96 protein-coding genes (2 of these 96 running past the window's edge) are annotated in these 115,343 nt (G+C 57.5%); 43 read left to right on the top strand and 53 right to left on the bottom strand.

Annotated features, from left to right (window positions below; all coding sequences use genetic code 11):
- Together FIU92_RS20055 and FIU92_RS20060 are read right to left on the bottom strand one after the other, a co-directional pair.
- Positions 1-421 carry the 5' end (the start) of a glycoside hydrolase family 99-like domain-containing protein gene (locus FIU92_RS20055; protein ID WP_152460481.1) on the bottom strand. 845 nt of this gene lie to the left of the window's left edge, so 421 of the gene's 1,266 nt are visible here — the first part of the coding sequence; its start codon is at positions 419-421; its stop codon lies beyond the left edge, outside the window.
- Positions 421-1,404, bottom strand: a complete 984-nt coding sequence (locus FIU92_RS20060; RefSeq protein ID WP_216646600.1) for a bifunctional 2-polyprenyl-6-hydroxyphenol methylase/3-demethylubiquinol 3-O-methyltransferase UbiG — start codon at positions 1,402-1,404, stop codon at positions 421-423. Before FIU92_RS20060 ends, FIU92_RS20055 begins: the two co-directional genes overlap by 1 nt.
- Positions 1,405-2,212: 808 nt before the next feature.
- On the opposite strand from FIU92_RS20060, the gene FIU92_RS20065 reads away from it, so the two are divergent.
- A complete protein-coding gene (locus FIU92_RS20065; RefSeq protein ID WP_152460483.1) occupies positions 2,213-3,067 on the top strand; it encodes a glycosyltransferase family 2 protein in 855 nt (284 codons plus the stop codon).
- 73 nt (positions 3,068-3,140) lie between these two features.
- On the opposite strand, the gene rfbA is transcribed toward FIU92_RS20065, so the two are convergent.
- The 5 genes from rfbA to FIU92_RS20090 all read right to left on the bottom strand — a co-directional run bounded on the left by rfbA (position 3,141) and on the right by FIU92_RS20090 (position 8,918).
- Positions 3,141-4,007: a glucose-1-phosphate thymidylyltransferase RfbA gene (gene rfbA, locus FIU92_RS20070; RefSeq protein ID WP_152460484.1), complete on the bottom strand. Its 867-nt coding sequence runs from the start codon at positions 4,005-4,007 to the stop codon at positions 3,141-3,143.
- A gap of 18 nt (positions 4,008-4,025) precedes the next feature.
- Positions 4,026-4,889 (bottom strand): dTDP-4-dehydrorhamnose reductase, encoded by an 864-nt coding sequence (rfbD, locus tag FIU92_RS20075; protein ID WP_152460485.1) that lies wholly within the window; start codon positions 4,887-4,889, stop codon positions 4,026-4,028.
- Entirely contained in the window at positions 4,886-5,926 is a 1,041-nt protein-coding gene (gene rfbB / locus FIU92_RS20080; RefSeq protein WP_152460486.1) for a dTDP-glucose 4,6-dehydratase, read from the bottom strand. Before rfbB ends, rfbD begins: the two co-directional genes overlap by 4 nt.
- On the bottom strand, positions 5,923-6,492 hold the full coding sequence (rfbC, locus tag FIU92_RS20085; RefSeq protein WP_152460487.1) for a dTDP-4-dehydrorhamnose 3,5-epimerase: 570 nt from the start codon (positions 6,490-6,492) through the stop codon (positions 5,923-5,925). The genes rfbB and rfbC overlap by 4 nt, the downstream gene beginning before the upstream one ends.
- Positions 6,493-6,869: 377 nt before the next feature.
- The gene (locus FIU92_RS20090; protein WP_254705391.1) at positions 6,870-8,918 is read right to left on the bottom strand and encodes a dockerin type I domain-containing protein; all 2,049 of its coding nucleotides are present in this window, start codon (positions 8,916-8,918) and stop codon (positions 6,870-6,872) included.
- A gap of 160 nt (positions 8,919-9,078) precedes the next feature.
- Here FIU92_RS20090 and FIU92_RS20095 point away from each other — a divergent pair, with 160 nt between their 5' ends.
- The 5 genes from FIU92_RS20095 to FIU92_RS20115 are packed head-to-tail and all read left to right on the top strand — an operon-like array spanning position 9,079 to position 18,639.
- Complete coding sequence (locus tag FIU92_RS20095) at positions 9,079-12,990, top strand: Ig-like domain-containing protein (protein ID WP_254705392.1); 3,912 nt, start codon at positions 9,079-9,081, stop codon at positions 12,988-12,990.
- Positions 12,991-13,037: 47 nt separating this feature from the next.
- Positions 13,038-13,871: a SapC family protein gene (locus FIU92_RS20100; RefSeq protein ID WP_152460488.1), complete on the top strand. Its 834-nt coding sequence runs from the start codon at positions 13,038-13,040 to the stop codon at positions 13,869-13,871.
- Positions 13,858-15,201 (top strand): TolC family protein, encoded by a 1,344-nt coding sequence (locus FIU92_RS20105; protein ID WP_152460489.1) that lies wholly within the window; start codon positions 13,858-13,860, stop codon positions 15,199-15,201. The genes FIU92_RS20100 and FIU92_RS20105 overlap by 14 nt, the downstream gene beginning before the upstream one ends.
- Positions 15,198-17,345: a type I secretion system permease/ATPase gene (locus FIU92_RS20110; protein ID WP_254705394.1), complete on the top strand. Its 2,148-nt coding sequence runs from the start codon at positions 15,198-15,200 to the stop codon at positions 17,343-17,345. Before FIU92_RS20105 ends, FIU92_RS20110 begins: the two co-directional genes overlap by 4 nt.
- Positions 17,329-18,639 carry an HlyD family type I secretion periplasmic adaptor subunit gene (locus FIU92_RS20115; protein WP_152460490.1) on the top strand — a complete coding sequence of 437 codons (1,311 nt, stop codon included), beginning with the start codon at positions 17,329-17,331 and terminating at the stop codon, positions 18,637-18,639. The genes FIU92_RS20110 and FIU92_RS20115 overlap by 17 nt, the downstream gene beginning before the upstream one ends.
- Before the next feature lie 142 nt (positions 18,640-18,781).
- Here FIU92_RS20115 and FIU92_RS20120 read toward each other — a convergent pair whose 3' ends face one another.
- The 3 genes from FIU92_RS20120 to FIU92_RS20130 form a co-directional block, all read right to left on the bottom strand.
- Positions 18,782-19,483 carry a response regulator transcription factor gene (locus FIU92_RS20120; protein WP_152460491.1) on the bottom strand — a complete coding sequence of 234 codons (702 nt, stop codon included), beginning with the start codon at positions 19,481-19,483 and terminating at the stop codon, positions 18,782-18,784.
- Complete coding sequence (locus tag FIU92_RS20125; protein WP_371419767.1) at positions 19,483-21,348, bottom strand: PAS-domain containing protein; 1,866 nt, start codon at positions 21,346-21,348, stop codon at positions 19,483-19,485. Before FIU92_RS20125 ends, FIU92_RS20120 begins: the two co-directional genes overlap by 1 nt.
- A gap of 158 nt (positions 21,349-21,506) precedes the next feature.
- Complete coding sequence (locus tag FIU92_RS20130) at positions 21,507-23,039, bottom strand: alkaline phosphatase family protein (RefSeq protein WP_152460492.1); 1,533 nt, start codon at positions 23,037-23,039, stop codon at positions 21,507-21,509.
- A 261-nt stretch (positions 23,040-23,300) separates the two neighbouring features.
- Between FIU92_RS20130 and FIU92_RS20135 the strand changes: the two genes are divergently transcribed.
- Genes FIU92_RS20135 through FIU92_RS20150 form a run of 4 tightly spaced genes read left to right on the top strand, consistent with a single transcriptional unit; the run spans position 23,301 to position 27,217 of the window.
- Positions 23,301-24,425: an MlaE family lipid ABC transporter permease subunit gene (locus FIU92_RS20135; RefSeq protein WP_152460648.1), complete on the top strand. Its 1,125-nt coding sequence runs from the start codon at positions 23,301-23,303 to the stop codon at positions 24,423-24,425.
- Between the two features lies 1 nt (position 24,426).
- Positions 24,427-25,242 carry an ABC transporter ATP-binding protein gene (locus tag FIU92_RS20140; RefSeq protein WP_152460493.1) on the top strand — a complete coding sequence of 272 codons (816 nt, stop codon included), beginning with the start codon at positions 24,427-24,429 and terminating at the stop codon, positions 25,240-25,242.
- A gap of 5 nt (positions 25,243-25,247) precedes the next feature.
- Entirely contained in the window at positions 25,248-26,564 is a 1,317-nt protein-coding gene (locus FIU92_RS20145) for an MlaD family protein (RefSeq protein WP_152460494.1), read from the top strand.
- On the top strand, positions 26,561-27,217 hold the full coding sequence (locus FIU92_RS20150; RefSeq protein ID WP_152460495.1) for an ABC-type transport auxiliary lipoprotein family protein: 657 nt from the start codon (positions 26,561-26,563) through the stop codon (positions 27,215-27,217). The genes FIU92_RS20145 and FIU92_RS20150 overlap by 4 nt, the downstream gene beginning before the upstream one ends.
- Positions 27,218-27,300: 83 nt before the next feature.
- On the opposite strand, the gene FIU92_RS20155 is transcribed toward FIU92_RS20150, so the two are convergent.
- Entirely contained in the window at positions 27,301-28,881 is a 1,581-nt protein-coding gene (locus FIU92_RS20155; RefSeq protein ID WP_152460496.1) for an FMN-binding glutamate synthase family protein, read from the bottom strand.
- 249 nt (positions 28,882-29,130) lie between these two features.
- Between FIU92_RS20155 and FIU92_RS20160 the strand changes: the two genes are divergently transcribed.
- A complete protein-coding gene (locus tag FIU92_RS20160; protein ID WP_152460497.1) occupies positions 29,131-29,499 on the top strand; it encodes a CrcB family protein in 369 nt (122 codons plus the stop codon).
- Positions 29,496-29,858: a fluoride efflux transporter CrcB gene (gene crcB, locus FIU92_RS20165; RefSeq protein WP_152460498.1), complete on the top strand. Its 363-nt coding sequence runs from the start codon at positions 29,496-29,498 to the stop codon at positions 29,856-29,858. The genes FIU92_RS20160 and crcB overlap by 4 nt, the downstream gene beginning before the upstream one ends.
- Here crcB and FIU92_RS20170 read toward each other — a convergent pair.
- Genes FIU92_RS20170 through FIU92_RS20195 form a run of 6 tightly spaced genes read right to left on the bottom strand, consistent with a single transcriptional unit; the run spans position 29,855 to position 36,387 of the window.
- Positions 29,855-31,378 (bottom strand): DHA2 family efflux MFS transporter permease subunit, encoded by a 1,524-nt coding sequence (locus tag FIU92_RS20170; RefSeq protein WP_152460499.1) that lies wholly within the window; start codon positions 31,376-31,378, stop codon positions 29,855-29,857. The genes crcB and FIU92_RS20170 overlap by 4 nt on opposite strands.
- On the bottom strand, positions 31,375-32,358 hold the full coding sequence (locus FIU92_RS20175) for an HlyD family secretion protein (protein WP_152460500.1): 984 nt from the start codon (positions 32,356-32,358) through the stop codon (positions 31,375-31,377). Before FIU92_RS20175 ends, FIU92_RS20170 begins: the two co-directional genes overlap by 4 nt.
- Before the next feature lie 34 nt (positions 32,359-32,392).
- Positions 32,393-32,719 carry a cytochrome o ubiquinol/quinol oxidase subunit IV gene (locus FIU92_RS20180; RefSeq protein WP_253286170.1) on the bottom strand — a complete coding sequence of 109 codons (327 nt, stop codon included), beginning with the start codon at positions 32,717-32,719 and terminating at the stop codon, positions 32,393-32,395.
- Entirely contained in the window at positions 32,712-33,344 is a 633-nt protein-coding gene (locus tag FIU92_RS20185) for a cytochrome c oxidase subunit 3 (protein WP_152460501.1), read from the bottom strand. Before FIU92_RS20185 ends, FIU92_RS20180 begins: the two co-directional genes overlap by 8 nt.
- Complete coding sequence (locus FIU92_RS20190; protein ID WP_152460502.1) at positions 33,341-35,431, bottom strand: cbb3-type cytochrome c oxidase subunit I; 2,091 nt, start codon at positions 35,429-35,431, stop codon at positions 33,341-33,343. Before FIU92_RS20190 ends, FIU92_RS20185 begins: the two co-directional genes overlap by 4 nt.
- Entirely contained in the window at positions 35,428-36,387 is a 960-nt protein-coding gene (locus FIU92_RS20195; RefSeq protein WP_254705395.1) for a cytochrome ubiquinol oxidase subunit II, read from the bottom strand. Before FIU92_RS20195 ends, FIU92_RS20190 begins: the two co-directional genes overlap by 4 nt.
- Positions 36,388-36,571: 184 nt before the next feature.
- On the opposite strand from FIU92_RS20195, the gene FIU92_RS20200 reads away from it, so the two are divergent.
- The 4 genes from FIU92_RS20200 (at position 36,572) to FIU92_RS20215 (ending at position 42,112) form a co-directional block, all read left to right on the top strand.
- On the top strand, positions 36,572-37,807 hold the full coding sequence (locus FIU92_RS20200; RefSeq protein WP_371419768.1) for a lytic murein transglycosylase: 1,236 nt from the start codon (positions 36,572-36,574) through the stop codon (positions 37,805-37,807).
- Positions 37,808-38,469: 662 nt separating this feature from the next.
- Positions 38,470-39,363, top strand: coding sequence for a UTP--glucose-1-phosphate uridylyltransferase GalU (gene galU / locus FIU92_RS20205; RefSeq protein WP_152460504.1), 894 nt, complete (start codon positions 38,470-38,472; stop codon positions 39,361-39,363).
- Between the two features lie 69 nt (positions 39,364-39,432).
- Entirely contained in the window at positions 39,433-40,872 is a 1,440-nt protein-coding gene (locus tag FIU92_RS20210; RefSeq protein ID WP_152460505.1) for a mannose-1-phosphate guanylyltransferase/mannose-6-phosphate isomerase, read from the top strand.
- Positions 40,873-41,041: 169 nt separating this feature from the next.
- Positions 41,042-42,112: a DUF2793 domain-containing protein gene (locus FIU92_RS20215; protein ID WP_152460506.1), complete on the top strand. Its 1,071-nt coding sequence runs from the start codon at positions 41,042-41,044 to the stop codon at positions 42,110-42,112.
- A gap of 258 nt (positions 42,113-42,370) precedes the next feature.
- Here the strand turns inward: FIU92_RS20215 and FIU92_RS20220 are convergent, their stop codons facing one another.
- From FIU92_RS20220 to FIU92_RS20235, 4 genes are all read right to left on the bottom strand, one after another.
- Positions 42,371-43,117, bottom strand: a complete 747-nt coding sequence (locus tag FIU92_RS20220) for an outer membrane protein (RefSeq protein WP_253285339.1) — start codon at positions 43,115-43,117, stop codon at positions 42,371-42,373.
- Positions 43,118-43,134: 17 nt separating this feature from the next.
- Positions 43,135-44,244: an HlyD family secretion protein gene (locus FIU92_RS20225; protein ID WP_152460507.1), complete on the bottom strand. Its 1,110-nt coding sequence runs from the start codon at positions 44,242-44,244 to the stop codon at positions 43,135-43,137.
- A gap of 143 nt (positions 44,245-44,387) precedes the next feature.
- Complete coding sequence (locus FIU92_RS20230; RefSeq protein WP_152460508.1) at positions 44,388-46,052, bottom strand: sulfatase-like hydrolase/transferase; 1,665 nt, start codon at positions 46,050-46,052, stop codon at positions 44,388-44,390.
- Positions 46,053-46,056: 4 nt separating this feature from the next.
- Complete coding sequence (locus FIU92_RS20235) at positions 46,057-46,278, bottom strand: hypothetical protein (RefSeq protein WP_152460509.1); 222 nt, start codon at positions 46,276-46,278, stop codon at positions 46,057-46,059.
- Positions 46,279-46,368: 90 nt separating this feature from the next.
- Here FIU92_RS20235 and FIU92_RS20240 point away from each other — a divergent pair, with 90 nt between their 5' ends.
- Positions 46,369-47,283: an AraC family transcriptional regulator gene (locus FIU92_RS20240; protein ID WP_172978549.1), complete on the top strand. Its 915-nt coding sequence runs from the start codon at positions 46,369-46,371 to the stop codon at positions 47,281-47,283.
- A 162-nt stretch (positions 47,284-47,445) separates the two neighbouring features.
- On the opposite strand, the gene FIU92_RS20245 is transcribed toward FIU92_RS20240, so the two are convergent.
- The 8 genes from FIU92_RS20245 to FIU92_RS20280 form a co-directional block, all read right to left on the bottom strand.
- On the bottom strand, positions 47,446-48,435 hold the full coding sequence (locus FIU92_RS20245; protein ID WP_152460511.1) for a HupE/UreJ family protein: 990 nt from the start codon (positions 48,433-48,435) through the stop codon (positions 47,446-47,448).
- Positions 48,432-49,262 (bottom strand): peptidyl-prolyl cis-trans isomerase, encoded by an 831-nt coding sequence (locus FIU92_RS20250; RefSeq protein ID WP_152460512.1) that lies wholly within the window; start codon positions 49,260-49,262, stop codon positions 48,432-48,434. The genes FIU92_RS20245 and FIU92_RS20250 overlap by 4 nt, the downstream gene beginning before the upstream one ends.
- A gap of 157 nt (positions 49,263-49,419) precedes the next feature.
- Positions 49,420-51,306 (bottom strand): DUF3604 domain-containing protein, encoded by a 1,887-nt coding sequence (locus FIU92_RS20255; protein ID WP_254705396.1) that lies wholly within the window; start codon positions 51,304-51,306, stop codon positions 49,420-49,422.
- Between the two features lie 235 nt (positions 51,307-51,541).
- Positions 51,542-52,690 (bottom strand): energy transducer TonB, encoded by a 1,149-nt coding sequence (locus FIU92_RS20260; RefSeq protein WP_152460514.1) that lies wholly within the window; start codon positions 52,688-52,690, stop codon positions 51,542-51,544.
- A complete protein-coding gene (locus FIU92_RS20265; protein WP_152460515.1) occupies positions 52,687-53,064 on the bottom strand; it encodes a biopolymer transporter ExbD in 378 nt (125 codons plus the stop codon). Before FIU92_RS20265 ends, FIU92_RS20260 begins: the two co-directional genes overlap by 4 nt.
- A 4-nt stretch (positions 53,065-53,068) precedes the next feature.
- Entirely contained in the window at positions 53,069-53,395 is a 327-nt protein-coding gene (locus tag FIU92_RS20270; RefSeq protein ID WP_152460516.1) for a biopolymer transporter ExbD, read from the bottom strand.
- Between the two features lie 31 nt (positions 53,396-53,426).
- A complete protein-coding gene (locus FIU92_RS20275; RefSeq protein ID WP_152460517.1) occupies positions 53,427-54,092 on the bottom strand; it encodes a MotA/TolQ/ExbB proton channel family protein in 666 nt (221 codons plus the stop codon).
- Positions 54,089-54,517 carry a hypothetical protein gene (locus tag FIU92_RS20280; protein WP_152460518.1) on the bottom strand — a complete coding sequence of 143 codons (429 nt, stop codon included), beginning with the start codon at positions 54,515-54,517 and terminating at the stop codon, positions 54,089-54,091. Before FIU92_RS20280 ends, FIU92_RS20275 begins: the two co-directional genes overlap by 4 nt.
- Positions 54,518-55,170: 653 nt before the next feature.
- Here FIU92_RS20280 and FIU92_RS20285 point away from each other — a divergent pair.
- Together FIU92_RS20285 and FIU92_RS20295 are read left to right on the top strand one after the other, a co-directional pair.
- On the top strand, positions 55,171-55,998 hold the full coding sequence (locus tag FIU92_RS20285) for a FecR domain-containing protein (RefSeq protein WP_253282476.1): 828 nt from the start codon (positions 55,171-55,173) through the stop codon (positions 55,996-55,998).
- Positions 55,999-56,055: 57 nt separating this feature from the next.
- Positions 56,056-58,287 (top strand): CHASE2 domain-containing protein, encoded by a 2,232-nt coding sequence (locus tag FIU92_RS20295; RefSeq protein ID WP_254705397.1) that lies wholly within the window; start codon positions 56,056-56,058, stop codon positions 58,285-58,287.
- 59 nt (positions 58,288-58,346) lie between these two features.
- On the opposite strand, the gene FIU92_RS20300 is transcribed toward FIU92_RS20295, so the two are convergent.
- The 6 genes from FIU92_RS20300 to FIU92_RS20325 form a co-directional block, all read right to left on the bottom strand.
- A complete protein-coding gene (locus tag FIU92_RS20300) occupies positions 58,347-59,342 on the bottom strand; it encodes an ABC transporter ATP-binding protein (RefSeq protein WP_152460519.1) in 996 nt (331 codons plus the stop codon).
- On the bottom strand, positions 59,339-60,373 hold the full coding sequence (locus tag FIU92_RS20305; RefSeq protein WP_152460520.1) for a Gfo/Idh/MocA family protein: 1,035 nt from the start codon (positions 60,371-60,373) through the stop codon (positions 59,339-59,341). The genes FIU92_RS20300 and FIU92_RS20305 overlap by 4 nt, the downstream gene beginning before the upstream one ends.
- Positions 60,370-61,209, bottom strand: a complete 840-nt coding sequence (locus FIU92_RS20310; protein ID WP_152460521.1) for a carbohydrate ABC transporter permease — start codon at positions 61,207-61,209, stop codon at positions 60,370-60,372. The genes FIU92_RS20305 and FIU92_RS20310 overlap by 4 nt, the downstream gene beginning before the upstream one ends.
- A 10-nt stretch (positions 61,210-61,219) precedes the next feature.
- Entirely contained in the window at positions 61,220-62,134 is a 915-nt protein-coding gene (locus tag FIU92_RS20315; protein ID WP_152460522.1) for a carbohydrate ABC transporter permease, read from the bottom strand.
- Between the two features lie 63 nt (positions 62,135-62,197).
- Entirely contained in the window at positions 62,198-63,448 is a 1,251-nt protein-coding gene (locus FIU92_RS20320) for an ABC transporter substrate-binding protein (protein WP_152460523.1), read from the bottom strand.
- A complete protein-coding gene (locus tag FIU92_RS20325; RefSeq protein ID WP_152460524.1) occupies positions 63,445-64,368 on the bottom strand; it encodes an N-acetylmuramic acid 6-phosphate etherase in 924 nt (307 codons plus the stop codon). The genes FIU92_RS20320 and FIU92_RS20325 overlap by 4 nt, the downstream gene beginning before the upstream one ends.
- Positions 64,369-64,526: 158 nt before the next feature.
- Here FIU92_RS20325 and FIU92_RS20330 point away from each other — a divergent pair, with 158 nt between their 5' ends.
- The 5 genes from FIU92_RS20330 (at position 64,527) to FIU92_RS20350 (ending at position 69,383) form a co-directional block, all read left to right on the top strand.
- Complete coding sequence (locus FIU92_RS20330) at positions 64,527-65,414, top strand: BadF/BadG/BcrA/BcrD ATPase family protein (RefSeq protein ID WP_152460525.1); 888 nt, start codon at positions 64,527-64,529, stop codon at positions 65,412-65,414.
- Positions 65,401-66,156 (top strand): GntR family transcriptional regulator, encoded by a 756-nt coding sequence (locus FIU92_RS20335; RefSeq protein WP_152460526.1) that lies wholly within the window; start codon positions 65,401-65,403, stop codon positions 66,154-66,156. Before FIU92_RS20330 ends, FIU92_RS20335 begins: the two co-directional genes overlap by 14 nt.
- A 12-nt stretch (positions 66,157-66,168) precedes the next feature.
- The gene (locus tag FIU92_RS20340) at positions 66,169-67,197 is read left to right on the top strand and encodes an SIS domain-containing protein (protein ID WP_152460527.1); all 1,029 of its coding nucleotides are present in this window, start codon (positions 66,169-66,171) and stop codon (positions 67,195-67,197) included.
- Positions 67,194-68,327, top strand: coding sequence for an N-acetylglucosamine-6-phosphate deacetylase (gene nagA, locus FIU92_RS20345; protein ID WP_152460528.1), 1,134 nt, complete (start codon positions 67,194-67,196; stop codon positions 68,325-68,327). The genes FIU92_RS20340 and nagA overlap by 4 nt, the downstream gene beginning before the upstream one ends.
- Before the next feature lie 183 nt (positions 68,328-68,510).
- Entirely contained in the window at positions 68,511-69,383 is an 873-nt protein-coding gene (locus FIU92_RS20350; protein ID WP_152460529.1) for a bifunctional allantoicase/(S)-ureidoglycine aminohydrolase, read from the top strand.
- On the opposite strand, the gene bhcR is transcribed toward FIU92_RS20350, so the two are convergent.
- Entirely contained in the window at positions 69,361-70,209 is an 849-nt protein-coding gene (gene bhcR / locus FIU92_RS20355) for an HTH-type transcriptional regulator BhcR (protein WP_152460530.1), read from the bottom strand. The genes FIU92_RS20350 and bhcR overlap by 23 nt on opposite strands.
- Before the next feature lie 169 nt (positions 70,210-70,378).
- Here bhcR and bhcA point away from each other — a divergent pair, with 169 nt between their 5' ends.
- From bhcA to bhcD, 4 genes are all read left to right on the top strand, one after another.
- On the top strand, positions 70,379-71,569 hold the full coding sequence (gene bhcA / locus FIU92_RS20360) for an L-aspartate--glyoxylate aminotransferase BhcA (RefSeq protein WP_152460531.1): 1,191 nt from the start codon (positions 70,379-70,381) through the stop codon (positions 71,567-71,569).
- Positions 71,569-72,537, top strand: coding sequence for a beta-hydroxyaspartate dehydratase BhcB (gene bhcB, locus FIU92_RS20365; RefSeq protein ID WP_152460653.1), 969 nt, complete (start codon positions 71,569-71,571; stop codon positions 72,535-72,537). Before bhcA ends, bhcB begins: the two co-directional genes overlap by 1 nt.
- A 27-nt stretch (positions 72,538-72,564) precedes the next feature.
- A complete protein-coding gene (bhcC, locus tag FIU92_RS20370) occupies positions 72,565-73,728 on the top strand; it encodes a 3-hydroxy-D-aspartate aldolase BhcC (RefSeq protein ID WP_152460532.1) in 1,164 nt (387 codons plus the stop codon).
- A gap of 116 nt (positions 73,729-73,844) precedes the next feature.
- Complete coding sequence (bhcD, locus tag FIU92_RS20375; protein WP_152460533.1) at positions 73,845-74,810, top strand: iminosuccinate reductase BhcD; 966 nt, start codon at positions 73,845-73,847, stop codon at positions 74,808-74,810.
- Between the two features lie 165 nt (positions 74,811-74,975).
- Here the strand turns inward: bhcD and FIU92_RS20380 are convergent, their stop codons facing one another.
- From FIU92_RS20380 to puuE, 3 genes are read right to left on the bottom strand one after another with little or no spacing between them, the layout of a single operon-like run.
- A complete protein-coding gene (locus FIU92_RS20380; protein ID WP_152460534.1) occupies positions 74,976-76,400 on the bottom strand; it encodes a uracil-xanthine permease family protein in 1,425 nt (474 codons plus the stop codon).
- A 53-nt stretch (positions 76,401-76,453) separates the two neighbouring features.
- Positions 76,454-76,939, bottom strand: a complete 486-nt coding sequence (locus FIU92_RS20385; protein ID WP_152460535.1) for an ureidoglycolate lyase — start codon at positions 76,937-76,939, stop codon at positions 76,454-76,456.
- Positions 76,936-78,348, bottom strand: coding sequence for an allantoinase PuuE (puuE, locus tag FIU92_RS20390; RefSeq protein ID WP_152460536.1), 1,413 nt, complete (start codon positions 78,346-78,348; stop codon positions 76,936-76,938). The genes FIU92_RS20385 and puuE overlap by 4 nt, the downstream gene beginning before the upstream one ends.
- Positions 78,349-78,494: 146 nt before the next feature.
- Here puuE and uraH point away from each other — a divergent pair, with 146 nt between their 5' ends.
- Positions 78,495-78,848, top strand: a complete 354-nt coding sequence (gene uraH / locus FIU92_RS20395) for a hydroxyisourate hydrolase (RefSeq protein WP_152460537.1) — start codon at positions 78,495-78,497, stop codon at positions 78,846-78,848.
- A 5-nt stretch (positions 78,849-78,853) separates the two neighbouring features.
- Here the strand turns inward: uraH and FIU92_RS20400 are convergent, their stop codons facing one another.
- Positions 78,854-79,774 (bottom strand): LysR family transcriptional regulator, encoded by a 921-nt coding sequence (locus FIU92_RS20400; RefSeq protein ID WP_152460538.1) that lies wholly within the window; start codon positions 79,772-79,774, stop codon positions 78,854-78,856.
- Positions 79,775-79,875: 101 nt separating this feature from the next.
- Between FIU92_RS20400 and FIU92_RS20405 the strand changes: the two genes are divergently transcribed.
- Complete coding sequence (locus tag FIU92_RS20405) at positions 79,876-81,108, top strand: urate hydroxylase PuuD (RefSeq protein WP_152460539.1); 1,233 nt, start codon at positions 79,876-79,878, stop codon at positions 81,106-81,108.
- 53 nt (positions 81,109-81,161) lie between these two features.
- On the opposite strand, the gene FIU92_RS20410 is transcribed toward FIU92_RS20405, so the two are convergent.
- Positions 81,162-82,064 carry a LysR family transcriptional regulator gene (locus tag FIU92_RS20410; protein WP_152460540.1) on the bottom strand — a complete coding sequence of 301 codons (903 nt, stop codon included), beginning with the start codon at positions 82,062-82,064 and terminating at the stop codon, positions 81,162-81,164.
- A 155-nt stretch (positions 82,065-82,219) separates the two neighbouring features.
- On the opposite strand from FIU92_RS20410, the gene xdhA reads away from it, so the two are divergent.
- The 8 genes from xdhA to FIU92_RS20450 all read left to right on the top strand — a co-directional run bounded on the left by xdhA (position 82,220) and on the right by FIU92_RS20450 (position 94,618).
- Positions 82,220-83,683: a xanthine dehydrogenase small subunit gene (xdhA, locus tag FIU92_RS20415; protein ID WP_152460541.1), complete on the top strand. Its 1,464-nt coding sequence runs from the start codon at positions 82,220-82,222 to the stop codon at positions 83,681-83,683.
- A gap of 15 nt (positions 83,684-83,698) precedes the next feature.
- On the top strand, positions 83,699-86,017 hold the full coding sequence (gene xdhB, locus FIU92_RS20420; protein WP_152460542.1) for a xanthine dehydrogenase molybdopterin binding subunit: 2,319 nt from the start codon (positions 83,699-83,701) through the stop codon (positions 86,015-86,017).
- A gap of 3 nt (positions 86,018-86,020) precedes the next feature.
- Positions 86,021-86,899, top strand: a complete 879-nt coding sequence (gene xdhC / locus FIU92_RS20425; RefSeq protein ID WP_152460543.1) for a xanthine dehydrogenase accessory protein XdhC — start codon at positions 86,021-86,023, stop codon at positions 86,897-86,899.
- Positions 86,900-86,942: 43 nt separating this feature from the next.
- Positions 86,943-88,544 (top strand): xanthine/uracil/vitamin C permease, encoded by a 1,602-nt coding sequence (locus tag FIU92_RS20430; RefSeq protein WP_152460544.1) that lies wholly within the window; start codon positions 86,943-86,945, stop codon positions 88,542-88,544.
- 515 nt (positions 88,545-89,059) lie between these two features.
- Positions 89,060-91,156: a hydantoinase/oxoprolinase family protein gene (locus tag FIU92_RS20435; RefSeq protein ID WP_152460545.1), complete on the top strand. Its 2,097-nt coding sequence runs from the start codon at positions 89,060-89,062 to the stop codon at positions 91,154-91,156.
- The gene (locus FIU92_RS20440) at positions 91,156-92,820 is read left to right on the top strand and encodes a hydantoinase B/oxoprolinase family protein (RefSeq protein WP_152460546.1); all 1,665 of its coding nucleotides are present in this window, start codon (positions 91,156-91,158) and stop codon (positions 92,818-92,820) included. Before FIU92_RS20435 ends, FIU92_RS20440 begins: the two co-directional genes overlap by 1 nt.
- Complete coding sequence (locus FIU92_RS20445) at positions 92,817-93,884, top strand: histidinol-phosphate transaminase (protein ID WP_152460547.1); 1,068 nt, start codon at positions 92,817-92,819, stop codon at positions 93,882-93,884. Before FIU92_RS20440 ends, FIU92_RS20445 begins: the two co-directional genes overlap by 4 nt.
- The gene (locus FIU92_RS20450; protein ID WP_152460548.1) at positions 93,881-94,618 is read left to right on the top strand and encodes an Asp/Glu racemase; all 738 of its coding nucleotides are present in this window, start codon (positions 93,881-93,883) and stop codon (positions 94,616-94,618) included. Before FIU92_RS20445 ends, FIU92_RS20450 begins: the two co-directional genes overlap by 4 nt.
- Positions 94,619-94,809: 191 nt before the next feature.
- Here the strand turns inward: FIU92_RS20450 and FIU92_RS20455 are convergent, their stop codons facing one another.
- Positions 94,810-96,165: an MmgE/PrpD family protein gene (locus FIU92_RS20455; protein ID WP_152460549.1), complete on the bottom strand. Its 1,356-nt coding sequence runs from the start codon at positions 96,163-96,165 to the stop codon at positions 94,810-94,812.
- A gap of 229 nt (positions 96,166-96,394) precedes the next feature.
- On the opposite strand from FIU92_RS20455, the gene FIU92_RS20460 reads away from it, so the two are divergent.
- Both FIU92_RS20460 and FIU92_RS20465 read left to right on the top strand, forming a co-directional pair.
- Positions 96,395-97,282 (top strand): LysR substrate-binding domain-containing protein, encoded by an 888-nt coding sequence (locus FIU92_RS20460; RefSeq protein ID WP_152460550.1) that lies wholly within the window; start codon positions 96,395-96,397, stop codon positions 97,280-97,282.
- A gap of 373 nt (positions 97,283-97,655) precedes the next feature.
- Positions 97,656-98,960 carry a UDP-glucose/GDP-mannose dehydrogenase family protein gene (locus tag FIU92_RS20465; protein WP_152460551.1) on the top strand — a complete coding sequence of 435 codons (1,305 nt, stop codon included), beginning with the start codon at positions 97,656-97,658 and terminating at the stop codon, positions 98,958-98,960.
- A gap of 72 nt (positions 98,961-99,032) precedes the next feature.
- On the opposite strand, the gene FIU92_RS20470 is transcribed toward FIU92_RS20465, so the two are convergent.
- Positions 99,033-100,034, bottom strand: coding sequence for a sterol desaturase family protein (locus FIU92_RS20470; protein WP_152460552.1), 1,002 nt, complete (start codon positions 100,032-100,034; stop codon positions 99,033-99,035).
- A 107-nt stretch (positions 100,035-100,141) separates the two neighbouring features.
- Here FIU92_RS20470 and FIU92_RS20475 point away from each other — a divergent pair, with 107 nt between their 5' ends.
- Positions 100,142-101,032, top strand: coding sequence for a LysR family transcriptional regulator (locus tag FIU92_RS20475; RefSeq protein WP_152460553.1), 891 nt, complete (start codon positions 100,142-100,144; stop codon positions 101,030-101,032).
- On the opposite strand, the gene FIU92_RS20480 is transcribed toward FIU92_RS20475, so the two are convergent.
- The 3 genes from FIU92_RS20480 to FIU92_RS20490 are packed head-to-tail and all read right to left on the bottom strand — an operon-like array spanning position 101,005 to position 103,402.
- Positions 101,005-102,093, bottom strand: a complete 1,089-nt coding sequence (locus tag FIU92_RS20480; RefSeq protein WP_371419758.1) for a helix-turn-helix domain-containing protein — start codon at positions 102,091-102,093, stop codon at positions 101,005-101,007. The genes FIU92_RS20475 and FIU92_RS20480 overlap by 28 nt on opposite strands.
- 38 nt (positions 102,094-102,131) lie before the next feature.
- Complete coding sequence (locus FIU92_RS20485) at positions 102,132-102,869, bottom strand: hypothetical protein (RefSeq protein WP_152460555.1); 738 nt, start codon at positions 102,867-102,869, stop codon at positions 102,132-102,134.
- On the bottom strand, positions 102,866-103,402 hold the full coding sequence (locus tag FIU92_RS20490) for an RNA polymerase sigma factor (protein ID WP_152460556.1): 537 nt from the start codon (positions 103,400-103,402) through the stop codon (positions 102,866-102,868). The genes FIU92_RS20485 and FIU92_RS20490 overlap by 4 nt, the downstream gene beginning before the upstream one ends.
- 84 nt (positions 103,403-103,486) lie before the next feature.
- On the opposite strand from FIU92_RS20490, the gene FIU92_RS23060 reads away from it, so the two are divergent.
- Positions 103,487-104,425 carry a cytochrome c family protein gene (locus FIU92_RS23060; RefSeq protein WP_254705399.1) on the top strand — a complete coding sequence of 313 codons (939 nt, stop codon included), beginning with the start codon at positions 103,487-103,489 and terminating at the stop codon, positions 104,423-104,425.
- A gap of 438 nt (positions 104,426-104,863) precedes the next feature.
- The gene (locus FIU92_RS20500) at positions 104,864-106,648 is read left to right on the top strand and encodes an ABC transporter ATP-binding protein (RefSeq protein WP_152460557.1); all 1,785 of its coding nucleotides are present in this window, start codon (positions 104,864-104,866) and stop codon (positions 106,646-106,648) included.
- A gap of 337 nt (positions 106,649-106,985) precedes the next feature.
- Here the strand turns inward: FIU92_RS20500 and FIU92_RS20505 are convergent, their stop codons facing one another.
- The 7 genes from FIU92_RS20505 to FIU92_RS20535 all read right to left on the bottom strand — a co-directional run.
- A complete protein-coding gene (locus tag FIU92_RS20505; RefSeq protein WP_152460558.1) occupies positions 106,986-107,939 on the bottom strand; it encodes an ABC transporter ATP-binding protein in 954 nt (317 codons plus the stop codon).
- On the bottom strand, positions 107,936-108,913 hold the full coding sequence (locus tag FIU92_RS20510) for an ABC transporter ATP-binding protein (protein WP_152460559.1): 978 nt from the start codon (positions 108,911-108,913) through the stop codon (positions 107,936-107,938). The genes FIU92_RS20505 and FIU92_RS20510 overlap by 4 nt, the downstream gene beginning before the upstream one ends.
- A 4-nt stretch (positions 108,914-108,917) precedes the next feature.
- Positions 108,918-109,820 carry an ABC transporter permease subunit gene (locus FIU92_RS20515; RefSeq protein WP_152460560.1) on the bottom strand — a complete coding sequence of 301 codons (903 nt, stop codon included), beginning with the start codon at positions 109,818-109,820 and terminating at the stop codon, positions 108,918-108,920.
- Positions 109,820-110,827, bottom strand: coding sequence for an ABC transporter permease subunit (locus FIU92_RS20520; RefSeq protein ID WP_152460561.1), 1,008 nt, complete (start codon positions 110,825-110,827; stop codon positions 109,820-109,822). The genes FIU92_RS20515 and FIU92_RS20520 overlap by 1 nt, the downstream gene beginning before the upstream one ends.
- A complete protein-coding gene (locus tag FIU92_RS20525; protein WP_152460562.1) occupies positions 110,827-111,921 on the bottom strand; it encodes a Xaa-Pro peptidase family protein in 1,095 nt (364 codons plus the stop codon). The genes FIU92_RS20520 and FIU92_RS20525 overlap by 1 nt, the downstream gene beginning before the upstream one ends.
- A 68-nt stretch (positions 111,922-111,989) precedes the next feature.
- The gene (locus FIU92_RS20530) at positions 111,990-113,573 is read right to left on the bottom strand and encodes an ABC transporter substrate-binding protein (protein ID WP_152460563.1); all 1,584 of its coding nucleotides are present in this window, start codon (positions 113,571-113,573) and stop codon (positions 111,990-111,992) included.
- A 298-nt stretch (positions 113,574-113,871) separates the two neighbouring features.
- Positions 113,872-115,343, bottom strand: partial view of an adenylate/guanylate cyclase domain-containing protein gene (locus FIU92_RS20535; protein ID WP_254705400.1) — the 3' portion only. Its footprint extends 586 nt past the window's final position; the window shows 1,472 of its 2,058 coding nt (coding positions 587-2,058); the start codon falls outside the window, past its right edge; its stop codon occupies positions 113,872-113,874.

A 115,343-nucleotide genomic window follows, 5' to 3' on the forward strand; every position in this document is an offset into this window, starting at 1 on the left:
CAATGAGAATCTCGTGCTCGGCCGCATCCCAGCGGCGTGTCCAGTTCTCATTCGCCCAGCAAAGGCAGAACGGCATATCGCTTTCGGGATCCGCAAGCATTTCGTCGACGGGCCGCTCAAGAAGTCTTTTCCCGGAAAACCAGTAATAGTGATAGCAGAATCCATCAATTCCGCTGGCTTTGGCCATCTCAATCTGCTCAAGCCGCGTTTCGCGGACCCGCAGGTCATAAAACCCCAAATCCGTAGGAAGATGAGGTTGATAATGCCCGGTGAAAAGCGGCTTTGCTTTTGCAACATTTGTCCACTCGGTGAACCCTTTGCCCCACCATTCATCGTTCTCCGGGATCGGGTGGAACTGAGGAAGGTAGAAGGCAATTGTCCTGATTTTGCCGAATTCGCGATCCGCGGTGTTTGAGGACATTACTTCTTCAACCCCAACAGCCGCGCCAGCGATTTTTTTTTCTTCTTGGCCAGTGGTCCGGGCTCGACTCGGGAAGCGGTGCTCGTGTCCACCGGCCCGATAGTCGATTGCAGATCAATCTCTTCGGACAGGGGCAGACCTGCCATCATGTTGGTCCAATGCTGCCGGGTCTCTTCATCGGGTTGTTCGACGGGCAAGCCCATCAGGTAGATGTCATTCTCAGCGCGTTCCTTGGGGACCGATCTGCTTACGACCTGGAAAACATGGGAATAGCGATTGCGCTGCAATGCGGCCTGAACATCCTGTGGCAAACGGCTCCAGCGTTGACAAAACTCCGTCATCTCTGGCGTACGAACCACGAACTCAGCTTGTTCAATGCTCATACCCTGCGAATTAAGCAGATGCTGTACGTTTTTGATGCCGAAAAACCGGACATGGGTCCGATCCAGCAGGCCCCAGTCACGGTATTCGAAATCTTCATCGACAAGACAACCGGCAATGGCTGCATGGCCAACATGCGGCAACGAAAGAATCACCGATCCCGTGTCGTTCAACAGCGATTTCATGCCTGAAAGAACGCTCCACGGGTCGTAAACGTGTTCCAGAACGTCCGCTGCGATCACGTAGTCGAATACCCCGTCTTTCTCGCGAACGATGTCACTCCATGAAGCATCGTTGAGATCCATCGGGTACACAGAACGTGCAAACGGCTTTAGCTTTTCGATCGCCGAAGGGTCGATCTCAAGCGCCACAACATCACATTCCAATGTGCCGGAAAGATGGCGTGTGATCGAACCTGGCCCGGCCCCAATCTCAAGCACCTTGGACCCGGGCTTTACCATGCGCAGCACGCGTGCGGGTGCTACATCACTGTTCATATCAATGTCGTATTCGTAAGTGTGTCTATCGCTCACTGCAATTCTTCCGTGATGCTTATTTCGTGCTTCAATTCGGCTGCTATATAGTTTGGTCTGGTTCTGCAATCCCCAATACCAAACCGATACGTAAGGCTTTGGATGTTGTACCCTAATTATGCTCAGTTCAGCAGTCACTGTTGCACAAAACTCCTTTAGCAGCAATGACCCCTCGCCCGGGGGTTATTCACACCAATTACGCTGTGCAACCAACGTCTAAGAAACCTATTTTGACTGAGTTCTGTTTTGTAGCCTTTTCAGCAATAGTACCGGTGCACGCATGAGCGTCGAATGGAGCCTCGTGGTTTCCTGCCGAATTTCAGTGGAGGTATGCTTAATACATTTTTTCAATAACTTACCGATATCTCGAGAAACCACGGTTTGAGCACTTTATGGCTTGCAATTGCGCGCTGGATGCTGAGCGGAAAGGCTTGCGTCTGCAACAATTTGCTGAGCCTACAGATCACCGCCAACGCATTCACCCTGGCAAATAGATTACGCCAGAATTCCGATATCGCCTTAAGGGCATGTAACGACTTACTGGTTTCAACCCGGCGACAAGCAACAATCTGCTCATTCACCACGGCCGCCGGAAATCGAAAAAATCCAAGGAGGAAATCCTGCCGCTCCGATCAAAAAAGGCTTTGCATCCCCTAACGCGGCTTTGCCATTCTGCCATGCTTGATGATCGGTTTTCTGCCTTCGTCTCACCGGGGAAAAACCATTTCAATCATTTCTCAGATTGCCGCCGCTGAACGCACAGGATCACAGACCGTATTCAGCAGCCCGGATCCGTCGTACTGGAACCGGGGTTGACCCTAACTGTGTTTGCGAGGAAGTAACGATCAGGCCCATTCCACAGATACGGCAGGCAGGATTGTCACAGATTACGATCATAAGCGTTTGTTACAACAGCAGTGGTGTACTGCCGGAGATGCTGAATTCCATCCCAGAGGGCGTGCCAACAATTTTGGTCGACAATGGCTCGGATGATATAGAAGCGGTTCGGCAAATGGCCGAGGCACATGGCGCAACTCTGATCGAAAGCCCCGACAACATCGGGTTTGGCCGCGCATGCAACCTTGGTGCCGCCAAGGCGACAACGGACCTGCTTTTATTTCTGAACCCGGATTCCCACTTGCTGCCCGGAGCATTGGACGCGTTGCAAGAGGGGGCCGACAATCATCCCGATGCGTCAGCCTTCAACCCTGCAATTCTGGACCGGAAGGGGGCACCTCGTTTCAGGCGATACAGTGTGATCATTCCCCGAAATGAAACCCTGCCCAGGAAAACAGCCGATTCCGACTTTGAATTGCCGGTCCTCGTCGGCGCCGCCTTCCTGGTCCGCCGCGAAGCGTTCGAAGCGGTCGGCGGGTTTGATCCCGAAATCTTTCTGTATCATGAAGACGATGATCTGAGCCTGCGGCTCAAAGCCGTTTGCGGGCCACTTTACTACGTTCACAACGCTCAGATGCGCCACGCCAGAGGCAAATCCTCGCCGGGAAGCCCAGCCATCGCTGGCCTGAAGGGCTGGTATATGGGGCAATCGCGCGTTTACGTCGCCCGCAAGCATGAAGTCCCGATGGCCTTCGGTCGGGCCCTGGCATCGGCGCTACTGCAAGTGCTGTCTCCGGCTGTTTTGTTTTCAGCGAGAAAACGCGCCAAACAATGGGCCTTCTTGCGCGGCGTTTGGCATGGACGGAATGCCCGACCAGCCCCGTTCAGACCTTGATCACAAAGCGTGAAGCAGTTTGCAGCCCACGCAAATTCCAGCCTGAACACGTAACCATGAGACAGGTCGCGGCCTAGCTCAGAAGCCCTTTCAGATAGGTGCCGTAAGTGGACTTGGCGAACAGGCGCGCGCGAGCCTCAAGAGCCTCGTCGTCGATCCAGCCATTTGCCCATGCGATTTCATCCAGGCTACCGGTCTGCATACCCTGACGTTCCGTGATCGTGCGCACGAAATTTCCCGCATCCAGCAAAGACCCGTGCGTGCCGGTATCCAGCCAGGCAAAACCGCGCCCCATGGTCTGCACATCCAGCAAACCTTCGTCCAGATACATTTCCAGCAGCGACGTGATTTCCAGCTCGCCGCGATCTGACGGTTTGACCTCATGTGCGCGGGCCGGAGCGTCGCCATCCAGAAAATAAAGACCCGTCACCGCGTAATTCGACGGAGGCACCTTGGGTTTTTCGACGATCGCGCGGGCTTTGTTCCCTTCGAAATCCACAACGCCGTAGCGTTCTGGATCAGCGACCCGATACGCAAAAACCGTACCGCCGCGCTTCAGTTGATCCGCCTCGAGCAGCAGGTCCGGAAGGCCATGTCCGAAGAAGATGTTGTCACCCAGAATCAACGCAGACGGGGCACCGTCCAGAAAATCCTCGGCCAGAGTATAAGCCTGCGCCAGACCGTCAGGAGACGGTTGTACGATCCATGTCAAGGACAAACCGTATTGACTGCCATCTCCCAACAGGCGCTGAAACTGATCCTGATCCTGGGGGGTGGTGATGATCGCGATTTCGCGGATCTGCGACAGCATCAAAACACTCAGCGGGTAAAAGATCATCGGCTTGTCGTAGATCGGCAGCAATTGCTTCGATATCGCCATGGTGATCGGGTAAAGCCGGGTTCCGGACCCACCGGCAAGAATAATGCCTTTGCGCTGCATAATCTGTCCTTTCAAGGTTCAGCTGGTCGCTGACTTCAACTCGCTCAATATCTCGGCCAGTCCGGCTTTCCAGTCGGGTCTCTGGATTCCGAACACATTTTCCAGCCGCGAACAGTCCATACGTGAGTTCAGCGGCCTGGGTGCCGGCGTTGGGTAAGCCTCAGTTGGAATATCCTCGATTTCGACCGACAAGCCGGATTGAGAAACAACTTCACGGGCGAAATCCGCCCAGCTGGCATCAGGTGCACCGGAATAGTGAAACACCCCCCCTTTGGCTTCGAGGCCAGCCTTGGCCATTTTCAGCAAGGTTTCGGCGATGTCTGCAGCAGGTGTTGGCCCGCCGATCTGATCTGCGACGATGGTCAGCTTGTCACGGGTTTCTGCCAGTCGGCGAATGGTCTTTGCAAAGTTCTTTCCGTGGGCCGAAAACACCCAGCTTGTGCGCAAAATGGCATAGTGACCGCCAGCCTCTGCGATCTGGTGTTCGCCGTCCAGCTTTGTTCGACCATAGGCCCCCAAGGGCCCGGTGGGGTCATCGGTGTTCCAGAGGGTCGTACCAGAGCCGTCAAAAACGTAATCCGTGGAAATATGCAGAAAAGGCAGGTCGCGGGCCGCGGCGGCGCGCGCCATTGCACCGGGTGAATCTCCGTTGATCCGTTGCGCCAGGTCGCTTTCCTCTTCGGCCTGGTCCACCGCCGTATAGGCGGCCGCATTGATGATCACGTCCGCATCCGTATGCCGGATGGCGTCTGCACATTGCGACGGGTCAGACAGGTCCGCCGCGGCGCGATCCAGAGCTTCAACCAGGACACCATGCGCCTGTCCGCGACGTCGCAACTCGGTCGCCACCTGCCCCCCGTGGCCGAACACCAGCGCCTTCATTTGGCAACACCCAGCCGCTCACCCACGCCACTGCGGGCCCGCAAGGCGTTCAACCATGCGCTGTTGTCCAGATACCACTGAACCGTCTGTTCCAGCCCGGTTTCAGGCGTGTAGGAAGGACGCCAGTTCAGTTCGGTGCGAATCCGGGTCGGATCGATGGCATAACGCTGATCGTGACCGGGGCGGTCAGCGACGAACGTGATCAAATCCGCATAGGGCGTTTCACCCGGCTTGAGGCGATCCAGGATCGAACACAGCATTCTGACAAGATCAAGATTGGTCATCTCATTCTCGCCACCGATATTGTAGCTGCGGCCCAGTTCACCCTTTTCGAGCACCAGCAACAGGGCTTCGGCATGGTCATCGACATGCAGCCAGTCGCGAATGTTGTCGCCTTTCCCGTAAATCGGGATCGGTTTGCCCGCCAGCGCGCTGAGGATGACAACGGGGATCAGCTTTTCCGGAAACTGGTAAGGGCCGTAGTTGTTGGAGCAATTGGTAAGAACCACTGGCAGGCCGTATGTTTCACGCCACGCCCGCACGAGATGATCCGATCCCGCTTTCGAGGCCGAATAGGGTGAGTTCGGCTGGTATGGGCTGTCTTCGGTGAAAAACCCGGTTTCTCCCAAGGACCCAAAGACCTCGTCGGTTGATATGTGATGAAACCGGAAATGCTCGGGCCGGCCGGCACCCAGCCAATAGGCGCGTGCTGCTTCCAGCAATACATAGGTCCCGGTCAGGTTCGTGTCGATGAACGCGGCCGGGCCATCGATCGAGCGGTCAACATGGCTTTCAGCGGCCAGATGCATGATCGCGTCTGGCTGGTGCCTGTCCAGTATCGCCGACATGGCGGCGGCATCCCGGATATCCGCATGTTCAAAAACGTATCCCGGCGCATCCGCGACAGAGGCAACATTGTCCAGACAGGCCGCGTAGGTCAGGGCATCGACATTGACGACCGAATGCCCATCGGCAATCGCGCGACGGATAACGGCAGAGCCGATAAAGCCCGCCCCGCCCGTAACCAGAATTTTCATTGTGTGTCCTCGAATACGAAAGGAGATTCAATTTCGCGCAGAAGTGGTGCGATCCGATCTTTCTCGGACAGCTGGGGTTCTGAATTGCTCTGTGGCCATTCAATGCCGATATCGGGATCGTCCCAACGAACCGCGCCTTCGGTTTCCGGCGCGTAGGTATCAGAACACTTGTAGACGATCTCGGTCTCCGGCTCCAACGTCACGAACCCATGCGCGAACCCCGCAGGAACCAACAGCATCCGCCCGTTTTCGAAACTCAGTTCTTCACCGACCCAGTGACCATAGGTGGGCGAGCCTTTGCGGATATCGACCGCGACATCAAACAGCCGCCCACGACCGCAGCGTACTAGCTTGGCCTGCGCCCTTGGCGGAGCCTGAAAATGCAATCCGCGTACCGTGTTCACCGTGCTCGAAAGGGAATGATTGTCCTGAACGAATTGCGTATGAATCCCTTGTGCCGCAAAACTGTCGGCATTGTAGGTTTCCTCAAAGAACCCGCGATGATCGCCGAAACGCTTCGGCGTGATCAGTTTCACTTCCGGAATGGAAAGCGCCAATATTTCCATTGTTACTAATTTTCATCTCTGTGTTGATGTCTCGGCCTGCTATGTCACATTTGCTCCACCGACGCCAAGACCTATGTTGTCCGATCAGCAATTTGAGCGGCTTATCGGTTCTGAAGGTCAGGCGATTATCGCAGGCAAGTTGCGATTCTGGTAGAATTCATTGAAATTATTGGACCATCTCCGCATGAAAACTCAGGGATGGAACAGATAGTGAAGCCGCAGACGCGCCAACGCTTGGGTCGAAACCAAAAGCACCGCGACATGGGGCGGTATTCGAGCGCTGAGGCTGGGACGTGTCAATTTGGCCGCAAAAGCCGATCCACACCTTACTGCTTAAAAAGGTACAAGCCTGCTTTGGCCGAGATATCTTTCGGCGCTCAGGCCGCTTCGAGATTTCCCAACAGGATGGAGGTCATGTCCACGTTGATGACCCCATCCACCGCCACGACGTCGACACCTGTCTGATAGGTTACATTGTCTCTGGTAATCCCTGAAAGGTCCGCGTTCTCATCCAGAAATACCCATTCAGGGTCATGGGCCGTGGACTGCCCAACGGCGACTTGCAAAATTGCAAGCGCATCCAGGGCGTTCACAGTGCCATCCCTGTTGACGTCTGCGGCTATCAGGTTTTCCGCGGTCGCGGGACCCCATGTCGGATCAAGACCAACCGAGATGCGCAACACTTGCAAAGCGTCCAGCGCGTCAATCTTTCCGCTTGCCGTGGAATAGTGTTTGGTGATGTCCAGCACTCCGGGAAAGGTGCCATCGGGCAATTCCAGATCAAACCGCCCCTGATCATCTGCGGTGGCGGATACCGTGCCCCCGCCGTCCGGCGTGAACCGGATTTCCGCATCCGTCAGCCCCGGATTCGCAGCCTCGCTGTCCACCGTAATCTGCCCGACCAATCCATCGGAGCTGCCCGGTGTCTGCCCGCCCAGGTCCCCGAAATCTACCGGGATGTGATCCGGTCCGGTGAAGCCTGCGCCAAAGATATCCGTGCTTGTCAAAGCGCCGCCCGAGGCGGATTGGACCTGCACGACCTCGCCACGATATTCGATCCGAGCCCCGTTTGCCGTGCTGGTAAAGGTCAGTTGCTGAGGCGACCGCAACAGCAGGTAGTCGAACATATCCAGACGATCCACGCCCGCCTGAAAATCGGTTATTGTGGTCAGACCACTACCGGACTGCATCACGAAAATGTCGGCCCCTGCACCACCCGACATCGTCGTCGCACCCTTCCCCGCGATGAGAATGTCGTCTCCGGCGCCTCCCAGAAGGGTCGTGTCCAGAATACCGCCGCTGAGGATATCGTCCGACGCGCTTCCGTTCACGGTACCGAATCCCTTGCGCACAACACCCAGATCATCGACCGGGACCGTCAGGACGTTCACCCCGGCATCCTGTTGTGATGTCACGAGAATTTGCAGCTCGTCGCCTACATGTGCAACCGCCAGCGATTCGACATTCTGCAATCCACTGGCCAGCGTATCCGCGAAACTGTCCATATGAACAAGTTGACCTTCCGGTGTCAGAGTGAACAGAGACAGGCCATCATCGCCGCCGCCTGCAACCACAAAGACCCGGCCGTTCACATCTATGACCGCCAGATCCTGAACCGATTCAAACCGCGTGTGAAGCGTATCAAGCACATGGTCCGTCGCCTTCAAACTTCCATCGCTGTTCAATTGAAGAACACTGAGAGAGTTGCTGCCGGACCCCGCCACCACGACCCAGGATTTACCGTATGCCTCTACGGTCTGGACATCCGTTGGAGTAGAAACACCTAGGGTTCCGAGCGCCGAATCATTGTTGATCTCGGTTAACGTGCCGGTGCCGGAATCGATGCGATATGTCGAAACAGCGTTCGTTGCCGCGTCACTTGAGATCAGAAAAGTTTCCGAACCCGACCGCAACGTCTGCATGGCATCCGCCGTGCCGGCAATCAAACCCGCAAGACTGAGCGTCCCGTTCGCGTTCACATGGTAGGTTCCGATATTGCCGGTATCCTCATGCGCCATCGCAAGGACATCCGAAGAGCCAAGTGAAAACTGTACGATGGCCGAGATATCTCCGCCTCCGTTGAGCACACCCGTTTCCTTCAGGTTACCGATCGTTCCGTCCGCGTTCACGTCATACCCGACCAGGCCCGTGGCAGTATTGATGTCGAGCGCGATCTGCTCGGTTCCCCCCAGCGTTATCGGCGTGGCACTGCGCCCCACCTGAAAGGTGATCGAACCGCTGTAATACTCGGTATCAACCAGCTGCGGCAGGGCACCGTCGACCAGCCGCCAGACCGCGACGCCGCCACCCGGGCCGGTCACCGTGTAGAGATACGTATTCCCGTTAAGCGTTTTTAAAGCCGTATCGCCGATACCTGAATCGAGCGCCGTGCTCCCCGTTGCCACTACACTTTCGAACTGAAGCATCACAGCCATCACCTCCCGCGCCACCCCTGGCAGTTACGGCAAGATGACCAGATGAGCAGACCGAAACCGAAGCAGAATTGTGGTGAAAACGAGAAGTTCGGTTTCAGTTTAACTCAATTTTTTCAGGTCCGATCGCTACGGCAACAAATGGGAAAGACAGATGAGCAAAACGCCAAACAGCACATCCTTTCCTGTTGCGATGATCGCGGACACCACATGCGAGGGCAAGATGACCAAAGCACCTGAGGCCAACAATCGTCCGGCGGCTGACTCGACGGACGGAGATCGCAAATCTCAAGTTCAACAATGGATCAATGGTAAACTTGGTCGTTGGGCGGGTCGAGGCGCGGCTGGCAGCCTCATGTCCACGTTGATGGCCTTGCCTGCCTTGTCACAAGCAACCATCGAAGAGCTTTACGCCTTCCAGTTCGCAGAGACAATTCCGGGTGTACGCTCCGCCAAGTTGCTGAAAAACGGCGATGTTCTTCTGAAAATGGCGGACGGTCGGACGATGATCGTGGCGGCGGAAAACGTGCAGGTTCTGGACAGCGGCGCAATCATGATCGCGGAAGCGGCGGTTGCTGAAATCGCCCAGTTCAGCGCAGCTGAAGCCGGTGCAGCAGCTGGCGGAATCAGCGGCGCCGGGGCTGCATTGGGCGGCCTCGGGCTGGCCGGCGCAGCTGCCGCTGCGGGCGGAGGCGGTGGCGGCGGCGGCGATTCCCCGGAACCTGTCGCGCCAGCGCCTAAACCCCAACCCCAACCGGAACCGAGCTATACCAGCCTGAACCTGGCCGAACTTCAGGCAACGGCATTGAACAGTGCCATTACCAATGCCGCCGCACCCGAAGGAACATCGATAGTCGAGGTCACGATAGGTTCGCTGGTCAAAACCGTAACACCCAACGATGACGGCAGTTGGAGCATTTCTCTCACTGCGGCCGAAGCAAATGCGCTTCCGCAAGGCGTCTCTACGGTGACAGTCAGACATCTGGACGATTCAGGCACGGAACTGTCCAGCGAATCCGTCAAGTTCGATATTGATACAATTCCTCCAACCCTGTCGATCACCGGGTTTTCCGATGGCGCTGTTTTGAATTCGATCGAACAGGCAACGGATCTGACGGTCACCGGAACAACCGATGCAGAAGACGGGCAGACCGTTACCGTCTCAATGAACGGGCAAAACTATTCGGGAACGGTATCCAATGGACAATGGAGCGTCACCGTTCCGGCGGCAGACCTCTCAGCCCTTCCTGATGGCGCGACGATTGCCGTTACGGCGGATGTTGCCGACGCGGCGGGAAATTCAGCACCACAGGCGAGCGGGAGCTTCGATACTGATTTCACTGCACCAACTGTTTATCTGGATCCCGTGGCTGGCGGCTCGATAGAACTGATCGACGTAGCCGGCGACCTGGCCTTGACCGGTTCCACCACGGCAGAGGATGGTCAGACCATCATCGTCACGTTCAACGGACAAGTGCATACAGGCACCGCTTCTGGCGGAAGCTGGAGTGTAACGATCCCCAATTCCGATCTGAGCAGTCTTTCCACCGGAGTACCTGCATCTGTTCTGGTAGCCGTCGAGGACGTGTCGGGCAATCCGGCAGTGCCGCTTCTAGTATCGGTTCCCGTAGACCTGACCGGTCCTTCCATTTCGATAACACCGCTTCCTGTTGGTTCCGTACTGAACGCAACCGAAGCCGGATCCGACTTGACCATCAGCGGGCTGACGTCAAATGTTGAGGATGGCCAGCAAGTTACCGTAACCCTCGATGGTCAAACATATTCCGGAACAGTATCCGGCGGGGCTTGGAACGTGACTGTGCCAGCTGGGGATCTGGCGTCCTTGTCGGATGGAGGCAACTTCTCTGTTACCGCAGATGTCGACGACGCCAGTGGCGTGACGGCACCGCAGGCCGCAGTGACACTTTCCAAGGATGTGACCGCGCCGACGCTCAGCATCGACAGTTTCTCGGACGGAGCTGTCATGAATGCAGCCGAGCGGGCCACGGATCTTTCCATCTCGGGCAGTACGACAGCTGAAGACGGACAAATCGTAACCGTCAGTCTGAACGGGCAGTCCCATAGCGCAACGGTTTCTGGCGGCAATTGGAGCGTAACTGTACCTGCTACGGATCTGACAGGTCTATCTGACGCGTCGACGGTCACCGTAACTGCGGATGTCTCGGACGCTGCCGGGAATCCGGCTCTGCAAGCGAACAACAGCTTTACCACCGATTTCACGCCACCGACGATCGGAATTTCAACCGTATCCGACGGGGCCGTCATGAACGCCGTTGAACAAGGAACCGACCTGACGGTGTCAGGAACTTCCGATGCGCCGGACGGAACAGTTGTTACCGTCGAAATCACGCGCGCTGACGGCACTACGGACGTCACCGGAACGGCAACGGTAACCGGGGGCACTTGGACCTATACGGCAACCGTGACAGATTTGTCTGCCCTGCAAGACAACGAGACTTACAATATCAATGCGTCGATCTCGGACGCGGCGGGAAACAACAATCAAACCACGACAAGCTTTGCCACTGACTTCACAGCACCTTCGATAACCATAAACAGTCTGCCTGTGGGTGCCGTGTTGGACGTGACCGAGAGGGGCGTGGATCTTGCAATCTCAGGCACGACCACGGCTGAAGATGGCCAGACCGTTTCGGTCACATTCGGCGGGCAAACCTATACAGGCGTTGCATCAAATGGTTCGTGGGCAGTTACCGTTCCAGCAAGTGATCTTGGAATGCTCTCTGACGGAACGAGCTATACCATTTCCGCCACTGTTGACGATCTGGCCGGAAACAGCTCGGCCGCGGCGAACAGCTCACTTTCCACAGATTTTCGCCCCCTGTTGACGTTGAACGATGTCGGGGTCAACAATTCGATTGGTCTTGCCGATGCCAAAGCTTCCGGAATTACTCTCGGCGGGTCATCGACCGGATTGTCAATCGGCCAGTCGGTGGATGTCACGTTAAACGGCAGTTCGGTCGGATCTGCAACGGTGGCCGCAGACGGATCCTGGTCGCTGGCTGTCGCGGCGTCCGACTTTTCGGCAGTGGAGGCAGGTGATGACCTTGTCTTTTCCGCGCAGGCGACCGTCGCGGGTGGACCAGATCCGCTGCCGGTTTCCGAGCAGGCCGTTGCGCATGAACCCGCCGCCTATGTGATCTCTGAAGTTGGGCGCTCGGGATCTACGGTGACATTCGCAATCCATGCCGAAGCCGACCGCGATATCTCTGACGGTCTGGCTTTGACGGCAGAGCTCGGATTTGACCCTTCGGTTGTCACATTCAACACGGCGTCGGTTTCGGAAAACAACGCCTTCGATTTGTTCTTGGCCAGCCCGGGCGCCGGGGGCGCGATGAATTTTGCTGGCGCGGCGACAACCTTTACAGATCTTTCTCAGCCGCTTGTCACTTTCACGATGACGATCCAGGACTCCAGCCAGCCTATTGAGCTGACAATCAAAACGTCTGATGGCGGGCCAACGACAGTGCAGTTTGGCACCATTGGCGATGACACGCTCACCGCTGCGAATACGGACACCATCACGCGCGGCGGTGACGGCGACGATACCATTGATGTTTCTGCGGCAGGGCGAGACATCGTCGTCTTCGAGGCCGACCCGGCCAGCAATGGTACAGACACTGTGACTGGCTTTACGATTGGCCCGGCTGCGGATGTAACCGACGCATTGATGTTCCATGGGCTGGACACCAATACGCTTCGCGGTGATGGCACCGGATTCGAATTGCTTTCCACCGGAGACACGTTGGGCACGAACACCGGATTTGTCGGCCTCAGCACGGTACTCACCGACCTCAACCTCAGCACAATCGAAGCCGCTGTCGAGAGTCTTGCCGGAGCCATGGCGGGCGATGAGCTTTACGTGATGGCAACCGACGGAACAGACAGTGTTCTGGTCAAGGTAGATTTCCAGGCGGCGAACGATGCCAGCGTTGAAACCGTGGCCACGTTCCAAGACCTGAGCGATCTGAGCGGCCTGACCGCAGATAACATCCTGCACACCGACCCGACCGGGGCAACGGCCTGATCCAGACCGGCGCACATACAGACGTAATTCAACATCATGAGGCGGTTATGGCACAGAATGGATTAACTCCGGTCAGTCTTGGACGACATGGTCATCGGTTCTGGAGGCGGTTCACCTCGTTCGATTTCGCACGGACTATGGCAGATTGCCCTGTGGTCGAACTAGAAATTCTTCAGGCCGCCGCCACATTTCCAATCACTTTTCGGAAATCTGAACACGGGTTTTATCCAGTGGTTGTATTGTCCGTGCAACCGGACCAGCCTACGCCATTTGTGTCAGCACATGGCAAATGGCTCGCGACTTATGTGCCATGCGTCTTGCGCTGTGCTCCGTTCCGGCCACGACTGACTGAACCGGATGGTAACGGCCGTGACGAATTGCTTGTCGACGAAACGGCGGGGCTTATCACTGACAATCCGGAAGACGAGGTATTCTTCGACAAATCAGGTCAACTTGCGCCGGAACTGAAAAAAGTCGCAGCTTTCTTTCGCGCCCTGAAAGAGTCGATGAAACACACAACGCATCTGTGTCGTGTTCTTGCTGACATGGGATTGTTTGGTTCACTGACCACTTTTCAGGGAGTTGAGTTTCCGAGCGGGCATTTTGGCGTCACGCAGAACGCCCTGGAGAAAATTCCCCGCGCGCACTTGTCACTGCTTACTTCGAATGGGGGGTTGCGACTGATTCACGCTCATCAGATTTCGCTGACCCACAGTATCTGGCTGACACACGCACATGCCCGCGCGCATCGGGAAGCTGATACTTCTCTGACACAACAGACCACCGGTGTTTCAGGGTTCTTGGACGCGTTGGTTGCGGCGCAACAGAAAGAAGAAGCCATGGACCATTGCAGGCAGGAGGGTCATCATGCGTTCCTGTAAAGCAGTTTTGTCCTGGGTTGCGTTCGCTCTGCTCGCAATACCGTTGTCCGCCTGCACGCCCCCTCCTGATTTGACTCTAGTGGCAGTGTCTTTTGCACCCGGGACCACCGGTGCCGGGGCAGTAAAGCCATCGTTAAAGCTCAGCAGTAGTGCATTCGGGCAACGCGTGCGCCAGGCGGTAGAGACAAGCCCGACATTGGCGCAAAGCAATACAAGGATGGATATCGCATCAGCCAATCAAGATGCAGCGGAAGGCGCCTTTCTTCCGCAGATTTCGTTGGGAATAAATGCACGGTCCGAACGGGTCGAATCGGACATTGCAGATGTTTCACCCTATCTGAGAATTTCACAATTGGTTTATGACGGTGGGGCTGCCTCGGGGGATCTGACGGCAGCCCGGGCACGTGTTCTGGAAACACGGGGCGATCAAATTCAGACGGCATCAGCCACGGCGCTGGCCGCCATCGAGACCTATGTGCTTGTCATTGATCAAAGAAAGTTACTCCGCATCGCGGCTGACAATGTCTCGGTTCATGAAGAACTGGTGCGTCAGATTTCGGACCGCACAGCGGGCGGCGCCGGTTCAAATGCAGATGTTCTGACCGCGCAGTCCAGAATGGCAGATGCACGCACAAGACTGGCTGACGCACGATCACGAACTGATCGGGCCGAAGCGCGGTTTCGAGAAGTGTTCGGGACTTTTCCCGGCTCATTGCCCCCTCCTGTACCAGCTCCACCGCTGAATAGAAGTGATGCCCAGATCGTAATGAACAGCCCTCAGATCCGCAGGGCGGATGCCCGCTTGCTGGCAGCCAAAGCCGAATGGTCGGCCGCGCAGGCACGGCGCAAACCGAACGTTCGGGTCGCCGCATTTGCCAACCAGGATGACACTCGGGACGCAAATTTTGGCGTGGATCTTTCTTTCAACTACGAGCTTGACAGCACCGGCCAACGCCGCGCCGCCATCGCAGCAGCAGAAGCCAAAGTGAAAGAAGCGGAGTTCGCGAGAGAGCAATTGGTTCGCGAAATCATGCGGGAGCTGGGCTTTATTCGATCCGATCAAAAAGCAGGCGCAGAACGGCTGCGCGCGGCCCGTATTGCGGCAGCTGCCAATGCCGACAGTGTTACTGCATCCCGCGCACAGTTCTCGATTGGGCGTCGCAGCCTGATCGAAATTCTGGACGCTCAACGCGATTACGTAAATGCGCAAGAACGCCTGATTCTGGCCGAACAGAGTTATTTTCTGACCAACTACGCGGCACTGAGCCTTACCGGAGACATTCTGGACCTGCTCGGACTTTCGCTTGGCAATTGGAACGAGGTGAAATGAGCACGTTGAAATCAATGCCGGATCGCGCCCGTTTGACATGCTACGAAGCCTGCATTCTGAATATCGCCGCGACGCTTGAACGCCCTCTGACCCTTGCAACGATCCAGGCGTCGCAGACCGGTTCGGACGGGGATCTGACTGTTCGTGACATCCTCTCGGTGGCGGAAAACACAGGTCTACAGGCGGGCTATGGCGCGCGGCGCATCGCGAGTTTTGACGAAGCATTGGCTCCGGCCTTGTTGCTGATGACCGAAAACAAGGCGGTTGTGTACCATGGCCGCGCAAAAAACGGTGCCTTGCTGGTCTATGACCCGGAACTTGGCGAAGGAATCGGCGAAGCTTCAGAAGAACAGCTGGCCAAGTCCTACACCGGTTTCGCTGTCTTGTTTCGGCGAAATCATACAGATGAATTGGACACCGGTCACACGGCTTACCGAGGTCATTGGTTTCGCGCGGCGCTGTCCGCCAATCGATGGACTTACATACAAGTTGCTCTCGCTGCGGCACTGGCAAACCTTCTTGGCTTGTCGACCTCAGTTTTTATCATGGTTGTCTATGATCGCGTGTTGCCCAATGAGGCAACCGAATCGCTCATTGCCTTGACGGCGGGCGTGGCCTTGGCGCTGCTATTTGACTTCGCGCTAAAATTGCTGCGAGCAGCGTTCATCGACAAGGCCGGGCAAAAAGCCGACTTGCTCATGGGGCGGCGAATTTTCGACCACGTTCTGAATATCCAGATGAAGTCACGCGCGGGTTCCACCGGCGCTATGACCAGTACCATCCGTGAGTTCGAGACCCTGCGTGAGTTCTTCACGTCCGCAACGCTTGTTGCCGTCGTGGATCTGCCGTTCATCTGGTTGTTCGTGTTTGTGATTTACCTGGTCGGCGGACAACTGGCATTGGTCCCGGCTCTGGCCGTGCCTGTGGTTCTGCTGACAGGTTTGGCCGTACAGCCGCTTCTGTCCCGCATGGCAGAAAAGAGCCTGTCTGACGGGCAATCCAAACAATCGGTCCTCGTAGAAGCTGTCTCGGGCCTTGAAACTATAAAGACAACGGCCGCGGGCCGGCAAATGCGTTCCCGATGGGAGCAGGCGATAGAACGGCAATCCTCGCACGGTGCTCAGAGCCGGGCCGTTACACAATTTGCTCTTAACCTCACCGGTTTTACGCAACAAGCGGCACAGGTGTTGATCGTATTTTATGGTGTTTTTCTGATCACAGACGGTCAGACCAGCATGGGCGCTTTGGTTGCCTCGGTGATGCTGACAGGGCGGGCACTGGCACCTTTGGGGCAGTTGGCGCAAACGTTGACAAGGCTTAACCAAGCCCGAAGCGCATACCGAAACCTCAACGCGCTGATGATGGCGGAAAGCGAACGCCCACAAGGCCGAACATGGGTGAACCGGCCCCATTTCAAAGGGGCGATCGCCTTCAACAACGTGTATTTTTCCTACCCTGATCAGGGGGAAGATACCCTGCAAGGCGTTTCATTCACGATCAAACCGGGTGAAAAGGTGGCGATCCTGGGTCAGATTGGCTGCGGGAAAAGCACCATCGCACGTCTTTTGCTTGGATTGTACGCGCCGCGTGTAGGATCTGTCACATTCGAAGGCCTTGATATCCGCCAGATCGATCCTGGTGATCTGCGACGCAATATCGGATCCGTCCTGCAGGATATATGGCTCTTTTCCGGATCAGTCCGGGACAATATCGCAAGCGGCACAATCCGGCCAAAAGATCACGAACTGATCGAAGCAGGCCGCGCCGCCGGGGTTGAGGATTTCGTGGCCAACCATCCCGGGGGTTACGATCTTCAACTCGCGGAACGCGGCGAAGGCCTCTCTGGCGGACAGCGGCAAGCCATTGCCCTGGCAAGGGCACTCATAGGCCGTCCGCCGGTTCTCCTGCTGGATGAACCAACAAGCGCGATGGATGTCAAAACCGAAGCCCAGGTTATCCAACGTCTGAAAGAATGCACGGCAGAGTCCACCATGGTTGTCATTACACACAGAACCAGCCTGTTGGAGCTTGTTGACAGGGTCATCATCCTTGAACACGGGAAAATCGCGGCGGATGGCCCCAAAAGCATGCTGACGCAACATGTTCGTCGGACAGGGAGGCACCTGAATGTCGCAGCATCCTGATCTGGCCACCCTGGCGCGCGAGATGCAGGGACGCTCTCCTGTTCGGAGTTCCTTGCTGCTTTTGGTGATTCTGCTCTGCCTGATCGCCGCGCTATTGTGGGCGCATCTGACCGAACTGGACGATGTCACGCGCGTGGACGGCCGGATCGTGCCTTCCGGAGACATCCAGCTGATCGAAGCCACCGAGCCCGGCGTATTGCAGTCGTTGCATGCGCGCGAAGGCCAACTGGTCGAAAAAGGTTCACTGCTGATGGAACTGGAAACAACCCAAATTGACAGTCAGCTCAGTCAGGAACAGCAACGCGCGTTCGGGCTGATGGCGCGCATCCAACGTCTTCGGTCCGAAATTGATGGGACACAACTGGATTTCGATGTTCAACTGATCAACGGCGCGCCTACCGTCGTGCAATCCGAAACTGCACTGTACCAAGGCCGGCAGGCTGAGTTGGAGGCAGAAATAGCCATCCTGGAGCGTCAGCGTCAGCAAAAACAGCGAGAGTTTGAGGAAGGCCTGGTCGATCAAGTGACGGCAGAAGAAACCCTGGTGGTCCTGGCCGAAGAGAGGGCCATCATGGCGCCGCTGGTCGAGCGTCAAATGGAGCCTGCAACAACATTGCTTGCGTTGCGGCGGAGTGAAGCCGAATGGCGCGGTCGCAAGGTGCGGGCAGAAGCTGTGACCAACAGGTTGCAAACGGGCTTGGACGAAATCGATGATCGGATTCAAGCGGTGCGAAGCCGGTTTCGCAGCGCCGCGCTGACGGATCTGGCGCTTGCTACTGCCGAGCTGGCTGCCTTGCAACCCGCCCTGCCCGCTTTGCGCGACCGGGCGTCAAGGGCACAGGTTCGGTCTCCGGTACGCGGCATTGTAAACCGGATTCATCGCTCCACCATCGGCGGTCTCGCCCGCAGTGGAGAGGACCTTGTTGAAATCGTGCCGCTGGACGACACATTGCTGGTTGAAGCCTATGTAAAGCCTGAGGATATCGCGTTTTTGCACGCTGGTCAGCCTGTGAAGGTCAAAATCACGGCTTATGACTTCGCACGATACGGGGCGCTGGATGGTGAAATCATCCGCATCGGTGCAGACACGGTCACACGATCAGAGCGGAATGACGAAGAGGTCTTTGTGATCGAGATCCGAACCAAAAGCACCATGCTTGATGGGAATGGCGTAGCGGTCGAAATCATACCTGGAATGATCGCCGAAGTGGACATTCTGTCTGGCCGCAAAACAGTGCTGGACTATATTCTGCAACCGGTTGTGAAGATAAAGGATCAGGCATTGCGCGAATGAGCGATGGGGCAATTGGGGACAGATGTGTCACTTCCGATACGGAAATCACGGTGTCAGCAGCTTCAGCACGGAAGGCTCGAAAGGGTCAATCAGACATGGAAAACAACTCATCTGACCAAGTTTCTGCCGGTTGGATCTGCGACTACTTCCAACCGACATCACCCAAGAATATATAACCCGCCCCATAGATCGTCTTGATCAACCGCGGGTTCTTGGGATCCTCTCCCAGCTTGGTACGCAACCTGGAAATCCGAACATCCATCGCCCTGTCAAAACTGTCTCCGGCTGCGCCGCCCAGGGACTCCTGCATTTGTCCCCTGCTGATCAGCCGCTTGGGGCTTTCCAGAAACAGCCGCAGGACTTCCCCCTCTGCATGGCTGAACGGCGTTTCGTCACCTGATTCACTTTCAAGGACGTATCGGTCAAAATGTGCGGTCCAGCCGTTGAATTCCGCCGTGTCCGAATGAGAGGTCTGAGTGCGGGGTGTTCTTAACCTTGCCCTGATCCGCGCCACGACTTCCGCAGGGTCAAACGGTTTTGTAATATAATCGTCTGCCCCAAGTTCCAGCCCCGTAACACGGTCCTGCACCTGCGCGCGCCCCGAAATGATGATCACGGCCGCGCCTTGTTCCAACGCCAGACGATGAACCAACGCCAGCCCATCCGTATCCGGCAATGACAGGTCGACCAGACAGACATCGGGCGTCACACGGTTGAGCGCAGCCTCGAATTCTCGCGCGCGGGAAAAACTCTGCGTACGGAAACCGGCATCCTCCAAAGCGTCCGTCAGGATGCGTCGGATTTCGGGTTCGTCGTCGAGGATGGTAACCAGCGGTTGCGTCATCAGGCGGCCTCGGTTTGGATCAGGGCTGACAATTGAGCCTGCGAAAACGGTTTACGCAACACCGGGGCCAACGCAAGGGCGCGCTGGTACAACGGGTCCGAACTGGGCAGCGATGTCATAAGGATACATGGCAATCCCGGCTTCACCTGCCGCAAAATATCCAGACCTGTACCACTTCCTTCGAGACGGATATCGGACAGGACAAGAGAAATGTCTTCAACGCTGTCTATCAACGCCAGCGCCTCATCTACCGAATTGGCCTCGATGACGGCGAAGCCCAGCTCTACCAGCATATCCCGAAACTGCCCCCGCAAATCTTCGCTGTCTTCGACCAGAAGCACCAAACCGCCTTGCACGGGCGGAGCTGGCCGATAGGGCAACCGCAAAACGACGGATGCGCCCGATGGCGTGTTCTTGAGGTTCAGATCGCCCCCGGCTAGCTTGACAGTGTCATACACCATGGGCAGTCCAAGCCCCGACCCGTCGCTTCCCTTGGTGGTAAAGAACGGGTTCAGCGCCTTTTCCAGCGCCTCAGGTGTAAAGCCCGGGCCGGTGTCCGATACAGTGATTTCAACCCAGATTTCTCCGATGGTATGCGCGCTGATTGTAATCTGGCCCGAACTGCCGCAGGCATCCCGCGCATTCAGCACCAGGTTCAGCAACGCATCCTGCACCATTCCCGGGTCCAGCATCAAAGCCCGGTCGGGCAAAGTGTTGACCACCGACAAACCGACGCCGCGCGGCAAGGAAGGCGAGGCCAATATTCTCAGGTCTTCCAGCAGCGCCTTCATGTCCGTGGCCTGAGGATGTGGCGTTCGGTTCCCGGTCATGTCCGCAATCCGGTTCAGCAATTGCCCACCCCGACGCGCCGTTTGCTGTGTCGCGGCAACCAGCTCATGTGCTTCATCCGACAGGTCCATTTTGTTCAGTTTGGACTGCATCCCAAGGATGATCGTCAGCAAGTTGGAGAAGTCATGAGCCAATCCACTGGTCATCTGGGCGGCCATAGCTCGGCGGCGCGTTTGCTGCAAAACGACGCGCGCCTGCGTTTCTTCGGTGATATCAACCGACATTACATAGACGCCACCGGCGTCATCCGGCGTGAATGAAACGCGGATGCGGCGGGAATCCTGATCCTCGTTGAACTCGAATACGGAGGTTTCTCCGTCATAGGCTTTTGCCAGATGCGTTTTGACCCGCCGATACGCGGCGGCACCAAGCGCTTCGGATATGTGAAGCCCAAGAATCTCCGACGGACGTCCGGGCAGGACCGCGCTCAAACGGCGGTTGGAGTAGTCATATCGACCAGTGCGATCCAAATGCGCGATATGAGCCGGCATCATTTCGGTCATCATGCGTGTGCGGGCTTCGATTTCGGTCAGCTCGCGTTTGGCCTCTTCCAATGCCTTGATCGTGGCCGCAAGCTTTCGGTTGGTTGCAGACAGTTCTTCGGCGTGGCCGAGCAATTGTTCCGACAATTCTTCTGATCGCGCCCGCAGCAGGTTTTCTGCACGCCGGGTGCCGGTAATGTCAGTGTAGACCGCAACCCATCCGCCCTGTGGCAACGGCGCGCCTTCTATCGAGATAACCTGCCCGTTGGGCCTTACGCGCTCCATGTAATGAGGCTCGAAAGCCAAAGCCTGCTCGACACGCAGGTTCACCATTTCTTCCACACTTTCTTCGTCACCGTATTCGCCACGGCTGGCGAGAAAATGGATGGTATCCCGAAACAAAGCTCCGCGTTCGACCAGCTCGTCCGGCAGGTCGAACATTTCCTTGAACCGACGATTGCTCAGCACCAGTTTCAGGTTGCTGTCATAGATCGAAAGCGCCTGACCGATGAGATTCAGTCCGGCGGTCGTCATCGCCTTTATGCGCTGTTCGGTGATGTCCAGGTTCGTCTTCTCCACGCCCCATGGGTACCATCAGAATTGATGCGCCGGTAGTGGAATTGATGAACGACAAAACGTCTCATGCAACTTGCCTGATCCGACTGAAAAGAGCGCGAAAACGTGCCGTGATCCTAATATCTGGAACGGGACTTCGCGCCTTCGGCAGTGATGGAGTGCAACGACAAGGTATGATCCATGTTTCGCATCCGATGGCGCAGCATCTGTCTGCTCAACCGGGCAAGATCGGCCGCAAACGCGGGGTTTTCCCCAAGGTTTTCGAATTCTCCCTGTCCCTGGTGATCAAACAGGATCGGCGGCAGGTCGGCTGCAAACTCGATCAACGTGAACCGTTCGTCCCGCAATATTCCCAGACAGGAATCACTGTTGCCCGTTCCCAACCTCCGTTGCCAGAGGGTCGGTTCTTCGGGTTCCGAGAAATCCAGCTCGCTGAAGGAATAGCTGCGCCAGTCATCGGGAACGTCGCCGTGCAACAAGGGCAGCAAAGACCTGCCATCCATGGCGTTTGGAACAGTCTGCCCAATCCAATCAAGGATGGTCGGCGTGACATCAATCGACTCGGTAGGAACGGTCACTTTCGCGCCGGCCATGGCCTCGTTCCCCGGAAGGCGTATCATCAACGGTGTGTGATAGGCCGCGTCGTACACAGTCATTTTGCCCCAGCTGTACCTGTCGCCCAGCATTTCGCCATGATCAGCCGTTATGACCAGCATGGTATCGTCGTATTGCCCGCTGTCCTTGAGATACTGAACGACGCGCCCGATATGGTGATCGACCTCGGTCGCCAATCCCAGATAAACGGCACGCAAAGTGCGGATGTTTTCATCGGTTGGCTCAACGTCAGCAAAGCCATGAACGAACTTTTCTGCCGTATAGGCGTCCAGTTTTGGTCCGAAAAATGGATGCAGCGCCTTTTCAGCGGCTTCGCTCGGCAGGCGTTTCGGCAGAGGGATTTCCACCGGATCGTACATGTCGTTATACGGGGCGGGCGCAACCAAAGGTGGATGAGGACGGATGTAAGTCAGATGAGCAAACCATCCCTCGCCTTGATGAGGTGCAATCCCGTCCAGAAACGCATCGGTCAGGAAGGTTGTGTCGCTGTGTTCTGCCCGATACAAGGCCGGGTCGTTCAGCTTGGGCGTTTGACCATCCGGTGAGACAGGCTTGTAGACATCCCAATATGTATCGAACGTATAGCCATTTTTCATCAAATATGATCGCCAGGGGTAAGACTCTTCCAGGCGCATTTCGACAACTTCAAGGAACCCGTTCATCGATTGCTCGTAAGATTTGAGCACGGGGTCGTTGGGATCATGGACTCGGGGATCGGCAGACGTATCGGTGTACCCGAACAGCATCGGCATATAACCCGCCTTTCGCATTTCCGTGGCGATGTTCGGCGTATCATGACGCAGCGGAGTACCATTTCGCGCGGAACGGTGGTTCATCGCGTATTGGCCGGTTAAAATCGATGCGCGGGATGGCCCACAGGGATTGGTAACAGAGAAGTGGCGCGTAAAACTTACCGCTTCGTCCATGAAAGCCCGAAGGTTCGGTAGCTGCACGTGCTCGGCCAGAGCGCCGTTCAGGCAATCTGCCCTCAATTGATCGATGATGATGAACAGAACGTTCTTGGCGTGATGCATACCGACTTCTCCGAATTCCGCACCCAGGGTTCCGCAGCGGAATGTGTCCCGCTTCCGTTTTTCGCGCAACCGATTAGTCGAACAGCCCTGCGTTTTCTTTTCCGGACTGACTTGAGCCGCGAAAAGTAACGCCCAGGTCTCCAGTTATGCTTGCTCCTGCTCATGGTCCGGCGTGACGCCAAGGCCATCCTTTGCGGCAAAAACCGGGTCAAAGGGCACAAAGTCATTGCAGGCATTGAAGGTTTTACTTCACATGGCACCATGACGCAGCCAACGATCACATCAGAGCGCGACGCCAGCGGCAATCAAGTGCGCATTTCTGGTGAGTTGCTCACACAATCCCTGCAAACCGTAGAGCGTGATTTTGCTGCGGTCCAACCTTGCGGGGGCAAGGTCGTTTTTGACCTGTCCGGTATAGAAGCACTGGATACGGGCGGAGCCTGGCTGGTTGCGGACCTAGGCCGGAGGTTCACGTCAATCGGTGCCACGCTGGAGTTTCAAGGCGTGAAACCCGCACATGCGACACTGATAGACACGGTGACACGCAGCATCCCGGACAAACCCGGCAAGCTTGAGGAACCTCGCGGTTTTCTGGACTGGGTCGCTCATGTGGGTCAAGGCACATTCGGGGCCTGGAAGGATACCCTGTCGATCCTCGAATTTCTGGGCCTTACCCTGCACCGCTTGTTTCGGACCCTGGTCATGCCGTGGCGCCTGCGCAAAGCGGCCCTTGTCACTCATATGGAGGAAACCGGGGCCAAAGCCCTTCCCATCGTGGCCCTGATGGGTTTTCTGATCGGTGTCGTGCTGGCCTTTCAGGGTGCGACACAATTGAAACAGTTCGGGGCCGAGATCTTTGTGGTCGAACTGATTTCGATCTCGATTCTGCGAGAGCTGGGAATTTTGCTGACCGCGATTATTGTTGCCGGCCGCTCGGGTTCGGCATTCACGGCCTCGATCGGTTCGATGAAAGTTCAGGAAGAGATCGACGCCATGCGGACGCTGGGCCTTGACCCGATCGAGGTTCTTGTCATTCCACGTGTTTTGGCGTTGCTGATCATGCTGCCCATTCTTGGGTTTGTCGCAGATATGGCCGGCCTGTTCGGCGGCGCACTGATGAGCTGGATCGATCTGGGCGTAAGCCCGGGCATGTTTGTCACTCGTCTGAAAGAAAACACCGATGTCTGGCAACTTGCAGTTGGTTTGATCAAGGCACCGTTCTTTGCATTGGTCATCGGGGTCATAGCCTGCTGGCAGGCCATGCAGGTCAAAGGATCTGCCCAGAGTGTCGGGCAGCGTACAACCGCCTCGGTCGTGCAATCCATTTTCATGGTGATTGCAATCGACGCATTGTTTTCGATTTTCTTTTCCGAAATCGGAATCTGACATGAACGATAGCACGCAACACGAAACGGAACAGAACGCATCGCAGCGTGACGCCGTGATCCGCGTTCGCGGTCTCAGGAACCAATTCGGAACGCAGGTGGTTCATGACGATCTGAACCTTGATGTCTGGCGCGGTGAGGTTCTGGGCATTGTTGGCGGGTCCGGAACCGGAAAATCCGTCTTGCTTCGTACAATTGTGGGCCTGAACAAACCTGCTGCTGGCAGTATAGAAGTGCTGGGAGTGGATGTCCTGAACGGCCCCGAAGAGGAACGCCGCAGGATCGAACGCCGCTGGGGCGTGGCCTTTCAGGACGGTGCGCTGTTTTCATCGCTGACCGTATTGCAAAACGTGATGGCCCCACTGCGAGAACATACGGGCATCAGTGAAAAACTGATGGAATCGCTGGGTGCGTTGAAGATCAGCCTTGTGGGTCTGCCCCAGCTGAGTTGCGGCAAGTTTCCATCGGAACTGTCGGGCGGCATGCGAAAGCGCGCCGCCCTGGCACGGGCGCTGGCGCTTGATCCCGAAATCGTTTTTCTGGATGAACCGACCGCCGGATTGGACCCGATTGGCGCGGCTGCATATGATGAACTGATCGGCGAATTGCAGCAGGCACTCGGGCTGACGGTTTTCATGGTCACCCATGATCTGGACAGCCTTTACGCCATCTGTAACCGAATTGCAGTGCTTGCAGAAAAACGCGTGCTGGTTGAAGGTCCGATTGAGGATATGACCAAAGTGGATCATCCTTGGGTGCAGGAATATTTCACAGGCCCCCGCGCCCGCGCGGCGCAACAGAAGGGTCAGGACAGGTAAAGGCGATGGAAACCAGAGCAAATTACATCCTGATCGGCGCGTTCACCCTTGCGGGGCTGTTGGGCGTATTCGGCTTTTTCCTGTGGTTGGCGAAATTCGAAGTGACCCGCCAATACGCTTATTACGATGTATTGTTCGATAACGTCTCGGGGCTTTCGGCGGCGGGCGGGGTGAATTTCAACGGCCTTCCTGTTGGGCAGGTGATCTCTCTGAACCTGGACGAGGACGATCCCTCCAAGGTTCGCGTGCGAATAGAAGTGGATGCAGATATTCCGATCACCGAAGAAACGATCGCCCAGCTTCAATCGCTGGGTGTTACCGGCGTCGGTTACGTTGAACTTACCGGCGGGTCACCGACTGCCAAAAGGCTGCCGCAAGACAGCGTGATCAAAAGCAAGCGCAGCACCATCCAGTCATTGTTTGAAGGCGCACCAAAAGTGCTGGACGAGGCCGTTACACTTCTGGAAAGCCTGAACAAGGTCGTCGACGACAAGAACCGGCAAGCCGTGAGCAGCATTCTGGACAACCTTGCCTCTGCGACCGGTCGGCTGGACAAAACATTGACAAGCTTTGAATCCGTGGCCAGCGACATTGGCAGTGCAGCCAAGGATATCGGTGAATTTTCAAAACGTCTGGACCCTTTAATCGAAACGGCGGATACGACCCTCAAGACCGGCACGGAGACGCTCAATTCGGTCAAGTCCGCGTCCGAGTCAGCCAGGGCCGCGCTGGACGAAGCGAAAACGACGATCGAAACGGCAGACCGCATCTTGCAGCAAGACGTTCGACCTTTCATCGAACGCGGGTCCCAACTGGCCGAACGGTTGACCCTCTTGTCGGATGAAGGCAGCGTCACGCTGGGGATCGTGAACGAGACCGTGTTGAACGCCAACACGACACTTGGTTCGATCACATCTGCAATGGACACGGCCAAAGGTGCGCTGTCTTCGGCGGAAACGGCCTTTGAATCAGCCAACCGCGTCATGGAAGAAGACGTGGCGCCCGTTGCGGAAGATATCCGGAAGGCGGCCAACCAGGTCACCGAAACAGTCTCGAACATCACCGGTAAGATCGATCAGATTTCAGACGATGTCCTGAGCGCGTCGAACTCTGCCTCAGAGCTGCTGGGGACAATTGACGGCATCGTGCAGACCAACCGCCGGCAGGTGTCAGACTTCCTGCGCGTGGGTCTGCCGCAATTTATCCGCTTCGTCGAAGAATCCCAACGCCTGGTAATCAGCCTCGACCGTCTGGTGGACAAGGTCGAACGTGATCCTGCGCGGTTTCTGCTGGGCACCCAAGCATCGGAGTTCCGTCAATGATCAAGCCTGCAATTGCAATTCTGACGTTTGCATTGGTCGGTGGATGTGCCGGGTTGGGCACTTTGAAACAAGCCGCGAAACCCAACGATCTGTATCTGTTGACACCCAAAAGCACGTTTTCGTCAGCGCTGCCGCGAATACAGAAACAGATCGTTGTTGAAGAACCAACGGCAACCGCCGCGGTGAACACGGATCAGATCGCCATTCAGCCCACCCCGTTTCAGGTTCAGTATTTGCCACGGGCGCGATGGGTGGATCGCGCACCCCTGATCGTTCAGACGCTGTTGATCGAAAGCTTTGAGAACTCTGGCAAAGTCGCTGCCGTCGGCCGTTCAACGGTTGGTCTGCGCGCTGATTACGTGATCGCACCGGACCTGCGCGAGTTTCAGGGCATCGTTGTCGCGGATCCCGAGAACGGAGACAAAATCCGTATCGAAGTGCGCATGAACATCAAGGTCATCGATGAATACGACGACAAGATTATCGCTTCGAATTCGTTTCAGGAAAATGTCGTTGCCGCAAGCGACCAGACATCAGATCTGATCAAAGCGTTTGATTTGGCCTTGGGGCGCGCAATGCGGGATTCTGTTGAATGGAGCATTCGCAGGATCAACACGCATGTGGCCAACAATCCCAGATCGAACCCCAGTTGAGTTAAGCCAAGTGTCAAAACGGTGAGCGCAGGCGCAGTTCGCCCACGCCTGTTCTGGGTGAACGGCTGTTAACGGATCGGGTCTCAGAAACGAGATGCCGAAGCGCGCTCCCAATCCGCCGCGAATTCCTCGGGAACCACATCTGCCAGCAGCGCACCATCCTCCAGATAGGTGTAAAGCTCGCCATAGGTGCGCTCATGCTCGTCCGCCGTGCGCCGCAAAATGTCGCGTGGATGCAGCTCGGAAACTTTTTCCTTTCCCATCGCACCCAAGAGTTCGCGGAAACTTTCCAGTGTTGCGTCGTGATACCGGTGAACGCGCCGCCGCTTTTGCGGGATGTTCACCGCGCGCCCGCGAACTGGATCCTGGGTGGCGACCCCGGACGGGCAACGGTTAGTGTTGCAATGCAAGGCCTGAATGCAGCCCACCGCAAACATCATCGCCCGTGCCGCATTGCACATATCCGCACCAAGCGCGAATTTCTCGACCATGTCGTATCCGGTCGCCACTTTGCCCGCACAAATGATCCGGATCTTGTCGCGCAGCCCTACGCCACGCAGGCAATTGTTTACAAAAATAAGCGCCTCGTTCAGGGGCATGCCCAGACGGTTGGTGAACTCGACCGGGGCCGCGCCTGTACCCCCTTCTGATCCATCGATGGTGATGAAGTCCGGCAAAATCCCTGTCTCGAGCATGGCCTTGCAGATCGACATGAACTCGGACGGGTTGCCAATACACAATTTGAAGCCGACAGGTTTGCCGCCGGACATTTCGCGCAGATGCTGAACAAAATGCATCAACCCCGAAGGCCCTTCAAAGGCACTGTGAGTTGGGGGGGAAATCACATCCTGATGCTCGGGCACCCCGCGGATTTCGGCAATTTCGGCATCGACCTTGGCAGCGGGAAGAACGCCCCCATGCGCAGGTTTGGCACCTTGGGACAATTTGATTTCGATTGCCTTGACCACATCCTTTGTGGCCCTTTCGGCAAACTTGTCCTTGTCAAACCCGCCTTCCGGCGTTCGACATCCAAAATAGCCCGTCCCAATCTGCCAGATGATGTCGCCGCCTTCGACCAGATGGTGAGGAGACAACCCGCCTTCACCGGTATTATGGGCAAAGCCTCCGTCCTTTGCCCCGCCGTTCAGCGCGCGGATGGCGTTGGCGCTCAGCGCGCCGAAGCTCATGGCAGAAACATTGAGACGCGAGGCGCTGTACGGCTGCGTGCATTGTGGCCCACCCAACATGACGCGATCTTCGCTTTTGTCCACATGTTTGGGCGCAAGCGAATGATTTGCGCGGTGATATCCAACCTCGTTTATGTCGTATTGCGTTCCGAAGGCCTGCGTATCCATCTGGCCCTTGGCGCGGGAATAGACCAGCCCGCGTACGATCCGGTTGTAAGGTCGGCCGCTTTCGTTGGTTTCAACGAAATACTGTCGAATTTCCGGGCTGACGAATTCAAGCATGTACCGGAAATGCCCCAGAACCGGATAGTTGTTCAGAACATTGTGCTTGGTAGTCAAAACATCATAAAGGCCGATGACCGCGTAGGGCACCAGGATGACCAAAAGCCAATGTACGGGCGGCCAGAAGAACCCCAACAGCAACACGAGCGGCAGGCAGACATAGCTCAGAAAATAGTAGATCCTGCGTACAATCATGTTCCTGTCTCCTCGTGGTTCCGACCGGCAGTTGCGCGTTCCAACAGCACTCAACGTGAAACAGATTGATTTTTAATTGCAAGCTTTCGAGGGAATTTATCCGCCCAAAGACGAAAACGTGAAAACGCGTTACGGTGGCTCAACAGTTGAACAGGGTGTCGCCAGTAGATATGCCACGCATACCAGAAGACGACAGGCATTCACTTGACAAAGACGCATTCCCAACACCGGCGCGACCGAAAGAGCCTTATGTTTCTCGCCGTCTTTGCCGGAGGGGCGCTGGGATCGTTGTTGCGCGAAGTTTTCGCGCTGGAAATCCCCGGCCTCAGTTTCCTCACGTCGACCTTCGGCATCAACGTGGCGGCCTGTTTCGTCTTGGGGTGGCTGTATTCAATACGCCACAAGGTGCACGCGCATGTGCTGCATCTGGGCGCGGTCGGATTTTGTGGTGGGTTGTCCACCTTTTCGTCTTTTGTAGCTGATCTGGAACGTATTGCCGAAAGTGATCTTTGGGCCGTGCCGCTTGCTGTCGGGTTGGAAATCGCTTTCGGCATTGGCGCTGCGCTGGTCGGAGAGAAGCTGGGCAACCATTTTCATTCCGAGAGGTCACCGTCATGAATGACCTCTATCTGCATGCGATGTTCGGACTGGGCGGAGGCCTCGGGGCGGTCCTGCGTCATTGGCTGGCTTTGAAAGTGCGGCACGATTTGCCCTTTTCAACGTTGATCGTAAATGTACTGGGCAGCCTGCTGCTGGGGATCTGGATCGGCTATCTGGGCGGCCCTGTCGACATCCCCGAGGATCAAAGACGGCTGGTCTTTGGATTCTGCGGCGGGTTCACCACGTTTTCCAGCTTTGCCTATCAGTCTCTTGAACTTCGGCGCGAGCGGACTCTGGTTCTGGCAGCTGGCAATATCCTGATCAGCCTGGCGCTGTGCTGGTTCGCCCTGTGGCTTGGGCTGACCTTGACGCGCTAATGCACATGAGCGGCAACATGTGACCCGGGCTTCGGAGCGCGACAAAAGAAAAGCAATGGAATAGTGGCCAAGGCAAGCAGACCCAGATTGTTGAACACGGTCAAATAGGAAATCATCTCGGCCTGCTTCATGATTTCTTGGCCCAGAATGACAGCACCTTCAGCGCTGTCCGGCGCGAGGCCAAGCGGGCTCAGATACGCCTGGGCTGCGGGGTTGTACGGCGTCACATTCTGGCTGAGCACCGCCGTATTGGTCTGCAACCCGCGTACAACCCAGGTGCCGACCAGCGAGATGCCAACCGACGATCCCAATTGCCTTGTCACGTTGAACAGACCGGAGGCTTCGTCCTGCCGGCCTTTACTGATGCTCTCGAAAGCCAGTATCGACATGGGCACGAACACAAGACCCATCCCGAGGCCGCTGATGGCCCCCGGCCACGCGAGCTCCCAAAAACCGGCATTGAGGTTGATGGCACCCATCATGAAATTCCCGATCGCCGTCAGCAACAGACCGATGCCCGCCAGCAGGCGCGGATCAAAGCGGTTCACCAGCACGGCGCCGGTCAGAACCATGGACAGCCCTGCGGTCAGGCCACGCGGAATGAACAGATGGCCCGACGCGATGACAGGGAAATCCAGCAGGCTTTGAACAAGCGTCGGCAAAATCGCGATGCCCCCAAACAGAGACACGGCAAAACCCGCGATGATCAGATTGCACAGGGCAAAGTTTCGGTCTGCGAACAGACGCAGGTCCACAACCGAATTGCGAGAGGTTAACGCGTGAAAAATGAATCCAAACGCCCCGATAACTGCTGCGATCACGGCCACCTGGATGACGCGGGACGACATCCAGTCCAGTGTCTCGCCTTGATCCAGAACGAATTGAAGGCACCCGATTCCAAGAGCCAGCAGAGCAAGGCCTTTCCAATCGATCTGAACGTCCTCGGTTTTGTCCTCCGGCAATTCTCCGGCCAACAGAAGCAGCGCAAGGGCCGCCACGGGAACGTTGACAAAGAAGACCATCCGCCAGGAAAAATACTCGGTCAGGATTGCACCGACCGTTGGCCCCAGAACCGGCGCTACCACGACGCCCAGACCGAAGATGGCCATTGCCTGTCCGCGCTTTTCCCGCGGGAAGGCATCGAACAGAATGGACTGGGACAAAGGGATCAGGAAAGCGCCAAACATACCCTGAGCCAGCCGAAAGGCAACGATGACCTCAAGGCTCCAGGACATGCCGCACATCATCGACATGACGGCAAAACCAGTCACCGCCGTCAGGATCAACCGTCGTCGGCCCACGCGTCGGGCGACGAACCCTGTCAACGGCATGATGACCACCGCGGAAACGATATAGCTGGTCAGAATCCATGTCGCCTGATCGGTCGTCGCCCCGAATGCGGCCTGGATATGCGGCAACGCCACATTGACAATCGTACTGTCCAAGACTTCCAGAATGGCGCTGAGAACAACGGCGATCACGATCACCATATTCACATGGCCGGACGCCGCAGGGGTCATTTGCCGTCCACCGGACCTGTTGTATCTACGACAACTTTGCTGCTGCCTCCGACACGCAAGGGCGCATCGGTCGGGTCAAGCTCGATCCGAACCGGAAATCGCCGGGTGACCTTAACCCAATTCCCGCTCGCGTTTTCCGAGGGCAACAAAGAAAACGTGTCCCCGGACCCTCGCCCGATTGACGCCACCTTACCTGTAAGCGTCGTCCCAGGGAGCATATCGACACGTATCGTGACTGGCTGCCCCGGACGAATGCGCGTCAATGCGGTTTCTTTGAAGTTCGCGTCCACCCACCAATCGGACGATTCGACAATCGAAAATTGCGGGGCATTGGCGGACACCGAGGATCCGGGGCGAAGGGTCAGATTGGCGATCCATCCGTCGGCCGCGGCATGGATATTGGTCCAAGCAAGGTTGGTTTCCGCTATTTCAAGCTGTGCCCGCGCAGACAGGATATCATCCTGTTTCGCCTGCAACCCACTTTTCAGTGCCAAAAGGCTGGACTGGCTCGTCGTCAACCTAGCAGAGGCTTGGGCGAAATCCGAGGCCGTCTGATCCAGCGATGCCTGTGCGACATCGCCTGATGCGAACAGGGCTTTCGCACGTTCAAAACTCTTCAATGCAGTATCGTAGGCCGATTGGGCGCTGTCCACCGAAGCCTCAGCCGCCGCAATCTGTGTGGAATAGGATTTGGCCTGTTGTATCGCACTGTCCAGATTGGCTTTGGCTGCATCCACCGAAGCCTTGAATTGAGTGTCGTCGATCGTGAAAAGCAGATCGCCGTTTTTCACGGGCTGGTTTTCTATCACATGTACATCGGCCACCTGCCCTGTCACCTGCGCAGCGACATAAATGATGTTCGCGCCCAGATATGCATCCTGAGTGGACGGGTAGCGCTCTTCGTGCCTCCAGAACAGAACAAGACCGACTGCAATTGCTGCAAGTATCAAAGCCACGGCTGCGATTTTGAGTGGCTTCATTTTCGTATCCCTTTCTGCGCACGACCCATGAGCATCACATCACATGCATGTGCATTCGTATTGCCAGATTGCCCAGCACCCAGACCGTTCCAAAAATCATGATCAACAGAACCATCGTGGAAAACAGAACCAGATGCAGGTCTTCGCGGCTGCTGCGCCGGCGATCGATGTGCAGGAAATATACAAGTTGCAGAACAAGTTGGGCCAGACCCAGCAATCCAATTGTCAGGTAAACACCGGGGGTTTCGATCCCAAACAGATGGGCCACGCCGAAGGTCGCAAAAGTCAACAGCAGCGAACCACCGTATCCGATCAAATAGCGCCGACGCTCGCGACGGTGCATTTCAGAGCGTTTATCCATAGGTCAGACCTCCGAAATAAACGATGGTGATGATCCCGATCCAGATCAGGTCCAGAAAATGCCAGAACAGTGCCAACCGCACCACACGCGAGATAATGACGTCCGTCATCCCTTTCACGCGCAGCTGAATACCCAGAACGATCAGCCACAGGCACCCTGCGGCGACGTGCAGACCATGCAGCGGAACAAGTCCGAAGAAGGCCGACAAGAAACCGCTGCGCTGCGGAATGCCACCTTGTTCCGCCATGGCCATGAAATCACGCACCTCAAGCACAAGGAAACTGATCCCCAGTAAAAGCGTGACGCCAAACCACAAGACAATCCGAGCGCGCGGCAGATTGTATTTCAGCGCCAGCATGGCAAGGCCAACCGTCAGGCTGCTTGTCAACAGGATAAGCGTCTGCGCAAAGATGCTTTTGAGATCAAACAGCTCGTGCGGGCCGGGACCACCGGCCTGCGCATCGATCATCGTGATGTAGATCGCAAACATCAGGCCGAAATAGACCAGGTCACTCATCAAAAAGACCCAGAACCCGAAGGTGACGACCTCGGTCGCCTTATGAGCACTCGCGTGGCGTTCCCCCAGATTAATACCTGGATAGCTGTGGGTGGGCGCGCGCTTCATGTCACCGCCTCCAGATCGGGGCGGGCGAGGCCGCGATTTTCCGGAGACGTTTCAAAATCGCGATCCACCGCCTTTTCGCCGTGCACCCGTGCAAGCCAGGCTTCGTGATCCTTGCGCACTTCTTCCGCTGGTATGGTCAGCTCGGTGCTGTCATCGAACGTCCAGACGATCACCGCCAGGATCATCAGAACCGTCATCAATGCAGCCAACCACCAGATCCACCAGACCAGCGCAAACATCCAGATACCGCTCAGAACACACAGGACAAAGCCAATGCCTGTATTGCGCGGCAATTCGATGTCTTCATAGGCGTCAGGCGTTGGGTAGGCTGCACCCTTGTCCTTTGCTGCCGCAAAATCATCCCGATCCGTAACGGTTGGGATGATCGCAAAGTTGTATGGCGGCGGCGGCGACGGGATTGACCATTCCAACGTCCGCCCATCCCATGGATCCCCAACGGGAACGCGGGTCTTTTCGCGGTCGCGGATGCTGACCCAAAGCTGGATCAGAACCGAGAACAACGCGCAGGTAATCACCAGCGCCCCAACGATCGCCACCATCATGAAAGGATGGAAGGATGGGTCATCGTAACTGAAAGAACGACGCGGCATCCCCATCAGCCCAACGAAATAGAGCGGCATGAAGGTCAGCAAAAAACCTATGGTCCAGAGGGCAACCGTGACGCGGCCCCAGACCTCGTTCAGGCGAAAGCCGAACGCCTTGGGGAACCAGTAGTTATAGGCGGCCAAAAGACCAAACAGCACCCCCGGCAACAATACGTTATGGAAGTGGGCCACCAGGAACAGCGTATTGTGTACCTGATAGTCCACGGTCGGATTGGCCAGGATCACCCCGCTCAGGCCACCAATCACGAACAACATCAAAAACGCCAAGCCATACAACATCGGCACCGAGAACCGGATGCGACCCCGCCACAGAGTCGCCATCCAGTCATAGACTTTTACACCGGTGGGAATGGCGATCAGCATCGTTGCGATACCAAATACAGCGTTGATCAGGGCGCTCTGCCCCATGGTGAAGAAATGGTGCAGCCATACCGTAAACGACAGAACCGCGATGGACATCGTGGCGATGACAAGCGAGTTGTAGCCGTAGAGCCGCTTGGCCGAAAAGGTCGCAAAAACCTCGGAGTAGATGCCGTAGGCAGGTAGAACCAGCAGGTAAACCTCGGGGTGGCCGAACAGCCAGAAAAGATTGGCATAGTTCATCATGTTGCCGCCGAGGTCATTGGTGAAAAAGTGGAAGTCCAAATAGCGGTCCGCCGCCAGCAACAGCGCCGCGACGCCCAACGGCGGCATGGCAAAGACGATCAGGATCGAACTGCATATGATGGTCCAGCAATACATCGGCAGCCGCATGAAGGTCATGCCCGGCGCGCGCATCTTGTAGATCGTGACGGCGAAATTGATCCCGGTGAGCGTTGTGCCGACACCCGAAACAACGATCGCCCAGATCCAGTAGTCAGGCCCAACGCCCGGATTGAAGGCGGCCCCGGTATACGGCGGGTAGGCCGTCCAGCCACCGGTCGAGAACCGCCCCACCACCAGCGAAACCATAAGCATCATGCCGGAGGACACCGTCAGGCCCAGACTGATCTGGTTCAACCGAGGAAACGCCACATCCCGCGCCCCGATCATCAGCGGAACGACATAGTTCGCGATACCAAAGACAAAGGGCACCGCGACAAAGAAAATCATGATCGTGCCATGGGTGCTGAACAACTCGGCGAAATGTTCGGCTTCCAGGAACCCGTCGCCCGGGCCCGCGGCCTGCTGCGCACGCATGACGACGCCTTCCAACACGCCGCGCGCCAGCATGACGATGGCAAAGACGACATACATGATCCCTATCTTCTTGTGATCAACACTGGTCAGCCAATCGCGCCAAAGGGGCGTCCACAACCGAAACCAGCTGAGCAGGCCGACCACGACGAAAACGCCAACCAAGACGATTGCGGCGGCGGCGTTGGCAACGATCTCATTCGCGTTCGGGTTCTGGATCAATCCTGTGATCGGAAGCGCATCCCAGTCGAGGCGGCCGAGGAAGCCTGAATAGGACGGCGTCATTGCTGCACCTCCTGCCCGAAGGATGCCGTTCCCGGCTGTTGATCCACCGGCAGCGCTTTGCCGCTGTGATAGCGGTGCAGGATCGTTTGAAACAAATCTTGTTCCATCGTGAAGTACAGCGCGTCCTTTGGCATCTTGTCGGTGCCCAGCGCCGCCTGCACCTCATCCCTGTCTGTCCGCATCGCAAGCATCTGATACGTTTCCGGGTCCAGTCGGATACCAATTTCGCGCACTTCCCGGGCCCAGCTTTCAAATTCATCACTGTGCATGGCAACGGTACGAAATTTCTGTTTGGTAAAACCCCGCCCGTTGTACTGCGTGTTCTCGCCTTGCATGACTTCGGGGACGTCCGCGACCAGATGCAGTTGCGTGGTCATTCCTGGCATCGCGTAAATCTGGCCTGCCAGCGCAGGGATCATGAAGGATTGCATGACGGTATCGGTGGTCAGAGTCATGGCCACTTGCCTTTTGGTGGGAATGCCGAACTCGCCCACACTGGCGATACCAAGATCGGGATAGATGAACAGCCACTTCCAATCCAGCCCGACAACCTGCACGCGCAAGGCCGGATCTTCACCAAACGCCGACGCGTACGGATCAAGCCGATGGGAGGCCTTCCAAAGGTAGAACGACAGGAGCGCCACAATCACAACGGGCACACCCCACATGAGGAATTCCAGTTTCGCGGAAAAATCCCAATCCGGTCGGTAAGCTGCGTGGCTGTTCCTTCGGCGGCGATAACGAAACGCGATCAACGGCACCAGTATCAGGACAGGGATAACAGCCACCATGATCAAAGCGGTCGCCCGCAGCAGATGCGTTTTCTGGATGGCGGCAATGGGTCCTTGCGGATCCATGAAACTGTCGCTGGCGGAAACCATGTGCGGCATCGACACAAACAGGATCACCGCCATCGCAAGCAAAGGGATTGGATTGGGCGTTTTTACATGTGCCATGACTGACTGCCCTTTCCTCAAACAAATTTTATTCGACTATCGACAAGTGCGTGAATTTTCTCAAGAGTTTTTCAAACCACAAATTGCCCAAGTCTAACCCAATTCAACTTCGGGTATATAGAACCAAGGATGCGCGGTATCTTCCCGTTGACTTGCAATCCCAACCGGGACAGACAAAATGAAGATGCGTATTCTGGTATTCTCTTTCGGGTTGATCCTGCTCTTTCAGCCCTCGTTGGCGCAGGATCGTGCGGCGATCGAACGCCAGTTTCAGTCGTGGTTGCAGGAAACCGTTTGGCCCCGGGCAAAGGCCAAAGGTGTGACACGAGAGACGATGCAACAAGCCCTCTCTGACGTGACCCTTGACTGGAAATTGCCGGATCTGGTGCCACCGGGAAGCACGCGCATAACTCCCAAGGTCCAGAAACAGGCCGAGTTTGGCTCACCCGGTCGCTATTTCAATCCGGGGTCGGTGCAAGGCGCAACATCAGCAGGACGTAAAATGGCACGGCGCCATGCCGCAACTCTGGCGGCGGTCGAAGCCGAAACCGGCGTTCCTGCCCGCATTATTCTGGCGATCTGGGGAAGAGAGAGCGGATACGGACAGGTTCCGATCCGGCATGATGCTTTCAGGGTACTGTCGACCAAGGCCTTCATGAGCACCCGTGCAGACTATTTCTCAACCGAACTTGTTGCCGCCCTGCAAATCGCAGAGGCAGGGCACCAGCCCGCCCGGCAAATGAAAAGCAGTTGGGCTGGCGCTTTGGGTCAGCCTCAATTCATGCCGTCCAACTACTTGTCTTATGCTGTCGACGGCAACGGCGACGGGGCGGCTGATATTTGGGGGTCACCCGAAGATACGATTGCTTCAATCGGAAACTACCTCATGAAGCACGGCTGGGTTCCTGCACGGGACTGGGGATTCGAAGTTTTCGTACCCCAAAATGTCTCTTGCGCTTTGGAAGGCCCTGATCAGGGGCGACCTATTCAGGACTGGGTTGAGATGGGGGTACGTCGCGTCTCGGGCAAACCCTTTCCGGCCCATGAGCTGCGTGGTGACGGGTATTTGATGATGCCCGCAGGACGACATGGTCCGGCTTTTCTGGTTACGCCAAACTTCTACGTTTTAAAGGAATACAACAAAAGCGACCTGTATGCCTTGTTTGTCGGCCATGTTGGCGACCGTATTCAATACGGAATCGGCGATTTCAATGGCGCTTGGGCAAGGGTCGGCGGGCTGTACAGATCCGATATTGCCAAGATGCAGCAGGCGCTGGAACAAAAAGGACATGATGTCGGAGGAGTCGATGGACTGCCGGGGTTCAAAACGCGTCGTTCGATAGGTCGATGGCAAGAGACCGTGGGCATCGAACAGACCTGCTTTCCGGATGCGCTGATGAAAACAAGCCTGGCCCCGTGAGGCAAACCAAGATGTTCAGCCGACTCTGACACTCGGCCGGCTCATCGATCCAATGTGCAACAATCAGGCGTTCCCAGAACCTATCTATGGAACCTCGTAACAATTGTTGCCAATTCGAAAACAGAATTTGAAAGGGCAAATCAAAAACTCGGATGCGTTGAACAAGGCGGTCAGCCGCCCTTTTGCCAAGGAAGATACTCTGTCCGGCTACACCCTTTGACACGGTATGTCCTTTGGGCCCCTTGCTTCCGAAAATGAGGGTTGTGGGCTGCATTGGGCGGGTTGCGGTTTTCCGGGTGGGAAAACCACGCAAAAATAATGTGATACGCGGCGCGGCAACCCGGTCGGGTCGGTTCAGGGAACTCCATGAGCTGCAAGACAAGCCGCGAAGAACAAGCCTACGAATTTTTTCGAGATGGACCGGTGGTGATGTGTCCCACTCTACACTGTGCAGTCAGCCAATGATCCAAGCGCGTCGTACATAAAGATTGTATTGATACCGCATCAGACCGGGCTTTTGACTCCTCCTTGGCAAGGTGGCACGATTTGACTGATAGCAGCCTGATACATCAGGCATCATTGATTGACAGGGTATTGCAGCCTATGAGGACATTCCGGACATTTTCTGCTCTGCTGGCAAAACTTGATAATTGAGAGGCACCATGACACGCAAAGTTACCAAAGCGGTTTTTCCAGTAGCGGGCATGGGAACGCGTTTTTTGCCAGCAACCAAATCCGTTCCGAAAGAGATCATGACTCTGGTGGATCGTCCATTGGTGCAATACGCAATTGACGAGGCCCGTGCCGCCGGGATCAAGGAGTTTATTTTTGTAACGTCACGCGGCAAATCCGCGCTGGAAGATTATTTTGACCACAACTTGGTGCTGGAGCAGGAGCTGAAAGCCAAAGGCAAAAACAAACTTCTGGATGTGCTGAACAAAACGAATATGGAAAGCGGCGCGATAGCTTATATCCGCCAGCACAAAGCTTTGGGGCTGGGACACGCGGTCTGGTGCGCTCGACGGCTGATCGGCGATGAACCATTTGCCGTCATGCTGCCTGACGACGTCATCGCCGCCGACAAACCCTGTCTGCAACAGATGATCGAGGCCTACGAAGACACCGGTGGCAACATGGTCGCGGCGATGGAAGTTCCAAAAGAAAAGACAAGTTCCTACGGCGTGCTCGATGTTGGCGACAATATCGGGTCTGTCGTCCCTACCCGAGGAATGGTTGAAAAGCCTGACCCATCGGAAGCACCATCCAATCTGGCGGTCATCGGTCGGTATGTGCTTCGGCCGTCCGTTTTGAACAACCTCAACGCAAAAAAAGCCGGAAGCGGCGGCGAAATCCAGCTGACCGACGCCATCGCCCAGGACATTGCCGCGGGAGTGCCGGCCTACGGCTATAAATTCGACGGTCAGCGTTTTGATTGCGGTTCAAAATCAGGCTTTCTGCAAGCCACCGTTGCTTTTGCTCTTGCCCGCGAAGACCTGCGCGATGATCTGAGCCAATATCTGAATGACATTGTCGCCACGGGGAAAGCTGCTCAGTAGCCACAGATTGTTTTACTTGACTAAAAACATGGCAATACTGTCAGTCACCCGCAATTCGAAGGCACGTGCATGACCAATACAGTCTACCCCGTCATTCTTTGCGGAGGTTCGGGAACACGTTTGTGGCCCCTGTCACGCAAAAGCTATCCCAAGCAATTCGTTCCTCTGGTCGGCGAAACAAGCCTGTTGCAGAATTGCGCGGAACGGATGCTCGGCCCTTCGCAGGCCCCGTATGCAAAGCCACTTGTTCTGACCAACGAGGCTTTTCGCTTTATTGTCCCGGAACAATTGATGGCCGTCGGAATTGACCCCGGGCCAATTCTGATCGAGCCCGAAGGTCGAAACACCGCCCCCGCTGTTCTTGCCGCAGCCTTGTATCTGGCGGCGCGAGATCCCGATGGCATCATGCTGGTGGCGCCGTCTGATCACGTGGTTCCGGACATGGACGCCTTTCATCAAGCCGTTGCCGAAGGCGTACGGGCAATAAGTGAACGGCGCGATCTGGTAACTTTCGGCATCACTCCGACGCACCCGGAAACCGGATACGGCTATCTCAAACTCCGCCATCCGCCGGATACGACCCATGAGGCTGTCCCATTGGATCGTTTTGTGGAAAAACCTGACCGCAAAACGGCCGAGGCGATGCTGTCGGATGGCAGCTATCTTTGGAACTCGGGGATCTTCCTGTTTGCAGTTCGCGATATCCTGGCAGCTTTTGAACAGCACGCGAGCGAACTGATCCCGCTGGTTCAAAAGGCCGTTGCCGAGGCAAAAACGGATTTGGGATTTCTTCGACTGGACCCGGCGGCATGGGCGGGTGTGGAAGACATTTCAATAGACTACGCAGTGATGGAAAAAGCCCTGAACCTGAGCGTGGTGCCTTATTCCGCTGGCTGGTCCGATGTCGGAAGCTGGACCGCGGTTCAAGAGCTGTCGAACCCCGATGAAGACGGTGTGGCGACCAACGGAGAAGTAACAGCAATCGACTGCCGCAATGCGCTGATACGGTCCGAGTCGCCGGCGCAGGAAGTCGTGGCAATGGGTCTTGAAAACGTAATCGCCATTGCGATGCCCGATGCGGTTCTGGTCGCGAGCATGGACAAGGCCCAGGACGTGAAACAGGCCGTTGCAGCGCTAAAGGCCAAGGGGGCGAAGCAGGCAGAATCCCTGCCGGTGGATCATCGTCCGTGGGGCTGGTTCGAAAGCCTTGTGATCGGAGACAGGTTTCAGGTCAAACGCATCCATGTGCATCCTGGCGCGTCGCTCAGCCTGCAATCTCACCATCATCGTTCCGAGCATTGGATCGTGGTTGAAGGCACGGCCAAGGTCACCATCGATGATCAGGAACGTTTGGTAACCGAAAACCAATCCGTCTATATCCCACTGGGAGCGACACACCGAATGGAAAACCCCGGGAAAGTTCCCATGGTATTGATCGAAGTTCAGACTGGCACCTATCTGGGTGAAGACGACATAATCCGATACGACGACATCTACGCCCGAGATTGATTCTCGGGCATCGTTCTGCACGGGAACACCCATCGGCGGGTTCCCGCAGACATCAGAATATTACCAAAATCTTCCCTGAGCGGTCGGCCCGGTCAGACAGGATTGACGCGCTTTGCGGCAGGGTAGCGCGCAACCGAAGCTTCGGACCGACGCCACAGGAGGACCCCCCGTGTCACAAACATCCCCCCGATTGAAACTGCCCTTGCTGCAACCGGCACAAGCGCAAAAACACGTTACCCACAACGAAGCCCTGAGACAGCTCGATCTGGTCGTGCAACTCTCGGTACGGTCAACAGATTCCGGGACACCTCCTGTTGTCCCCGAGCAAGGCGAAGTTCATGCCCTTGGAGCCAACCCGACCGGGGACTGGACAGGACATGCCGGTGAACTTGCCGCCTGGCTGGACAACGCCTGGCATTTCGTGACCCCCGACATTGGCTGGCGCGCCTGGGATGAAGCGGCCGGAGATCTGAAATACTGGACAGGAACAGCCTGGGCCCCCCTGCCTGTCAGCACTCAGAACCTCGACGGAGTCGGGGTTGCGACCAATTCAGACAGTACGAACCGTTTGTCCGTTCGCAGCCCGGCGACCTTGCTGAGCCACGAAGGCGGCGGGCATCAGCTGAAGATCAACAAAGCCAGCGGAGATGATGCCGCGTCGCTGTTGTTCCAATCGAACTGGACAGGTCACGCGGAAATGGGACTGTCTGGCTCAACCGAATTTTCCATCAAAGTGTCTCCTGACGGCGGCAACTGGACTGAAGCGATGACCTTTGATCCCGTAGCCGGAACCGTGTCGGGCGCAGCTGTTCAGGCCGATGCCAGCGATACGACTTCGGGCCGACTGATGCGCGCCGACTATGGATACGGCCCTGGAAACCTTCTTGGAACAGTGACCGAAAACTCAGGTGTTCCGACCGGCGCTGTCATTGAGCGCGGCAGCAACGCCAACGGAGATTATGTGCGGTTGGCCGACGGCACTCAGATCTGTACGGCCATGCTTGCGCCCGTGGCCTGCACGACTGCTGAGGGTGCTCTTTTCAAAAGCGGCCCAATAACCTGGGATTTTCCGGCTGTTTTTTCGACCCCCCCGAACCTGAACGGCACTGGAGGCGTTGCAACCCGATTTACCGGGTTTGATACACCTTCGTCGTCCCAATCGACATTCATTGTCTTCTCGGTGATCTCGGATGCGGCAGCCTTGGCGCCATCCGTCACAGCCATTGGTCGCTGGTTCTGACAGGCAGGGCCGCCTGGATACCGGATCAGGCGGCCAATCCGGCAGCAGATCGGTTGCGACCCGTTCCGCTTTTACCCGCGCCACAAGATTTGCAGCCCTTCATCACGCCGAAAAGCAGAATGGTTGCTGGAACTCCTGCTCGCGGAACGCAGCAAACAACTTGAAAAAAGGAGGTTTGCACCGACCAAACATACGCGATCTGCCCGTCCGACTTCTCGTGCCAAGTCGAAGCCGAAGACAATATTCGTTTACAATCAATCAGAATCGGTAGGTCGCCCCGATCACCGGCCCGGACTGATGGAACTCGAAATCATTGCCGCCGATCTCATGGTCGAAGGCGATATAGCGATATCCGCCACGGATCACCCATCTGTCATTGATGGAATAATCCGCCGTCAAAAGAACCTGCCACGTTTCGCTGTCACTTCGGAAGCCGCCATAATCAACGAACCCGGTTCCCGTCCATTTGTCGGAAAAAACGTAACGTATTCTTGCGCCAATGACCGGGTCTACCCAATCGTCGTCAACAACGGTCGTGCGCCCAGGTGCCGAAGCGGACGTTAGTGTGAAATTGGTTTCGGTGCTGAACCATCTGAAACCACCGGCAATGTCCAGTTGAACGGAAGGATCTTCATAGACCCGATAGGCCACGTACCCACTGAGGAACTGGGTGGTGAATGATGTATCGAGAGTGGATCCAGACGGACCGGCACCACTGTTGCTGAAGGATAAATTTGTATAATTGTAGTCAGCCAGCAGGCTCCAACGCCCATTGGATGCCGCAAACGCGCCCATAAAGGCGAAATCCAGGTTGCTCAGAGCGTCAGAAAAACTCAACGTGCCGTCCAATGTCCCTGACGGGGTTTCGATAGACGTTTCCGTTTCAGGCATGAAAAGGTAAATCGTCGCTTCATAGGACCAATCGCTTTGCTGCGCGGAAGCGGTTGTGCCAAACGCCGCAACCAAAGCCAAACCCGCGCCTCTTATTGCCAATTCTGTTTTCATCTCGTCCCTCCAATATTTCAGATGTAATTCAGCTTTTTGGTGATCCAGAACAGGATTTCCGCCAACACACTGATTGCGCCCGCCTTGTCCGTAATTACCAGCGCCGTGCCGGAAGTCCCGAATGGAAAATCTTCGATATTGATCTGGTCCGGAACTTCGATCAGCACCGGATAACTGGACACGCCAGCCAGATCGCGCAGTGAAGGAAGGCCCGTGCGCGAGTCAACAACGCCCTCTGCCGTTCCTACGGGCAACGATATGACGGTCCCATGTATTTCACCGCCCGGCTCGATTCGCAGCGCAAGGCGGATCTGGTCGCCGACGGAAACGTTCATGCGACTTGATTGGGGCAAACTTGCGATCAGATGGCGGTCATCGGGGACAACAAAAGAGATCGCCCCCTGTGCGATAGATACACGATTTCCGGGACGCAGAGAAACGGCGGTGACAAAGCCGTCTTCCGGCGCGCGCACGACTGTTTGTTCCAGATTCCAAAGCGCCTGCGCCAAAGCCTGCTCAGCCTCGACCACACCGGCATCAATGCCGTCGATCTTGGCGGCAATCCGCCGCTCCAGACCGGCTTTGCGCGCCTCGGCCGCGCGCAGGCTTGCGGACAATTGATCGATGGCAGACACAGCTTCCTGCAACTGGAAGGTCGTCGATGCCCCCCGCTTTTCAAGATCGACAATGTCGTCACGGCGCTGGACGCCAAAGGTCAATTGCGCGGTGAGGGATTCAATGTCGGCTTCCGCCGCTGCCAGGTCGGACTGTAACTGATCTGCCGCAGAACGCGCGGTTTCAAGACTGGCTGTCAGCCGGGCGACTTCGATCCGAAAGGGTGTATCGTCAATCCGGAACAGCGGATCCCCTTTCGCGACCCGTTCGTTGGGGCGGACCGAAACGTCAACGACAGTACCTGACACATTGGGGGCAATGTTGGTGGCAACGCCCTGCACCGAAACAGGCCCTGTCGGTGTGGTGTGGTTGAGGGCACCGATTACAACCAGAGCAATGATTGCAGCACCCCCATAGACGACAGATTTCCAGAACCGGTTCCATGGAAGCAGCCCCAGCTTGGAAAACACCACCCAGATCACTCCGAAATAGAGACCTAAGACAATAAGCATATGTTTACTCCATTGCGCAGAGCTGCTGATACCAGCGGGGCGCAATATTTGTTTCGGATGCGGCCAAGAAGTACGCCAACGCTTGCCCTATTTGCGTGTCGATTTCGCGGCCGCGCATTTCTGTTGACGCGCGCGGCCTTGTTTCATTGTTGCGCCGCAGATCTTTTGACCATGAAAGCCTCGACTGCCTGTTGCGTTTCCGGCCGCAGGTTTTCAATTCCTTCATACGGCATTCCTGTGGCCGGGCCAGTGTCAGGGAAAAGCTCTTTTCTCGCCATGTGGCGTCCCAGTATGCGGACGAACTCCTGCCCGCCCCAAGCACCAACTTCGGTCGAAACCGGGTATTTTTCGTGGGTGTCGCGCATCACATCAAAGAAATCTGCAATGATCGCGTTTTGACCCGGCCCGGGAAGGTTGAGCTTCAGCTTGTCCTTGACGACCGCCTTTGGGGTACTCACCGAATAGATGATCACGTGATCACGCCGACCTTTGCTTTCATCTTGAAACAGGATCGAGGCGGATTGATCCACGCCATCAATCAACCGGTCTCGGGGAATATGCTGAACCGCGCCGCCGAATCTAGCCAGCGTCGTATAAAGATCAGACACATGAATAATGTTGTTGATCATGCTGTCTGGTTCAATCAGACCCGGCCACCTTATGAAAGCGTCCACGCGAACCCCGCCTTCGGTCGTATCGCCTTTGCCTCCGCGAAAGACCATTGGCGTAAAACCGGATGCCGGTGAATACTTGGTGAAATGGCCGTTGTCGCCCATCAACACGACAATCGTATTATCCGCCACGCCAAGCTCGTCCATGCGCGTGAAGATTTCGCCCAAATACGTGTCCAGCTCTTGCAGTTTGTCGGCGTACAGACCTCCATTGACGCTTTCCGGCCCGTCACGCCCGGCCCGCGTGTTGTCCAGCGGGATCATCGGCCAATACTGTAGGAAGAAAGGCTCAGTACCGCCGGCCAAGCGGTCCAGTTCACTCAGGGTTTTGTCCTGAAAAGCTTGGTTCATCTCATCATATTTGGCTGCGTTCCAACGCTCACCCGGCTCCATTCGGATCTCACGAACAGGTCCGCCGGCATTTCCTTCGATCACCGTGGCCATGGCCGATGCATCGGGGCGGAACCAGTCGTCGATCGTGTAATCGTCGACAAAATCTGCGATACCAACCGAAACCTGCTCGCGGATTGCATCGTCATTGAAAATCGTCAGCTGACCTTGTTGATGAACGGCGTGCTGCGCATAGTCGAACCCCTGGTTCATTGCCCAGCTCTCGGCAATGTCACCCATGTGCCACTTGCCGACATGCGAGGTTGCATATCCTTCGGCCTTCAGAACCTCGGCAAGCGTCACTTCCTCTCCGGGCAGACCGAAACCGGCGATGTCGACGGTCGTATCACCCATTCCGATCCGAACCGGCAGACGACCGGTCGTCTGGGCCACACGTGTCGGGGTGCAGGATGGCTCTGTATACATGCGCACCATGCGCATCGCTTCGTCGGAAAAATCGTTGATGTTCGGGGTGCTGATGCCGCGTACTGCGTTCAGTTCCGGGATACCCATATCCCCAAAACCGATGTCATCGACCAGAATACTGATGATGTTCGGGGGGTTGCCACCGTTCTCGTCTCGAAATGCCGCGAGAGCCTGATCAACGGCGGTATCGTCCTGTTCCCAGGCATCCTTGTTCTGGGCCTGAAGGATATAAAACTCGGAATCATGCGCAATGGTTGCATCCTGCGCGTAGGCAGGTGCGCTGATCGCCAGAGAACCCAGCAAAAACAACTTGAGATCCATTTCTTTAGGTTTCCTTCTTCCTTGGGTTTTCTTCTCGCTCCAGACCCTGTGCGATAAGATCGTGGGCGACACTGGAAAGCGTCTGACCGGTTAAATCCGCAAGACGCGTAAGCCTGTGACGCTGTGAGGGTGTAAGGAGGGTCACGATCCGTTCCGACCGCACTTCTGCTTTCGGAAGCGGAGGGCGACCACGTTTGGGCGCGGCAAGCGGATCGGGCAATTTCATTTGAACATATTCCTATGTTTCGACTAAGCTTTTCATGCAAACTACAGGGGAGATGTTTTGCACCGCATCAAAAAATCGACAAAACTAGACTTGGCCCCGCCCGAAGCGCCCCGGTTTTTTGCGGCCACTTTCCGTGATCCGAACCAAATCGCCGCAATATCCAAATGGGATATGGATTTCCGTCAGATCGAAGACGGCGAAATGCAGGCTGATTTCAAGGTCAGATCCGGCCCGCTGATTTCCGTTATGAAGTTTGGTTTCTCGCGGCGTGTGCACCAGATCGGCGCGTCTCCGAAGGGGCACATCACATTTGGCATCCCTACCCATTCAAGACTGACGGACTGGAACGGTACCAGCATCGAAACGCCACCGTTTCTGTCCTTCGGCAGCGGCGATGAGTTCGACTGTATCAGCGACAGCGGGTTCGGCGGATATACGATGACCGTTGAAACTGAGAATGCGATGAAAATAGGCGAGAAGCTGGGGATCGCAGTCTCTGATACAGAATTCGGGGCATTTTTGTTGCCTGCAACGCCACCTGATCGCTCGACTGCGCTTTTGAACAACATTCAGACTTTGTTGGCGAACCCAAATTCGTCAGAACAGGGCGAAACCCATTTGATCGAAGAGATACTGCGGATCGCTTTGGGGGGCGGGGCGGATCGCAGGGAACCGCGGATAAACCGAAAAGCTCTGGCACTTGCTGCGGCCATTGATCGGATGACGGCGACCCCGGACGAAAACGTCCCCATCAGCGAGATCTGCGGGGATATCAGTGTGTCATTGCGCACATTGGAACGCGCGTTCAACGAAAAATTCGGTATCGGCCCAAAGGCCTATTACACAAGGCTCCGCCTCAACAGGGTTCGCAGCCTGCTTGCAGAGCAAGGCAAAGATCTGTCAATTTCTGACGCCGCAAACCGATATGGCTTTTGGCATATCGGGCAGTTCTCACAAGATTACAAAAAGTGTTTCGGCGAATTGCCATCGGCCACTGTCGATTGAAAACACATGGCTTTGTTCTATTTGTGACCATGACCTTTCATGGAAGCAAATCCGACACGGCGTAAAAGCTCAGCAGGTCAGGCTCGGGCCGCATTCCATTTCAGGCACATGCGCCGTCATGATCCACAAAATCTTGCTCAACTCTCGCGACTTCGCTGCGGTTCAAAATCCACTTACGCGTTCTATCAGCCAGTACATTGACACTGACCCGATGCCATACGCGGTCAAGACCGTGGCATGTTTGCCAACCGGAAGCGCGATCAGCCGCCAGGTCGCCATCAGAAGAGCCAAGGCAGCAATAAAACTCAGCTGCCCGGCTTCGACACCGAGGTTGAAGGCCAGCAATGCCGCGGGAATATCGTCAGGAGGCAACCCGATATCAGCCAATGCTCCTGCAAAACCTAGGCCGTGCAAAAGCCCGAACCCGAAGCAAACGATCCAGGGTTTCTGTTTTGAAAGCCGGAACCGTCCTTCGCCGCCTTTGACGATCTCCATCGCCAGAAAAACGATGGACAACGCGATAACGGCCTCGACCGGTGGTCCGGGAACATTCAAAACGCCCATCGTTGCCAGCGCCAAGGTTATTGAATGCGCAAGTGTGAACGCTGTTACGGCTCCGACAAGTTTCCATGGATCGCGTACCAGAACAAACAGCGCGAAGACAAACAGAAGGTGATCCCAACCCTCCAATATGTGTTCAAACCCCAACTGGGAATATGCGGCAAACACTGACCATGTCGACTGTTCAGAAGGTATGATTTGGACATTGATATCCGGTGTAAAACGAAGCGTAGTAGGTTGCGCATCCTGGGGATGTACACGCGCCAGCACGTCGTTTCTCTGAGTCTCAAGGCCCTCAATGGCAATGGGTTGGCCCGCGATACCCGCCTGGCATTCGACGACCCACGACGAAACCCACCCTCGACCGTCGGAAACGGGATCCGGGCCACGCGCCGGTGTGCAGCCATCTGGCAAAACTGCGTCAATCGCCATCGGTTGGCCATTCACGTCGGGCTTTCGCCAATGAACGCTCCAGCTGTCAGAGGCAATTTGACGAATTTCCAGATATCCCGGATCAAGCGCGTGCGCAGCAGCGAAATTTGCAGGCCACACAAAAAGCAGCGCAAACAGGAAGCAGATCAAGGTTCTCATTTGGCCGGGCCTGAAAGATCGGGGGCCACAATCTCGTATTTTTCGGCCAGAGACTGATATTGCGCTTGCGCCAGATCTTCACTCATCGCGCGGCGCCAGTCCCGCAGCACCGTATTGTGAATTTCAGCAAGTGGCGGTGTTCGGCTGGGCTCGACAGCAACGACCTCGACAAAGTGGATACCGTAACCTGACCGGATCGGACCCGTCCACTGACCTGTTTCGACCTCTGTGATGCTTTTCGAAAACCCTCCTCCAAAGACCGACTCGACAACCCGCGTCGCGGACAAAGGCATTGACGCCGGCAGCAAGGTCGAACCGCCCAGATCGGAAATGTCCTGCTTGGCGCGCAGGCTGGCGAGGGCTTTCTCGATTTCGGCCTCTCCGGGCTCCTCTCCAAGAAAGACCTGATTAAAGGCCACCATGACAGGCGTTGCATAGCGTTCCGCGTTTTCCTGAAGAAAAACCTCCAGATCTTCGTCATTCGGAACGATGGAAGTGGCAATGGCTTCGGTCAGATAATCCATTTTTTGGCTCAGCCGGGTCCTTATCAAGGGATCTCCGCGATCCAGACCAAGTTGTCTTGCCTCTCTGACCAGAACCTCTTCGCGAATGGATGCGTCGACCAAAGCCTTCAGTTCCGCATTGCTTGGAGGGCGTTTCCACTGCGCTTCGAAACGAGCAGACAAAAGCGCAACGTCATTCTCGTCGAGTGTTATTTTCTCAAAATCTTCAACGCTCTCGCTTTCCGGTGCTGCAATATGGAACCAAACAAAAATTGCCGCCCCAATCAAAAAAAAATGGAGCAAAGGTTCTTTCAGTACTCGCATCAAGCCTCCTGCGTGAAACGTGGCCAGATTGTTTGTTCAAATGTTGGCGTCATCGGGTCGGGTTTTGCATGATGATGCCCTCCGCGTGTTACAGTAACGCGAAGGACGCACCGAGGTAAGGTCATTGACTCGGCTTGTGTTCCAATCGCAGAACGGATCACTCTGCCGGGGTGTACCAGATCGGGGACGAATAGGCGCGTTCCTGATGCGTAAGCACTGCATCTTCGGGCAATTCGATACCGTATCTCAACTTGTCGTACAGGATCCAACGCGGCGTTGGAATTTCGATGGCGCGGACGTAGTAAAACGCGCGTGCATTCGGATCGAAATCCGGGTCTGACCATACGGTGACAAGTTCGGCCGTTCCGATTGTGTTGGTCCAGCTGGCAGTCTCCACGTCCACAGTGTTTCCAACCGCAGGGACTTTGCCGTTTTGATCGACCTCGCGGTTATCCGACCATGCGACGTCGTAGACCTTTTCCTGCAAGGCACCTTCAGAATCGAGCCATCCCTTTATCACTTGAACACGGTCCAGATTGGCACCAACCGGGTCGCGCAGAGCGGCGATCAGGAAGCTTGGCGCAGCCTCACCCTCGCGCGGGCGCAGGTCCGAACCCATTGGCACCCCTTTGGTATAACCAACATTGGCTAGGAAACGGGTTTCAACATCTGCTTCACTGAAATCCCATCCGCCAAAGAACCGCAGGCCGATCCTTGGCCCGGTCGTTGCATAGGTTTCGCGGCGCTTGAACGCGTCAAAGATCGCCGAGCGTGTATTCTCGGTAGCCCATACGGCCGTGTATCCGGAGGCGACAAGCAGGTCGCCGGGAATTTCACCAAGGTCATTGGCTATAAACGGATGCTTGATACGCGAGGCTGAGGGTTCGACGCTGACGGATTTTCCAAAGAAGTTGTCTTCTTCGGCCGTGGCCAGAGAGGTATGGCTGTCCGTCGCACCCCCCATGCCGAATTTATAGGGGTTCACGCCAAACTTTTCTTCCAGCATCAATCCGCGTTTCAATGCCTCTCGGGCGTATTCTCCTGCCAGCATGTCATCGGTTTTTAACTCGGTTATGTCCAGATTGCCGACGTCCCAGTTCTCGTAATCGGCAAATTCGTCATCCGGGCTCAGGAAAGGATGCGCTTCTCCGTCGCCCTTTATCTGGGTGACTTCGTAATGGGGCTCCCATTTTGCGCGGTCCGCGACATAATCCTCGTCAACCTTGCCGCCGTGATACGTGTCTTCGGTCGGGAACATCCACCCATTCGACAGGTTCCCGTTATGGGCAAAGGCAACTGCACGCCCCCCCGTTTTTTCCTGATACTCTTCAAGCCAGGCATAAAGCGCCTTTGGATCCGTATCACCGTAGGGCGGTTGCGTGACCGGCGGCACCATTTGAAGCGCCCTGATTGGCCCATCGCGCAGCATGACATTGCGGTGCAAGTTGAACCCTTTCGGTACCGAGGTCCATTCAAAACCGATGAAAGCGGTAAAGGTGCCGGGGTCATTGTGCCGCTCTGCCGCCAGAACGATGCTTTCCCAGGTAAAGGCAAACGCATCGGCACCGGGGCTGTAGGATTCCAGCAGGATTTCCGGCAGTGTCATTTGCGAAAAATTGGTGATGATGTCGAAAGCCGCTTTACCGGCTTCTTCCCCGCCGGCCTTGTACCCCTCGTACCACTCCAGTCCTTTGGGATCAGAAAGAACGCCCGGCTTGCCAGCCTGCAAATCCGGCGCGAACCCCATCAGGTCCGTGTGATCGGTGAGAACCATCCAATCCAATGGTCGTGACAGTCTTACCGGCTGACCTGTTGAAGAAATGACCTGCTCACCCTTGGCGAAACGCCACGCCTCATCCGGCAGCAAGGTGTTCCCGAAAGCACCCGCATCCAGCGAAAGCCCGGTGTGAAGGTGAGTGTCTCCCCATAATGGGCGTTCAGGAAATGTGCGTTGGGCGTAAGGGGAATAGGGCTGATCAGAAAACAATCCCTCGGCAGCATCTTCGCTGGGTACGGCGTCGGCACCAACAACAGCAGGGACCAATACGAGTGAGATTATGCAAGCAGATTTCCGAAACAAAGTGACCTCCCAGTTCAGGAATACTCAGCTGTGAGGGCGAATTTCATCGCGCCATTATTATATTCCCATTTTCTTATATCACATTCTATTGGCCAACGGGTTTTTTTAATCTGAGAGCTGCAAACCCGCGCAATCAGGGAATTCGGCGAAAGCCCTTAGGGAGATCGCTAATCGTGTTCACCTGACAAGACTCGTCGGATCATCTTATCTGATAGTAAAATGAAAGCTTCCGGCTGACGCCCCCAGGCGGGCGCGGGAAAGGTGCGGCGGTTCGAACCTGTTCTTTGGCTGCGCGCTCTATTTCCGGCGAGCCAGAGCTTTCGACGACATCAACCCAAGCCAATGAACCATCCGGGTCAATCTGGAAAAACACCCGCGCATAGCCACGACCGGCAACGTAAACGATTGGCGCCCTGTTCAGATGAACAAGAACCTGACCCGCATAGTTCGTGGTGTCCGAATTTCCCGGCCCCCGCCCGCCTGAACGGGTGCCGCCCCGGTTTTGTCGGAAGGCGTCGACACCCTCTCTTTGATACGTCGCCAGAGGTGATTCAATCGTCTGTTCCGGAAATCTCAGAGCATCAAAGTTGCTTGACGGATCCAACGCACCCCGCAGAGTGGGTTGCGGGCGTCGGTCTGGAAGGCGAGGCCGCAATGACGTGGCCACGGCCTGTTCGGATCCGTCCACGCTTGCATCGGGTACGGTCAGTTCGGCGTCGTCATCCAGAGGTTCCGACGCTTCTTCCGGTATTACAGGTTCAAGTGGGGACGTGTTTTCCGGAACAATAGGAGCCACCTCGACCGGTAACGCGGCAATCTGTTGCTGTTCCTCGGACACCGGTTCTTCGGCAGAAGAAGGCTCAACCGGAGCAACCGCCTCTTCCTTCGGCACCTCGGGTGTTTCGGCCAACGCTTCGGGCCTTGCCGACACAGCGCCTTCAGCTTCGGCGGCTTCGCCTTCGTCCTCCAGGTTCTGGTCTACAGGGTCCACGACAACCTCATCCGGCGCCCTCGGCTGGATAATCGTTGAATCCCCGGTATCGGGCGTGAACGTCTCTTGCGGATTCGGCGAGGCCACGCGGGCATCACTTGTCGGAACTTCTGCCTCCTGCGGCTGGGTTGGCGGTTCCACCGGAGGGGTTGGCGGTTCATCCGGCGCAGGCGGTACGGGTTCGATCGTGGTATCGGCCAACTCTTCGAACGCGTTGCTGAGTTCGATCGTGTCGGTACCGGGTTCCCCGGAAGCCGGGTCTGACAAATCTGGTACCGTGACAATCAGGCCGATCAGATGCACCAGTACGGAAATCGAAATTGCAATGATTGCAACAAAAACGGACCGCCTGATCATTCGAGGGCCTGTTCGGTCACCAGAAAAACGGTTGGCGCACCCAACCGGCGCAAACTGCTGGTGATCTCCATCAATCGAGAGGCCGACGCATTCCTGTCTGGAACGATCCGCACGGGCCCCGAGTCATGCGCGGCCATGAAAGCTTCTGCCTCGATCGGATTGCCGCGAAAACTCAATGTCCCGTCCCTATGAAGAACAAGCGCATCCGGCGGCTCGCGGCCGTCAAGATCCGCAGTATTCACCAGATCCAGATCGGGATCCAATGGCGGTGCAATCGTACCCGTAATCAGAAAAAAGATCAGGATCAGAAAGACGACGTTGATCAGCGGAATTGTGGAATCGCGATTTCGACCGGGTCGGATGTAACGGATCATTGCCTCACTCCAACACCCTGACTGTCAAACCTTCGCGCCCGCGCAAAGGGACAAGCAGGTCCACAAGACGTTGCGCGGTTGTCCCGGGATCAAGGCTTACCAGCACCTGACCGGCCTGGACCTGATCGAACAATTCCTCAAGCGACAGGGGTTGGCCGTTCAGGACAACACGTGCGGGGCCAAGTTGCACGAAAAGGCGCTCGGGCGGTGCAGCGTCGGCATTCCCGCCTGTGGCGGCGCTGCTCAACTCGATCTCGCTGAACCGCGAAAACGTTGAGGACAGCATGAAAAACAGCAAAAGCAGAAAGATCACGTCGATAAGGGGTGTCATCGACATGCGCCGCCGCACAAAAGGCGCAGTGTTACGCATGCTCTGGGGCGACCGGGACCTGTGCCGCCGCCTCTGTGCTTTGGATGGAATGACCGGGAACCAGAACCGTACGCAAAGCCTTGTCCGCAAAAACACGCTCGCGTGCGGTTCGGCTTTCAAGCCAGGACAAAACCATCGAAGTTGGCATCGCAACGGCCAGACCCACAGCCGTGGTGATCAGGGCCACCCAGATCCCGCCGGCCAAAAGTGACGGATCAACCGATGATCCAGCGGTTTGCAAGCTTTGGAAAGCACTGATCATACCCAGAACCGTACCAAAAAGACCCAGCAAAGGCGCCAACTGCGCCACGGTGTCTAGCAAACGAAACCCGCGTTCCAGCCCGGCAAGCGCCAGACCCGCTTCGGCATCCAGCCGGTCATCGGCCCCTGGAACACCAGATGCGTTCATCGCCGCGCCCACAATAGGGGCAAGATAGCTGCTGCTGTCCGCCAGCCTTGCGCGCGCGGCACTGTGATCTCCTGCGTCCCAGGCTGCCAGAGCTTCAGACAGAACCTTGTGCCGCCCGACACCGCAGGCTGCAAATTGCCAGAGTTTGTAGAGGGTGACAGCCAGCGTCAAAACCGACATGGCGATCAATATCGCCACCACCGGCCCGCCGAGGTCAAAAATCTCACGAAGTGCGGCTATAGGACTCATCCCAACAACTCCATTTCCACCCTGCTGCTCAGCGTGAGGGTGCTGTCGCATATGTCGCTTTCGGTACCATCCACGACGCAGGAGTTCGCGCCGTTGATCAAGGCTTGTCCAACTGTGTCACATGTTCTGTTGGGAAGGTCGAACTGGCGCACCCGGGGCCGGTCGGCGGGCAGATCGCGAAAATCGAACAGAGAAAGGTTCAACACACCACCTTCGGTGTCGAAAATGACGGTTTCGAACACGGCACCGTCGATCGGCTGCCCGGTTTCATTCTTGACCAGAAACGTCAACCTGCACGCGCTGGCGACATCCTCGGCCGAGTTCAGCTCCACAAAGAGCCGTGCAGCGGAATCGGATTGTGCAGACGCTGTGGACAGCAAACAGCCAGAAAACATGGCCGCGACCATAATGCGACGAAACAGCATGAACAGACTCCGTGTTGCAGCGCTGGAATAATCGGGCAGCGACCGTCAGCTTGCCCATCTGCGTTTCTACCCGAGGGACATGTTACATTAAAGAGCCGCGAAGGGTGGTAAAGTAAAAGGGTCGTCAGCGCGTGTTGATATACGTACGTTCACGGCAAGACATACGGTGCGCAATCAGAATTTCAACTGTGCCCAAAGCTGCTCCGCGCATCCGGACAACCAGCAAGTCGATGTCGAATCTAATTTGAAAAGTCGCACTTTTTCCAATCAGGTGCTTAAGCCGCAACAAAAGGCGCGAAACTGCGCTCTATCCAGTCTTCACAGAAAATCACTCAAAGCGGTTTTTGAACGTCGTTTTCACTTAATTCTTGCTAAAAGCGCGAAAAATAATGCATATTTGTCTACATTTTTAATGCATATGAATAATAATAACATGCTTTTTGAGAGGCAAGCGTCGAGCACAGCGCGGCTTCCGTGCTTTAAAGCCCATTGGGGGAAGGGGTTCGAGTTTGTCGTTGTTAAAGATTGTAATGGTTCTTTGCGTTGTCGTGGCTATACCGTCGCAGACCATCGCCAACATCGGAAAAATTATTAGCGTCAAACAAGGCGCCCAAGTTGTTCGCGCGGGAAAAGCACAACCCGTTTATTCAGGAATGGAGGTTGCGTCCGGCGACGCGCTCAGCACTGATCAGACTGGCGTAATCCAAATCGTTTTTGTGGATGACACCAAGATTGCCATTGGCCCCAACGCACGCATGGTTCTGGATGTGTCCATGTTGCGAAATAACCGCAAAGCCAAGAGCTTTGCCGTTCAGGCCTTGGGTGGCAGTTTTCGGTTTATTTCCGGGAAAAGCCGAAAGAGAGCTTACTCGATCAGGACTCCGTCGGCGACAATGGCCGTGCGCGGCACCACCTTCGACATGTGGATCGTGTCGGAAAAACAAAGCGCGATGCTTGTCCTGCAAGGTACGGTCCGCATGTGCGGCAGTCAGGGCGCGTGCAGATCTTCGGGGCGTCAATGCAGCATGTTCGCAACAAGCGGAGACGGAGGAGTAGGACGGCCTGCCGATCAGGCGCAATACGAACAAGCGCTGAAAAGCGGGTTTCCATTCGTTCAGTCCCAGGAAGGGCTGCTGCCCCCTTTGCAGGTACGCGTTGAAGGGTGCTCAGGTGATGGAGCGCCCATACGGCGCATCGAGACAGACCGGTCGGAAGCCCGTAGGGACCCTCCTCAGCAACGCGAAGCGCAGAATACGGTCACTGGCCCTTCGCCTTCCGCGAACAATGAACCGGCAAGAGAAGAACCGGACCATGCAGAACCCGAACGCGAAGAACCAGAGCAGGAAGAGCCCGACAGAGAAGAACCGGAGCAGGAAGAACCTGAACCGGAAGAACCTGAACATGAGGAACCCGAACGGGAAGAACCGGAACCTGAGGAGCCCGAACGGGACGAACCAGAGCGGGAAGAAACTGATCCGTAATTGCTCGGGAATTGCTGTTGAACACGCAGTTCCAGTTCCATTTGTCTGGAGGATGGTGTGAGCGACAAGGCGCGGAAATCCAGGAACGGGCGATGGGCCTTCCGCCTCGTGGGGCTGGGTCTGATCCTTTTGGGTTGCTTCATCCGGGCGTGGGATCCGTACCCGGTTCGAATGACGCGCCTGATCTATTTCGACGTTTTGCAAAGATTATCCCCGCGGGAGTTCAATCCCGAACTCCCCGTGCGCGTCGTGGATATCGATGAGGTCTCGCTTGCCAGCTTTGGACAATGGCCCTGGCCCCGCACTTTGGTTGCGCAGTTGGTTCAAAATCTGGGTGACTACGGCGCCGCGACGATTGCGTTCGACATGCTGTTTGCTGAACCTGACCGGTATTCGCCGTCTCGCCTTCTGAATGATCCATCGCTGGCGGGCGTACTGACTGTGGAACGCCATGCCGAAAAGCTGGACAACGATGTCTTGCTTGGGATGGAAATGGCCTACTGGCCCGTGGTGCTGGGCGTGGCCGCGCGATTGTCGGCCAAAGGTGAGCCCATTGCGGCCAAGGCCGGAATCATTGAATTCGGGGAAAGCCCTGCCGAGGGGCTGATCTCGGTTCCGCATTGGACGCCGATCGCGCCACCATTGGATCGGGCGGCGGCGGGTGTCGGCGGGGTCAATGTCTCGCCCATCGGAGGAACCGGCATCGTAAGACGGGCGCCGGTTCTCTGGAACGGTCCGGACGGTCCGCTGCCAAGCCTTGCCGTCGAAGCCCTCAGGGTCGCCCTGGGTGAGACCAGCATTTTCGTGGAAGGCGCGCCTGACGAGGCTGGCATCATGCTGGCCGTCGAAATCGCCGGATACCGTTTACCGACAACCGAGAATGGCGAGCTTTGGCTGAAGTACCGGCGGGACAGCCCCGACCTTTACATTTCAGCCAGGGATGTCCTGGAAGGTACTGAAGACCCCGGGCTGCGATCCGAAATCGAAGGAAGAATAATCCTGATCGGAACCTCCGCTGCCGGTTTGTTCGATATTCACCAGACAGCACTTGGCGAAAGCGTCCCCGGTGTTTCTATTCATGCCCAGATGATCGAACAGATTCTGACCGGTGATATGCTCAGCCGGTCTGACGTGACCGCAGCACAGGAACTGCTTGCCTTTGCGTTTCTGGGGCTTGTGGTGATTGCGGTCATGTCCAGCTTTGGCGCCATCGCATCCTTCATCGCCGGTGGCATAGCCGCCGCAGCCGTTCTTGCCATCAGCTGGCTGGTTTTTCAAAACCAATCCATCCTGTTCGATGCCACCTTTCCTCTGATTGGAGGCATCGCAAATTTCGGTCTGCTGGCGGGGTATCTTTTTGTTTCGACCGAGCGCGAAAAGCGCCAGATTCGAAAAGTCTTTTCGCATTACGTGGCCCCGGAAATCCTTGATGAAATGGAGAATTCGGGCCACCAGCTGCAATTGGGCGGAGAAAGTCAGGAAATCACCGTGATGTTTTCGGATATCCGGGGATTTACCGCTCTGTCCGAGTCGGCGTCGGCAACGGAACTTGTATCCTTGCTGAACGCGCTGTTTTCCAAGCTTGGAGATCAGATCCTGCATGAGCGTGGCACGATCGACAAGTTCATCGGTGACGCCATCATGGCCTTCTGGAACGCGCCTTTACCCGTCACGGACCATCCATGCCGCGCAGGGCTTGCTGCGCTCAGGATGCGGCGTGCCTTGGCACAGTTCAATGCATCCGAGATCATGCGGAACCGAAAGCCGATAGCGCTGGCAACCGGAATCGCCACGGGGCAGGCCTGCGTCGGCAACATCGGATCGCAAAAACGGTTCAACTATACGGTTATCGGAGACGTCGTGAATGTTTCGGCACGGATCGAACAATGCTGTCGAACGGTCGAGTATGACATAATCGTCTCAGACGCGGTGTATCAAGCCGGTCGAGATGATCTGGCATTTTTGCAGGCAGGCCATGTTGACCTGAAAGGCAAAGCCAACCCAGAGCCCGTTTTTGTTCTGGTTGGAGATTCCGCTTTGCGGAAGACGGACGCGTTCCAGGAACTCGTTGCACGGCACGGTAAGTTGATCGCAGCATTGAGAACCCGAAAGCCTCAGGGCGACATCCTGCGCATGTGTCAGCATTGCGAAGAACTTGCCGCAGATATCGAACCCGGATTGCGCCAGTTCTATCGCGCTTTGGCAGGTCGCGCGGCCGATTTCCGCGCGGTCGCATCATCTGGGCCTGTCATGTTCACCCGAAACACCAGAATAGCCGGTGGTGTTTAGGCGGCGCTGCATCGAAAACTCGGCTGACTTCGGCCCCCAGAGCCCTGCGTCAGTGAGTGTCACGCGAGACGCGCACCCTGTGCGTCGAAGCGATAGACCCTGCCCGGAGAATAGCCAAATCGGATGCTCTGACCGGCTTCAACCTGATGCTGCCCGAACAGGCGCGCGGTGATCTGGTGATCCTGCATCATGGCAATCACGTTGGTGTCACCGCCCAAATGCTCGACATGGGTGACGTTTGCGACCACCGGACCGTCGTCAGACAAAAACAGGTCTTCCGGCCGGATCCCCGTTGTAATGTCTGCGCTTTCGCCGATCATGCTGGCAGGAAAGAAATTCATCGACGGCGCCCCAAGAAAACCGGCCACGAACTGGTTGGCAGGATTGTTGTAAAGCTCCATCGGGCTGCCGACCTGTTCCACACGCCCGTCGCGCAGAACGACGATTTTATCGGCAAGAGTCATTGCCTCGGTCTGGTCATGGGTCACGTAGATCATCGAAGCGTCAAGCTGCCGGTGCAGGTTCGCAATTTCCAACCGTGTATTCATACGCAGGGCCGCATCGAGATTGGACAGCGGCTCGTCGAACAGGAACAGCTTTGGTTCCCGGACGATGGCACGACCGATGGCGACGCGCTGGCGCTGACCACCGGACAGTTCGGAAGGATACCGGTCAAGGTAAGGTTCGAGGTTCAGCATCTTGCTTGCCCTTTTGACACGCTCGTCGATGACCTGCCTGCTCTGGCCCTCCTGTTTCAACGCCAATGACATGTTCTTGCGCACGTTCAAGTGGGGATAGAGAGCGTAACTCTGGAACACCATCGCGATACCGCGTTTCGAAGGCGGGGTGAGATTCATGAGCTCTCCGCCGATGCGCACTTCGCCCGACGTCACATCCTCGAGCCCCGCGATGACACGCAGAAGGGTGGATTTGCCACAGCCCGAGGGGCCGACGAAGACGACGAATTCACCCTCGTCAACGTCGATGTTGATATCCTTTAGGACCTCGACGGTGCCGAAGGATTTGTTCACGTTTTGCAGCGTCAGGGCGGTCATGTGCGTGCCTCTTTCAGCGAAATGGGTTGGCCGGTACGGATGCTTTCATCAGCGGCCAGGCAGATGGCCAGCGATTGCACGGCATCGTTCATGTGGCGGGTCAGATCGATATCTTCGGCGATGGCGCGCAGCATATAGGCTTGCTCGGCATCGCAGAGTTGCTGATGGCCGGGCTCATCCGGCATCTCTATTATCCGGTCGCCGTCAGGGCGGTGGACCAGAAGGCCGCCAACCTTGGTGTGGCCGTCGATATCCGCGGATGCGCCCTTGTTGCCATCCGTGATTGAAACCGATCCGTTGGGTGACACGATATCTTTCACGAAAAAGGCGGTCTCGGACATCATCGGGCCCCAGCCGGCCTCGTACCAGCCGACCGAGCCGTCTTCGAAAATCACCTGAAACTGGCCGTAATTGTACATGTCTTCGGCAATCTCATCACTCAGGCGCAGGCCCATGCCATGCACGCGGACGGGATCGGAATCGGTGATCTGGCACATCACATCGACGTAATGCACGCCGCAATCGACGATAGGCGATGTCGTCTGCATCAAGGCCTTGTGGGTTTCCCATTCGGCCCCGCTGCTTTGCTGGTTCAAGTTCAGACGGAAGACATACGGCCCGCCGAGATCGCGCGCCTCCGAGATCAGTCGCATCCATGACGGGTGGTGCCGCAGAATATATCCGATCACCAGTTTCCGGCCGGTTTCCACTGCTTTTGCGACCACGCGTCTGGCGTCCGCAACCGTCGTGGCCAGTGGTTTTTCAACAAAGACATGCGCACCTGCTTCCATTGCGGCGCAGGCAAAGTCTGCGTGGCTGTCGGAATAGGTTGCGACGACGACCAGATCGGGGTTTGTCTCGGCCAGTGCCGCCTGAAAATCCGAAAAGGCCGGATAGCCTGACAGGTCGTGATGGTCTACTTGACCTGTGCGATTGACCAGCCCCACGATCCGTGCGTCGGGGTGACGATGATGGGCCAAGGCATGGCTCAGACCCATGTTGCCAAGACCAGCGATCAGAACCCGGGTCATTTGACAGCTCCTGAGGTGATGCCACGGATCAGCTGGCGCGAGAAGATCACGTAGAGCACCAGAACCGGCAGGATCGCCATGCTGAGCGCGGACAGAACCGCGTTCCAGTCGGTCACAAACTGGCCGATGAAGACCTGGCTGCCCAACGTCAGGGTTTTGGTCTCTTCAGCGGGTGCCAGGATCAAGGGGAACCAGAGATCGTTCCAGATCGGGATCATGTTGAACACGGCGACGGTCGCCATGGCAGGCCGGACCAGAGGCAGCACCAACCGGAAAAAGATCGTGTATTCCGAAAGCCCATCGATGCGCCCCGCATTCTTCAGGTCATCACTGACCTGGCGCATGAACTCGGACAGGATGAACACCGCCAGCGGCAAACCCTGTGCCGTGTAGACGAAGATCAGGGCCCAGAGCGTGTTCACAAGCCCTGTGGCGACCATCATCTCCAGGATCGCCACGGTGCCGATGCGGATCGGAATCATGATCCCAAGCGCCAGATAAAGCCCCATCAACATGTTGCCCTTGAACCGGTATTCGCTGAGGGCAAAGGCGGCCATGGCGCCGAACAGAAGGATAATGGCCAGTGAAACCACGGTGACGATCAGCGAGTTCTGAAAGTAGAGAAAGAAATCCCCCTGCTTCATCACGGTCTGGTAGCCGATCAAGGAAAAGCTTTCGGCATCAGGCAAGGCAAGCGGCTCGCGAAAGATGGCCCGGCGCGTTTTGAAGCTGTTGATGATGATTACGAAAACCGGGAACAGGGCGATCAAAGTGTAAAGGATCAGCGCACCATGCATTGCGGCGGTATTCAGTGGATTCGAGCGTGCCTTGTTCATTGCAGAGCCCTCACAACTGGTACCGGCGCATCCGGGTCTGGATGCCGAAAAGGTAAATGCAAACACCCACAAGGATGATGGCGAACATGGCGCCGGCAATGGCGGATCCCATATACGGATCACCCAGTTGCAGCTGGAAGCCAAAGAACGTGCGGTACATGAAAGTGCCCAGGATGTCGGTCGAAAAATCCGGCCCAGCCAGCGCGCCCTGAGAGACATAGATCAGGTCAAACGCGTTGAAATTGCCCACGAATGTGAGGATCGAGATAATCCCGATCGAGGGCAGGATCAGCGGCAGTTTTATTTTCCAGAAAGCCGAAGCTCCTGTGATCCCGTCGATCTCTCCGGCTTCAAGAATTTCTTCGGGGATCGACAGAAGGGCCGCATAGATCAGCATCATCGGGATACCGACAAATTGCCAGACCGAGACAAGCGCCAGAGTTGTCAGCGCGTATTCTTCCTTGCCCAGCCAAGGCGCGAACAGGGTTTTCAAGCCAACCGCGTCCAGCATCGAGGGCGCAATCCCCCAAAGCGGAGACAGGATCAGTTTCCAGGCAAAACCCACGATCACGAAGCTCAGGATCGTCGGAATGAAAATGGCCGACCGGTACAGTGCGGCAAAGCGCAGCCTCGGGTGTGACAGGATCGCGGCCAAAGCGATGCCGATGGGGTTCTGCACCAGCATGTGGATCAGGAAGAACCAGAAGTTGTTGCCCAGCGCATTCCAGAATTGCGCGGACCAGAGCGGATCAAGGAACAAGGTTCGGAAATTCTCCAACCCCACATACACACGCGCCTGATCGACTTCGGTAAACAGCGCAAGGCGGAGCGTGTTGAACAAGGGCAGGATCATCACCGCCGTGTAAACCAGCACCGCAGGTGCAAGAAAAACGGCGATGTGCCAGCGTATGCGGCGGGTCTGCATGGGGATCTCCGGGGAAAAGGTGCCGGACGCGACGGGCCGCGTCCGGTGAGAGTGGTTCAGGTCTTACTGATGCGGTGCGTACCAGCTGGCCAGCCCGTCTTGCAGTTTCTTGCCCAAAGCCTCGGGGCTTTCGGTGCCCTTGATGGCCGCAACGGATGCACCCCAGGTCTCGTTTTCGAGGTTGGGCGTGCCACGTGACAGGATCTGATAGGTCGAACGGATGGTGCTTTCACACTCATCCCGCCATCCGACGATTTCCTTGGCAAGGGGATCTTCCAGTTCAACCGGAGTATTGGACAGAGGAAAGAAACCGGGAACCGCATTGCCGAAGATGCTGGCGAACTCCGGGCTTGCGACCCAGGCCAGGAACGTGCGGGCAGCCTCCTGGTTTTCACTGGCAGCGTTCAGACCTATGCCGATATCGGTATGGTCCGAAATATAGCAGGTGTCACTGGCATTTTGGACCGGCGGCTTGAAGGCGCCCATCTCAAAATCTGCCTGGGTGTTGAAGCCTGCAATCTCCCAGCTGCCCGCCGGATAAATTGCAGCGCGGCCCAAGGTGAACAGGTTCTGGCTGTCGGGATAGGTCTGCGCCTCATATCCGTCACCCAGATAATCGGCCCATTTCGCCAAAGTGGCAAAGGGCGCGACCCACTGAGGGTCGGTCAGCTTCTGCTCGCCCCGGATCAACGCCAGACGGCCTTCTTCACCTTTCCAGTAGTTGGGGCCGATATTGTTATAGCCCATCGTTGCGGCTTCCCACTGGTCATTGGTGCCCATTGCCATCGGAATATAGGTGCCGTCTTCCTTGATTTTGTCCAACACTTCAAAGAATTCTGCCTCGGTGGTCGGAACCTCCAGACCCAGTTCGTTGAACGCATCCTTGTTGTAGATGAAACCGTGGATCACCGATGCCATCGGAACACAAAAGCTGGCCGACCCATCGTCTGTCTGCCACGCCGATTTGGCGACGTCCGAGAAATTGTCCATCGCATCCAGATCGGACAGGTCGGTCAGATGGCCCGCTTCGTACAGCGCCAGAGAAGCATCGAACGGGCGGCAGGTGATCAGATCACCGGCGGATCCGGCTTCCAGCTTCGAGTTCAGAACCGCGTTGTATTCCGCCGGGGCTGAAGGCGAGAAAACAACTTTGATACCTGGATTGGCCGCCTCGAATGCAGGGATGATCTTTTCCTGCCACAGGGCGAGATCATCGTTGCGCCAGCTTTCGATCGTCAGCGTGGCATCTTGCGCATAGGCGCTTGTGACCAGCGCCGTGCTCATCAGAGCCAGGCTCAGAATTTTGCGTTTCATTTGGTTTCTCCCAGGTTGCTATGTTCGTTATCTTCATTCAGCCGGTTCATCGCATGACGCAGACGGCCATTCGTTGCAGCCAGTCGCTTTTGTGCATCCTCGACCGATACGGCACCTGCGGCGAAAAGTGCCGCGCATTTCAGGTTCCCATCCGCGGCCCTCAGGGCATCATCAGCACGTTCAGGTGATACGCCGGTAAGCTGGCACACGATTCCGTTGGCGCGTGCGCGCAGTTTGTCATTGTCCGCCCGCAGATTGATCATCATGCCGTCCTGAATATGCCCAAGCTCGATGGCCATCAGCGTCGACAACGTATTGAGGACTATTTTCTGCGCAGTGCCGGCCCCCATCCGGGTGGAGCCCGAGATCAATTCCGGAGGGGTCGCAAGCAGAACGGCATGGTCCGCCAGTTGCAACAATTGCGAATCCGCGTTGTTTGCAATCCCGATCACGGGCGTCCCCCTGTCGCGCGCCAGTTTTGCGGCGGCGACGGTATAAGGCGTGGTGCCGCTGGCCGAGACCGCGATGAGCGTATCATTGGCAACCATATCCGACACCTCTTGCGCCAGCCCATCAACAGCGTCCTCTACATCCCCCGGCATGTCTGCCGTGGTCGGCATTCCACCCGCCATATGAATGCGGATCTGCTGCGACGGGATGGAGAAGGTTCCGCTAAGCTCCAGCGCGTCCGAGGCCGCCATGAGGCCGGAAGACCCCGCCGCAAGATATCGAAGCGTGCCGCCCGACCGGATCGTCTGGGCCATGGCGGTCGCCCCGCTGCAAATCGGGCCAAGCGCTTCAAGCACTGCCGTCGCCGCTGACACCTGCGACCGCGCCAGCAGGCCGGCCACTTCGGCTAGCGGACGGGTATCAAGCCCATACGCATCCTGATGCAATTGTTCTGTCGCCGGCGTAATCACGTGATTCTCCCCCAAGAACTCTCGATATCATACCTTTTAAATACCATTAGTCTACCATTTATTTTTTTCGATATTTTTGGCTGATATAGCATGATATTCGCCACTTTGGTCGCAATTAGGACTTCAAAACACGCAAAAGGTATTATAAAGGTATGTTTATGGTAAAGTCATCAAATCCCATGTTCCTGGCCGCCGACGGGGGCGGAACGCGCTGCCGCGTCGCCGCTTTTGTCGATGGCAAAACACACAGGGTCGAAGTTGGCGCGGCAAACGTGTCCACGGATTTCGAGGCCGCCTGCATCGAACTGCGGCGCGGCCTGGAAGCTCTGGCCGTTCAGACGGGCCGTTCGCCCGAGGAACTTGCGCAAGCACCCGCCTATCTGGGCCTGGCCGGGATAACAGGTGACGCGATTGCCCGGAAACTTGCGACGGCATTGCCATTTCGGCACGTCCGGATCGAAGATGATCGCGCAGCAGCTTTGCGTGGCGCATTGGGGGCGATGGACGGGTTTGTTGCACATTGCGGTACCGGTTCTTTTGTCGCCATGCAAAGGGGTGGCACGATGAAGTTTGCCGGCGGGTGGGGCCCTGTTCTGGGCGATCAGGCTTCCGCGCAATGGGTTGGCAAACGGGCGCTGGCGAAGACGCTGGAGCAAACGGACGGCACGACCGGCCCTTCGGCATTGACGCAGGATCTGCTGTCTCGATTTGGCGATGCCGCGGGAATTGTACGGGCCGCCGCTGACATGACGCCATCGGACTTTGGCGCCCTCGCCCCGCTTGTGACCGAGCTTTCCAATCGCGGGGACGACTTGGCCGGATCCATCCTGCGGGATGGTGCGGGCTATCTGATCGACGTGATGAAGAAATTGGGCTGGAACGTCGGCCTGCCCGTTTGTCTGACCGGCGGAATCGGCCCCCTTTACGCGCCGTACCTGCCTGCGGATATGCAATCTGCTCTGGTCCAGCCCGCGGGCGATCCACTGTCCGGCGCACTTGCATTGGCAAAGGCGTATCTGGAGGAAATCGAACATGAACATAGCTGATTTCCTGCGGCCCGAAGGATGGTTGGGGCACAGCTCGGGCCCGCGCTATGTACAGCTCCGTCAACGCCTTGAACAAGGGATCAAGGACGGCATCCTGCCTCCCAACAGTTCGCTGCCCCCTGAAAGAGAAATCGCCGAGATCACCGACCTGTCCCGTGTGACCGTGCGCAAGGCCATTCATGAACTGGTGCGCAAAGGTGCAATCGAACAACGGCAGGGGTCTGGGTCCTTTGTTCGCGAACCCGTCGCGAAGGTTGAACAATCGCTGTCCCATCTGACATCGTTCACCGAAGACATGGAGCGGCGCGGGCTCAAGACGACCTCGACATGGCTGGAACGTGGGGTTTTCCTGCCATCCCCGGAAGAAATGATGGCATTGGGCTTGTCGGCAAATGAACAGGTCGCGCGTATCTACCGCCTGCGAGAGGCAGGAGGACGCCCGATGGCGTTGGAAAAAGCGGCCCTTCCGCTCGATATCCTGCCGAACCCCACCGAAGTGACGGGATCACTTTACTCTGTTCTTGAACAATCTGGTCTGCGACCGGTGCGCGCGATCCAGAAAATCTCGGCCATCAACCTCGAACCGCCCGAGGCAGAGCTTCTGGATGTTGCGGAAGGTACGGCCGGGCTTCGGATTCAACGCACCTCATATCTGAAAAGCGGGCGGGTCGCTGAATTGACCCGCTCGATCTACCGCGGTGACGCCTATGACTTTGTGGCCGAGCTGCGCCTGTCAAATTGAAAGCCTGGGAAAATGCCTGACACAACCACTCAGATGCGGCGCGAGATCGATGAGATTCCCGACGCCGTAGACCGCCTTCTGACCGAAGGTGCAGATTTGATCGCGCAAACCGCCGACGAGATCCGGGCCCGCGACCCGCGGTTCCTGATCTCGGTGGCGCGCGGATCCTCGGATCATGCGTGCAGTTTTCTGAAATACGCCTCGGAACTGTTGCTTGGTTTGCCGATGGCTTCGGTCGGACCGTCGGTGAAATCCATCTACGGGGTCGACATGCGTTGCGAGGATGCAATCTGCATCTCTGTCTCACAATCCGGTCAGAGCCCGGATATCGTGCAGCTCACGCAGTCGCTCACATCCGGCGGGGCTTACTCGGTCGCGATCACGAACAACCCTGCCTCTACCCTGGCCGAGGCGGCTGCGGCAACACTGCCCATTCACGCGGGCCCCGAACTGAGCGTGGCGGCGACAAAGACATTCGTGACGTCTCTGGTCGCCGGGCTGTGGCTGATTGCGCAGGTGAAGCGCGATGATCACCTGTTACGCGCAATCCATGGGCTGCCAAACAGTTTGTCGACCGCAATCGCCTGCGACTGGAGCGCCGTGGCGGACGCGGTGGACGGTCGGTCTTTGTTTACCTTGGGTCGGGGCCTGTCTTTGGCAATCTCCAACGAAGCCGCGTTAAAATTCAAGGAAACCTGCCAGATCCACGCAGAAAGCTATTCGGCGGCCGAGGTTCTGCACGGCCCGGTTTCCATCGTGGATCAGGGCTTTCCCGTGCTTGCCCTGTCGTCCGGGGATGCAGCAGAGGACAATCTGGCCGAAGTTGCGGACGCACTGGCGTCCAAAGGCGCTGTGGTTTTCGCCACAACCGGCCGCGTGAAACACGCCACAGAACTGCCCCATGTCCGGACGTCGCATTGGATGACGGACCCGATACCGACAATCGCTGCGTTTTATGGCATGGTGGAAAAGGTGGCCACACAACGCGGGATCGACCCGGACACACCACGCCATCTGAAAAAAGTGACGGAAACGGTATGACCAGCTCTACTGTTACTTTTGCGGGTGGCCCGATCTTCGATGGCACTGAATTGCGTGAAGGATACGCCGCACGGTTCAGAAACGGTGTGCTGGATGCGTTGCTACCTGCGGCCCAGATCGCGCAGGACGACCAGATCGAGGATCTGCATGGCGACATCCTCAGCCCCGGCTATGCGGACTTGCAGGTGAACGGCGGCGGGGGCGTGATGTTCAACGACGATCCATCGGTTCACACGCTGACCCAAATCGCCAGCGCTCATCGCGCGCTGGGTGCCACTCGCATCCTGCCAACCCTGATCACGGACACGGCCGAGAAAACCCGGGCCGCGATTGATGCCGCCATCAAGGCCGTTCAGACGGGTGTTCCCGGCATTGCGGGCCTGCATCTGGAAGGTCCGCACCTGTCTGTGCGACGCAAGGGTGCACATGATGCCGCCCTGATCCGCCCGATGCAGCAAACCGATCTGGAAATTCTGATCGACGCCGCAAAACACCTGCCCGCATTGATGGTGACGCTGGCGCCCGAAAGCACAACTCTGCAACAGGTTGAAGAATTGAAGCGCGCGGGGGTCATCGTTTCTCTGGGGCATACGGACGCGCCTTTTGAAACCTGCCAGGCGTTTTCAAGGGCCGGGGCGCAGTGCGCAACGCATCTGTTCAATGCAATGAGCCAGCTTGGCAGTCGTGAACCGGGATTGGTCGGCGCGGCGCTATCCTGCGGGTCGTTATCGGCGGGCTTGATCGCGGATGGCATCCATGTACATCCCGATACGATGCGGATTGCCTGGGCCGCCAAGCGCGGACCAGGGCGGATTTTCCTTGTCAGCGATGCGATGGCGGTCGCCGGAACGTCACTGACCGAGTTTCGGTTGGAGGGACGCCGCATCCGGCGGGAGAACGGCAGGCTGACTTTGGAGGACGGCACTCTGGCCGGGGCCGACTTGTGCCTGACAAAAGCGGTGCGGGTTCTGACGGAACAAGCAGAGATCCCCGTTCAGGATGCACTCGCCGCAGCAACAAGCGTTCCGCTTGGGATGATTTCCGCTAAAAGCAAAGGGCTGACACCTGACCTGTCGCACATGATACGGATTGCCCCGGATCTGTCCGGGGTCAGACCGGTGCAACCCTGACCCAATCCTCGTTGATCCGACCGGCTGCCCAGCGCGCGCATGATGCCGATGCTGCGCGCGCTTACTGACGGCCAATTTCTGATTTTTCAAATCTTCACGAATAGAGCTGTCAACTTTTTGCGGGTGGTCCGCCCCGATCCTTCGGCGCATATTTCAGGCATATGACATTTTTCAGGAGCATGCATGACCGCCAAGTATTATTCGCCACACGGTGGGCATCCTGGTCAGGAGCAATTGCTGACTGACCGCGCCGTATTTACTGACGCTTATGCAGTGATCCCAAAGGGAACGATGCGGGATATCGTGACCAGTTTTCTGCCGTTTTGGGACGACACCCGCTTATGGGTGATATCACGCCCGCTCAGCGGCTTTGCCGAAACCTTTTCGCAATACATCATGGAGGTTCAGCCCGGCGGTGGCTCTGACCGGCCCGAGACCGATCCCGAAGCCGAAGGCGTTTTGTTCGTGGTCGAAGGCACAGCGACCTTGACGGCCGACGGCACGACCTACGAGCTGACACCCGGCGGCTATGCCTACCTGCCCGCTGAATGCAACTGGACCTTACGAAACCGAGGCGGTGAGACCCTGCGCTTCCATTGGATTCGAAAGGCTTATGAAGCGGTGGAAGGGCTTGACCGCCCGGACGTTCTGGTTCTCAACGAAAATGAGATCACGCCAACGCCGATGCCCGGAACCGACGGCAAATGGGCCACGACGCGCTTTGTCGACCCAAGTGACCTGCGGCACGATATGCACGTGACCGTGGTGACTTTCGAGCCCGGCGCTGTCATTCCTTTCCTTGAAACACATGTGATGGAACATGGTCTGTATGTTCTTGAGGGAAAGGCCGTCTACAGGCTGAACAATGATTGGGTAGAGGTCGAGGCCGGCGATTACATGTGGTTGCGCGCGTTCTGCCCGCAGGCCTGCTATGCAGGCGGGCCGGGTAAGTTCCGTTACCTGCTGTACAAAGACGTGAACCGTCATATGGCATTGCGGCCGGGGCCAGCGGCTTATCCGCAGCACCGGCGCCTCAGGACAGCGGCGCTGAAATAGTCCCGCCGATGGCCAGAGTTAACTGACGCGCCGCCTCGATGACGGGGCGGCTCAGGCGCGCGATTTCGGCTTCGCTGACGCGGCTTGTCGGTCCGGATACCGAAATCCCGGCTACAGCCTCTCGGTTGATATCGAAAACAGGCGCAGCGATACATCGCATACCCGCGTTTTTTTCTTCGTTGTCTATCGAGAAGCCCTGTGCCCTGACCGTGGCAAGATCTTCTTTCAGCGCGGCCGGGCTGGTAATCGACCGGTCCGTGAAGGCCCGCAGTTCCGTCTTGGCCAACAGCCGGTCCAGCCGATCTTCATCCATATATGCCAACAAAGCTTTCCCGATGCCCGATGCGTGCATCGGAGACAGCGTGCCCGGAGGGAAAAACGCCCGGATGCTGGCATGGGTTTCCACCTGGCTCAGGAACAGCACCATTCCTTCTTTTTCGACCCCAAGGTTTGCGGTCTCGCCGGTGGCCTCCATCAGCTTTCGCATCTCAGGTCGGGCCCGGTCCACAAGGCTGGTGCGACGCAGGAAGCGCGAACCGATTACGAACGCACGAGGACCGATGTGCCAGACCTGCTCGTCATGATCGAACTCGACAAGTCCCCTGCCCTCTAGTGTAACGAGAATTCGGTAAACCGTGGCGGGCGACTGGCCCATTTCGTCGGACAGCGCGGTTAACGCCTTGCCCTGCGCTTCACTCAAATACTCAAAAACTTCCATCGCACGGTCCAGAGATTTGATCGTGTTTTGCGCTGTCTTGTCGTCCCATCCCCGTGGTCTTCCACGGGCTTTTCTGCGGACTTCGCGAGTATTGTCTTGAGAATCCATAAAAACCCTTTGATCATTCGTGAAAGACTAATTCATGATATGAAAAATATAACACATTGACAATTATAAATTAAATTCAAAACGTGGTGTTTTGAAAGTCTTTTTCAAAAATATATCGGGCAGAGCGGCTAGAACTTATTGTGTGGTCAACGACGGAAGGAGACCACCCATGAGCTTTCAAAATCCCGTTTTCATTCCGGGCCCGACCAACATCCCGGAAAGCCTGCGCAAGGCCTGCGACATGCCTACGATCGACCACCGTTCGCCACTGTTCGGGCAAATCCTACATCCAGCGCGCGCGGGTGTTCAGAAAGTCCTGAAAAGCAACAGCGCAGAAGTCTTCATCTTCCCATCGACCGGAACAGGAGGCTGGGAGACCGCGCTGACCAACACCCTGTCGGCCGGTGACAAGGTTCTGGCGGCGCGCAATGGCATGTTCAGCCATCGCTGGATCGATATGTGCCAGCGCCACGGTCTGAATGTCGAGATCGTCGAAACCCCTTGGGGCGAAGGGCTGCCAGCCGATCGTTACGAAGAGATTCTGACCGCCGACACAAGCCACGAAATCAAGGCTGTTCTTGCCACGCATAACGAAACGGCGACCGGTGTGAAATCGGATATTGCCGCTGTACGCAAGGCTCTGAATGCTGCTGGGCACCCCGCAATGCTGTTCGTCGATGGTGTTTCATCGATCGGATCCATGGATTTTCGTTTTGACGAATGGGGCGTTGATGTGGCCGTCACGGGTTCGCAGAAAGGGTTCATGTTGCCTGCGGGCCTTGCCATCGTCGGGTTCAGCCAGCGGGCAATGGACGCGACCAGCACAGGGACCCTGCCCCGCACCTTCTTTGACGTGCACGACATGGCGAAAGGCTATGCCAACAGCGCATACCCCTACACACCTGCGGTTGGCTTGATGAATGGCCTCAATCAGGCCTGTGACATGCTGCTGGGTGAAGGTTTGGAAAACGTCTTTGCCCGGCATCACCGTATTGCCGAAGGCGTACGTGCCGCCGTGGGCGCCTGGGGGCTGGACCTGTGCGCGGCGAACCCTTCGGTATATTCTGACACCGTCAGCGCGATCCGCACGCCAAACGGTTTCAACGCCACCGATATTGTCACGCACGCGGCCGAAAAATACGGCGTTGCCTTCGGTGTCGGCCTTGGCGAAGTCGCGGGCAAGGTATTCCGCATCGGGCATCTGGGAAGCCTGACGGATGTCATGGCCCTGTCCGGGATTGCCACTGCTGAAATGTGCATGGTCGACCTGGGCCTGAACATCCAGTTGGGCTCGGGCGTGGCGGCTGCGCAGGAATACTATCGCGGTCATTCGGGCGCCGTTCAAAAGGACGCCGCATGATGAAGGACTGCAACATGTATATCCCGACCTACGAGGACGTGCTGGCGGCACATGATCGGATTGAACCTTTCATCCGCCGCACACCGGTACGTACTTCGGACTTTCTGAACGAGCTGAGCGGTGCACAGCTGTTCTTCAAATGTGAAAACTTTCAGGAACCGGGCGCCTTCAAGGTTCGCGGCGCTGCAAACGCCGTGTTTGGCCTTGATGACGATCAGGCCAAGAAAGGCGTTGCAACCCATTCTTCGGGCAACCACGCCTCGTGCCTGTCCTATGCGGCAATGAAGCGCGGCATACCGTGCAACGTCGTCATGCCGCGCACAGCGCCACAGGCCAAAAAAGACACGGTGCGGCGCTATGGTGGGAAGATCACGGAATGTGAGCCCTCCACCTCGTCGCGCGAAGCAACCTTTGCCGAGGTTCAGGCCGCCACGGGCGGGGATTTCGTCCACCCCTACAACGATCCGCGGGTGATTGCCGGGCAAGGCACCTGTTCGCGCGAGTTCATCGAACAGACCGACGGTCTGGATGCAGTTGTCGCACCTATCGGCGGGGGCGGCATGGTGTCCGGCACCTGTCTGACCCTGTCGACGCTCGCCCCGGAAACCGCGATCATCGCCGCAGAACCTGAACAGGCTGACGATGCCTATCGCAGCTTCAAGGCCGGCCACATCATCGCGGATGACGCACCCAAGACGATCGCCGACGGGCTGCTGGTTCCACTGAAAGAGCTGACCTGGCATTTCGTGTCGAACCATGTCTCTGAAATCTACACGGCCTCAGAGCAAGAGATCATCGATGCGATGAAGCTGACGTGGAAACACCTTCGGATCGTGATGGAGCCATCTTCGGCCGTCCCGCTGGCCACGATCCTGAAGAACCCGGACGCATTCAAAGGCAAGCGTGTCGGCCTGATCATAACCGGGGGCAATGTCGATCTGGACAGGCTGCCCTGGCTGAACGCGTGACATCAATCCCGACATAGGAATACGGAAATGAAAGATATGACCAATCTCGACGAATTCGAAGTAGGCTTTGACATTCCGGCCAAGCCCGGAATGGATGAAGCAGATATCCAGACCCCCTCTCTTGTGCTCGATCTCGACGCGCTTGAACGCAACATCAAGAAGATGGGCGACTATGCCAAGGCGCACGGCATGCGCCACCGCGTGCATGGAAAAATGCACAAATCGGTAGACGTGGCCAAATTGCAGGAGAAGATCGGAGGCGCTGTTGGCGTCTGCTGCCAGAAAGTTTCAGAGGCCGAAGTGTTCGTGCGCGGCGGTATCAAGGACGTTCTGGTCTCGAACCAGGTGCGTGACCCCGCCAAGATCGACCGTCTTGCCAGCCTGCCAAAGTTGGGCAGCCGCATCATCGTCTGTGTCGATGATCTGGACAATGTCGCGGATCTTTCAGGCGCAGCGGTGGATCACGGAACACAGTTGGAGGTCTTCGTCGAAATCGACTGCGGCGCTGGCCGGTGCGGTGTGACGACAACATCCGACGTGATCGAAATCGCCAAAGCGGTCGAAGCAGCCGAGAACCTGAAATTCACCGGCATTCAGGCCTATCAGGGCGCAATGCAGCACCTCGACAGCTATGAGGCGCGCAAGGAAAAGCTCGACACCGCAATTTCGATGGTAAAAGACGCGGTTGAAGGCCTCAAAGCCGAAGGCATCGAGTGCGAATTGGTCTCGGGCGGCGGCACCGGCTCATATTACTTCGAATCCAACTCGGGCGTGTACAACGAACTGCAATGCGGGTCCTACGCCTTCATGGACGCCGATTATGGCCGGATCCTGGACAAGGACGGCAACCGGATCGATCAAGGCGAGTGGGAAAACGCATTCTTCATCCTGACCAGCGTCATGAGCCACGCTAAGGCGGACAAGGCGATCGTCGATGCGGGCCTCAAGGCGCAATCGGTGGACAGCGGTCTGCCCGTTATCTTCGGCCGAGATGATGTCGAGTACATCAAATGTTCGGACGAACACGGCGTCGTGATGGACCCGAACGGTGTGCTGAAGGTCAACGACAAGCTCAGGCTGGTTCCGGGGCACTGCGACCCAACCGCAAATGTACATGATTGGTATGTCGGCGTTCGCAACGGCAAGGTCGAGACCGTCTGGCCCGTATCCGCCCGCGGACGCGCTTATTGATTCGAACTTGCTCTGTTTGGGAGGGCTGGCTCGGAAGCAGCCAGACAGCCGCCCGCGTGTATGCTCTCCTTCCGGCGGTGGCACGCGGGCGCACGAATGTTTGATTGGAGAATGAAATGCTGATCGTACCCGAGCGTGAGATCGCTGACCTTATGACCCGACAAGCGGCTTTTGACGCGGTCGAACAGGTCTTTGCCGCAATGGCGTCCGGCGACGCCTACAACTTCCCTGTCGTGCGTGAAGCCATCGGGCACGAAGATGCACTATACGGCTTCAAAGGGGGGTTTGACCGCGCCGGCCTGACGTTGGGACTGAAGGCGGGCGGCTATTGGCCGAACAATCTGGAAAAACGCGGGCTGATCAACCACCAGTCCACCGTTTTTCTTTTCGACCCCGACACGGGCAAGCCATCTGCGATGGTCGGCGGCAACCTTCTGACGGCCCTTCGAACGGCGGCAGCATCATCGGTATCGATCAAGCATCTCGCACGTAGCGACGCCAAGGTCATAGGCATGATAGGTGCTGGCCACCAGGCAGCCTTTCAGCTTCGCGCGGCACTGGAGCAGCGCGCCTTTGAAAAGGTCATAGGCTGGAACTATCACCCCGAAATGCTGCCGAATATCGAGAAGGTCGCCAATGAAGCCGGTGTTCCGTTCCAGGCGGTAGAGCTTGACGAAATGACTGAGGCGGATGTGATCATTTCGATCACTTCGGCATTTGCGCCCTCGCTGATGGCGAACCATGTCAGCGCCGGAGCTCATATCGCCTGCATGGGCACGGACACAAAAGGAAAACAGGAAGTCGAAGCCGCCCTTCTGGCCAGGGCAAGCGTGTTCACGGACGAAGTCGCGCAATCCGTCAGCATCGGCGAAGCGCAGCACGCGGTGGCCGAAGGCCTGATCCAAGAAAGCGATGTGGCGCAGCTTGGCGCGGTCATCAACGGCACCGATCCGGGCCGGATATCGGACAATCAGATCACGCTGTTCGATGGCACGGGGGTTGGCCTTCAAGATCTTGCGGTCGCTGCGTCCGTGGTTGACCTCGCCGTTCGGAAAGGGGTCGCGATCGAGGTCAATTTCTGAAGCCAGATGGCGACACCCTGTTGGGCATTGTCTCGGCGGTTCCTTTAGGCGGAGAACTTTTGACAGCAGATCTCCATTAAATGGTGACCAAAAAATGAAACGCGGCGCGCCAAGGCGCGCCGCTTCATGTTTTTTCAGGGCGATCAGTGTATCAGGTCGAACGTATCAGACGTGGTCGTCTTGCTCGATGGACCCAAGACCATGACCGGCCATGCCGCCCGAGACCTCTTCGGTCGCTTCGTCGGAAAGTTCTTCGGGAAGCACCAGATTCAATACAATAGCGATGACGGCGGCGGGCAGGATTCCTGATGTCGCCAGAACCTTCAATGTGCCAGGCAAGTATTGCAACGCGTTGGGTTCCAGTTGCAAACCCAGCCCAAGGCTCAGGGCGATTGCAAAAATCACCATGTTGCGCCGGTTCCAGTTCACGTCCGACAGCATCGAAACCCCTGCGGCAACAACCATGCCGAACATCACGATCACGCCGCCGCCAAGAACCTCGATCGGAATGGACGAGATTATCGCCCCGATTTTGGGGATAAGCCCGCAAACGATCAGGAAAAGCGCGCCGATGGTCACGACCATGCGGCTCATGACGCCGGTCATGGCAATCAACCCGACATTCTGACTGAACGACGTGTTCGGCAGCGCCCCAAACAGGCCAGAGATCGCAGTACCAAGACCATCAGCATAGGTCGCGCCCTGTATTTCCTTGTCGGTGGCTTCGCGGCCAGCGCCCCCTTTGGTGATACCGGATACATCCCCAACGGTTTCAACGGCGGAAACAAAAGACATTGCACAGAAACCGATGATGGCCGCGACCGAAAATTCAAGGCCAAAATGCAAGGGGTTCGGCAGAGCAAAGGATGCCGCATTGCCGACGTTGCCCAGATTCACCTGGCCAAGCAGGAAGGCCACGGCGTATCCGACCAGCAGTCCGATCAGAACCGCCGACACCGACAACATGCCCCGGGCAAAGAATTTCAGGCCAAGCGTGACCACGATTACGGTTCCGGCCATGAACCAGTTCAGACCCGAGCCATATTCCTCGGTACCAATGGCGGGCACACCGCCGGCGGCATATTGGATGCCGACTTTGACAAGTGCCAGGCCGATCATGGTCACCACAAGGCCCGTAACCAGCGGCGGAAGAGCAAAGCGAATGCGCCCTATGAACAACCCGAGGCAGGCGTGGAACAAGCCACCGACAACGACCCCGCCCATCAGGACGGCAATTGCGTCAACGCCCTTGCCTACCACCAGTGGAATCATGATCGGGATAAAGGCAAACGATGTCCCCTGCACGATCGGCAGCCGGGCACCAACAGGCCCCACACCAATGGATTGAAACAACGTGGCGACGCCCGCGAAGAACATCGACATCTGGATCATGTAGATCATCTGCGGAAAATCGGGGCTGTTCGAGCCAAAGCCGAAACCGGCCGCGCCACAAACGATAATGGCTGGCGTGACGTTGGACACGAACATCGCCAGTACATGTTGAATTCCAAGCGGCACCGCCTTCAGCAGCGGCGGAGTATAATTCGGATCGCGGAGTTGTTCCGGCGTTCCGATGGATGCATCTGACATTTGGTCTTTCCTCCCTTGAGGTTCGCAGCCGGCTCCTCTTCCGGCAACGCGCCTCATTCTGTGATTTCAAAAGCCTCCTCGAACCAATGCTCTTCGAGGTTGGGCCCGGCCCCAATTCGGTCGACCACCGCAAAAAGTCCGGGCGCATGAAGCGGGGTCAGAACGCCATGCCAGGTGTTGCGACGATAATTCACACCCTGCCCGGGCGCTGTTTTGAAGGCGATGGGGCGCCCGGGTGTTCCGTTTTCATCCGGGGCCACGACCACGACAAATGGTTTGTCCGACAAAGGCAAAAAGGCTTGGCTGCCATCCGGATGGCGTTCCACCATTTCCAACTTGATCGGCAGGCTGAAGGCTTCGGACTGAAACACGCTGATACCCGCGCGCCCATCGTGGAAATCCAACACGGCCCGGTCGTGATAGCGGGCGCATTTACCCTGATTAATAAGCTTATCCACCTGGCCAGCCGCCTCGATGACATCGCCGAAAGGTGCAAATGCCTCTGACGTCAAGGGGCGGAGTTTCAAGGCAGCCGTCATTGCGCGAACTTCTCGATCAGGCGCAATTCGGCAATGCGCTCGACCTGACGGCAGGCTTCGGCAAATTCGCTGTCGCGGTCATTGTCGATGCGACGGCGAAAGGCTTCCAGAATGCTGGCCTTGGTGTTGTCTTTGACGGCAATGATGAAAGGAAAGCCGAACTTGGTCGTGTAGGCTTCGTTCAACGCCGTGAACGTTGCGCGTTCTTCATCGGTCAGCATGTCCAGACCCGCACCGGCCTGTTCCGCGGTGCTTTCCTTGGTCAGGCGGCCGGCGGCGGCCAGCTTGCCCGCCAGGTCCGGGTGGGCTGTCAGAACGCCAAGGCGCTGCTCGGGCGAGGCGGAACGGAACACACGCGCCAGCGCGCTGTGGACACCAGCGGCATTGTCATGCGTCGGGCCCAGTTCCAGTTCATACGCACCTTCGGCAATCCACGGGCTATGCTCGAACACGCCGCCGAATTCCAACACGAAGGTTGGTCGATCCATTTCGGACGGGGTCAGCCGTTGCACCGGTGGGTGTTCCCTGGCCCAGTGGTCGGCAATCTGCTCGCGCGTTGCGAACCAGACACCGTCGTGGTTTCTGAAATAATCAAGTGCGCGTTTCAGCGCCATGGCGCGACCCGGGCGACCGATCAGACGGCAGTGCAACCCAATCGAGAGCATCTTGGGCGCGCCCGCCTCACCCTCGGCATAGAGCATGTCAAAGCTGTCTTTCAGATAGCTTTCGAATTGTTCCCCATTGGTGAACCCAGCCTGGATTGCAAAGCGCATATCGTTGCAGTCCAGTGTATAGGGCATGATCAGTTGATCCTTGCCCCCTGCCTTGATCCAATATGGCAGATCGTCGGCGTAGCTGTCGGCGATATAGGCAAAGTCGCCTTCCCTGGCGGCCAGTTCGACCGTATTCATCGAACAGCGGCCCGTATACCAACCACGGGGCGGCTGACCTGTAACCTCTGTGTGCAGGCGGATTGCTTCGCGGATCTGGGAACGTTCTTCTTCTGCGCCCATGTCCTTGTGTTCAATCCACTTCAAACCGTGGCTGGCGATCTCCCACCCGGCATGCTTCATCGCCGCAACCTGTGCAGGTGCACGCGCCAAAGCGGTTGCAACACCGTAGACGGTAACAGGCAGATCCTGCAAAAGGCGATGCACGCGCCAGAACCCCGCGCGGCTGCCGTATTCATAGATCGATTCCATGTTCCAGTGCCGTTGCCCCGGCCAAGGGGCGGCTCCGGTGATCTCGGACAGAAACGCTTCGGATGCGGCATCGCCGTGCAGAACGTTGTTTTCACCGCCCTCTTCGTAATTCAGCACGATCTGAATGGCGATTTTGGCGTCGTTCGGCCAGTTTGCTTTGGGAACTTGCCCACCGTAACCGGTCATGTCTCGTGGATAAGGCTTCACATCGGTTTCCTTCTTCTTGAATTGATCAATACCCCAGATAATCAAAGATGTTTTTCAAAAAATGCAGAAAGCAGCTTCCCACAGACTGCCTTTGCTCCTGGATGCGAAAACAGACTAGTAACTGTATAACTTGAGGAGTAGCGCAAATGACCGGTTACCTTACAACACATGTTCTGGATACGGCCCGGGGGTGCCCCGCCGAAGGATTGAAAATCGAACTGTTCCGCATTGAAGGTGCAGACCGCCAGTTGCTGAAAACTCTGGTCACCAATGACGACGGCCGGACCGACGAACAAATTCTGCCCGAAGCAGAGTTTTCAACAGGTGACTACGAACTTGTCTTCCATGCCGGGGATTACCTTGATGCCTGCGGCACACCACCTGAAAACCCGCGCTTTCTGAACGTCATCCCGATCCAGTTTGGAATGTCCGAACATTCGCATTACCACGTGCCTCTGCTGCTTTCGCCCTTCGGGTACTCGACCTATCGCGGCAGCTGAGCGACCTACCGGGCCGTATTTGCCGCCGCAATCGACGACCCGATGCGTTCGATTATGAATTCCATGAAAAGCCGCGTTTTGGGGTCCTGCATACGGCGGTGCGTAAACAGACATGCCATCTGAATCGGTTCTGGCGGCGTCTTTTCCGCCACCGGAACCAGTGTCCCGGCCTTGAGATGTTGAGCGATCTCAAAAATCGGCTTCAACGCGATACCATGTCCGCCAAGGGCCCAGTCTGTCAGCACGTCGCCATCGTCTGACTCGTAGCGCCCGGAAACCCGGAACCGTTTTGGCCCCGTATCGGTCCTCAAAAGCCATTGAAACTCGGTCGCGCCCGGGAACCGCAAATTGAGACATTCGTGCTCATCAGCGATCAACGCGTCCCCGCTTTCGGGCATCCCGCGCTTTTTGATGTATTTCGGGGATGCACAAAGCACTCTTTCGACATCCGCGATCTTGCGAATACGCAGGTTGCTGTCCTCTGGCTGACCAAGAAAAAATGCCAAGTCCAGACCTTCGGTTGTCAGATCTACCTTTCGGTCGGTAAGCCTTAACCGAACGTTCACCTCGGGGTACTCGGCGAGAAATTTCGGGACCTGCGGCGCAATCAACCGACGCCCGACCCCCAAAGGCGCCGCGACATAGAGTGACCCTTTCAGGTTTTCGGTAAGATTGACGATCTGGGCTTCGGCACTTTCGACTGCTTCTAGGATCTCTGCCGCGCCACGATAGAAAGATTTTCCCTGCTCGGTGGGCGTCAGGCTGCGTGTCGTGCGTTGGAACAAACGCACGCCAAGATGCTCTTCCAATTGCGATATACGCGCCGACGTGACGGCTGGCGAAACTCTCAGATCACGGCCCGCGGCGGACATGCTGCCCAATTCATAGACCCGGACAAAGGTTCTGATGTTATCAAGGTAGGACATTTTTTTGCATTTTTTGATACTGCTTGGTCTTTACCAGCAATACCAGAACAAAACACACTCGCATAGAGTAACCGGAAGCAAAGAATCTTAGGAGCAAAGCCATGTATGACTTGGCCGTGATGTGGGAGTGGATCGCCTTTTCCTTCCGCTGGCTGCATGTGATCACCGCGATGGCGTGGATTGGGGCGTCATTCTACTTTATCGCGCTGGACCTCATGCTCAAGCCGAACCCAGCCCTGCCGGACGGGGCCTACGGCGAAGAATGGGAAGTACATGGCGGCGGCTTCTACCACACCGTCAAATACCTGGTTGCGCCCTCGCGCATGCCCGAGCACCTGACCTGGCACAAATGGCAGAGTTACACGACCTGGCTGTCAGGTGCGGCGTTGCTCATGATCATATACTGGGTCGGGGGCGAGCTGTTCCTTCTGGATCCAACCAAAGTGGACCTGGCGCTGTGGCAGGGGATTCTGATTTCCGGCGGATCACTGACCATTGGTTGGCTGCTCTACGACCAGATGTGCAAATCCAAGCTGAGCGATCACCCGACCGTTCTGATGCTGCTTTTGTTCGTGATCCTGGTGATCATGTCCTGGGGTTACAACCAGATCTTCACCGGTCGTGCCGCGCTTTTGCATCTTGGCGCCTTCACTGCGACGATCATGACGGCCAACGTGTTCTTTCAGATCATGCCAAACCAACGGATCGTGGTCGAAGACCTCAAGGCCGGTCGGACACCTGATGCCAAATACGGCAAGATCGCCAAGGTACGATCCACGCACAACAACTATCTGACTTTGCCGGTCGTGTTCCTGATGTTGTCGAACCACTATCCGCTTGCTTTCGGCACCGAGTATTCCTGGATCATCGCCAGCCTGATCTTTCTGACGGGCGTCACCATCCGTCACTATTTCAACACGATGCACGCAACCGGGAAAGGCCCGCACTGGACCTGGGGCGTGACGGTTCTGCTAATGGTCGTGATCGCCTGGCTGTCTTCGGTGAGAAACACCGAGACATGGGAAGACGCCGAAGCGCGCGAGCTGACGCCATACGAGCAGAAATATGCGTCCGCCGCAGGCTTCGAAGATGCCTATGACACGGTCTTGGGCAATTGCTCGATGTGCCACGCCCGCGAGCCGGTGTACGGCACCATGAAATGGGCCCCGAAGAAAGTTTACCTTGAGACACCCGGCGATGTCGCCCGACATGCTGACCAGATCTATCTGCAAGCCGGGATCAGCCACGCAATGCCGCCACCATCGGCAGTGCAAATGGATGAAGAGGCGCGCCAAACCCTCATCGCATGGGTGCGTGAAGTCAGAAACCAATAGTCGCCTGCGTGCAAAACGATGACAGCGAACCGGGCCGTGATGCCCGGTTTTCTTTACGCGAAAAAGCGTTTGCTGTGCTGTGCGATATGTTCGACGAAAAGGCGCACCTTGGGATCTTGCAGCTTTTTGTGCGGATAAAGACACCCGAAAATCGTTGGCAAGGGGGGCGTCTCGGGCAGGACCTCGACCAGCCGCCCATCCTCGAGAAACTCCCGCACGTCAAAGCGCGGCTTGTTGACGATCCCACGACCGGCCAAAGCCCAGTCCGTCAGCACATCACCATCATCCGCGTCATATTTACCGCCAACTTCAAGCTTTCGCGGTCCCATGTCAGTGCGAAGGGTCCAATAGTATTCCGGAGACCTTGGATAACGCAGCAACAGGCAGTTATGGGGCATGTGCAACAAATCATCCGGTGTTTTGGGCGTCCCAAACCGCGACAGGTAATCGGGCGAAGCGCACAGAACACGATCACAATCCGCGAACTTCCGCAGTTTCATGGTTGAATCGCCGGGTTCACCAATGAAAAAGGCGATATCCAGACCGTCGGCCAGAATGTCCACCTTGCGATCAGACAGACGCATGCGAATCTCTGTTTCCGGGTAGCGGTCAGAAAATTCCGGCACCAGAGGCGCAACGATTCTGCGCCCGACACCCAAAGGCGCGGTGATGCGGATCGCCCCCCGAGGCGCATCGGAAAAGCTGGCGACACGCGCTTCGGCGTGATCAAGCGCCAGCAGGACCGCCTTGGCTTCATCGTAGAAAACCGTCCCCACTTCGGTTGGTGTCATCGACCGGGTGGTTCGGTTGAACAGCCGCACACCCAGATGGTTTTCAAGCTCTTTCAACCGTTTGCTGGCCACCGCCGGGGTCAGCCGAAGATCACGCCCGCCAGAGGTGATGCTGCCCAGCTCCATCACTCGGACAAAAACACGCAGACTTTCGATGTAAGACATTGGAACCTCCCAGCAGCGAAAGAATGCGGTATGGCCCCATCTTTTTCAACGATCTGTTGAAAGTATTTGCCATTTGCAGCGATTTTCCACCTCAATCTTTGATCCTATGGTTCCTCTGACCACCCTCCGGAAGGCAGGGGCAGAGGGAGAATTCCATGACGCATCGCACCCACATCCAATTTGTCCTCAATGGCAAGGATGTCGCCGTCCCAGACGTGTCGGCAGGTCAGACACTTCTTGATTTCCTGCGCCTGGAACGCCGGCTGACAGGAACGAAGGAAGGCTGCGCCGAAGGCGATTGCGGCGCGTGCACCGTGCTTGTCGGACGGCTTGGGCGCACGGGCCTGCGCTATACTCCGGTCAATGCCTGTATCCGGTTTCTTGCCTCTGTCGACGGCTGTCATGTCGTGACGGTTGAACATTTGTCCGGGCCTCAAGGCCGGCTGCACCCGGTTCAACAAGCCATGGTCGATCACCATGGCAGCCAGTGCGGGTTCTGCACACCGGGCTTCGTCATGGCCCTCTATGCGCTTTGGATGCAAACTCCGGAACCGACCGAATTACAGGTTGAAACCGCATTGCAGGGCAACCTGTGCCGCTGCACCGGGTATGAGCCGATCATCCGAGCGGCCATTGCCGTCAGCCGCTACGGCACCCCAGCATCTGATCATCTGAACACCGAACGCGAAACCATGACCGCGCGTCTGGCGGCCCTGAAGGACGGGCGGCGCGTGGTCTCCGGACCCGAAAACAACCTGAGCATTCTGCCATCCAGCGTCGATGATCTTGCCGAATGCCTGCAAGCATATCCAAACGCCACGATCGTGGCCGGAGCCACCGATGTGGGCCTGTGGGTGACCAAGTTCCTGCGCGACATTGGCCCCGCCATCTTCACCGGTCATCTCGAAGACTTGAAAACAGTCGAAAGACAGGGGTCTCTCCTCCTGATCGGCGCCGGCGCCAGCTACACCGACTGCCAGGACCTTCTGTCTGAACACCTGCCACACCTGTCCTCCTACTGGGATCGCATCGCAGGGTGGCAGGTGCGGAATATGGGAACCGTGGGTGGAAACATCGCCAACGGCTCACCCATCGGGGACACGCCGCCGGTTCTCATCGCGCTTGGCGCGGAAATCACTCTGCGGCGCGGTTCCGAACGCCGAACCCTGCCTCTGGCTGACTTCTTCATCGACTATGGCAAGCAGGACCGCCGGCCCGACGAATTCGTCGAAAGCATACACGTGCCCCTGCCCCGACCCGATGATCTGGATGCGGCTTACAAGATTTCCAAGCGCCGTGACGAGGATATTTCTTCCGTGGCCGCCGGACTGCACATGAGCGTCACAGACGGGATCATCAGCAATGTGCGCATCGCATTCGGGGGCATGGCCGCCACGCCCAAACGCGCATCGACAGCTGAGGCGGCGCTGAACGGCCAACCCTGGGCACGCGAAAGTTTCGAAGCCGCCGCTGAAGCGCTGGCCGAGGAATTCGCGCCTCTTACAGATTGGCGCGCATCGTCGGACTATCGGATGCTGACCGCCCAAAACCTGCTGCGCCGGTTCTTCCTTGAAAACGACCGCGAAACCGACACCCCCGTTCAACTGGCTTGTGCCTGATCAGGAGACGACAACATGAAAGACAACGTTTCCATCATTGGATCGACTCACACCAATGTAAACCATGACAGCGCGGTCAAGCATGTCACGGGCCAGGCCGATTACACGGATGACATTGCGCTGCCACAAGGCGCGCTGCACGCGTATCTCGGCGTTTCAGACGTCGCGCACGCCAGGCTTCTGGGTATCGATTTCAGCGACGTTCTGGCAATGCCCGGCGTGGTCGGCGTGCTGACCGCAGATGATGTGCCGGGGGCCAATGATATCAGCCCGACCCACCTGAACGACGAACCGGTTTTCCCGACCGACGCAATACAATTCCACGGCCAGCCGTTGTTTGCCGTGATTGCCGAGACCCGCGACATCGCGCGCCGCGCCGCTGAACGGGCAAAGATCGAATACGAAACCCTGCCCCACGTGCTGGATCCGATCACCGCGCAGAAAGCAGGATACCCGCATGTGACAGCGCCCCTCAAGCTGGAGCGGGGAGACGTGGCACCGGCTCAGGCGGCCGCGCCCAACCGGATCAAAGGCAGGATGAGCGTTGGCGGTCAGGATCACATGTACCTTGAAGGTCACATCGCCTTTGCGATTCCCGGCGAAGACGACGATGTGGTGGTGCATTGCTCGACCCAGCACCCGTCCGAGGCGCAGCACATGGTAGCGCATGTCCTTGGGGTGCCGTCCAATGCGGTCGTGGTCAACGTCCGTCGCATGGGTGGGGGGTTTGGCGGCAAGGAAAGCCAGATGAACCTGTTCTGCGCAGTGGCGGCCATGGCTGCCAAAAAGTGGAACCGCGCCGTCAAAATCCGCCCCGACCGGGATCAGGACATGACCGCAACCGGCAAACGCCACGACTTCGTGATCGACTATGATGTCGCCTTTGACGATGAAGGCCGCATTCAGGCGGTCGAAGGCAGCTTTGCCGCGCGCTGCGGCTTTTCGGCAGACCTGTCCGGCCCTGTGACCGACCGGGCGCTTTTTCACGCAGACAACGCCTATTTCTATCCGAATGTGCGTCTGAACAGTCGCCCGATGAAGACCAACACCGTATCGAATACCGCGTTTCGTGGGTTTGGCGGCCCGCAGGGCGTGATCGCGGCGGAACGGATGATCGAAGAAATCGCCTATGCCACGGGGCAGGACCCCTTGGATGTGCGCAAGGCCAATTTCTATGGCACCACGGACCGCAACGTGACCCCGTATCACCAGGAGGTCGAAGACTGCATTCTCGACCGGCTGGTCGGAGAGCTGGAAGAGACCTCGGAATACCGCCAGCGCCGTCAGGATATCATCGCGTTCAACAGGACATCGCCGGTTCTGAAAAAAGGCATCGCGCTGACACCGGTCAAGTTCGGCATTTCTTTCACCGCGACCTGGTACAATCAGGCCGGTGCGCTGGTGCATGTCTATAACGACGGCTCGATCCACCTGAATCACGGTGGCACCGAAATGGGCCAGGGTCTGAACACCAAGGTTGCGCAGGTCGTGGCCGAGGCTTTCCAAGTCGATTTCAACCGGATCAAGATCACCAAGACGACGACTGAAAAAGTTCCCAACACCTCGGCCACTGCGGCGTCCAGCGGGACCGACCTGAATGGCATGGCGGCGTTGAACGCGGTCGAACAGATCAAGGAACGTCTGGTGAAGTTCGCATCCGAGACCTGGAGCGTCTCGCCAGAGGAAGTGTCCTTCCACGCCAATCAGGTGCATATCGGCCAAGACGTCCTGGCCTTCGATGCATTCATCAAACAGGCCTATCTGGCACGTGTGCAACTGTCGGCGGCCGGGTTCTACAAGACGCCAAAAATCCACTGGGACCGGGCCAAAGGACAAGGCCGCCCGTTCTATTATTTTGCCTATGGCGCGTCCTGTTCAGAAGTCACGATTGACACACTGACCGGTGAATACCGCGTGGATCGGACGGATCTGCTGCACGACGTCGGACGTTCGCTGAACCCTGTGCTGGACAAAGGTCAGGTCGAAGGCGCATTCATTCAAGGTATGGGATGGCTGACCACTGAAGAGCTTTGGTGGGACGATGCCGGCCGCCTGCGCACCCATGCCCCGTCGACATACAAGATCCCGCTGGCGTCAGACCGCCCGCGCATCTTCAACGTGAACCTTGCCGATTGGTCGGAAAACCGCGAGCTGACCATCAAACGCTCCAAGGCCGTCGGCGAGCCGCCGTTCATGCTGGGAATTTCGGTGTTCGAGGCCCTGTCGATGGCCGTGGCCTCGGTCGCTGATTACCGGGAATGCCCCCGCCTTGACGCGCCGGCCACGCCCGAACGTGTGCTGATGGCAGTCGCGCGGCTGCAAGCCGGGTCCTGAGCCATGGTTGCCCCGGGTTCTCTGAGCGAATTTCTGTCCGCGCAGCATTGCGTGATCCGCGTTGCGTTGACGCGTGTCCGCGGGTCTTCGCCGCGCAATGAGGGGACAGAAATGTTCGTCGCGCCCGGGGCGTTGTGGGGAACCATAGGCGGTGGACAATTGGAATTCCTCGCCATCAACGCGGCGCGGGACATGCTGCGTGACGGTGCGTTGCATCAGGATCTGGACGTGCCACTTGGCCCCGAGATCGGGCAATGCTGCGGCGGCCGGGTCGAACTGAACCTGTCCCGTATGCGCGCGTCCGACAAATGGGCCGCGACGGAACGCGCGGCCCGGAACGAAGATGCTTTGCCTCATGTCTATGTCATGGGCGCGGGCCACGTGGGGCGTGCCCTGGCCAATCAGTTTCAGCATCTGCCGGTGCGCTGCATCCTCGTCGATACCAGACCCGAAGAGATCGCGCTTTGCGCCGCAGATGTCGAAACCCGGGTCAGCGCGATTCCCGAAGCCGAAATCTGGCGCGCGCCCGCAGGCAGCGCCTTTGTCGTTCTGACCCATGATCACGGGCTGGATTTCCTGCTGACGACCGCCGCGCTGGAACGAAAGGATGCCGCTTATGTGGGGATGATCGGTTCCGCCACAAAGCGGGTAAAGCTCAGGAACTGGGCGCAGAAACACTGTGACGGACAGTCCATCGAACATTTGAAATGCCCCATCGGGGCTAGCGGTAGCCGCGACAAGCGGCCCAGCGTCATCGCCGCCTTCGTGGCGGCCGAGGTGATGGCTGAATTGACCTCTGAAACTGCCGCGACCGCCCTGACCGGGGCAAACCAGGCACCCCTGCGGGGCCACCATCACGACCGGAAAGGGAGATCGGCCTGACACCTGTCGGGCCAAACCGGTCACATCAGAGGAGGAGACCGTCATGGACGGGAGGACCTATGAATACAAGCTGTTTACCCGCAGCGATTTCAGCGCTTTCTGGGCGCTGTTTACCGACAACCTTGTCAACCTGCTGATCCTGTCCGGGGTCTGCCAATTCGTGTTTCAAATGCCTGCGGACATCGTCTTTGGCCGCATCGTTCCCGGCGCCGCCATCGCGATTTTGGCCGGTGTCGCTGTCTACACTTACCTCGCCAAATGGGCGGCAAACGCGCAGGGCAAAGACGTAACCGCGTTGCCCTACGGCATCTCGACGCCGGTTATGTTCGTCTACCTGTTCGGGGTGATCGGACCCATCTACTGGGCGACAAATGATCCAATGCTTGCCTGGCAAGTGGGTATCGGCGCCGGGTTCATGGGCGGCATCGTCGCGGCTCTGGGTGCCGTGGTTGGGCCGTATCTCAAGCGGATCACGCCACGCGCGGGGATGCTGGGGACGCTGTGCGGCATTGCCCTGGTCTTCATCGGCTCTGTGCCGCTGGCCGAAGTGTTCGAGAACCCCATCATCGGCTTTACGTCGCTGCTGTTCATCCTCTGGGGGTTGATCGGCCGTTTCCGCCTGCCGGGCAATGTTCCGGCCGGCCTTGTCGCGATTGCTGCCGGTACCGTGATCGCCCTTCTACTTGGCGAGTCCAAAATTGATGTCAGCGGCATCAGGTTCTACCCACCGATCCCCTATTTCGGTGATCTGATCGCCGGTGTGCAATACCTGTTCGCCAACCCTGAGCTGTTCCTGGTGCTGATCCCCGTGCAAATCTACAACTTCATCGAAACGATGAACAACGTGGAATCCGCCGAAGCGGCAGGCGACCATTACCCTGTCGGGCTCTGCCAGGTGACGGACGGCGCGGGCACGATGCTGGGCGCTCTGTTTGGTTCGCCATTCCCGACAACCGTTTACATCGGCCATCCGGCCTATAAACGGCTGGATGCCCATGCGGGGTATATTGTCGGTGTGGCCTTTGTAATTGCCGCCGCCGCCTTTCTGGGGTTCCTGTCCTTCCTCGCGGGGCTGATCCCGATCGCCGCAGCCGCACCGGTACTGGTCTTTGTATCAGTCAGCCTGATCACCAACACGGCCTGGGCTGTAAAACCGATGCACATGGCTGCGGTATCCTTTGCGATCCTGCCCCATATCTCCGCCTTCCTGATGGTCAAATGGGGATCTTTGATGAACGCGCTGCGCAGCAGCGGTGTCGAAGGGCTGCCATCCTTGGGAGATCCCAATCTGACCTCGGCCCTTCTGATGGAAGGGGCTCATTACGAGGGGCACCTTGCCCTGAGCCAGGGGGCGATCATCACCGGTCTGGTCTGGGGTGCCATCGTGGCCGATGTGATTGACGGGCGCTTTCGGATGGCCGGCGCGTTTGCTGTCGCAGGTGGGCTGATGTCTTCGATCGGCATCATCCATTCCTACACGCTACAGATGCCTCAGTTCGACGGGATAACCATCGGATATCTGATCATCGGTGCGTTCCTGTACGTCTACCCGGTGTTCGCCTCCAAAGAGGATCTTGAGCATCGTATCATCGTACCGGACGAGCCCGACCTCATCGATGACGACTCACCCGCTCAACAGGCCTGATCGGCAACGGGGCAGTCGCATGGCTGCCCCAAAAACCATCCCTTCCCGTTCAATCGCGGCCGTTCAAGAGGCAGAGTTTGTCCTACGGTCGCTTGTTGATCTTTCTCTCGCCTATCTCCGAGCAGGGCATTTGGTTCGCACAGGTCTTGCAGAGGATCGCCCTTGTGAACCACGCATCTGCGCCGCCTGGGCATCTTCCAACACGAACACGGGCGCCGCATCGGCTGGGTCACACAAAATAGACGACCACAGGTGATGTGCGCGGGGTCAAGACCCTCACCCGCAAGCCCCGCAATCGACCAGGCGTGACGAATTTTGTCGTTTGCAGGCTTTTGTGTCGCTTTCCGGCTTGTTGCGGCATGCTGGTATGAACAAGAATACCTGCTGATGAACAATTGTTTTCCAAATCCCATGGACCGCCGTGCCACCGGCTGTGACCTTGTGATCCCAGCCTGATCTCAGGGCCTCTGGCCCTTACGCATCACGCTGTGACTACGGATTTTTCGGATAACCTCATGACAACTCAAGCGCTGCGCCTGGCCATCGATATTGGCGGCACGTTCACGGATACGGTTCTTGTCTCTGGCGAAGAGACGATACTTGCCTCGACCAAAACCCTGACCACACATCACAACCCCGCCGACGGAGCCATGCAAGGCGCAGCGCGCGTAATGCAACAGACAGGGCACCGTCTGAGCGAAGTCACCGGTTTCATTCACGGCACCACGCTGGCCACCAACGCGCTGATCGAAAAACGCGGCGCGGTCGTGGCAACCGTGACCACCGAAGGGTTCAGGGACATTCTGGAAATCGCCTACGAGCGGCGCTATTCGCAATACGACATCAATCTGGACAATCCTGATCTGCTGGTGCCGCGTGAGCGCGCGCTGACGGTTCGCGAGCGCGTTTCGGCGGATGGCAAGGTATTGATACCGCTGGAAGACACAGCCATCGACGCGTTGTTGAAGGACATCGACGCCAGCGGAGCGGAAGCCGTCGCCATCTGCCTGATGCACGCATATGCAAACCCCGAGCACGAGCGCAGGCTGCGCGACATGCTGGCGGACAGGCGCCCCGATCTGACCGTCTCGATTTCGTCGGACGTCAGCCCCGAAGCGCGCGAATTCGACCGGCTGTGCACGACAGTCGCCAACGCCTATATCCAGCCTCTGATGGCAACGTATCTGGCCCGGTTTGTCCAGCAATTCGAGGCTCAGGGCGTCACCTGTCCGATCTTGATGATGACAGCGGGTGGTGGAATGTGCACCATGCGAACCGCCGCGCGGTTTCCGATCCGGCTGGTGGAATCCGGCCCTGCCGGCGGTGCCATTCTGGCCGCCCGCGTCGCCGCCCGCGCCGGTCTGGGCCAGGTATTGTCCTTTGACGTCGGCGGCACCACCGCCAAACTGTGCCTGATCGACAACGCCCGTCCTCAGACCTCGCGCCAGTTCGAGATTGCCCGCGCCGCACGGTTTATCAAAGGGTCCGGAATGCCGGTACGTATACCGGTCATCGAAATGATCGAGATCGGCGCCGGAGGCGGTTCGATTGCCGGGGTTGACCGGTTGGGGCGGCTGACCGTGGGGCCAAAATCAGCGGGATCCGAGCCCGGCCCCGTCGCCTTCATGCGCGGCGGAACCGAACCCACGGTGACTGACAGTGATATTGCACTGGGATATATCGTACCCGACACGTTTGCCGAGGGGCATATTCAGCTTGATCCAGAAGCGTCGAAACGGGCGCTGAGCCGGGTGATCGGGTCAAAGCTGGATCTGGATGCCGTAGGCGCCGCCGATGGCGTCAGCCGTATCGTCGACGAAAGCATGGCCAGCGCGGGTCGGATGCATGCGGTGGAATCCGGCAAGGACCTTGGCCCACGAACAATGATAGCGTTTGGGGGCAACGGGCCATTGCACGCCAGCCGGGTCGCGCGATCCGCCGGGGTCAGCCGCATCGTGATCCCGCCCGATCCCGGTGTCGGATCGGCCGTCGGCTTCCTGTTCGCGCCGGTGTCTTTCGAGATCGTCCGCTCGCGTTATACGTTGCTGGGCAGCATGGACATGAACGGGATCAACACGCTGTTCGAAGCCATGATTTCCGAGGCAAGAGAAGTTGTCTTCCAAGGGGTCGGCGATGTCCCGACCCAGACGCTGCGCACTGCCTTCATGCGCTACAACGGACAAGGGCACGAGATCGAGATCACCCTTCCCGACCGCCCCCTGACCGCCGAAGATATCGTGCTGCTGACCGCTGCTTTCGAACAGGAATACCGCAAGCAATTCTCGCGTCCGGTACCAGGAATGCAGATCGAGATTCTCAATTGGGCGGTGCGTGTCGCGACCTGTGACAGTGGCGTGCCGGCGGTTCCTGAAACGCCCCGGTTGAAGACAATCTCGGCGCCGGAAACCCGTCCGATCACCTGTGACGTGGACGGAGTATCGAAACCAGCGGCCTTCGTTGCCCGAGCGGATCTGAAGCCCGGCGACCACCTTCACGGCCCCGCATTGATCACCGAACCGCAGACAACCACGCTCGTATCCGCCGACTTCTCGGCGCATGTGGATGCCATGGGAAACCTCGTCCTTGTACAGGACCAGAAAGGAGGCGCATGATGTCGTCCGATCTTTCACACGATCTTTCGCCCGCCCGATTGCAGGTGATGTGGAATCGTCTGCTGGCCGTGGTAGAAGAACAGGGCCAAACCCTGATCCGTGCCGCCTTCAGCCCGATTGTACGCGAATGCGGTGACATCTCTGCCGGGATATTTGACGCCGATGGCCGGATGCTGGCGCAGGCCGTGACCGGCACGCCGGGGCACATCAACACCATGGCCGAGGCGGTGCAGCACCTACGCCGGGCTTTCCCGGTTCAGACCATGAAGCCGGGCGACATCTACATGACGAACGACCCATGGCTTGCCTCGGGGCACCTGAACGATTTTCTGCTGATGATGCCCGCATTCAAGGATGGCAAGGTGGTGGGCTTTACCTCCTGCACCTCGCATCTTGTTGATCTGGGTGGGTTGGGCATGGGCCCCGAAGGTTCCGACATCTATGACGAGGGCCTGCTGATCCCGCCCTGCAAGCTGGTTGAAGAGGGCACTCCCAACGCTTTGCTGCTGGACATCATCCGCGCCAACAGCCGCGAACCCATCGCCAATGATGGCGACATCTATGCACTGATCGCCTGTTGCGAAGCCGGGGTTGCAAGGCTGCTGTCGATGATGGAGGAATTTGGCCTCGACGATCTAGGGACGCTCGGCTCGTACATCATCGACACGTCGCGCCGCGGCACGCTGGAGGCCATCGCCGACGTGCCCGAAGGTGTCTACAAGAATGTTCTGAAGATGGACGGCTATGAGAATGAGCTGGAGCTGCACGCGACCCTGACCGTAAGAAAGAACGGCATGCATGTGGATTTCTCGGGCACCTCGGGCTGTTCGCGCAAGGGCATCAACGTGCCGCTGAACTATGCCACCGCCTATACGGTGTTTGCCTTGCGCTGCATTGTCGGCGCGGACATTCCCAACAATGCGGGATCGCTGGAGCCGTTTACCGTTGACGGGCCAAAGGGCTGCATCCTGAACGCGCAGCGCCCGGTGCCGGTTGCGATGCGGCATACCCTGGGTCAGGTCACGCCCGATCTGGTTCTGGGCTGCCTGCATCAGGCCCTGCCCGATGCGGTCCCGGCCGAAGGCGCAAGTTGCATGTTCGACCTGCCCATGCGCCACGCGCCCGAAGTGGCCCGTGATGGCGGTCGCGAATTCGCGGTGGAACCCGTGCACAATGGCGGAACCGGCGCGCGACCTCATGCCGATGGTCTGTCGGCCACGGCCTATCCGTCCGGGGTGTTCGGCAGTCAGGTCGAGATCACCGAAAGCGTCGCACCCGTGACGATCTGGCGGCGCGAACTGCGCCCAGATTCCGGCGGCGCGGGCAAGTATCGCGGCGGGCTGGGGCAGCGGATCGAGATGACCTCGTCCAACGGGGCGCCCTTTATCGTTTTCCTGTCGGTCGAACGGCTGAAATACCCGGCGCTTGGCCGTATGGGCGGCAGACCCGGCGCGCCCGGTCGCATCCGTTTCAGGGACGGTGCAAACGATATTCCGGGCAAAGGAGAATTGCGGGTGGAACACGGTGATTACCTGATCTTCGATACACCGGGCGGCGGCGGCTTTGGCGACCCTGCCGAACGCGACCCGGATGCGCTGGCACTGGACATCAAACGCGGGTTGGTAAGTGCGCAAGGCGCCAGGATTTACGGGGGTGACGCATGATCCGACCGGTTCCTTACGTTGGCGCCATGGGCGCTTATGCGCTGGCTGATCCGAACGGCGCAGGCACGATTTCACTGGCGCAGAACGAAAGCGCCTTTCCCGCAAGCCCCGCCGCCGTTGCGGCCGGGCAGGCAGCGCTGGCGGATCTGGCCCTTTATCCAGATCCGGAATGGGCCGAAATGCGCTCGGCCATTGCCGAGGTGCACAGGCTCGACCCCGCGCGCATTTTATGTGGGGCGGGCTCGATGGAACTGATTGGCTGTCTGATCCGCGCCTTTGCCGGACCGGGCGATCAGGTGCTGGGCACACAATATGGCTATGCCTTTGTCGCCTCGGCCACAGCACAGGCACAGGCCGAATATGTGGCAGCGCCCGAGGTCAATTTGACCGTATCGGTGGACGCGCTGCTGGCCGCTGTCACACCTGCCACCCGCATCGTGTTCGTCTGCAATCCGGGCAACCCCACCGGCACGCTGATCCCGAATGACGAAATTGTCCGCCTGCGTTCGGATCTGCCTGGCGATACATTGCTGGTGGTGGACCAGGCCTATGCGGAATTTGCCGATGCCACGAACGATCCCGCGCAGATCTTTGCGCTGGTGGATCGGGGCGACACCGTGATCACGCGTACATGTTCCAAGGCCTACGGGCTGGCGGGGGCGCGGGCCGGCTGGGGCTGTTTCCCAAGCGAAATCTCGGGTGAGGTCCGCAAGCTTTTGAATCCCAACAATATCTCGATTGCCTCGCAGGCAGCGGCGGCGGCGGCGATGCGGGATCAGGCCCATATGCGCAACGTGGTCGCACGGACAGCCGAAATTCGGGACCGGTTTGCGCAGGAATGCCGCGAACTGGGCCTGAGCGTGCCGGAAAGCCACACAAATTTCGTGCTGATCCGCTTTGCCTCAACCGCGCAGGCACAGCGCGCCGACACGGCCCTGCGGGCTGAGCGCCTGATGATGCGCGGCATGGGCGGCTATGGTTTGTCGGACTGTTTGCGCGCCACGATCTGTGCGCCCGAGGTGATGGACAAGGCCCGCGACATCTTGAAAGGAGCGCTGACATGACCGAGACCCGCACAGCCGCCAAGATCGGGGTTCTGGTGCCCTTCACCAACACCAATCTGGAACCGGATATGGAGATGCTGCGACCGCCAAACACCACCATCCATTTCCAGCGCATGGGCGGCTATGACGTGAATGAAATTCCCGGCTCGGATCAAATGGCAGGTTTGGGCGCTTCGGATATCAGCCACGATCTGCGGATGATCTCGGGGGTGCGGCCCGATGTGGTGCTGTACGGCTGCACCTCGGCCACCCTGACCCATGGGCCGTCTTTCGACGCTGAGCTGGCGCAACAGATCAAATCGGAATCCGGTGCGCTGTCGCTGACCGCGGCCGGATCATTGATCGCCGCAATCAAGGCACTGGGGGCCACGAAGGTCGGCTTTTCCTCGCCCTATCTGGGCGAAATAAACGCTCAGGCGATGGATTTCATGGCCCAGAACGGAATCGAGACCGTTCGATGCGCCGATGTGGGCCGAAAGCTGGGTAATTACGGTCAGGGAGAGCTGACCCCGGACGACGTCTATGAACTGGCCTGTCAGGCCGATCACCCGCAGGCACAGGCCATAATTCTCAGCTGCACCGACATGCGTTCGGTCGAGGCGATCGACCGGATTGAAGCAACGCTGGGCAAGCCGGTCGTCACCTCAAATCAGGCGATGATGTTCTGCCTTATGCGGGCGCTGAACCTGCCGCGTCATGACGCGCTGCCGGGGCGATTGTTCGACCTGCTCTGACCGGATCAGGGCGCAAGGCGACAATGTATAAAAGACAGCTCACCTCGAACGGGTCTTGGATCACCCAGACTTGCTCCCAGCTCCAATTCAACCTGTGCAGCGGGCGGCAGGGCCTGCATCATCGCCGCCATCAGGATCAAGGGTGCGGATTTGCCGGTCGGAACGCGTTTCAACGGCAGCTTCGGCAGATTTTACGTCTGGTCGGCGGGGGCGTAGATCAACGCGCCAAGGTCCGAGAATTTCGAGCCCGGCGCGCCCAACCCCAGAACCGCATCACGAATGGCGGCAGCACGGGATGCACCCATTGATGGTGTCGCAAATTCCATGAATTTGTCGATCACTTCGGTCTCATCCATTGGCGCCTCGGGTCCGCCGCGTGCATGTACGTCGCCCGACTCGAGTATCCGCCCGTCGGTCAGAGTGATGCTGACATCGGCGAACCGGCTTTCGGGGAAACGGTCGGAATGGCGTGCGGCCTCTGAAACCGAGATACGCTCGACGATCGAGGCGACTAGCGGGTCGGCCAGGCCCGCACCGGTGATGTTCTCAACTCCGATCCGGCCATGCGCAACCATTGTTGCGACGGCAAATGGCAGCGAATACTGCGCCTTGGACGTATCATCCGGCATGCCCTGGAAAAGGCAGGCGCTTTCCCGAAACGTGTTTACATGAATCGCGGCAATATCGCGGTAAGTCAGGTCGTTTTCACGCATGAGTGCACGGGTGGCATCAATTGCGGCGTGGGCCCAACGGCAGATCGGGTAGGGTTTGACATATTGATGCTCCATTTGCCAGAAATCGCCCAGATCTTGCCAATGGGGGGCAACGTCTGCCGCTTCGATGGTGATGGCCGGTGCCCCGGTAAAGCCTTTCTCGGCCAATACCGCTGAAGAAATGCCAACCAACGCGCCCCAGCCCGAACCGTCATGTAGCATAGTGGGATTGGCGATCTCGCGCATCATCTGGCTGCGCGGGCCGTGATATTCGGCAATCCCCATGGCCTGCCGCATCTGTTCGGCCGTCAAACCGCGCAAGCGCGCCGCCACAGCCACCACGCCAAGCGCGTTCCAAGCTCCGGATGTGTGATAATCGCTGACGGTGTCATGCAACGAAATGCCCGCGCGTCCCGCGACCTCGTATCCAACGATCACCGCCGCCAGCGCTTCGGGGCCTGAAAAATCTTGAATGGTTTCAGCCAGTGCCGCCAGTGCGGGAACGACGACAACCCCGATGTGGCCTTTGGTCGGATTGTATCCATCATGGCCGTCCAGATTGTCGGTCTGTGTGGCCGCTGCATAGGCCGCACCCGCGACGCTGACGCGACGACCGTCGAAAAGCATGCGCGCGCTCAGCCCCGGATCGCCCGCGCCAAACAGCGCTACCGCACTCTCGCGTGCAATCTGTCCGGCCTGCATCGGCCCCGATCCTATGGTGATCCCCAGCGTATCCAGCAGCATCAACGCTGCTGCCTTGCGTGCGGTGTCGGGAAAATCCTGCGCGGCACGATTCAGCGCAAAATCTGCAACGGTCTGAAAGGTATCTGTCACGGTGTCCAGTCGAGGTTTTTCTTTCGGGTTCCGGTTACAAGAAAAAGCCTATGTGAGTTTGCGCATAGCGGCACGAAAACAATCATGGGGCAATGGCCCCGGATTATTTGTGACTAGGACCAGATCACATTTCGAGGCAGAACCATACGTGTGAGTCGCTTATGGGCAAGACAGCAAGCCCTGGGCTTATTAATTCTTTGCGATGTGCCTTGCCTGAGAAACGTCCGTCATGATGAATCTTCCACACCTGACCTTTCTTCGCTCGTTCGAAGCGGCGGCACGGCACCTGAGCTTTACCGCTGCTGCCGAAGAGCTGAACTGCACCCAATCTGCCGTCAGCAATCATGTCCGCTCGTTGGAAGAGTTTTTGCAGCGCCCCCTGTTCGTGCGCCATCCCCGTTCCCTGTCGCTGACAGATGTGGGCGAGGCCTATCTGCCGTCAGTGCGCCATGCCCTCCAGGAAATCAACGCTGCCACGCAATCGGTCATCGTGCGGTCGCATACCCGCAAAGTGGTGGTTTCTTGCCCGGTCAGTCTGGCCGAGAACTGGTTGCCGGATGTGATCCGTGGTTTCAACGCGGTGCATCCCGATATTGATCTGACGGTTCATGGCACTGTCTGGACTGATGTCGAACCAAATGTTTCGGACATCTCGCTGACAATCAATCATGTCGACGATGTGTCGCCGGACGCCCAACGTTTGTGGGTCGAAAAGCTGGCCTTGGTCTGTGCGCCCGGCTTTCTGGTCGATGGCGCGCCGCTGACCGACCCCAAGCAATTGCAGAATGCACCGCTGATCCATATCCTGGGCCGCCCCTCCTATTGGGAGCACGCGGCGCGGCATTTCGGGTTGTCCGATCTGAGCCAGAAGGGTGGGTTGCGGACGAATGTCTCGAATCTGGCGATGGAAATGGCCGCCAAGTCACTGGGATGCGTCGCCCTGCCCCGGTCGCTGGCCCGGTCCTATGTCGAGCGGGGGCTGCTGATCGAGCCTTTCCGGTTTGATCTGAACAGTCCCTGGACCTATTTCGTGCGTCTCAAGGAAAAACCCGTTTCACCACCGGTCCGGCTGTTTCGGAACTGGCTGTTGCAAGCCGCCGCTGAAATGGACAGCTGATCGACCGGTCATTTGCCGGGGCATGTCACGCGGCCCCTATTTTCTTTTGCCAGCCAGTTTGTTGGTGGCGAGAACGCGCAATCACTTCCGCGCGTCATCAATACCCAAGGCAGGGGCTCTTCCAGCCATCAACAGCACCTTCTGTACAACCGAGTTTCGACGCCAACCGGTTTTTCCTGGTCCTCGGGTCAACTGAACAAAGCGGTCATAATAGCGATTTCGAAGGGTTTTGCACCATCTGCGCTTCTATTGCCTCAATATCCGCAAGAATCTATGGGATGCATCACGCAACTGCTGACGGCCATTGAAACCGGCGTCAGTTTCTTTGATTGTGCCCACGCCGTCCGTGGTAATTGGTAAGAAGGATTTTTGGATGCGTATTGCAATGATCGGCACCGGTTATGTTGGCTTAGTGTCCGGTGTATGCTTTTCGGACTTTGGTCATGACGTGATTTGCGTCGACAAGGCTGAGCAAAAGATCGACATGCTCAAGGCCGGAGAAGTGCCGATCTATGAACCGGGCTTGGATGTGCTGATGGCAAAAAACGTTGCTGCCGGTCGCCTGAGTTTTTCAACCGATCTGAAAACAGCAGTTGATGGCGCCGATGCGGTTTTCATCGCGGTCGGAACTCCGACCCGACGAGGGGACGGCCACGCGGATTTGACCTATGTGATGGCCGCGGCAGAAGAGATCGCCCAAGCGGTTACCGGTTACACGGTCATCGTCACCAAATCGACCGTGCCGGTGGGAACAAACAGAAGAGTTCAGGAGGTCGTTGCGGTCGCCAACCCCGCAGCCGAATTCGACGTGGCCTCGAACCCTGAATTTCTGCGCGAAGGCGCTGCAATCGATGACTTCATGCGCCCCGATCGCGTCGTGGTGGGTGTGGAAAACGATCGCGCCGCCGAAGTGATGGCCGAGATTTACCGACCGCTTTATCTGCGTGACTTTCCGATCCTGACCACCGATCTGGAAAGCGCCGAGATGATCAAATACGCCGCCAACGCGTTTCTGGCGACCAAGATCACTTTCATCAATGAAATCGCGGGCCTGTGTGAAAAGGTCGGTGCGGATGTCAAGGAAGTTTCCCGCGGCATCGGTCTGGACGGACGAATTGGCAACAAATTTCTGCACGCGGGGCCGGGCTATGGTGGCTCTTGTTTTCCGAAGGATACCGCCGCGCTGGCGCGGATCGGGCAGGATCATGCCTATCCGATGCAGATTACGGAAACCGTCATTCGGGTGAATGACGAGGTCAAGAAACGGATGATCGAGAAAATCCGCGACGCCTGCGACGACCGCCTTAACGGCAAGACGGTGGCGGTTCTGGGTGTCACTTTCAAACCCAACACGGACGACATGCGCGACGCGCCATCACTGTCCATCATTCCCGCTTTGATCGGCGGAGGGGCCAAAGTGCGCGTCGTCGATCCGCAGGGCAAAACGGAAGGCGATGCGCTATTGCCCGGGGTCGAATGGTGCGACGATCCCTATACAGCGGTCCAAGGGGCTGACGTTGTGGTGTTGCTGACAGAGTGGAACGAGTTCCGCGCGTTGAACCTGACCGAGCTGGCCGGTTCCATGAACTCTGCCAGAATGGTGGATCTGCGCAATATCTATTCGAAGTCACAGGCGCTGAAATCCGGCTTTGAAACCTATGTCGGTGTTGGACGCTGAACGCACACCACCTGTTGGATCAAACGCGCCCACCGGACCCGCTTGGGTCCGGCAGGGATCTGGCTTCACGGGCTATTCGGTGGCCCAGATCTTGCGGCGGCGTTCCCTGACCATGTCATTGCCTTCATCGGTGCCGTCGTGGAACGTGTTGAACCATTCATCCCAAGGGGTTTCCCAGGTGCCGTAGTTGCAGTCAAAAAACCGATGATGCAGCTGATGAAAGAAATCCCCGACCTGAAACTTGGCCTTGTTGCCGAACTTCACATGCTCGAACCCGGCATGAGAGGTCGGAGCGCCGATACCGTGATGGAACAGCAGGAAAATGGCGTGGATCGGATGGGACGGCAGCAGGAAGAAGATCATCGTATCGAACATCAGAAAGAAGCTTTCGACCGGATGCATCGCAAGCCCCGACCAAGGACCGGTATTGATGTTGCGGTGATGCCAAGCGTGGACTCTTGTATAAAGCACACCCACATGCAGTAGCCTGTGCAGCCAGTAGAAATGGAACCCGGCCCAGATCGGCACAAAGACGGTCATGGCGATGAACCAGATCGGGTTGCCGTCTAACGTGATCATCGTGATCCAGCCATTGGCATAGGAATACAGGATCAGACATTCCCAGAACGTCCAGAACATCAACGCCGGGCCCAAGGTCCAGAACATGTTGTCCCAGACCTGATTTTTGAATGTGAATACCTTGGCGCCCTTCATCATCGGGCGCATGTCATAGCGGTATTCGTCCTGCTGCGTGCGGAACCTCCAAAGGGCCAGGTGCAAGCCGCCTGCGACCACCATCAGGATACAGAAATTGCGGAACCAGATTTCCGCAACCCAATCCCAGCCGAAGGTCTCGATCCTGCTCAGTGAAGGCGTCAGATAGGTCCAGGTGATGACCGCAAAGACCAGCAGCAGCGCCCGCAATGCAAGCGGATTCCAGCTTTGCAGCAGGTATTTCAACGCGGCCAGAGGTTTCATCGGCCAATCCCAATAGGGCGCGGTCTGAATCGGCAGCTGAGGCGTGTAACTCCAGATCTTGCGCTTGGCTCGTGGCGGCAGGGCGGGGTCTGACATAGAAGGCTCATTTCATCTGTTCACTGATCACAAGCCTAAGGCGTGGGATCAAAAGCTCAGACCTAATTGTCTTGCCGGAGAGGCTAAGTTCTGCTTAGCCTGTCGGAATGAACACCCGCGTCCCTTCCCTCAACTGGCTGCGCGTATTCGAGGCTGCGGCCCGAACCGAAAGCTTTGCCCGCGCCGCGACCCAGTTGAACATGACGCCTGCCGCCGTCAGCCAGCAGGTCAAGGCGCTGGAGACAAGACTGGGCACACCCTTGTTTCACCGTCACGCGCATGCGGTCACTTTGACCGAGACCGGGCGCGCCTATCTGCCGTCGGTACAGCAATCCTTGCTCATGCTGGAAACGGCAACCGCCGGTCTGTTCGGCGAAACCCGCGAGCAAAGGCTTTACGTGCAGTCGGTGCTGCTGTTTGCACATGGCATTCTGGCCGGGGGTGTTCCCGATTTTCAGGCGGCGCATCCTCAGATCAACCTTTCGCTTTCGACCGGCAATGTCATGTCGGATTTTGCCAATCGGTTCACTGACCTTCAGATCGTGTTCGGAAACCCCGCGCTGTTCGGCTCGGAAAGTGACGAGTTGATGCGCGAACATCTCTATCCCATCGCCCCACCCGAGGTTGCTGCCCGGATCGAGACGGCAAGGGACTTGTTCGACTTCACCTTGATCGAAGTTTCGACCCATCGGGCAAGCTGGCCGCATTGGTTCGAACACCAGCGGCTGCCAGCAGGCCAGGCACGGTATTTTTTTGCCGACAATTCGGTGATGGCGGCCGAGCTCTGCGCCAGAGGATGCGGCATTGCCTTGGCGCGCGCGCCCGCGTCAGATCGCATTATGAAGCTTTCCGGTTTGGTCCCCTGCCTGCCGGACTTCTCCTGCCCGGGGCAGGAAGCCTATCATCTGGTCTATCCCTCCCGCACGGCGCTGCGCCCGGCAGCGCGTATGTTTCGCGATTGGCTGATGGATTACAGCGCCGCCGTCCAGACGCGGTAACGCCCCTGCCCGGTGACCTCGCGAACCAGACCCCGCTGCGCGAACAGGTCGAAATTGCGCTGTACCGCGGCGCGGGAAGCCTTGGTCAGGTCTTCGGCCAAAGGCGCGGATACCATGGGCCAGGCCGTCAATGCATTGATCAGGCGCGGCGGGGTGCGGCCGCTCAGATCCTGCGTGACCTCTTTGGCTTTCGCCTCCCACGCGCTGATCCGGTCCAGGTGCAACAACGCTGCAAGGGCGGCCTGCCCTGCGCCGCCGATCCATGCGCTCAGTTTTTCCGCCGGATCCCCCGAGCCGCGCAGCGCACGCGGCCCGGACAAGGCCAAGGGCATGAACTGCGCACCGCCGCGCCCCATGGAGGCCGCATGCCGCGCGGCGATGACGGCTGCTTCCGTGTCCTGTCCGATGCCTTGTGACACCGCCCGCCACGCGTGGAACGCAATTGCCGACTGCGTCACGGGATGCAACCCTTCGGCGTTTTGCATGACCTCGGCCAGATCAATGATGGATTCCGGGGTCGCGTCGACCCCCTGAGCCAGTCGGTCAAGAAACGCGGTCAGCCCCCGTTCCCAACCGCCGGCAGCAGGCGGCGCGCCCGAACTCAGGCGTCGCACGGCCCATCCGGCCCGGAACAGGGCCTGCACGTCATCATGAGTCGCACCGATCCGCAAACCGGTCCACAAAGCCAATCGATCCACGCTGATCCGGTCTCCGGTCCACCACCCCAGATCGGACGTCTCCATCAATGCCAAGCGATGCGTCCAGCCTTCGGGGCCCGCTCGCAACCGTTCATCCAGCGCGCCAAAAGTCAGGGCCAGATCCGCAAGTTCCGCAGAAAGGTCGGACTGCGCAGCCCGCCAATCACGCGGATCGAACAGCAGGCGCTGTTCGCGTCGCGGCCCGGGCAGGAAGAAACCCTCGTCTTCCTCGACTTCATCCGGTGGCAAGAACCACAGGTCGTCCTCTTCGGACGGATCGCCGTCATAGATGCTGGCGGGGCCAAGATCTTCGGCCTCGTCTTCAGGAAGGGGCAAGGGTTTCTTCGACGTCATACCCCGCATTCTTCGGGCATTCCCGTTGCTTCACAAGGGGTATTCCGTCAGCTCGCAAAGGTTCGGGTCAGAACATCCAGTTCGCTGCTCAAATCGGTCTGCGGAGAGCTGCCCAGCAGCATGTAACCATAGCCATCCTGCGCCCAGGTCACTGTTGCCAAACCGCTCAGAACGGCCTGTTTGACCTCTGCCTTCGGGGCGTTCGGCCCCTGACGGATAACACAGAAGGCAAAGGGTTGACCCTGCTCATCGGCGAAAACGACCTGAACCAAGGGCTTTCCCTTGAACGAAAGAACCTGTGCTCGCTTCAACTCCAACCCTGGCAGGGAGTCCAGCGCTTCACGGTTCAGAGACCTGCCAAGTGCTGCCTCGGCCATCGCGAACTGCTTGTCCAGCGATGCCTCGGAACTGTCCAGCGAGACAATCGTCTCGGGCACATAAAGCGACTGATAGATCGCCGCTTGCTGCGCCCAGCCCAGTTCCGCCGGACGCGTCGCCCAGAATGTCAGGGCAACGGCTGCAACCCCGACGCCCGCGGCCACGGCCAGAAGGCGCAGAAACCCGCCATTGGTGTTTCGCGCCACGGGTTCCGGCAAATCGACCTTCGGCGCCGCGGTGGGCAGTTTCTCAAAGACCTGCCCAACGACAGGCGCAAACGGATCCAGCGCCATCAGGCGGCGTTCAACCTCGACATCATCCTCAACCGCGGCCTCGATGGCGCGGCTCTGAGCCTCATCCAGCGTGCCTTCCAGATACGCCAACAGCGTCTCGTCGGAAAACGTCATTTGCCACTCCGTCGCGCGGCGTCTGCCGCCTCAAACTGCATCACGGTTTTCAGTTTCCGCCGGGCATTCGATAACCGGCTCATGATTGTGCCGATGGGAACGTCCAGCAATGCAGCGGTTTCGCGGTAGCTGTACCCTTCGACGAACACAAGCATGACCGTTTCCCGCTGCGCTTCTGGCAGCTGCATCACTTGAGTAAACACTTCAGCCGCAAAAATATTCGTTTCTGAATCCGGCAAAGTTGCGACCAGTTCCGATTCTGGGGTCACGGACAGCGCCTGTGCCCGCCGGACGGAACGAGACCGCACTTCGTTCAACCAGATTGACCGGCAGATCGTCATCAGCCAACTGTCCAGATGATCATGCGACGTTACCTGATGATGCCGCTCGAGCGCACGCAGGCATGTGGCCTGCACCAGATCGTCCGCCACATCTGATGCCCCCGACAACGCCAGAGCAAACCGCCAGACGCGTCTTGAGTGCATCTGTACGGCGTCACGAACGGCCTGTTCGGAAGTCATCTCGGCACTCATCGAATAAAACGCGACCTGTGTGTGTTTGTCAGAAACGGACCCGGCCCGCAGGGCCAAAACTGACATAAACCGCGGAGGAAAGAAATGAAACTTCTGTTGAAGGCAGTCACGTTTGCGTCGGCAATTGTTGCAACACCCATATGGGCAGCGGGTTGGACACTGGAGTCCGATCGCTCGCATCTGGCCTATGGAACGATCAAGAAAAACGCGGTGGGCGAGGTCAACAGCTTCACCAACCTGAGAGGACACGTGACGCAGGAGGGCATGGCCGAAATCGAGATCGACCTGTCCTCGGTCGAGACCAACATAGATATTCGCAACGAACGGGTGATCGAATTTGTATTCCGCCAAGCACCCACTGCGCGCCTGACGGCCGAATTCGACATGGCAAAGGTTTCAGGGCTGGCCGTGGGTGAAACCACTACTGTAGATGCTGCTTCCGTGCTTTCGCTGGCCGGCACGGAAGTTGAGTTTGACGCGGAAATGTTCGTCGCACGCTTGTCCGAGACGTCAGTGCTTGTTTCGACAAACGACATGGTGTTTCTCAGCACGGAAGACGCCGGGGTCAACGCCGGCGTGGACAAGCTTATGGAATTGGCAAGCCTGCCCGGCATCACCCGAACGGTACCGATTACCGCCCGGCTGATCTTTTACACGGATGAAGAGCAGGCCGCGACGGCATCGGAAACCACAGAGGTTGTTGCTGCCGTAGCTGTTCAGGGTGACGTGACGGCCGGCAAAAAGGTGTTTCGCAAGTGCAGCGCTTGCCACAAATTGAAAGAAGGCAGCCATGGTGTTGGCCCGTCCCTGCACGGCATTCTCGGCACAAAGGCCGGTCAGGCCGAGGGATTCAAGTATTCGACAGCGCTGGAAAGTTCCGACATCGTCTGGACCCATGAAACCCTGAGCGCGTTCCTGTCGGATCCCAAAGGGTATCTTCAGGGCAATCGAATGCAGTTTCGCGGTCTGAAAAAGGACGAGGATATTGTTAACCTTCTCGCGTATTTGCTGGAAGAGGGGTGACGGCAACACCTGAGAGACCTGGCTGCAGCGCTGAATTTCGATTTCACGCAACCGGCCCCGGGATCGGATACGATGCTTGTGCTCGTCCCCTGTCTGGTTTCGGATCAACACGTGTTCAAAGTCAGGAATTACGGCCTCCTGTCAGCGGATCTATGCCGGACACACGACTCGTTTGTGGCAAAACAGCCCGTATTTTAAGGCGTTTTTTGCGGATCCTGTCGCGCCACCAACCCTGTCTGCGCGCGTACAAAGGGGCAAATCGCGGTTGTCGTTGCGCTTTCCAACTCTTGTCCGATCGTCAACCAGCCATTATTTAGCGGGCGTACAGCTCAGATGGTCGGGATGGGCCGCTCTGCCGCAGCTTGGCATCTGTCCTTTAGGCCCGACAAAATATAGGTTAACTGAGCGTGCGCACAGTTTCACGATTTGGAGAACGCAATGATAAAGCGCGCCTGGAACAAGTGGCGATCAGGCTATATGGGCCGCCTTGTAGGTGAAAGCTTTTACGCGCAAGGCAAGCTGTATGGTATTGCGGTTCTGGCAATGATTGCCGTGGCGGTCACCACAGCCGGCTCCGCATATATGATGGAATACATTGTCGATGCCATGACCAGCCCCGACTTGAAGGGTTGGGCACATGTGATTGCGCTGGGGGTTGTCCTCCTGTTTCTGGTCAAAGCGGTCGCATCCTATATTCAGGCTATTTACCTTGCCCGCGCAGGCAATCGGATCGTGGCGGAACAACAAGACAAGGTTTACCGCAAACTGCTCAAACATGGGGTCGCGTTCTTTTCGACCAATGAATCGTCGGACCTTCTGATGCGCACCACCCATGGCGCGCAGGCAGCCAGAAACCTGATCGATGTGCTGGTCACCGGGTTTGTCCGAGACGCTCTGACTCTGGTCGGGCTGGTTGCTGTCATGGTGTATCAACAGCCCGTTCTGTCCATCTTGTTCTTTGTGGTGGGTCCGATTGCCCTATTGGGTGTTCGCTATCTGCTGAAGAGCGTACGCACGATCATGCAGGCCGAATTCAAGTCACTGGCGGAAATCATTCGGGTGCTGCAAGAGACCTCGGCGGGGATCAAGGTCATCAAGGTCTTCTCGCTCGAAGACCGGATGATCAACCGCATGGACACGGCCATCCGGAAAGTTGAACAGCGGTCGAACGATATCGCCAAGTTGCAGTCCATTGCCAGCCCTCTTATGGAGTTTCTGGCCGGCCTCGCCGTGGCGGGTGTACTAGTGGTCAGCACGATGGGAATCGCAGGTACGGAACAACCCAGCGCAGGCCAGTTGATGTCCTTTATCACGGCGTTGCTGATGGCCTATGAACCTGCCAAGCGGCTGTCGAAAATGCGCGTTCAGATCGAAACCTGCATGGTTGGTATCAGCATGTTGTTCGGCCTGCTGGATCAGGACGACACGATGGTGGAAAGCCCCGAGGCCCATGACCTGATCGAAGGCCCCGGCCAGATCACGTTGCGTGATGTGACTTTCGGCTATCAAGGTGCCGTACCTGTAATTGAAGACATGAATATCACGTTCGAGGCCGGCAAGACTACCGCGCTCGTCGGTCAGTCCGGCGGTGGCAAGTCTACGATATTCGGGCTGATCATGCGGTTCTACGATCCCGATCAGGGCAGCGTCGAGATTGATGGCCAGGACCTGCGCGAGGTCAGCTTTGCGTCCCTGCGAAAAAAAATCTCTTATGTCGGTCAGGATACGTTTCTGTTTTCGACGTCGATCATGGACAACCTGCGCTGCTCGGCCCCTGACGCAACCGAGGAAGAGGTCATTGCCGCGGCCAAAGCCGCACATGCGCACGAGTTCATCATGGACCTGCCGGAAGGGTACGAAACGCAAGTCGGCGAAAACGGAACATTCCTGTCAGGTGGTCAGAAACAGCGAATTGCGATTGCACGCGCAATACTGAGAAATTCCGAGATCCTGCTTTTGGACGAGGCCACAAGCGCGCTGGACGCTGAATCGGAATCGCTTGTCAAAAAGGCTCTGGACACCCTGACAAAGGATGTAACCGTCGTCGTCATTGCGCACCGACTTTCGACTGTTCTGGAAGCGGATAAGATTATCGTGGTTCAGGATGGCTCGATCGTGGAACAGGGCAATCTGGACGAGTTGATGAAAAAGAACGGAGCCTTCCGCAACCTGTTCGATCAGCAATTCAAAAAACACGAACCCTCGGCGGAAGTGGCAGAGTAGCCCCTGCATTCGGTCTGGCACATGCCTCCCTTCTCCAGGCAAGACCTGTCCGGAAGAGGGGCGGAGTATTCTCATCACGCGCGTCCGTGCATCGAAATCATCAAGCCCAAGCCGCCCAAGGGATTTGGGCGGCTCGGGCCGCATCTTGGGAAGTAAACGGTCCGGTATTGCGCAAGGGTTCGAAGATGGCGGTCTTCGACGGTAGCGACACAAACATGTGGCTTGGTCGCCCACGTCGGCGCCTTGGCGGGGTGGTTCTCCCACAAGAAGTCAACGTCGCTTCTATCGAGGCCGCCCTGTTTGCCACTGCCTCACGCCACGCAAAAACCTACTTGCACTACAAGGGGTACAGACACGCGACCTGATGCGTTTCTCCGGCCAGTTCAGGCAATGTTGCCCTGCACTGATCGGTTGCCAGCCAACATCTTTGCGCAAAGGCGCAACCTTTTGGAATATTCATCGGCGATGGCAGTTCGCCCTCAAGCTTGATCCGTTCTTTTCGGGCCGTGGGGTCGGCCCGGGGCGTCGTGGACAGCAACGCCTTGGAATAGGGGTGGCGCGGCGCGGCGAACAGCTGTTCTTTGGGCGCCTTTTCAACAGCGCGCCCCAGATACATCACGATCACGTCGTCGGCAAAATGCCGGACCACGGAAAGATCATGCGAAATGAACAGATAGGCGAGGTCAAGCCGTTCCTGCAAATCCACAAGCAGGTTCAGGATCTGTGACTGGATCGAGACGTCCAGTGCCGAAACCGGTTCATCCAGAACGAGGACCCTGGGATTCAACATAAGCGCGCGTGCAATGGCGATACGCTGACGCTGCCCGCCAGAGAACATATGCGGATAGCGATCATAATGTTCGGGCCGCAATCCCACCATCTCGATCATGTCGCGCGCTTGTGTCTCGCGGTCTGCGGCGGACATGTCCGGACGATTGATGATCAGCGGTTCCTGCAAGATCTGGCCGATGCGTTGACGTGGATTCAGCGATCCAAACGGATCCTGGAACACGATTTGCACCGTTTCCCGCATCTTGCTCCACCGCGACGGGGTAATGTCGACACCGTCAATCGTCAGCCTGCCCGACGTCGGCTCTTCAATCATCGTGACCAATCGGGCCAATGTTGACTTGCCACAGCCGGACTCTCCGACGATGGCCAGAGTCTTTCCCGGTTTCAGTTCGAAATCCACCCCCGAAAGGGCCTTCACTGTCGCTGACTTGGACAGCAACCCGCCCTTCACCGTGTAAAACCGGGTCAGATCTTTCGCCTGAACGATGGGGTCGGTCATGCCAATTCTCCGGCCGCAATTTTTTCAACGTGGTGACAACGTGCCTTGCCGAAGGCCTCGGCTCGAGGGGTCGGCGGTATTTCCGCGCAAGTTGCATCAGCGAACCGGCATCGCGGGCTGAACAAGCACCCTGCGGGGCGATCGAATTGACCCGGCACAACGCCGGGAATCGTCGGAAGGATCTTGGAAGTCGCGCGCTCGGGCAAAGCGCTCAGCAGGGCCGATGTATAGGGATGACGCGGCATGCGGAACAAATCACACACGGGCTGCTCTTCGACTTTTTGTCCAGCATATTGCACCTGAACCCGTTCGGCGGTTTCGGCCACCACCCCCATGTCATGAGTGATCAGCACAAGGCCCATATCGTGTTCGTCCCGCAACCGAACCAGCAAGTCGAGTATCTGCGCCTGAATGGTGACATCCAGCGCGGTGGTCGGTTCGTCCGCAATCAGCAGCTTGGGCTTGCAGGCGATGGCCATCGCGATCATGACGCGCTGGTTCATGCCCCCTGACATCTGGTGTGGAAAGGTGTTCAGGCGGCTTTCCGGAGCCGGGATGCCGACCTGGTCGAACAGCTCAATCGCGCGCTGGTGGCGGTCCTTACGGTTCAAGCCAAGATGGATGCGCAGGGCCTCTTTGATCTGGAATCCCACCGTGAAACAGGGGTTCAGCGACGACATCGGCTCCTGAAAGATCATCGCCATGTCCTTGCCGATGATCTTGCGGCGCTCACGGGCCGAAAGCCCGGCCAGATCCACCCCCTCAAAGCGCATCTCGTCAGCGGTGATCGTCGCGGTCCAGGGCAACAACCCCATCAGCGCCAGCATCGACACCGACTTGCCCGAGCCGCTTTCGCCGACGATGGCCATCAGCTCGCCCCTGTCGACCGACAGATCGACACCGTCCACGGCGCGGAACTTGCCCGAGGCCGTGGCGAATTCAACAGTCAGGTTGCGGATCTGCAAAAGGCTCATGCCATCAGCTCCGTTTCAGTTTCGGGTCAAGCGCATCACGCAGGCCATCACCCATCAGGTTGATGGCAAGAACGGTGACAAGAATCGCCAGACCGGGGAAGGTGACTACCCACCAGGCGCGCAGTATGAATTCGCGCGCTTCGGCCAGCATGGTGCCCCATTCCGGAGTGGGCGGCTGCGCGCCCATGCCCAGAAAGCCCAAGGCAGCTGCATCCAGGATCGCCGTCGAAAAGGACAGCGCCGCCTGTACGATGATGGGTGCCAGACAATTGGGCAGCACGGTGATGAACATCAGCCGTGACCTGCCAGCACCGGCCACACGCGCCGACGTGACATAATCCTTCTGACGTTCCGCCAGAACCGACGCGCGGGTCAGGCGCACGTAGTGGGGTTGGAAAACGATGGCGATGGCAATCATCGCGTTGGTCAGCGACGGGCCAAGGATGGCCACCAGCACCAGCGCCAACAGCAACGACGGGAAGGCCAGAACGATATCCATCACCCGCATGATCAGCGTATCGACCCATTTGGGGGCAAAGCCCGACAGCAGGCCAATCATCACGCCACCCGATACGGCCACACAGACGACGACGATTCCGACAAAGAAGGAATAGCGCGAGCCCATGATCAGGCGCGACAGCATGTCCCGACCCAGCGGATCGGTACCCAACGGGAAAGCCCAGCTTCCGCCCTCCTGCCATGCGGGCGGTTGCAGGATATGATCGCGGAACTGTTCGGTTGGGTCATAGGGGGCCAGAAGGGGCGCAAAGGCTGCACAAAACACAAAGGCTGCAAAAACCCAAAGCCCGATGACAGCGCCACGGTTTTCACTGAAGTAGTACCAGAACTCGCGCAGGGCGCTGGGGCGGTCTTCCGTTCTGGGCGGGGTTGAGGATAGTTCGGCCATCACCGCCTCCGAATTTTGGGGTTGATGATGCCATAAAGGACATCGACCAGCAGGTTCACCAGCATCACGATCACCGCGATCATCAGCAATCCGCCCTGAACAACCGGGTAGTCACGGCGAAAGATGCTGTCGACCATCCACTTTCCTATGCCCGGCCAACTGAAGATGGTTTCGGTCAGGATGGCTCCTGCCAGCAATGTGCCCACCGACAGGCCGATCACCGTAACAACCGGAATCAAAGCGTTTCGCAGCGCGTGCAATCCATTGATCCGCGTTGGTGACAAACCCTTGGCGCGCGCGGTGCGGATGTAATCTTCGCCCAGAACTTCCAGCATCGCCGACCGGGTCTGGCGTGCGATGACCGCCAGCGGAATCGTTCCCAGCACAATCGTCGGCAGGATCAGATGGCGCACGGCTGATCCGAATGCTCCTTCCTGACCCGACAGCAGGCTGTCGATCAGCATGAAGCCCGTGACGCTGGGAAAGTAATACAACAGGTCGATCCGGCCCGAGACCGGCGTCCAGCCCAGATTGCCCGAGAATATGATGATCAACAGCAGCGCCCACCAGAAGATGGGCATCGAGTACCCGACCAGCGCCGAGGACATCAGCGCCCGGTCAAAGAACTTCCCTCGGTTCACCGCCGCGATCACACCCGCGGGCAGACCCAGCGCAACGGCAAAGATCATGGCGCACAGGGACAACTCCAGCGTTGCGGGGAACAGCGAAAAGAACTCATCCCATACGGGTTTCCTAGTGACAAAGCTTTCGCCCAGATCACCTTGAAGCACGCCGGTGAGGTAATCCCAATACTGCTGCAACACCGGCTTGTCGAAACCCAGCTTTTCGACCATTTCCTGATAACGTTCTTCCGTCATGCCGCGTTCACCGGCCATCACGATGATCGGATCGCCGGGCAGCACCCGGATGAACATGAACGAAATCAGCGTCACGCCCAGAAATGTCGGAACAAACAGGCCAAGACGGGTGAGGAAATAGCCAAGCATCAGCGACCTATGATTGTAAGTTCTTTGGGAAAGCGGGTCAGTGACCGACAGCCATCCCCGGTGACAAGAACATCATCTTCTATGCGAACGCCGAACTTGTCCAATGCATACAGACCGGGTTCGTTGGTCCAGACCATGCCCGGCAGGATTTTCTGGCTGTTGCCGCGCATGATATACGGCGCCTCATGCACATCCCGGCCCAGACCGTGACCTGTCTTGGTCCGGATACGATCGGCAAAGGGCGAGGCCTCAAGCACGCCTGTGACGGCGTCGTCGATGTCATGCGCTGTCACGCCGGGGCGGCAGGCTTCGAACCCGGCTTTGTTGGCGCGCAAAACCGTGTCGTAGACATCCCGGCCTTCGTCCGGGACATCCTGAACGAAAAAAGTTCGCGTGATGTCGGCCGCAAAACCATGTTTTCGAGCGCCAAAGTCGAACAGCAAGGCATCGCCTACTTTGATCCGGTAGTCGGCGCGCGCCTTGCCGTGCGGTCGTGCCGAGTTGTCCCCCGCAGCCACGATGGGGGAAAAGGCCAGCGACTCGGCGCCTTCCGCAAAAAGCGACTGTATCAGCGCCTGCTCGATCTGTTTTTCGCTCCGACCTGTGCGAACACCTGCGATCACACGCTCCAACGCGCGTTCCGAAATATCGATGGCCGCTTGCAGCGCGGCGATGTCTTCTTCGGTTTTGATGATGCGAAGGCCTGAGATTTCGCGTTCGCCGTCCACAATCTGCAGATCCGGAATTGCGCGGGTAAACGCGTCTGACACGAAAAACCGCATCACCTGACCTTCGACGGCCAACGATCTGATAGGACTATGCGCTGCCAGCGCGGAAAAGGCGCTGTCATAGCCGGTCTGATCGCGCCAGTCGAACACGGCACCCTCAAATCCGACCAGATCCCATGAAGCGAGTTCCAGATTGGGCACGATCGCCGCCGGATCACCCTGGGCCGGAATCACCACGACAAAAGGGCGCTCGTGGCTCATGAAGGATTTGCCCAATGCGCGGGTGAAATTCGGACCCGGCACCAGGGCCACTGCGTCCACTGACATATCCATTGCCAATTGGCGGTATTCGGACAAATCCGGCATTCTGCCCGACCTCCTCAATAAGAAAGCCGGAGCCACCACTCTGGTGGCTCCGGTTTGTGAGTGGTGGTTTATTCGACGCTCACACCATAGAAGATGTGACCGCCCAGAGGGTGCACCTTATAGCCTTGCACCTTGTTGCTCATGGGCATGTAAACAACCGAATGCGCGATGGTTGCCCACGGAGCCTGCTCCTTGAACACAACCTGCGCTTCTTCATACAGTTTGGTCCGCTCGGCCTGATCCGTGCTTTGCTTGGCCTTCAGGATCAGGTCTTCGAATGGCTGATGGCACCATTGCGCCCGGTTGGATGCTTCGACACCGTCACAGCCCAGCAATACCGCCAGGAAGTTGTCCGGGTCGCCATTGTCCCCGGTCCAGCCCAGCAGAACAGCACCGTCCCGGTTCAGTTCTTTCGAGCGAGACAGGTATTCACCCCATTCGTATGAGACGATTTCGACGCCCACACCGATCTTGGCGAAATCCGCCTGGATCAATTCGGCCATGCGACGGGCATTGGGGTTGTAGGGGCGCTGGACGGGCATGGCCCAGATTTTCATCGACAGGTCCGAAACACCTTCGGCCTCAAGCATCGCCTTGGCCGCTTCGGGATCATAGGGATCGTCCACAATGGCGTCGTTGTAGCCCCACATGGTAGGCGGGATCGGGTTCTTGGCCACCTGGCCCGAGCCCTGGAAGACCACGTCGATGATCGCCTGCTTGTCGATCGCCATGTTCAGCGCTTTGCGCACCTTCGGATTGTCGAATGGCGCCATGGTGGTGTTGTAGGCCAGATAACCAACGTTCAAGCCCTCTTGTTCCAGCATATTGATGTCCGGATCATCCTTCATTGCCTGAATGTCGGCAGGGTTCGGATAGGGCATCACATGACATTCGCCTGCTTTCAGCTTTTGATAGCGCACAGACGCATCCGGCGTGATGGCAAAGATCAGGTTTTCGACCTGCGCCGGGTCTTTCCAGTACGCATCATTGGCCGCGTATCGGATCACCGCGTCTTTTTGATAAGCCACGAACGAGAAAGGTCCGGTGCCGATGGGTGCCGTATTCAGTTTTTCCGGCGTACCGGCTTCCATCATTGCCGCAGCGTATTCCGCCGACACGATCGAGGCAAAGTCCATCGCCATATTGGCGACAAATGGCGCTTCGGGCTTGGACAGAGTAAATTTCACTGTGTAGTCGTCGATCTTTTCGATGGACTCGACCAGATCAGGCATCCCCATACCCTGAAAATATTCCCAGGTTCCGCCTGACACTTGATGATAAGGGTGGTTTTCGTCTTTCTGACGCATGAAGGTAAAAATCACGTCATCCGCGTTGAAGTCGCGGGTCGGAGTGAACGCGTCGTTCGAGTGGAACTTGACGCCCTGGCGCAGCTTGAAAGTGTATTCCAGACCATCATCGCTGGCCTCGACACTTTCGGCCAGGCCGGGGACCACATTGGTCGTGCCCGTTTCAAATTCAAGCAACCGATTGTAGATCGGATGAGAAGACGCATCAAAGGTCGTCCCTGCGGTGTACAGCGCAGGATCGAACCCTTCAGGCGATCCTTCGGAACAATATACAAGTGTATTTGCCTGCGCCACGGCACCCGTCAGGGCGATCGCAGTGGTTGCGGCCAGAAGTTTGAGGTTCATGATTTTCTCCCAGAAAAGGACTTATAAAGACAATCGCATGGCTCTTTGTCGCCAGAGCATTCAGTGACAGCACAGGTCGTCGCGATCTCTATGTCTAATGTATCCAAAATACAAAATCTAATGTCAACAGTGTCTTTCTGCGGATATCTTTGAAGACTCTTTCTGTCATTGCACCCTGATTTCCGGAATTCATTCTCATCTTCGCTGCGAAAACGATACGACGGCCAGAATCCCCCTTCCGCGCACTCAGACCTTGCTGTTCACGGGTGCGGATTGCATGCTCGCATGGCCTGCACGCTCACGTCTTGTCCGTATGCGTAACCGCACGCCAATCCCCCGAGGGAGGGTTGGTCAAAAGTTTCGTTGCGCGCAACTTCATGGCGACGGACACAGGGTCCCCGCCCCGTATTTTGTCCGCGACCTCAAACGCAGCTATCGCCTGCTCGAACCGGCCGGAACGGTAATGCGCAAGGCCTTGTTCATAGGTCTCGATCCAATCAAGGGAACCTTCAAAACCGTCGGCCATCGCAATCAGCTCATAGACCACCAGTTCCTCGGTCCGGCCAAAGACCGCGAGCGTGTCCAGCTCTCGGACGACAATTGCGTCGCCTGCTTCGCGCCGGGTCTCGGGGCCGATCAGAATACGCGTGCCATACTCCTTGTTGGCCCCTTCCAATCGGCTGGCCACATTCACGACGTCACCGATCGCCGTGTAGTTCAACCGCTGCTCTGACCCAATGTTGCCAACCAGAGCTTCACCGCTGTTCAACCCGATCCTGACACGCAGGGAATTTCCGGCCTCGTCTTTGATGCCCGCATCTTCCACGGTCGCGACAAGATCCAGTGCCGCGCGGCAGGCATTTTCGGCATGTAGCGCATCCTTGCGAGGTGCCCCCCAGATCGCCATGACCGCGTCACCCATGAACTTGTCGATCGTCCCGTCATAGCGCGCGACGGCTGCTGCGGCCGCAGAGAAAAAAGGCTCCATCAACTGGATGATTTTGGGGCCGAGTTTTTCCGACAACCCGGTGAATCCGGTCACATCGCAAAACAATACGGATATCTGCTTCATGTCGCCACCGGGCTGCGTTTTGATTCCCTCGGCGACCAGCATCTTCACAAGATCGGTCGGCACGTATTTTCGGAACGCGGACAATCCTGCTGCCATGCTGGCAGTTGCCGCAGACAGATTGGCAAGCTCGGACAGTTTTGAAGGCCGGCGTGGAATGCGTTCGACGTCAAAGCGTTCGATCTTGCTCAGATCCTCGGCAATGCGCGCCAAAGGATTGGCCACAATTCGACGGATCAACCAGATCGCCAAAGCGGTTGAGACGATCACGACCCCGATCAGGATATAGATCAGGTCTATCAAGGCTGCATCGATGCCAGACAAAAAGGCCGCCTCAGGAATGACCGTAGCGACGCGCCACCCGTAAAAACCCAAAGGTGTCAGGGCCACCGCATAAGGGACGCCATCGATCACCACGCGCTTCGTCGAACTGCCCGCAGTATTGCCATCCGGGTCGCCCAACAGTTTTTCCCCCGAGATCTTGGCAACCTCGTACAGCTCACCCTCGCCCATGCGCGCCGGTGTAACTTCGTCCGCTTTTGCATCGGGAACAGCAATTACTTTGCCATCGGCATCCAGAATAAAGGCGGCTCCGAATTCGCCGGGCTCGAGCGTCGCCAGAAAGCGTGACAAACGGTCGGTTTCGATTGCGACCGCAAGGACACCCTGCCGTGCCCGGTTGACATCGATCGGCCCCGCAA

It is taken from the genome of Ruegeria sp. THAF33, from assembly GCF_009363615.1.
GTDB lineage: Bacteria > Pseudomonadota > Alphaproteobacteria > Rhodobacterales > Rhodobacteraceae > Ruegeria.

Bases quoted from the DNA above. Each gene is read 5' to 3' on its own strand.
- FIU92_RS20225 (WP_152460507.1), bottom strand. From the start codon at position 44,244: ATGCTTATTGTCTTAGGTCTCTATTTCGGAGTGATCTGGGTGGTGTTT.
- FIU92_RS20470 (WP_152460552.1), bottom strand. From the start codon at position 100,034: ATGTCAGACCCCGCCCTGCCGCCACGAGCCAAGCGCAAGATCTGGAGT.
- FIU92_RS20320 (WP_152460523.1), bottom strand. From the start codon at position 63,448: ATGAAACGCAAAATTCTGAGCCTGGCTCTGATGAGCACGGCGCTGGTC.
- FIU92_RS20095 (WP_254705392.1), top strand. From the start codon at position 9,079: ATGAGCAAAACGCCAAACAGCACATCCTTTCCTGTTGCGATGATCGCG.
- FIU92_RS20175 (WP_152460500.1), bottom strand. From the start codon at position 32,358: ATGAAGCCACTCAAAATCGCAGCCGTGGCTTTGATACTTGCAGCAATT.
- rfbD (WP_152460485.1), bottom strand. From the start codon at position 4,889: ATGAAGGCGCTGGTGTTCGGCCACGGGGGGCAGGTGGCGACCGAGTTG.
- FIU92_RS20265 (WP_152460515.1), bottom strand. From the start codon at position 53,064: ATGATCCGTTACATCCGACCCGGTCGAAATCGCGATTCCACAATTCCG.
- FIU92_RS20330 (WP_152460525.1), top strand. From the start codon at position 64,527: ATGGTAAAGTCATCAAATCCCATGTTCCTGGCCGCCGACGGGGGCGGA.
- FIU92_RS20185 (WP_152460501.1), bottom strand. From the start codon at position 33,344: ATGAAGCGCGCGCCCACCCACAGCTATCCAGGTATTAATCTGGGGGAA.
- FIU92_RS20100 (WP_152460488.1), top strand. From the start codon at position 13,038: ATGGCACAGAATGGATTAACTCCGGTCAGTCTTGGACGACATGGTCAT.
- FIU92_RS20105 (WP_152460489.1), top strand. From the start codon at position 13,858: ATGCGTTCCTGTAAAGCAGTTTTGTCCTGGGTTGCGTTCGCTCTGCTC.
- FIU92_RS20440 (WP_152460546.1), top strand. From the start codon at position 91,156: ATGTCGTCCGATCTTTCACACGATCTTTCGCCCGCCCGATTGCAGGTG.
- FIU92_RS20150 (WP_152460495.1), top strand. From the start codon at position 26,561: ATGATCAAGCCTGCAATTGCAATTCTGACGTTTGCATTGGTCGGTGGA.
- FIU92_RS20285 (WP_253282476.1), top strand. From the start codon at position 55,171: ATGGAGGTTGCGTCCGGCGACGCGCTCAGCACTGATCAGACTGGCGTA.
- FIU92_RS20090 (WP_254705391.1), bottom strand. From the start codon at position 8,918: ATGCTTCAGTTCGAAAGTGTAGTGGCAACGGGGAGCACGGCGCTCGAT.
- FIU92_RS20450 (WP_152460548.1), top strand. From the start codon at position 93,881: ATGACCGAGACCCGCACAGCCGCCAAGATCGGGGTTCTGGTGCCCTTC.
- FIU92_RS20515 (WP_152460560.1), bottom strand. From the start codon at position 109,820: ATGGCCGAACTATCCTCAACCCCGCCCAGAACGGAAGACCGCCCCAGC.
- FIU92_RS20280 (WP_152460518.1), bottom strand. From the start codon at position 54,517: ATGCTGTTTCGTCGCATTATGGTCGCGGCCATGTTTTCTGGCTGTTTG.
- rfbC (WP_152460487.1), bottom strand. From the start codon at position 6,492: ATGGAAATATTGGCGCTTTCCATTCCGGAAGTGAAACTGATCACGCCG.
- FIU92_RS20335 (WP_152460526.1), top strand. From the start codon at position 65,401: ATGAACATAGCTGATTTCCTGCGGCCCGAAGGATGGTTGGGGCACAGC.
- galU (WP_152460504.1), top strand. From the start codon at position 38,470: ATGACACGCAAAGTTACCAAAGCGGTTTTTCCAGTAGCGGGCATGGGA.
- FIU92_RS20380 (WP_152460534.1), bottom strand. From the start codon at position 76,400: ATGTCAGATGCATCCATCGGAACGCCGGAACAACTCCGCGATCCGAAT.
- FIU92_RS20305 (WP_152460520.1), bottom strand. From the start codon at position 60,373: ATGACCCGGGTTCTGATCGCTGGTCTTGGCAACATGGGTCTGAGCCAT.
- FIU92_RS20180 (WP_253286170.1), bottom strand. From the start codon at position 32,719: ATGGATAAACGCTCTGAAATGCACCGTCGCGAGCGTCGGCGCTATTTG.
- FIU92_RS20385 (WP_152460535.1), bottom strand. From the start codon at position 76,939: ATGACGGCTGCCTTGAAACTCCGCCCCTTGACGTCAGAGGCATTTGCA.
- FIU92_RS20110 (WP_254705394.1), top strand. From the start codon at position 15,198: ATGAGCACGTTGAAATCAATGCCGGATCGCGCCCGTTTGACATGCTAC.
- FIU92_RS20340 (WP_152460527.1), top strand. From the start codon at position 66,169: ATGCCTGACACAACCACTCAGATGCGGCGCGAGATCGATGAGATTCCC.
- FIU92_RS20405 (WP_152460539.1), top strand. From the start codon at position 79,876: ATGTATGACTTGGCCGTGATGTGGGAGTGGATCGCCTTTTCCTTCCGC.
- FIU92_RS20115 (WP_152460490.1), top strand. From the start codon at position 17,329: ATGTCGCAGCATCCTGATCTGGCCACCCTGGCGCGCGAGATGCAGGGA.
- FIU92_RS20160 (WP_152460497.1), top strand. From the start codon at position 29,131: ATGTTTCTCGCCGTCTTTGCCGGAGGGGCGCTGGGATCGTTGTTGCGC.
- FIU92_RS20350 (WP_152460529.1), top strand. From the start codon at position 68,511: ATGACCGCCAAGTATTATTCGCCACACGGTGGGCATCCTGGTCAGGAG.
- uraH (WP_152460537.1), top strand. From the start codon at position 78,495: ATGACCGGTTACCTTACAACACATGTTCTGGATACGGCCCGGGGGTGC.
- FIU92_RS20500 (WP_152460557.1), top strand. From the start codon at position 104,864: ATGATAAAGCGCGCCTGGAACAAGTGGCGATCAGGCTATATGGGCCGC.
- xdhB (WP_152460542.1), top strand. From the start codon at position 83,699: ATGAAAGACAACGTTTCCATCATTGGATCGACTCACACCAATGTAAAC.
- bhcR (WP_152460530.1), bottom strand. From the start codon at position 70,209: ATGGATTCTCAAGACAATACTCGCGAAGTCCGCAGAAAAGCCCGTGGA.
- bhcD (WP_152460533.1), top strand. From the start codon at position 73,845: ATGCTGATCGTACCCGAGCGTGAGATCGCTGACCTTATGACCCGACAA.
- nagA (WP_152460528.1), top strand. From the start codon at position 67,194: ATGACCAGCTCTACTGTTACTTTTGCGGGTGGCCCGATCTTCGATGGC.
- FIU92_RS20250 (WP_152460512.1), bottom strand. From the start codon at position 49,262: ATGCGAGTACTGAAAGAACCTTTGCTCCATTTTTTTTTGATTGGGGCG.
- FIU92_RS20125 (WP_371419767.1), bottom strand. From the start codon at position 21,348: ATGACGACCGCCGGACTGAATCTCATCGGTCAGGCGCTTTCGATCTAT.
- FIU92_RS20135 (WP_152460648.1), top strand. From the start codon at position 23,301: ATGACGCAGCCAACGATCACATCAGAGCGCGACGCCAGCGGCAATCAA.
- bhcA (WP_152460531.1), top strand. From the start codon at position 70,379: ATGAGCTTTCAAAATCCCGTTTTCATTCCGGGCCCGACCAACATCCCG.
- FIU92_RS20530 (WP_152460563.1), bottom strand. From the start codon at position 113,573: ATGAACCTCAAACTTCTGGCCGCAACCACTGCGATCGCCCTGACGGGT.
- FIU92_RS20505 (WP_152460558.1), bottom strand. From the start codon at position 107,939: ATGACCGACCCCATCGTTCAGGCGAAAGATCTGACCCGGTTTTACACG.
- FIU92_RS20525 (WP_152460562.1), bottom strand. From the start codon at position 111,921: ATGCCGGATTTGTCCGAATACCGCCAATTGGCAATGGATATGTCAGTG.
- rfbA (WP_152460484.1), bottom strand. From the start codon at position 4,007: ATGCAGCGCAAAGGCATTATTCTTGCCGGTGGGTCCGGAACCCGGCTT.
- FIU92_RS20490 (WP_152460556.1), bottom strand. From the start codon at position 103,402: ATGAGTGCCGAGATGACTTCCGAACAGGCCGTTCGTGACGCCGTACAG.
- FIU92_RS20210 (WP_152460505.1), top strand. From the start codon at position 39,433: ATGACCAATACAGTCTACCCCGTCATTCTTTGCGGAGGTTCGGGAACA.
- crcB (WP_152460498.1), top strand. From the start codon at position 29,496: ATGAATGACCTCTATCTGCATGCGATGTTCGGACTGGGCGGAGGCCTC.
- FIU92_RS20435 (WP_152460545.1), top strand. From the start codon at position 89,060: ATGACAACTCAAGCGCTGCGCCTGGCCATCGATATTGGCGGCACGTTC.
- FIU92_RS20270 (WP_152460516.1), bottom strand. From the start codon at position 53,395: ATGACACCCCTTATCGACGTGATCTTTCTGCTTTTGCTGTTTTTCATG.
- FIU92_RS20200 (WP_371419768.1), top strand. From the start codon at position 36,572: ATGCGTATTCTGGTATTCTCTTTCGGGTTGATCCTGCTCTTTCAGCCC.
- FIU92_RS20190 (WP_152460502.1), bottom strand. From the start codon at position 35,431: ATGACGCCGTCCTATTCAGGCTTCCTCGGCCGCCTCGACTGGGATGCG.
- bhcB (WP_152460653.1), top strand. From the start codon at position 71,569: ATGAAGGACTGCAACATGTATATCCCGACCTACGAGGACGTGCTGGCG.
- FIU92_RS20230 (WP_152460508.1), bottom strand. From the start codon at position 46,052: ATGGATCTCAAGTTGTTTTTGCTGGGTTCTCTGGCGATCAGCGCACCT.
- FIU92_RS23060 (WP_254705399.1), top strand. From the start codon at position 103,487: ATGAAACTTCTGTTGAAGGCAGTCACGTTTGCGTCGGCAATTGTTGCA.
- FIU92_RS20130 (WP_152460492.1), bottom strand. From the start codon at position 23,039: ATGCATCACGCCAAGAACGTTCTGTTCATCATCATCGATCAATTGAGG.
- FIU92_RS20170 (WP_152460499.1), bottom strand. From the start codon at position 31,378: ATGACCCCTGCGGCGTCCGGCCATGTGAATATGGTGATCGTGATCGCC.
- FIU92_RS20220 (WP_253285339.1), bottom strand. From the start codon at position 43,117: ATGAAAACAGAATTGGCAATAAGAGGCGCGGGTTTGGCTTTGGTTGCG.
- FIU92_RS20445 (WP_152460547.1), top strand. From the start codon at position 92,817: ATGATCCGACCGGTTCCTTACGTTGGCGCCATGGGCGCTTATGCGCTG.
- FIU92_RS20460 (WP_152460550.1), top strand. From the start codon at position 96,395: ATGATGAATCTTCCACACCTGACCTTTCTTCGCTCGTTCGAAGCGGCG.
- FIU92_RS20310 (WP_152460521.1), bottom strand. From the start codon at position 61,209: ATGAACAAGGCACGCTCGAATCCACTGAATACCGCCGCAATGCATGGT.
- FIU92_RS20155 (WP_152460496.1), bottom strand. From the start codon at position 28,881: ATGATTGTACGCAGGATCTACTATTTTCTGAGCTATGTCTGCCTGCCG.
- FIU92_RS20235 (WP_152460509.1), bottom strand. From the start codon at position 46,278: ATGAAATTGCCCGATCCGCTTGCCGCGCCCAAACGTGGTCGCCCTCCG.
- bhcC (WP_152460532.1), top strand. From the start codon at position 72,565: ATGAAAGATATGACCAATCTCGACGAATTCGAAGTAGGCTTTGACATT.
- FIU92_RS20120 (WP_152460491.1), bottom strand. From the start codon at position 19,483: ATGACGCAACCGCTGGTTACCATCCTCGACGACGAACCCGAAATCCGA.
- FIU92_RS20520 (WP_152460561.1), bottom strand. From the start codon at position 110,827: ATGCTTGGCTATTTCCTCACCCGTCTTGGCCTGTTTGTTCCGACATTT.
- FIU92_RS20475 (WP_152460553.1), top strand. From the start codon at position 100,142: ATGAACACCCGCGTCCCTTCCCTCAACTGGCTGCGCGTATTCGAGGCT.
- xdhA (WP_152460541.1), top strand. From the start codon at position 82,220: ATGACGCATCGCACCCACATCCAATTTGTCCTCAATGGCAAGGATGTC.
- xdhC (WP_152460543.1), top strand. From the start codon at position 86,021: ATGGTTGCCCCGGGTTCTCTGAGCGAATTTCTGTCCGCGCAGCATTGC.
- FIU92_RS20195 (WP_254705395.1), bottom strand. From the start codon at position 36,387: ATGGCACATGTAAAAACGCCCAATCCAATCCCTTTGCTTGCGATGGCG.
- FIU92_RS20315 (WP_152460522.1), bottom strand. From the start codon at position 62,134: ATGCAGACCCGCCGCATACGCTGGCACATCGCCGTTTTTCTTGCACCT.
- FIU92_RS20140 (WP_152460493.1), top strand. From the start codon at position 24,427: ATGAACGATAGCACGCAACACGAAACGGAACAGAACGCATCGCAGCGT.
- FIU92_RS20260 (WP_152460514.1), bottom strand. From the start codon at position 52,690: ATGATCAGGCGGTCCGTTTTTGTTGCAATCATTGCAATTTCGATTTCC.
- FIU92_RS20465 (WP_152460551.1), top strand. From the start codon at position 97,656: ATGCGTATTGCAATGATCGGCACCGGTTATGTTGGCTTAGTGTCCGGT.
- FIU92_RS20480 (WP_371419758.1), bottom strand. From the start codon at position 102,093: ATGCGGGGTATGACGTCGAAGAAACCCTTGCCCCTTCCTGAAGACGAG.
- FIU92_RS20300 (WP_152460519.1), bottom strand. From the start codon at position 59,342: ATGACCGCCCTGACGCTGCAAAACGTGAACAAATCCTTCGGCACCGTC.
- FIU92_RS20410 (WP_152460540.1), bottom strand. From the start codon at position 82,064: ATGTCTTACATCGAAAGTCTGCGTGTTTTTGTCCGAGTGATGGAGCTG.
- FIU92_RS20510 (WP_152460559.1), bottom strand. From the start codon at position 108,913: ATGAGCCTTTTGCAGATCCGCAACCTGACTGTTGAATTCGCCACGGCC.
- rfbB (WP_152460486.1), bottom strand. From the start codon at position 5,926: ATGAAAATTCTGGTTACGGGCGGGGCGGGCTTTATCGGCTCTGCCGTT.
- FIU92_RS20145 (WP_152460494.1), top strand. From the start codon at position 25,248: ATGGAAACCAGAGCAAATTACATCCTGATCGGCGCGTTCACCCTTGCG.
- FIU92_RS20245 (WP_152460511.1), bottom strand. From the start codon at position 48,435: ATGAGAACCTTGATCTGCTTCCTGTTTGCGCTGCTTTTTGTGTGGCCT.
- FIU92_RS20430 (WP_152460544.1), top strand. From the start codon at position 86,943: ATGGACGGGAGGACCTATGAATACAAGCTGTTTACCCGCAGCGATTTC.
- FIU92_RS20275 (WP_152460517.1), bottom strand. From the start codon at position 54,092: ATGAGTCCTATAGCCGCACTTCGTGAGATTTTTGACCTCGGCGGGCCG.
- FIU92_RS20400 (WP_152460538.1), bottom strand. From the start codon at position 79,774: ATGTCCTACCTTGATAACATCAGAACCTTTGTCCGGGTCTATGAATTG.
- FIU92_RS20485 (WP_152460555.1), bottom strand. From the start codon at position 102,869: ATGACGTTTTCCGACGAGACGCTGTTGGCGTATCTGGAAGGCACGCTG.